Annotated in this window: 105 protein-coding genes (1 of these 105 running past the window's edge); 73 read left to right on the top strand and 32 right to left on the bottom strand. The window is 72.1% G+C overall.

Annotated elements, in window-relative coordinates:
* The first annotated feature begins 195 nt into the window (after window positions 1-195).
* From OO52_RS28355 to OO52_RS28345, 3 genes are all read left to right on the top strand, one after another.
* Window positions 196-1,521 carry a M20/M25/M40 family metallo-hydrolase gene (locus tag OO52_RS28355; RefSeq protein ID WP_030653904.1) on the top strand — a complete coding sequence of 442 codons (1,326 nt, stop codon included), beginning with the start codon at window positions 196-198 and terminating at the stop codon, window positions 1,519-1,521.
* 163 nt (window positions 1,522-1,684) lie between these two features.
* Window positions 1,685-1,918, top strand: a complete 234-nt coding sequence (chpH, locus tag OO52_RS28350) for a chaplin ChpH (RefSeq protein WP_030653905.1) — start codon at window positions 1,685-1,687, stop codon at window positions 1,916-1,918.
* 116 nt (window positions 1,919-2,034) lie between these two features.
* Window positions 2,035-2,865: a chaplin gene (locus tag OO52_RS28345; RefSeq protein WP_030653906.1), complete on the top strand. Its 831-nt coding sequence runs from the start codon at window positions 2,035-2,037 to the stop codon at window positions 2,863-2,865.
* Between the two features lie 77 nt (window positions 2,866-2,942).
* On the opposite strand, the gene OO52_RS28340 is transcribed toward OO52_RS28345, so the two are convergent.
* Window positions 2,943-3,131, bottom strand: coding sequence for a DUF5703 family protein (locus OO52_RS28340; RefSeq protein WP_028801646.1), 189 nt, complete (start codon window positions 3,129-3,131; stop codon window positions 2,943-2,945).
* A 47-nt stretch (window positions 3,132-3,178) separates the two neighbouring features.
* Between OO52_RS28340 and OO52_RS28335 the strand changes: the two genes are divergently transcribed.
* Window positions 3,179-3,868 carry a hypothetical protein gene (locus tag OO52_RS28335; protein ID WP_030653908.1) on the top strand — a complete coding sequence of 230 codons (690 nt, stop codon included), beginning with the start codon at window positions 3,179-3,181 and terminating at the stop codon, window positions 3,866-3,868.
* Between the two features lie 174 nt (window positions 3,869-4,042).
* Here OO52_RS28335 and OO52_RS28330 read toward each other — a convergent pair whose 3' ends face one another.
* Together OO52_RS28330 and OO52_RS28325 are read right to left on the bottom strand one after the other, a co-directional pair.
* The gene (locus tag OO52_RS28330) at window positions 4,043-6,337 is read right to left on the bottom strand and encodes a helix-hairpin-helix domain-containing protein (protein WP_030653910.1); all 2,295 of its coding nucleotides are present in this window, start codon (window positions 6,335-6,337) and stop codon (window positions 4,043-4,045) included.
* Complete coding sequence (locus OO52_RS28325; protein ID WP_030653913.1) at window positions 6,334-7,317, bottom strand: aldo/keto reductase; 984 nt, start codon at window positions 7,315-7,317, stop codon at window positions 6,334-6,336. Before OO52_RS28325 ends, OO52_RS28330 begins: the two co-directional genes overlap by 4 nt.
* Window positions 7,318-7,559: 242 nt before the next feature.
* Between OO52_RS28325 and OO52_RS28320 the strand changes: the two genes are divergently transcribed.
* Window positions 7,560-8,615 carry an LLM class F420-dependent oxidoreductase gene (locus tag OO52_RS28320; protein ID WP_030653915.1) on the top strand — a complete coding sequence of 352 codons (1,056 nt, stop codon included), beginning with the start codon at window positions 7,560-7,562 and terminating at the stop codon, window positions 8,613-8,615.
* A 1,142-nt stretch (window positions 8,616-9,757) separates the two neighbouring features.
* Complete coding sequence (locus OO52_RS28315) at window positions 9,758-10,546, top strand: hypothetical protein (RefSeq protein ID WP_030653917.1); 789 nt, start codon at window positions 9,758-9,760, stop codon at window positions 10,544-10,546.
* 7 nt (window positions 10,547-10,553) lie between these two features.
* Here OO52_RS28315 and corA read toward each other — a convergent pair whose 3' ends face one another.
* Window positions 10,554-11,549, bottom strand: coding sequence for a magnesium/cobalt transporter CorA (gene corA / locus OO52_RS28310; protein ID WP_030653919.1), 996 nt, complete (start codon window positions 11,547-11,549; stop codon window positions 10,554-10,556).
* Window positions 11,550-11,611: 62 nt separating this feature from the next.
* Here corA and OO52_RS28305 point away from each other — a divergent pair, with 62 nt between their 5' ends.
* The 4 genes from OO52_RS28305 to mshC all read left to right on the top strand — a co-directional run bounded on the left by OO52_RS28305 (window position 11,612) and on the right by mshC (window position 15,099).
* Window positions 11,612-12,298: a histidine phosphatase family protein gene (locus OO52_RS28305; protein ID WP_030653922.1), complete on the top strand. Its 687-nt coding sequence runs from the start codon at window positions 11,612-11,614 to the stop codon at window positions 12,296-12,298.
* Between the two features lie 99 nt (window positions 12,299-12,397).
* Complete coding sequence (locus OO52_RS28300; RefSeq protein WP_030653924.1) at window positions 12,398-12,988, top strand: DUF3090 domain-containing protein; 591 nt, start codon at window positions 12,398-12,400, stop codon at window positions 12,986-12,988.
* On the top strand, window positions 12,952-13,776 hold the full coding sequence (locus tag OO52_RS28295) for an SCO1664 family protein (protein ID WP_048910244.1): 825 nt from the start codon (window positions 12,952-12,954) through the stop codon (window positions 13,774-13,776). The genes OO52_RS28300 and OO52_RS28295 overlap by 37 nt, the downstream gene beginning before the upstream one ends.
* 93 nt (window positions 13,777-13,869) lie before the next feature.
* A complete protein-coding gene (mshC, locus tag OO52_RS28290) occupies window positions 13,870-15,099 on the top strand; it encodes a cysteine--1-D-myo-inosityl 2-amino-2-deoxy-alpha-D-glucopyranoside ligase (RefSeq protein ID WP_030653930.1) in 1,230 nt (409 codons plus the stop codon).
* Between the two features lie 159 nt (window positions 15,100-15,258).
* Here mshC and OO52_RS28285 read toward each other — a convergent pair whose 3' ends face one another.
* From OO52_RS28285 to OO52_RS28260, 6 genes are all read right to left on the bottom strand, one after another.
* Window positions 15,259-16,179 carry a PAC2 family protein gene (locus tag OO52_RS28285; protein WP_030653933.1) on the bottom strand — a complete coding sequence of 307 codons (921 nt, stop codon included), beginning with the start codon at window positions 16,177-16,179 and terminating at the stop codon, window positions 15,259-15,261.
* A 169-nt stretch (window positions 16,180-16,348) separates the two neighbouring features.
* Window positions 16,349-17,020: a FadR/GntR family transcriptional regulator gene (locus tag OO52_RS28280; RefSeq protein WP_030653935.1), complete on the bottom strand. Its 672-nt coding sequence runs from the start codon at window positions 17,018-17,020 to the stop codon at window positions 16,349-16,351.
* A gap of 215 nt (window positions 17,021-17,235) precedes the next feature.
* Entirely contained in the window at window positions 17,236-18,852 is a 1,617-nt protein-coding gene (locus OO52_RS28275; protein ID WP_030653937.1) for a glycerol-3-phosphate dehydrogenase/oxidase, read from the bottom strand.
* 48 nt (window positions 18,853-18,900) lie between these two features.
* Entirely contained in the window at window positions 18,901-20,439 is a 1,539-nt protein-coding gene (gene glpK, locus OO52_RS28270; RefSeq protein WP_030653940.1) for a glycerol kinase GlpK, read from the bottom strand.
* 91 nt (window positions 20,440-20,530) lie between these two features.
* Window positions 20,531-21,325 carry an MIP/aquaporin family protein gene (locus tag OO52_RS28265; protein WP_030653943.1) on the bottom strand — a complete coding sequence of 265 codons (795 nt, stop codon included), beginning with the start codon at window positions 21,323-21,325 and terminating at the stop codon, window positions 20,531-20,533.
* A 359-nt stretch (window positions 21,326-21,684) separates the two neighbouring features.
* Window positions 21,685-22,449, bottom strand: a complete 765-nt coding sequence (locus tag OO52_RS28260; protein WP_030653946.1) for an IclR family transcriptional regulator — start codon at window positions 22,447-22,449, stop codon at window positions 21,685-21,687.
* Window positions 22,450-22,728: 279 nt separating this feature from the next.
* On the opposite strand from OO52_RS28260, the gene metH reads away from it, so the two are divergent.
* From metH to OO52_RS28240, 4 genes are all read left to right on the top strand, one after another.
* Window positions 22,729-26,241, top strand: a complete 3,513-nt coding sequence (metH, locus tag OO52_RS28255) for a methionine synthase (RefSeq protein ID WP_030653949.1) — start codon at window positions 22,729-22,731, stop codon at window positions 26,239-26,241.
* A 189-nt stretch (window positions 26,242-26,430) separates the two neighbouring features.
* A complete protein-coding gene (locus OO52_RS28250; RefSeq protein WP_030653952.1) occupies window positions 26,431-27,132 on the top strand; it encodes an HAD family hydrolase in 702 nt (233 codons plus the stop codon).
* A gap of 432 nt (window positions 27,133-27,564) precedes the next feature.
* Window positions 27,565-29,169 (top strand): ABC transporter substrate-binding protein, encoded by a 1,605-nt coding sequence (locus OO52_RS28245; RefSeq protein WP_030653956.1) that lies wholly within the window; start codon window positions 27,565-27,567, stop codon window positions 29,167-29,169.
* Window positions 29,170-29,267: 98 nt separating this feature from the next.
* Complete coding sequence (locus OO52_RS28240; RefSeq protein ID WP_030653959.1) at window positions 29,268-30,848, top strand: ABC transporter substrate-binding protein; 1,581 nt, start codon at window positions 29,268-29,270, stop codon at window positions 30,846-30,848.
* Window positions 30,849-30,936: 88 nt separating this feature from the next.
* Here OO52_RS28240 and OO52_RS28235 read toward each other — a convergent pair whose 3' ends face one another.
* Together OO52_RS28235 and OO52_RS28230 are read right to left on the bottom strand one after the other, a co-directional pair.
* Window positions 30,937-31,608, bottom strand: coding sequence for a response regulator (locus OO52_RS28235; protein WP_014671700.1), 672 nt, complete (start codon window positions 31,606-31,608; stop codon window positions 30,937-30,939).
* A 53-nt stretch (window positions 31,609-31,661) separates the two neighbouring features.
* Window positions 31,662-32,666: a RecB family exonuclease gene (locus OO52_RS28230; protein ID WP_031025069.1), complete on the bottom strand. Its 1,005-nt coding sequence runs from the start codon at window positions 32,664-32,666 to the stop codon at window positions 31,662-31,664.
* 178 nt (window positions 32,667-32,844) lie between these two features.
* On the opposite strand from OO52_RS28230, the gene OO52_RS28225 reads away from it, so the two are divergent.
* The 3 genes from OO52_RS28225 to OO52_RS28215 all read left to right on the top strand — a co-directional run bounded on the left by OO52_RS28225 (window position 32,845) and on the right by OO52_RS28215 (window position 36,296).
* On the top strand, window positions 32,845-34,521 hold the full coding sequence (locus OO52_RS28225) for a site-2 protease family protein (protein WP_030653965.1): 1,677 nt from the start codon (window positions 32,845-32,847) through the stop codon (window positions 34,519-34,521).
* 56 nt (window positions 34,522-34,577) lie between these two features.
* The gene (locus OO52_RS28220; protein WP_014671696.1) at window positions 34,578-35,480 is read left to right on the top strand and encodes a tRNA (adenine-N1)-methyltransferase; all 903 of its coding nucleotides are present in this window, start codon (window positions 34,578-34,580) and stop codon (window positions 35,478-35,480) included.
* 234 nt (window positions 35,481-35,714) lie between these two features.
* Entirely contained in the window at window positions 35,715-36,296 is a 582-nt protein-coding gene (locus OO52_RS28215) for a hypothetical protein (protein WP_030653970.1), read from the top strand.
* Window positions 36,297-36,303: 7 nt separating this feature from the next.
* Here OO52_RS28215 and OO52_RS28210 read toward each other — a convergent pair whose 3' ends face one another.
* The gene (locus tag OO52_RS28210) at window positions 36,304-36,606 is read right to left on the bottom strand and encodes a ferredoxin (protein WP_030653973.1); all 303 of its coding nucleotides are present in this window, start codon (window positions 36,604-36,606) and stop codon (window positions 36,304-36,306) included.
* 520 nt (window positions 36,607-37,126) lie between these two features.
* Here OO52_RS28210 and arc point away from each other — a divergent pair.
* The 6 genes from arc (at window position 37,127) to prcA (ending at window position 43,297) form a co-directional block, all read left to right on the top strand.
* The gene (arc, locus tag OO52_RS28205; protein ID WP_014671692.1) at window positions 37,127-38,893 is read left to right on the top strand and encodes a proteasome ATPase; all 1,767 of its coding nucleotides are present in this window, start codon (window positions 37,127-37,129) and stop codon (window positions 38,891-38,893) included.
* 232 nt (window positions 38,894-39,125) lie between these two features.
* Window positions 39,126-40,637, top strand: a complete 1,512-nt coding sequence (dop, locus tag OO52_RS28200; protein WP_347877571.1) for a depupylase/deamidase Dop — start codon at window positions 39,126-39,128, stop codon at window positions 40,635-40,637.
* A gap of 172 nt (window positions 40,638-40,809) precedes the next feature.
* Window positions 40,810-41,028, top strand: a complete 219-nt coding sequence (locus tag OO52_RS28195; protein WP_020939002.1) for a ubiquitin-like protein Pup — start codon at window positions 40,810-40,812, stop codon at window positions 41,026-41,028.
* 49 nt (window positions 41,029-41,077) lie between these two features.
* Window positions 41,078-41,683 (top strand): endonuclease VII domain-containing protein, encoded by a 606-nt coding sequence (locus tag OO52_RS47970; RefSeq protein ID WP_030653980.1) that lies wholly within the window; start codon window positions 41,078-41,080, stop codon window positions 41,681-41,683.
* Window positions 41,635-42,480 carry a proteasome subunit beta gene (gene prcB, locus OO52_RS28185; protein ID WP_030653985.1) on the top strand — a complete coding sequence of 282 codons (846 nt, stop codon included), beginning with the start codon at window positions 41,635-41,637 and terminating at the stop codon, window positions 42,478-42,480. The genes OO52_RS47970 and prcB overlap by 49 nt, the downstream gene beginning before the upstream one ends.
* A gap of 61 nt (window positions 42,481-42,541) precedes the next feature.
* On the top strand, window positions 42,542-43,297 hold the full coding sequence (gene prcA, locus OO52_RS28180) for a proteasome subunit alpha (RefSeq protein ID WP_030653988.1): 756 nt from the start codon (window positions 42,542-42,544) through the stop codon (window positions 43,295-43,297).
* Between the two features lie 60 nt (window positions 43,298-43,357).
* Here prcA and OO52_RS28175 read toward each other — a convergent pair whose 3' ends face one another.
* Entirely contained in the window at window positions 43,358-44,377 is a 1,020-nt protein-coding gene (locus tag OO52_RS28175) for a LacI family DNA-binding transcriptional regulator (RefSeq protein WP_030653991.1), read from the bottom strand.
* A gap of 117 nt (window positions 44,378-44,494) precedes the next feature.
* Here OO52_RS28175 and OO52_RS28170 point away from each other — a divergent pair, with 117 nt between their 5' ends.
* The 17 genes from OO52_RS28170 (at window position 44,495) to OO52_RS28090 (ending at window position 61,676) form a co-directional block, all read left to right on the top strand.
* Window positions 44,495-45,754 (top strand): MFS transporter, encoded by a 1,260-nt coding sequence (locus OO52_RS28170; RefSeq protein ID WP_030653994.1) that lies wholly within the window; start codon window positions 44,495-44,497, stop codon window positions 45,752-45,754.
* A gap of 9 nt (window positions 45,755-45,763) precedes the next feature.
* Window positions 45,764-47,125: a Pup--protein ligase gene (gene pafA, locus OO52_RS28165; RefSeq protein ID WP_030653997.1), complete on the top strand. Its 1,362-nt coding sequence runs from the start codon at window positions 45,764-45,766 to the stop codon at window positions 47,123-47,125.
* A 143-nt stretch (window positions 47,126-47,268) separates the two neighbouring features.
* Complete coding sequence (locus OO52_RS28160) at window positions 47,269-48,273, top strand: FKBP-type peptidyl-prolyl cis-trans isomerase (RefSeq protein WP_030654000.1); 1,005 nt, start codon at window positions 47,269-47,271, stop codon at window positions 48,271-48,273.
* Between the two features lie 87 nt (window positions 48,274-48,360).
* A complete protein-coding gene (locus OO52_RS28155) occupies window positions 48,361-48,732 on the top strand; it encodes an FKBP-type peptidyl-prolyl cis-trans isomerase (RefSeq protein ID WP_030654003.1) in 372 nt (123 codons plus the stop codon).
* Window positions 48,733-48,879: 147 nt separating this feature from the next.
* Window positions 48,880-49,833 carry a helix-turn-helix transcriptional regulator gene (locus tag OO52_RS28150; protein ID WP_030654006.1) on the top strand — a complete coding sequence of 318 codons (954 nt, stop codon included), beginning with the start codon at window positions 48,880-48,882 and terminating at the stop codon, window positions 49,831-49,833.
* Window positions 49,834-49,847: 14 nt separating this feature from the next.
* Window positions 49,848-50,852, top strand: coding sequence for a helix-turn-helix transcriptional regulator (locus tag OO52_RS28145; RefSeq protein WP_030654008.1), 1,005 nt, complete (start codon window positions 49,848-49,850; stop codon window positions 50,850-50,852).
* Window positions 50,853-50,973: 121 nt separating this feature from the next.
* Window positions 50,974-51,267, top strand: a complete 294-nt coding sequence (locus tag OO52_RS28140; RefSeq protein ID WP_030654011.1) for a hypothetical protein — start codon at window positions 50,974-50,976, stop codon at window positions 51,265-51,267.
* Between the two features lie 42 nt (window positions 51,268-51,309).
* On the top strand, window positions 51,310-51,504 hold the full coding sequence (locus OO52_RS28135) for a membrane protein (RefSeq protein ID WP_030654014.1): 195 nt from the start codon (window positions 51,310-51,312) through the stop codon (window positions 51,502-51,504).
* Between the two features lie 259 nt (window positions 51,505-51,763).
* Window positions 51,764-52,045 carry a Sec-independent protein translocase subunit TatA gene (gene tatA, locus OO52_RS28130; protein WP_030654017.1) on the top strand — a complete coding sequence of 94 codons (282 nt, stop codon included), beginning with the start codon at window positions 51,764-51,766 and terminating at the stop codon, window positions 52,043-52,045.
* Between the two features lie 47 nt (window positions 52,046-52,092).
* The gene (gene tatC, locus OO52_RS28125) at window positions 52,093-53,043 is read left to right on the top strand and encodes a twin-arginine translocase subunit TatC (protein WP_030654020.1); all 951 of its coding nucleotides are present in this window, start codon (window positions 52,093-52,095) and stop codon (window positions 53,041-53,043) included.
* A 131-nt stretch (window positions 53,044-53,174) separates the two neighbouring features.
* Window positions 53,175-56,027 (top strand): DEAD/DEAH box helicase, encoded by a 2,853-nt coding sequence (locus OO52_RS28120; RefSeq protein WP_030654023.1) that lies wholly within the window; start codon window positions 53,175-53,177, stop codon window positions 56,025-56,027.
* A gap of 196 nt (window positions 56,028-56,223) precedes the next feature.
* Window positions 56,224-56,514, top strand: a complete 291-nt coding sequence (locus OO52_RS49985; RefSeq protein ID WP_158712575.1) for a hypothetical protein — start codon at window positions 56,224-56,226, stop codon at window positions 56,512-56,514.
* 518 nt (window positions 56,515-57,032) lie between these two features.
* Entirely contained in the window at window positions 57,033-58,703 is a 1,671-nt protein-coding gene (locus OO52_RS28110; protein WP_196945605.1) for a sensor histidine kinase, read from the top strand.
* Window positions 58,700-59,104 (top strand): roadblock/LC7 domain-containing protein, encoded by a 405-nt coding sequence (locus tag OO52_RS28105; protein ID WP_030654027.1) that lies wholly within the window; start codon window positions 58,700-58,702, stop codon window positions 59,102-59,104. The genes OO52_RS28110 and OO52_RS28105 overlap by 4 nt, the downstream gene beginning before the upstream one ends.
* Complete coding sequence (locus OO52_RS28100; protein ID WP_030654028.1) at window positions 59,101-59,535, top strand: DUF742 domain-containing protein; 435 nt, start codon at window positions 59,101-59,103, stop codon at window positions 59,533-59,535. The genes OO52_RS28105 and OO52_RS28100 overlap by 4 nt, the downstream gene beginning before the upstream one ends.
* A complete protein-coding gene (locus OO52_RS28095; protein WP_030654030.1) occupies window positions 59,516-60,136 on the top strand; it encodes a GTP-binding protein in 621 nt (206 codons plus the stop codon). The genes OO52_RS28100 and OO52_RS28095 overlap by 20 nt, the downstream gene beginning before the upstream one ends.
* A 46-nt stretch (window positions 60,137-60,182) precedes the next feature.
* Window positions 60,183-61,676 (top strand): cytochrome P450, encoded by a 1,494-nt coding sequence (locus tag OO52_RS28090; RefSeq protein WP_030939320.1) that lies wholly within the window; start codon window positions 60,183-60,185, stop codon window positions 61,674-61,676.
* Window positions 61,677-62,085: 409 nt separating this feature from the next.
* On the opposite strand, the gene OO52_RS28085 is transcribed toward OO52_RS28090, so the two are convergent.
* A complete protein-coding gene (locus OO52_RS28085) occupies window positions 62,086-63,036 on the bottom strand; it encodes an RluA family pseudouridine synthase (protein ID WP_030654689.1) in 951 nt (316 codons plus the stop codon).
* An 87-nt stretch (window positions 63,037-63,123) separates the two neighbouring features.
* On the opposite strand from OO52_RS28085, the gene OO52_RS28080 reads away from it, so the two are divergent.
* Complete coding sequence (locus OO52_RS28080; RefSeq protein ID WP_030654691.1) at window positions 63,124-63,705, top strand: GNAT family N-acetyltransferase; 582 nt, start codon at window positions 63,124-63,126, stop codon at window positions 63,703-63,705.
* 87 nt (window positions 63,706-63,792) lie between these two features.
* Here the strand turns inward: OO52_RS28080 and OO52_RS28075 are convergent, their stop codons facing one another.
* Window positions 63,793-64,641: a siderophore-interacting protein gene (locus OO52_RS28075; protein WP_030654693.1), complete on the bottom strand. Its 849-nt coding sequence runs from the start codon at window positions 64,639-64,641 to the stop codon at window positions 63,793-63,795.
* Window positions 64,642-64,751: 110 nt separating this feature from the next.
* Entirely contained in the window at window positions 64,752-65,672 is a 921-nt protein-coding gene (locus tag OO52_RS28070) for a 5'-3' exonuclease (RefSeq protein ID WP_030654695.1), read from the bottom strand.
* Between the two features lie 155 nt (window positions 65,673-65,827).
* On the opposite strand from OO52_RS28070, the gene OO52_RS28065 reads away from it, so the two are divergent.
* The 4 genes from OO52_RS28065 to OO52_RS28050 all read left to right on the top strand — a co-directional run bounded on the left by OO52_RS28065 (window position 65,828) and on the right by OO52_RS28050 (window position 70,524).
* A complete protein-coding gene (locus OO52_RS28065) occupies window positions 65,828-66,904 on the top strand; it encodes a quaternary amine ABC transporter ATP-binding protein (RefSeq protein WP_030654697.1) in 1,077 nt (358 codons plus the stop codon).
* Window positions 66,897-68,711, top strand: a complete 1,815-nt coding sequence (locus OO52_RS28060; protein WP_030654698.1) for an ABC transporter permease/substrate binding protein — start codon at window positions 66,897-66,899, stop codon at window positions 68,709-68,711. Before OO52_RS28065 ends, OO52_RS28060 begins: the two co-directional genes overlap by 8 nt.
* A gap of 406 nt (window positions 68,712-69,117) precedes the next feature.
* Window positions 69,118-69,690 (top strand): helix-turn-helix domain-containing protein, encoded by a 573-nt coding sequence (locus tag OO52_RS28055; protein WP_030654701.1) that lies wholly within the window; start codon window positions 69,118-69,120, stop codon window positions 69,688-69,690.
* Window positions 69,691-69,804: 114 nt separating this feature from the next.
* Window positions 69,805-70,524 (top strand): helical backbone metal receptor, encoded by a 720-nt coding sequence (locus tag OO52_RS28050; protein ID WP_030654704.1) that lies wholly within the window; start codon window positions 69,805-69,807, stop codon window positions 70,522-70,524.
* Here OO52_RS28050 and OO52_RS28045 read toward each other — a convergent pair.
* On the bottom strand, window positions 70,436-71,593 hold the full coding sequence (locus OO52_RS28045) for a TDT family transporter (RefSeq protein ID WP_030654706.1): 1,158 nt from the start codon (window positions 71,591-71,593) through the stop codon (window positions 70,436-70,438). The two genes, OO52_RS28050 and OO52_RS28045, sit on opposite strands and share 89 nt — an antisense overlap.
* A 70-nt stretch (window positions 71,594-71,663) precedes the next feature.
* Here OO52_RS28045 and OO52_RS28040 point away from each other — a divergent pair, with 70 nt between their 5' ends.
* Window positions 71,664-72,581, top strand: a complete 918-nt coding sequence (locus OO52_RS28040) for a LysR family transcriptional regulator (RefSeq protein WP_030654708.1) — start codon at window positions 71,664-71,666, stop codon at window positions 72,579-72,581.
* Window positions 72,582-72,910: 329 nt separating this feature from the next.
* Here the strand turns inward: OO52_RS28040 and OO52_RS28035 are convergent, their stop codons facing one another.
* Together OO52_RS28035 and OO52_RS28030 are read right to left on the bottom strand one after the other, a co-directional pair.
* The gene (locus OO52_RS28035) at window positions 72,911-73,597 is read right to left on the bottom strand and encodes a gamma-glutamyl-gamma-aminobutyrate hydrolase family protein (protein WP_030654710.1); all 687 of its coding nucleotides are present in this window, start codon (window positions 73,595-73,597) and stop codon (window positions 72,911-72,913) included.
* 69 nt (window positions 73,598-73,666) lie between these two features.
* On the bottom strand, window positions 73,667-74,404 hold the full coding sequence (locus tag OO52_RS28030; RefSeq protein WP_030654712.1) for a FadR/GntR family transcriptional regulator: 738 nt from the start codon (window positions 74,402-74,404) through the stop codon (window positions 73,667-73,669).
* A 96-nt stretch (window positions 74,405-74,500) separates the two neighbouring features.
* On the opposite strand from OO52_RS28030, the gene OO52_RS28025 reads away from it, so the two are divergent.
* From OO52_RS28025 to OO52_RS28015, 3 genes are read left to right on the top strand one after another with little or no spacing between them, the layout of a single operon-like run.
* Window positions 74,501-75,859, top strand: coding sequence for a glutamine synthetase family protein (locus OO52_RS28025; RefSeq protein WP_030654714.1), 1,359 nt, complete (start codon window positions 74,501-74,503; stop codon window positions 75,857-75,859).
* A gap of 11 nt (window positions 75,860-75,870) precedes the next feature.
* Window positions 75,871-77,244 carry an aldehyde dehydrogenase family protein gene (locus OO52_RS28020; RefSeq protein ID WP_030654716.1) on the top strand — a complete coding sequence of 458 codons (1,374 nt, stop codon included), beginning with the start codon at window positions 75,871-75,873 and terminating at the stop codon, window positions 77,242-77,244.
* Complete coding sequence (locus tag OO52_RS28015; protein ID WP_030654718.1) at window positions 77,241-78,023, top strand: 3-oxoacyl-ACP reductase; 783 nt, start codon at window positions 77,241-77,243, stop codon at window positions 78,021-78,023. Before OO52_RS28020 ends, OO52_RS28015 begins: the two co-directional genes overlap by 4 nt.
* 15 nt (window positions 78,024-78,038) lie before the next feature.
* Here the strand turns inward: OO52_RS28015 and OO52_RS28010 are convergent, their stop codons facing one another.
* Window positions 78,039-79,241 (bottom strand): amino acid deaminase/aldolase, encoded by a 1,203-nt coding sequence (locus OO52_RS28010; RefSeq protein WP_030654720.1) that lies wholly within the window; start codon window positions 79,239-79,241, stop codon window positions 78,039-78,041.
* Between the two features lie 1,655 nt (window positions 79,242-80,896).
* Between OO52_RS28010 and OO52_RS28005 the strand changes: the two genes are divergently transcribed.
* A complete protein-coding gene (locus OO52_RS28005) occupies window positions 80,897-81,610 on the top strand; it encodes a hypothetical protein (RefSeq protein WP_037630532.1) in 714 nt (237 codons plus the stop codon).
* Window positions 81,607-82,779, top strand: coding sequence for a type VII secretion-associated serine protease mycosin (gene mycP, locus OO52_RS28000; RefSeq protein ID WP_030654722.1), 1,173 nt, complete (start codon window positions 81,607-81,609; stop codon window positions 82,777-82,779). The genes OO52_RS28005 and mycP overlap by 4 nt, the downstream gene beginning before the upstream one ends.
* Window positions 82,780-82,783: 4 nt before the next feature.
* Here the strand turns inward: mycP and OO52_RS27995 are convergent, their stop codons facing one another.
* Window positions 82,784-83,812, bottom strand: coding sequence for an alpha/beta hydrolase family protein (locus OO52_RS27995; RefSeq protein WP_030654724.1), 1,029 nt, complete (start codon window positions 83,810-83,812; stop codon window positions 82,784-82,786).
* Between the two features lie 292 nt (window positions 83,813-84,104).
* A complete protein-coding gene (locus OO52_RS27990; RefSeq protein WP_030654726.1) occupies window positions 84,105-85,055 on the bottom strand; it encodes a serine hydrolase in 951 nt (316 codons plus the stop codon).
* 150 nt (window positions 85,056-85,205) lie between these two features.
* Here OO52_RS27990 and OO52_RS27985 point away from each other — a divergent pair, with 150 nt between their 5' ends.
* Window positions 85,206-85,937, top strand: coding sequence for an SseB family protein (locus tag OO52_RS27985; RefSeq protein ID WP_030654729.1), 732 nt, complete (start codon window positions 85,206-85,208; stop codon window positions 85,935-85,937).
* Between the two features lies 1 nt (window position 85,938).
* Here the strand turns inward: OO52_RS27985 and OO52_RS27980 are convergent, their stop codons facing one another.
* The gene (locus OO52_RS27980; protein WP_030654732.1) at window positions 85,939-86,304 is read right to left on the bottom strand and encodes a DUF1844 domain-containing protein; all 366 of its coding nucleotides are present in this window, start codon (window positions 86,302-86,304) and stop codon (window positions 85,939-85,941) included.
* 340 nt (window positions 86,305-86,644) lie between these two features.
* Here OO52_RS27980 and infC point away from each other — a divergent pair, with 340 nt between their 5' ends.
* The 10 genes from infC to OO52_RS27930 all read left to right on the top strand — a co-directional run bounded on the left by infC (window position 86,645) and on the right by OO52_RS27930 (window position 97,506).
* Complete coding sequence (gene infC / locus OO52_RS27975; protein ID WP_030654735.1) at window positions 86,645-87,307, top strand: translation initiation factor IF-3; 663 nt, start codon at window positions 86,645-86,647, stop codon at window positions 87,305-87,307.
* A 124-nt stretch (window positions 87,308-87,431) separates the two neighbouring features.
* Window positions 87,432-87,626 carry a 50S ribosomal protein L35 gene (gene rpmI, locus OO52_RS27970; protein WP_004933563.1) on the top strand — a complete coding sequence of 65 codons (195 nt, stop codon included), beginning with the start codon at window positions 87,432-87,434 and terminating at the stop codon, window positions 87,624-87,626.
* 96 nt (window positions 87,627-87,722) lie between these two features.
* A complete protein-coding gene (gene rplT, locus OO52_RS27965; protein WP_006141703.1) occupies window positions 87,723-88,106 on the top strand; it encodes a 50S ribosomal protein L20 in 384 nt (127 codons plus the stop codon).
* Window positions 88,107-88,300: 194 nt separating this feature from the next.
* Window positions 88,301-89,161, top strand: coding sequence for a TrmH family RNA methyltransferase (locus OO52_RS27960; RefSeq protein ID WP_030654738.1), 861 nt, complete (start codon window positions 88,301-88,303; stop codon window positions 89,159-89,161).
* 50 nt (window positions 89,162-89,211) lie between these two features.
* On the top strand, window positions 89,212-90,342 hold the full coding sequence (locus OO52_RS27955; RefSeq protein ID WP_030654741.1) for a sensor histidine kinase: 1,131 nt from the start codon (window positions 89,212-89,214) through the stop codon (window positions 90,340-90,342).
* A gap of 152 nt (window positions 90,343-90,494) precedes the next feature.
* Window positions 90,495-91,616, top strand: coding sequence for a phenylalanine--tRNA ligase subunit alpha (gene pheS, locus OO52_RS27950; RefSeq protein WP_031186297.1), 1,122 nt, complete (start codon window positions 90,495-90,497; stop codon window positions 91,614-91,616).
* Window positions 91,616-94,129, top strand: coding sequence for a phenylalanine--tRNA ligase subunit beta (pheT, locus tag OO52_RS27945; RefSeq protein ID WP_030654747.1), 2,514 nt, complete (start codon window positions 91,616-91,618; stop codon window positions 94,127-94,129). Before pheS ends, pheT begins: the two co-directional genes overlap by 1 nt.
* Window positions 94,130-94,295: 166 nt before the next feature.
* Window positions 94,296-95,360, top strand: a complete 1,065-nt coding sequence (locus tag OO52_RS27940; RefSeq protein ID WP_037630526.1) for a PP2C family protein-serine/threonine phosphatase — start codon at window positions 94,296-94,298, stop codon at window positions 95,358-95,360.
* Between the two features lie 200 nt (window positions 95,361-95,560).
* Window positions 95,561-96,901 (top strand): hypothetical protein, encoded by a 1,341-nt coding sequence (locus OO52_RS27935; RefSeq protein ID WP_030654752.1) that lies wholly within the window; start codon window positions 95,561-95,563, stop codon window positions 96,899-96,901.
* Window positions 96,902-96,966: 65 nt separating this feature from the next.
* Window positions 96,967-97,506, top strand: a complete 540-nt coding sequence (locus OO52_RS27930) for an NUDIX hydrolase (protein WP_078629572.1) — start codon at window positions 96,967-96,969, stop codon at window positions 97,504-97,506.
* An 8-nt stretch (window positions 97,507-97,514) separates the two neighbouring features.
* On the opposite strand, the gene OO52_RS27925 is transcribed toward OO52_RS27930, so the two are convergent.
* A complete protein-coding gene (locus OO52_RS27925; protein ID WP_030654756.1) occupies window positions 97,515-97,775 on the bottom strand; it encodes a hypothetical protein in 261 nt (86 codons plus the stop codon).
* A gap of 194 nt (window positions 97,776-97,969) precedes the next feature.
* A complete protein-coding gene (locus OO52_RS27920) occupies window positions 97,970-98,830 on the bottom strand; it encodes a 3-hydroxybutyryl-CoA dehydrogenase (RefSeq protein WP_030654758.1) in 861 nt (286 codons plus the stop codon).
* A gap of 171 nt (window positions 98,831-99,001) precedes the next feature.
* Between OO52_RS27920 and OO52_RS27915 the strand changes: the two genes are divergently transcribed.
* Window positions 99,002-100,282, top strand: a complete 1,281-nt coding sequence (locus OO52_RS27915) for a glycoside hydrolase family 10 protein (RefSeq protein ID WP_234339858.1) — start codon at window positions 99,002-99,004, stop codon at window positions 100,280-100,282.
* On the opposite strand, the gene OO52_RS27910 is transcribed toward OO52_RS27915, so the two are convergent.
* Complete coding sequence (locus tag OO52_RS27910) at window positions 100,283-100,480, bottom strand: DUF1918 domain-containing protein (RefSeq protein WP_030654762.1); 198 nt, start codon at window positions 100,478-100,480, stop codon at window positions 100,283-100,285. It lies immediately after the preceding gene.
* 19 nt (window positions 100,481-100,499) lie between these two features.
* The gene (locus OO52_RS27905) at window positions 100,500-101,411 is read right to left on the bottom strand and encodes a DMT family transporter (RefSeq protein ID WP_030654765.1); all 912 of its coding nucleotides are present in this window, start codon (window positions 101,409-101,411) and stop codon (window positions 100,500-100,502) included.
* On the opposite strand from OO52_RS27905, the gene OO52_RS27900 reads away from it, so the two are divergent.
* From OO52_RS27900 to OO52_RS27890, 3 genes are read left to right on the top strand one after another with little or no spacing between them, the layout of a single operon-like run.
* Entirely contained in the window at window positions 101,410-102,876 is a 1,467-nt protein-coding gene (locus OO52_RS27900; RefSeq protein WP_196945619.1) for a PLP-dependent aminotransferase family protein, read from the top strand. The two genes, OO52_RS27905 and OO52_RS27900, sit on opposite strands and share 2 nt — an antisense overlap.
* A gap of 10 nt (window positions 102,877-102,886) precedes the next feature.
* A complete protein-coding gene (locus OO52_RS27895) occupies window positions 102,887-103,339 on the top strand; it encodes a GNAT family N-acetyltransferase (protein WP_030654771.1) in 453 nt (150 codons plus the stop codon).
* 49 nt (window positions 103,340-103,388) lie between these two features.
* On the top strand, window positions 103,389-103,982 hold the full coding sequence (locus OO52_RS27890) for a histidine phosphatase family protein (protein ID WP_030654774.1): 594 nt from the start codon (window positions 103,389-103,391) through the stop codon (window positions 103,980-103,982).
* Here OO52_RS27890 and OO52_RS27885 read toward each other — a convergent pair.
* Together OO52_RS27885 and OO52_RS27880 are read right to left on the bottom strand one after the other, a co-directional pair.
* Entirely contained in the window at window positions 103,979-104,485 is a 507-nt protein-coding gene (locus OO52_RS27885) for a DUF6314 family protein (RefSeq protein WP_051818917.1), read from the bottom strand. The two genes, OO52_RS27890 and OO52_RS27885, sit on opposite strands and share 4 nt — an antisense overlap.
* Entirely contained in the window at window positions 104,482-104,736 is a 255-nt protein-coding gene (locus tag OO52_RS27880) for a hypothetical protein (protein ID WP_030654780.1), read from the bottom strand. Before OO52_RS27880 ends, OO52_RS27885 begins: the two co-directional genes overlap by 4 nt.
* Before the next feature lie 119 nt (window positions 104,737-104,855).
* Between OO52_RS27880 and OO52_RS27875 the strand changes: the two genes are divergently transcribed.
* On the top strand, window positions 104,856-107,336 hold the full coding sequence (locus OO52_RS27875) for an alpha-L-arabinofuranosidase C-terminal domain-containing protein (protein WP_030654783.1): 2,481 nt from the start codon (window positions 104,856-104,858) through the stop codon (window positions 107,334-107,336).
* Here the strand turns inward: OO52_RS27875 and OO52_RS27870 are convergent.
* The gene (locus OO52_RS27870; protein WP_030654785.1) at window positions 107,323-107,763 is read right to left on the bottom strand and encodes a carboxymuconolactone decarboxylase family protein; all 441 of its coding nucleotides are present in this window, start codon (window positions 107,761-107,763) and stop codon (window positions 107,323-107,325) included. The two genes, OO52_RS27875 and OO52_RS27870, sit on opposite strands and share 14 nt — an antisense overlap.
* 86 nt (window positions 107,764-107,849) lie before the next feature.
* Complete coding sequence (locus tag OO52_RS27865) at window positions 107,850-109,082, bottom strand: cysteine desulfurase (RefSeq protein ID WP_030654788.1); 1,233 nt, start codon at window positions 109,080-109,082, stop codon at window positions 107,850-107,852.
* Between the two features lie 82 nt (window positions 109,083-109,164).
* On the opposite strand from OO52_RS27865, the gene OO52_RS27860 reads away from it, so the two are divergent.
* The 6 genes from OO52_RS27860 to argJ all read left to right on the top strand — a co-directional run.
* Window positions 109,165-109,767, top strand: coding sequence for an ABATE domain-containing protein (locus OO52_RS27860; RefSeq protein ID WP_030654790.1), 603 nt, complete (start codon window positions 109,165-109,167; stop codon window positions 109,765-109,767).
* Window positions 109,768-110,023: 256 nt separating this feature from the next.
* A complete protein-coding gene (locus OO52_RS27855; RefSeq protein ID WP_234339859.1) occupies window positions 110,024-112,567 on the top strand; it encodes a YfhO family protein in 2,544 nt (847 codons plus the stop codon).
* A 21-nt stretch (window positions 112,568-112,588) separates the two neighbouring features.
* Window positions 112,589-113,539, top strand: a complete 951-nt coding sequence (locus OO52_RS27850) for a glycosyltransferase family 2 protein (protein WP_030654794.1) — start codon at window positions 112,589-112,591, stop codon at window positions 113,537-113,539.
* Entirely contained in the window at window positions 113,539-113,907 is a 369-nt protein-coding gene (locus OO52_RS27845) for a GtrA family protein (protein WP_030654797.1), read from the top strand. Before OO52_RS27850 ends, OO52_RS27845 begins: the two co-directional genes overlap by 1 nt.
* 47 nt (window positions 113,908-113,954) lie before the next feature.
* Window positions 113,955-114,983 (top strand): N-acetyl-gamma-glutamyl-phosphate reductase, encoded by a 1,029-nt coding sequence (argC, locus tag OO52_RS27840; RefSeq protein ID WP_030654799.1) that lies wholly within the window; start codon window positions 113,955-113,957, stop codon window positions 114,981-114,983.
* Window positions 114,984-115,098: 115 nt separating this feature from the next.
* Window positions 115,099-115,343: the 5' end (the start) of a bifunctional glutamate N-acetyltransferase/amino-acid acetyltransferase ArgJ gene (gene argJ / locus OO52_RS27835; protein WP_030654802.1), read on the top strand. The gene runs 907 nt beyond the window's last position; the window shows 245 of its 1,152 coding nt (coding positions 1-245); its start codon is at window positions 115,099-115,101; its stop codon lies off the right edge, out of view.

Raw genomic sequence — 115,343 nt, 5'->3', positions numbered from 1 at the left:
CCGCCTCTCGGCGGGGTTTCCCTCGCGGCGACGAAGGAAACATTACCAGGCTTTCCGGGGTGGCTGATCACCCCCCGGTGCCGGGGCCGCTCGCGCGTGAACGGCGTGTGACGGGCCGGGACCGGTCTTGGGCCGGGGGCGCCGCCGGAGAGAGGATGACAGGGACCACCAGCAGTGACAGTGGGAGGAAGCAGCGTGAGCGAGACGGACACGGCCAGGAGCGTCACCGGCGAGGACGAGGTCGTGGACCTCTGCCGCGAGCTGATCCGGTTCGACACCAGCAACTACGGCGACCACTCCGGCCCCGGCGAGCGCAAGGCCGCCGAGTGGGTCGCCGAGAAGCTCGCCGAGGTCGGGCTGGAGCCGAAGATCTACGAGTCGCACCCCGGCCGCGCCTCCACGGTGGCCCGCATCGAGGGCGAGGACCCGTCCCGGCCCGCGCTGCTCATCCACGGCCACCTGGACGTCGTACCGGCCAACGCGGTCGACTGGACCCACCACCCGTTCTCCGGCGAGATCGCCGACGGCTGCGTGTGGGGACGCGGCGCCGTCGACATGAAGGACATGGACGCCATGACGCTGGCGGTCGTCCGGGACCGGCTGCGCAGCGGGCGCCGGCCGCCGCGGGACATCGTCGTCGCCTTCCTCGCCGACGAGGAGGCCGGCGGCACGTACGGCGCCCGGTACCTGGTCGACCACCACCCCGAGCTGTTCGAGGGCGTCACGGAGGCGATCAGCGAGGTCGGCGGCTTCTCCTTCACCGTGAACGAGCAGCGGCGGCTCTACCTGATCCAGACGGCCGAGAAGGGCATGCACTGGATGAAGCTGACCGTGGCCGGGACCGCCGGGCACGGCTCGATGATCCACCGCGACAACGCCATCACCGAACTGTCCGAGGCCGTCGCCCGAGTCGGCCGGCACAAGTTCCCGGTGCGGGTCACCAAGACCACCCGGGCCTTCCTCGACGAACTGGGCGACGCGCTCGGCACCGAGCTGGACCCGGAGGACATGGAGTCCACCCTCGCCAAGCTCGGCGGCATCGCCAAGCTGATCGGCGCGACCCTGAGCAACACCGCGAACCCCACCCAGCTGAACGCGGGCTACAAGGTCAACGTCATCCCGGGCGAGGCCACCGCGCACATCGACGGACGGTTCCTGCCCGGCCACGAGGAGGAGTTCCTGGCCGACCTGGACCGGCTGCTCGGCCCGAAGGTCCGCCGCGAGGACGTGCACGCCGACAAGGCCGTCGAGACCACCTTCGACGGCGCCCTGGTGGAGGCCATGCAGTCCTCCCTGCTCGCCGAGGACCCCACCGCCAAGGCGATCCCGTACATGCTCTCCGGCGGCACCGACGCCAAGTCCTTCGACGACCTCGGCATCCGCGGCTTCGGCTTCGCGCCGCTGAAGCTGCCGCCGGAGCTGGACTTCGCCGGCATGTTCCACGGCGTGGACGAGCGGGTGCCGGTGGACGGCCTGCAGTTCGGCGTGCGGGTGCTCGACCGGTTCATCGACGCGTCGTGAGTCGGTGCCCCCGCCCCGGGCGCGCACCGCGGTAATCGGGCAGCCGTACGAGATCGACTGAGAAGGGTGAATGCGACGATAGGCTCGTAGCTTCATCGGCCCCTCCTCGTTGCATCTGATGTGACCCCGCGCCTTGGGGTCGCATTGCCAACAAGGAGGAAGAATGATCAAGAAGGTCGTCGCTGCTGCGGCTGCCACCGGTGGGCTGGTTCTCGCGGGCGCGGGCCTGGCCGTCGCCGACTCCGGGGCCCAGGGTGCCGCCGTGCACTCCCCGGGCGTCGCGTCCGGCAACGTCATCCAGGTGCCCGTGCACGTCCCGGTGAACGTGTGCGGCAACACGATCAACGTGATCGGGCTCCTGAACCCCGCCTTCGGCAACGCCTGCGTCAACAAGTGACGCCGGCTCCCTGAGGGGCGTCTTTTACGAGCCGTCGGCCTCGGAGCGCGCGCCATGCGCTCCGAGGCCGACCGGTCTTTCCGAACGAAGACATGGAAGGCAGGGGGGATCTCAGCATGCGACAGGGCACGCGCAAGGGCCTGATCACCATGGCCGCCGCGACCGGTGTCATCGCCGCCGCGGGCGGCTACGCACACGCCGACTCGGGCGCGGCGGGCTCCGCCGGGGGCTCACCCGGCGTACTGTCCGGCAACACGGTGCAGGTGCCCGTGCACGCGCCGGTGAACATCTGCGGCAACACCGTGAACGTCGTCGGGCTACTGAACCCGTCGGTGGGCAACAAATGCGCCAATCACGGTGGTGCCTCGGGGGGGCACCACGGCGGTTCCGGCGGTTCGCACGCGGGCGGCCACACCGGCGGTTCGCCGGGCGTCGGCTCCGGCAATACCGTGCAGGTGCCGATCGACGTCCCGGTGAACGTGTGCGGCAACAGCGTCGACGTCATCGGGGCGGGGAACGCCGCGGTGGGGAACGACTGCGCCAACGAGGGCGGGCACGGAAATCCGCCCGGGAAGCCGGGGCACCCTGGCCACCCAGGTCATCCGGGCCACCCGGGGGAGCCCGGGCATCCGGGGCACCCAGGTCATCCGGGCCAGCCGGGGGAACCTGGACATCCTGGCCAGCCCGGTGAGCCCGGCACCCCGGGGCACCCCGGCAATCCGGGCCACCCCGGTACCGGCACCGGCTCCCAGACCGGCAAGACCGGCTCCGGGACGCACGGTACGTCCCAGGTCAAGGCCGAGGTGGGCCGCTCCGGCCAGTCCCTGAGCACCGCCCAGCTCGCTCACACGGGCAGTGACGTGCCGCTCGGCATCGCCCTGCCGGCCGGCGCGGGCGCGCTGCTGGCCGGCGCGGTGCTCTACCGCAAGGCGCGCGCCGGGGCGTGACCCGAAACGGAGCGGGCCCCTGCCATGCCGGCGGGGCCCGCTCCGTTCATCTGTCCACACTCACCTTGTGATCACGGTCACCATGTCGCGCGCACCTGGCGGATGATCCGTCGGCGCAACCGCACCTTGCGGCTGCCGTCGCGCAACAGGCTCAGTCGGTCCAACTCCCAGTGTCCGTACTCGGCATGGTCCGTCAGCAGACGTGTCGTCTCCTTGCGGGAAACCCCGCGAGGCACGTACACGTCGACAAATTCGTATTCCGGCATCGCATCTATTGTGCGGGCTGGTGCCCGGTACGGATAGCGTCTGCACTATGTCTGATGCTGCGCAGCCCACCGCTGCCGAGGTACGCGCCGCCGCCGAGGCCGTCAAGACCGCGCTCGACCGTCATCTCGCCGCGGTCGAACGCAGGTCGGGGGAGGACGACCCGGCCGTGTCCGAGGCGTTCAACCAGCTGGCCGCTGCCGCCGAGGCGTACGACGAACTGCTCTACGACCACTACGACGAGGTCACCCCCTTCGAGATCCCCGGCGCGGAGGACGCGCTGCCGCCGTACGCGGGCCCCGAGGAGCCGAACGCGATCAGTGTGCTGATCCGCCGCGACTACACCGTGGCGGAACCCCAGCGACTGCTGGCGCAGGCCCAGCGGGTCGAGGCGGCGGAGTACGACGACGTCGTGGACGAGGACGATGCCGCCAGGACGGTCCCGGGGGCGCTGGGCATCCTCTTCGGCGAGTTCGAACCGGACGAGATCGCCTCCCGGCACAAGGAGTTCGGCCTGGAGGAGGGCGACTCCACTCTCTGGGTCACCGCGGCCGAGGAGCCGGCCGAGGCGGGGGAGTGGCTGGAGGCGCCGTTCGAGCACATCGATGCGCAGCAGGTGGTGTGCCGGTTCGACGTGAGCGCGGTGTTCGACGACGAGGTCTCCGACGGCGAGGACGACATCGACTTCGTCGACGAGGAGGAGGACGGGGAGCTGGAACCGGTCGACGCCGAGAAGTGACGGCCGGGAAGTGACGGCCGAGAAGTGACACAGGCGGACGTGACGGGGGTGAGGTGACGGCGGTGGCGGTGCCGTGGGCCTGGGGCCGGTACGGCACCGCCGGACTCCGCCGTCGCAACTGATCACCGGTCGCGGCGTCGGCGGACGCGCGGAGGCAGAGGCGCGGACGAAGACTCAGGTCGCCGGGATCTGCGTGCGCAGCAGCGTTTGCAGGCGGCTGGTGCGCGGCTTGGGCGGGACCTCCGCCACCGCCTTCGGCAGGGCCTGTTCCACGCCGTGCACGACGGACAGGTGCCGATCCGCCCGGCCGAACGCCGTGTACACCCAGGGGCGGCTGAGGGCCTGCGCTGCGTCGCCGGGCAGGACCACGACCGCCGCCGGCCAGCGGGTGCCCACCGCCTGGTGCGCGGTCAGCGCCCAGCCGTGCCGCACGCCGCCCTCCACCCGCTCGCGCGGTACGACGACGGTGGCGTCGGCGCACGACAGGTGCAGTCCGTCGGCGTCGGCCTTCACCACCACACCAGGCACCGTGCGCCCCGGCGCGGGGGAGTAGGCGATCCGGTCGCCGGGGTCGAAGCCGCCGAACCGGCCGGGGCCGGGGTTGAGACGCTCCTTCAGGGCGGAGTTGAGGGCGCGCGTGCCCGCCGCGCCGCCGTGGCCCGGGGTGATCACCACGGTCTGGTCGGCCGGGACGCCGATCGCCCGTGGCACCGAGTCCGCGACCAGCTGCACCGTCCGGTGCACGGCCTCGCCCGCGTCCCGCACCGGCACGATGACGACCTCCTTGCCCGGCGCGGCGACCTGGTTCAGCTCGCCGACGCCGATGCCGGAGACCAGTTCGCCGAGCGGACCGGGGTCCGGGACACGGGAGGCGATCTGCGGGCAGGCACGAGCCGCGAGCAGGTCGGCGAAGACCCGGCCCGGACCGGCCGACCACAGCACCCCGGGGTCGCCGCTGAGCAGCAGCCGGGCCCCGTCGGGCAGCGACTCCACCAGCATCGCGGCGCTCTCCACGTCGAGCTGGGGCGCGTCCAGCACGATCAGCAGATCGAGCTCCAGGGCGCCGTCCGCGTCGCGGCCCGGGCCCTCGGCGCCGGACAGCAGCCCCGCGACCGTGCCCACGCCGTGGTCCGCCGGCTCCCCGCCCAGCCGCTCGGCCAGTCGCCGGCGCCCGGCCGGGGTGTGGCAGGCGGCGAAGGCCCGCAGGCCCGCGGCACGGGCGGCACCGAGCAGGGCGGCCGGTTCGGCGCGGGCCGCCTCCCCGCCGGTGTGCAGCACCAGGCCGTGCCCCGCGAGCGCGCGGGCCAGCTCCGCGGCCCCGCCGGACACCCCGGCCGCGGTGGCCTCCCAGGCCTGCCCGGCCTCCTTGGACACGGAGTTGACCAGGCGGGCCAGGCCGTCGGCGAGGCTCTCCTCGGCCAGCGCGTACCGCTCCAGGCCGACCAGGATCCGGACCGGTCGCTCCCGCTCCTCCTCGTCGTCCTCGTCGCTCGCCTGGGGCGCGGCGGCGCCGGGCTCCTCCAGGGCGTCCTGGAACACCAGCGCCTCGCCCTCGGCGAGCGCGCCCTGCACCGCCGCGTCCGGGTCCGGTACGCCCTGCTTGCCGAGGGCCGCGGTGAGCGTGGCCAGCTCGAGGGCGGTGTGCCCGGCCACGGCCGCCTGCTCCAGCAGCCAGACGGTCAGCGCCCGGCCCCGCCGCTCGTCGTCCGGACCGCAGGCCGCGCCGAGCAGCGCCCGGGCGAAGCCGTCGGCCTGGTCCGGCCGTACGCCGCCGACCCGGAGGAGCTGCCAGGGGTCCTCCCGGAGCGCGGTGTCGGCGCCCTCGCCGAGGGCCGCGGCGACCTGGGGGGCCAGGGTGCCGGGCGCGCCGCCCTCGGTCAGCACACGGCCCACGGCGTCGACGGTCTCCGGCGCGGGGCCGCTGGGCGCGGGCGGGGCGGGGGCCGGCTGGGGCCTGCGCACCGGTTCCGGGGCGTGCGGGCGCGGTGCCGGTGCGGGCTCCGCGAACACCGCGGCCACCGGCTTCTCGCCGCTCTCGACGGCCCGGACCGCCGCGAGCAGGTCGGCCGCCTTGCCACTGAGCTTGGCGCCGCTGTCGATCGGGCCCCTCTTCTCGGCCTTGCGCCGCTCGATCCGCTCCCGCTCGAGCCGCTGCGCGGCCAACTCGGCCTCCGCCTCGGACAACTCGGCAGCGGCGGCACCGCCCTCACCGACGGCGCCCTCGGCACCGGCCGAGTCGCCGCCGGCATCCGCGCTGTCCGCGCTGCCGGTGACCTCGGCGCTGCCCGAGTCGGCACCCGCCCCGCCCGAGTCGGCACCCGCCCCGCCCGCGTCGGCTACGGCATCCGCGCCGACGGTGCCGGTCGTGCCCTCCGCCGTGGCGGCCCCGTCGGTGCCCTGCTCCGTGGTCCCCGGTGTGTCCGGCGTCCCCGGCCCGGCTTCCTCCGTGGTCTCCGGCTCCGTGCTCACAGCGTGCTCCAGTCGTGATCGGGATAGCGGTGCACGGGCGCCGACACATCGTCCAGCGCCCGGCAGATCTCGTCAGGAAGACTAAGGGCCTCCACTGACAACGCCGCCGTGAGCTGCTGTGCGTTGCGCGCGCCGACGATCGGCGCGGCCACCCCGGGCCGGTCCCGGATCCAGGCGAGGGCCACCTGGAGCGGGGTGACCGCGAGCCCGTCGGCGGCCGTCGTCACCGCGTCCACGATGCGGGTCGCCGTGTCGTCGAGATACGGCTCCACGAACGGCGCCAGGTGCTCGGAGGCACCGCGCGAGTCCGCGGGAGTGGTGTGCCGGTACTTGCCGGTCAGCACGCCCCGGCCGAGCGGCGAGGAGGGCAGCAGGCCCACCCCGAGGTCGAGCGCCGCGGGCAGCACCTCGCGCTCCACGCCCCGCTGGAGCAGCGAGTACTCCATCTGCGTGCTGGCCAGCCGGGTGCGGACGCCCGGCGCGGCGAGCTGCCAGGTGGCCGCCTTGGCCAACTGCCAGCCGCAGAAGTTGGACACCCCCGCGTACCGGGCCCGGCCGCTGCCGACCGCGAGGTCGAGGGCGTGGAGCGTCTCCTCCAACGGGGTGTCGGGGTCGTAGGCGTGGATGTGCCACAGGTCCACGTAGTCGGTGCCCAGGCGGGCCAGGGAGGCGTCGAGCGCGGCGAGCAGATGGCCGCGGGAGCCGTCGAAGCGGCGGTCGGGGTCGGGGACGCTGCCCGCCTTGGTGGAGACGACCAGGTCACGGCGGGGCACCAGGCCGTCCATGAGCTGCCCCAGCAGGTACTCCGCCTCCCCGTCGCCGTACACGTCCGCGGTGTCGACCAGGGTGCCGCCGGCCTCCCAGAACGCCTTCAGCATGTCCGCGGCGTCGTGCTCGTCGGTGTCCCGGCCCCAGGTGAGGGTGCCGAGTCCGATCCGGGACACGCGCAGGCCGGTCCGGCCGAGATGCCTCTGCTCCATGACGGCGAGATTACTGGCCAGAACCGGTGCGGTGGGTGGCCTGTGGACAACCCGTTCGGAGTGCCCCGAGGGGCCCGGGACCTGCCGCGACCGGCTCCAACGGCCCGCGATCGGAGAACCGCCGAAGATCCACCCACGAATCGCCGGCGAACCGCCGGAGCCGGGCACCCTGCCCCCGGCGCCCGACCCCGCGCTAAGGTCTGCCGCACAGGGACGTTACTCATGGGTAAGGGGATTCGGCCATGCAGCTCGGGATCAACCTCGGCTACTGGGGTGCCGGAATGGACGGCGACAACCTGGCCGTGGCGCAGGAGGCCGACCGGCTGGGCTACGCGGTGTGCTGGGCCGCCGAGGCCTACGGCTCCGACGCCGCCACCGTGCTCAGCTGGGTCGCCGCGCAGACCGAGCGCATCGACGTCGGCTCGGCCATCTTCCAGATCCCGGCCCGGCAGCCCGCGATGACAGCGATGACCGCGGCCACGCTCGACTCGCTCTCCGGCGGCCGGTTCCGGCTCGGCCTCGGCGTCTCGGGCCCGCAGGTCTCCGAGGGCTGGTACGGCGTCAAGTTCGACAAGCCGCTCGCCCGCACCCGCGAGTACGTGGAGATCGTCCGCAGGGCGATGACCCGGGAGCGGCTGACGTACGAGGGTGAGCACTGGACGCTGCCGCTGCCGGGCGGCCCGGGCAAGCCGATCAAGCTGACCGTGCACCCGCAGCGCGAGCACATCCCGCTCTACATCGCCGCGATCGGCCCGAAGAACCTGGAGCAGACCGGTGAGATCGCCGACGGCGCGCTGCTGATCTTCCCCTCCGCCGAGCACCTGGAGGAGACCACGGTCAAGTACCTGCGGGCGGGCCGGGAGAAGGCGGGGCTGACGCTCGACGGTTTCGACGTGTGCCCGACCCTGCCGATCGCGCTCGGCGACGACAAGGACGTGGCCCGGCTCGCCGACACCTTCCGCCCGTACACCGCGCTGTACGTCGGCGGGATGGGCAGCGCCAAGCAGAACTTCTACAACCAGCTCGCCCAGCGCATGGGGTACGAGAAGGAGGCCGCCGAGATCCAGCGGAAGTACCTGTCCGGGGACAAGCAGGGAGCCGCCGCCGCGATCCCGCAGGACCTCATCGACCGGACCACCCTGCTGGGCTCCGTCGACCGGATCGCCGACCGGATGAAGGCCTACGCGGCCGCCGGGGTCACCACCCTCAACCTGGTTCCGGCCGGCTTCACGCTGGAGGAGCGGATCGCCTCCCTGCGGGCCGGCAGCGAGGCCCTGGAGCGCGCGGGGCTCGCGTAAGGGATGTCAGCGGCCGTGGTGGGGGCTCGGGGGTCTTCCCCGCCACGGCCGTCACCGAGAACAACGCGCTGGACACCGTGCGGTTACGACCACGCCCCCTTCTTTCACGACCCCAACGGCACGCACCCTGCCAAGACTCCGGCGGCCCCCGCCGCCCGGCCCTTCACACCACCGGCGCCCCTCGGCGCCCCGGCGGCTTGCCGTACAGGCCCGGACGCCCCGCGCCGCCCACCTTGCGGGCCTTGCCCTCACGCCTCCGGCGCCGCTCGGCCACGCGCCTCGGCGTCCCGGCGGCTCGCCGCACACGCCCTTGCGCCTGCCCGTCGTGTCGTTCCCCCCGCCGGCCCCGCCCGTCACGCCGTCCGTCTTGCGGGCCTTGCCCTCACGCCTTCGGCGCCGCTCGGCTACGCACCTCGGCGTCCCGGCGGCTCGCCGCACACGCCCTTGCGCCTGCCCGTCGTGCCGTTGCCCCCCGGGCCCCGCCCGTCCCGCCGTCCACCCTCCGGGCCTCGCTCTCACGCCGCCAGCGCTGCTCGGCTACGCGCCCTCCGCGTCTCGGCGGCTCGCCGTACAAGCCAAGGCGCCCCGCCCGTTTCGTCGTCCACCCCCGCCGGCCCTGCCCGTTTCGCCGACCCCCGGCCGGGCCCCGCCCGTCGCGCCGTCCACTGCGGGCCCCGCCCTCCGCGCCCCGGCGGCTCGCCGTACACGCCCGGCGCCCTTCCCGTCGTGCCGTTGCCCCCCGGCCGGGCCCCCCGCGTCGCGCCGTCCACCCTCCGGGCCCCGCCCGTCTCGCGTTCACACCCCACCGCCCCGCCCGTCGCGCCGTCCACAGCGGGCCCCGCCCTCCGCGTCCCGGCGGCTCGCCGCACACGCCCCGGCGCCCTTCCTGTCGCGCCGTTACCCCCCGGCCGGGCCCTGCCCATCGAGCCGTCCACCCCCGGGCCCCGCCCGTCTCGCCGTCCCCCCAGCCGAACCCCCGCCCGTCTCGCGTTCGCACCCCCACCGCCCCGCCCGTCGCCTCCCGTCCTTCGTTCGGGTCAGTCCGTCCGCATCCCTGTTGCGGCCCCCTGCCCTGCGCACTTGACTCGTTCTTTGCGGGATCCGTTCTCGCGGAGCCGCGGAGCTGCGGAGAGGTGCCTGTCATGCTGTCGGCCAAGAGTCTGTTCCAGGAGATCCTCGACAACGACGAGTCCTTCCAGCTCTTCTGCTCCATCGCCGCCAGCGGAGAGGCCCAGGGCGGCTGGGAGAACGGCCGGATCGCCGCGCTGGTGCCGGAGAGCGAACGCGCGCTGGCCCCGAAGATCGCCCGGCACGGCGCCGACGAGGACAAGCACGGGCGCATTTTCACCGCCCTGCTGAAGAAACGCGGCCTCACCCCCGCCCCTGTCCCGCCCGAGACCGACTACACGATGCTCCTGGAGCGGCGCGGCATCGGCCTCGCCCACGACAAGCTCCGCCGGGACGAGCCGCTCACCGTGCGGGACGTCATCGTCTACCTCGCGCACAGCCGGGTCACCGAACAGCGCGCCGCCGAGCAGCTGGGGCTGCTCCGGACGTACTTCGCCGACCACCCGGAGATCGGCAGGGCCGTCCGCATGATCTCCGACGACGAGGACAACCACCTCGCCTACACCCACGAGGAACTGCTGCGCCTCGCCGCCGCCGGACACGGCCGGCTGATCCAGCGCACCCTGCGCGCGTGCGCGCTCACCGAGATCCGCGTCCACCGGGACGTCAGCCTCGCCGTCATGTCCCACATGGGCCGCATCCTCGGCTGGCCGAAGGCCAGGTCCGCGCTGCTCGCGGCCGGCATCCACGCCGTGTACGCCTACGAACGCCTCGCCGGCTGGCACCGCATGGTCACCCTCACCATGCCCGAGCGCCGCGACGCCCTCGGCGGACCGGCGGCACCCGCCCCCGAGTTCGCCTGAGCGGTGCTCACAGCCAGCCCCGCCGCTTGAACTGCCGGTACAGCAGCACCTCCAGTACGGCCATCACCACGATCACCGCCGGATACGCCCACAGCCAGTGCAGCTCGGGCATGTGCTCGAAGTTCATGCCGTAGATGCCCGCGATCATCGTGGGGACCGCGGCCATCGCCGCCCACGCGGAGATCTTCCGCATGTCGTCGTTCTGCCGCACGCTCATCTGCGCCAGATGGGCGGAGAGGATGTCCGACACCAGCCGGTCCAGTGCCTCCACGGACTCGTTCACCCGCATGAGGTGGTCGCCCACGTCCCGGAAGAAGGGCCGCGACGTGTCGTGCACGAACGGCACCGTGCCGCCCATCGGGCCGTTTCCGGCCAGCCGGTTCAGCGGCAGCGCCAGCGGCCCGGTGGCCCGGCGGAACTCCAGGACCTGCCGCTTGAAGGTGTAGATCCGGGACGCGGTGTTGCGGGAACCGCCGGTCTCCGGCTGGAACACCTCCGCCTCCAGCTCGTCCAGGTCGGTCTGCAGCTCCGTCGCCACCTCCAGATAGTGGTCGACGGTGGCGTCCGCGATGGCGTAGAGCACGGCGGTGGGCCCCTTCTCGAGCATCTCCGGCTCCTCCTCCAGCCGGTGCCGCACCGCCGCCAGCGGCGAGCACTCGCCGTGCCGGACGGTCACCACGAAACAGTCGCCGACGAAGACCATCACCTCGCCCGCGGACACCGCGTCGCTCTCCGGTTCGTACACGACCGGCTTCAGCACCATGAACAGCGAGTCGTCGTACACCTCCAGCTTGGGCCGCTGATGCGCCTTGAGGGCGTCCTCCACGGCCAGCGGATGCAGTCCGAACTCCTCGGTGACCAGGTCGAACTCCCGCTCGGACGGTTCGTGCAGCCCGATCCACACGAAGCCGCCGGCCGCCCGCGCCTCGGCGAGCGCGTCGGACAGGTCCTCCGGCCCCTCGGTGCGGTGCCCGTGCCGATAGATGGCGCAGTCCACGATCACGCCGCGCATTCTCCCTTCGCCCAGCCGCCGGTGCACACCTGCGTGCGCCTACCCTGGTCCGCATGCCCACGCTGATCCTCGTCAGGCACGGACGTTCCACCGCCAACACCTCGGGTGTGCTCGCCGGGCGGACGCCCGGCGTCGCCCTGGACGAGCGCGGCGCCGCGCAGGCCGCCGCGCTGCCCGCACGGCTCGCCGGCCTGCCGCTCACCGAGGTCGTCACCAGCCCGCTCCAGCGCTGCCAGGAGACCGTACAGCCCCTGCTGGAGGCCCGCCCCGGCCTGCCCGTCCACACCGAGGAGCGGATCGGGGAGTGCGACTACGGCGACTGGTCCGGCCGCAAGCTCGCCGAGCTGAAGGACGAGCCGCTGATGGAGGTCGTCCAGGCCCACCCGTCCGCCGCCGCCTTCCCCGGCGGGGAGTCCATGCGGGCCATGCAGACCCGCGCCGCCGAGGCCGTACGCGAGTGGAACGCGCGCGTGGAGCGCGAGCACGGCGCCGACGCCGTCTACCTGATGTGCTCCCACGGCGACATCATCAAGTCGCTCGTCGCCGACGCCCTCGGTCTTCACCTCGACCTCTTCCAGCGGATCTCCGTGGAGCCCTGTTCCGTCACCGCCATCCGCTACACCCGTCTGCGGCCCTTCCTGGTCCGCCTCGGCGACACCGGGGACTTCGCCTCGCTCGCCCCGCGCGAGGAACCCGGTGAGGGCGACGCACCGGTCGGGGGTGGTGCGGGCGCACCGTGATCGTCGGCCGCAGTAGGGTGAAGCGACTCACCCCATCGCGTATCCGCATGGCCCGCACCGCTGAAACGCTCGAAACCACGACATCAATGGAGACAGGACGTGTCCCGTCAGGTGTTCCTCTACGACCAGCCGGACCGCTTCGTGGCCGGCACGGTCGGACTGCCCGGGCGCCGTACGTTCTTCCTCCAGGCCACCGCAGGCCCCCGGGTGACCAGCGTGGTCCTGGAGAAGACCCAGGTCGCCGCGCTCGCCGAGCGCATGGACGAACTGCTCGACGAGGTCGTACGCCGTAGTGGCGGCAGCGCCGCGGTCCCCGCCGTGGCCCCCTCCGAGATCGCCGACACCGCGCCGCTGGAGACCCCCATCGAGGAGGAGTTCCGCGTCGGCACCATGGCCCTGGCCTGGGACGGCGAGGAACAGTGCATGATCGTCGAGGCGCAGGCCCTCGTGGAGCTGGAAGCCGACACCGAGGAGGACCTGGCCGAGGCCGAGGAGCGGTTGCTCCAGGACGAGGAGAACGGACCCCCGATGCTGCGGGTCCGGCTGACCGGCGCGCAGGCCCGGGCCTTCGCCAAGCGCGCCCTCGACATCGTCAACGCCGGGCGGCCACCGTGCCCGCTGTGCAGCCTCCCGCTCGATCCGGAAGGACATGTATGTCCGCGCCAGAACGGATACCGCCGCGGAGCGTGACGGCCGATCCCGACCCCGCCGAGCTGCTCGCGCGGGGTGAGCTGACCGTGCGCGGCCGGATCCGCGAGGCGTCCAACGCGGCGCTGTTCTGCACGGTCGCCCTGGACGGCCGGGAAGCCTCCTGCGTGTACAAGCCGGTGGCCGGGGAGCGCCCCCTGTGGGACTTCCCCGACGGCACCCTCGCGGGCCGGGAAGTGGCCGCCTACGAGGTCTCCCGGGCCACCGGCTGGGAGCTCGTGCCGCCCACCGTGCTGCGCGACGGGCCGTACGGCGAGGGCATGTGCCAGCTCTGGGTCGACGTCCACCCCGAGGCGGAGCTGCTCGCCCTGGTCGACGGCGAGGAGCCGGAGCCCGGCTGGAAGGCGATCGGGTTCGCCGAGGTCGGCGAGGGGCGCACCGCGCTGCTCGTGCACGCCGACGACGAGCGGCTGCGCCGGCTCGCCGTCCTGGACGCGGTGATCAACAACGCCGACCGCAAGGGCGGCCATCTGCTGCCCACCGCCGAGGGCCGCCTCTACGGCATCGACCACGGCGTCACCTTCAACGTCGAGAACAAGCTGCGCACCCTGCTGTGGGGCTGGGCCGGGGAACCCCTCACCCCGGAGGCCGTCGACGTCCTCAAGGGGCTGCGGGACGGTCTGGGGGGCGAGCTGGGCCGGCGGCTGGCCGCACTGATCACGGCGGCGGAGATCGACGCCACGCGCGCGCGTGTCGAGGCGCTGCTCACCTCGGGCCTGCATCCGGAGCCCAGCGGGGAGTGGCCCGCCATCCCCTGGCCGCCCGTGTGAGCACATCCGGCGTCGAGGTGCAAGACCGCGGAACCGGCCATCCGGCCCGGTCCCGTTCGTATCCGCAGCTCGGCGCCGGTTAGGCTCATGTACATGCATGCCTGGCCCGCTTCCGAGGTCCCCGCCCTGCCTGGTCAGGGCCGCGACCTGAGGATCCACGACACCGCGACCGGCGGCCTGGTCACCCTCGACCCCGGTCCCGTCGCCCGTATCTATGTCTGCGGCATCACGCCGTACGACGCGACCCACATGGGTCACGCGGCGACCTACAACGCGTTCGACCTGGTTCAGCGCGTGTGGCTCGACACCAAGCGGCAGGTCCACTACGTCCAGAACGTCACCGACGTCGACGATCCGCTGCTGGAGCGGGCGGACCGGGACGGCGTCGACTGGGTCGCCCTCGCCGAGAAGGAGACGGCTCTCTTCCGCGAGGACATGACCGCCCTGCGGATGCTCCCGCCGCGGCACTACATAGGCGCCGTCGAGGCGATACCCGGCATCGTCCCGCTCGTGGAGCGGCTGCGCGACCTCGGCGCGGCCTACGAGCTGGAGGGTGACATCTACTTCTCCGTCGGGTCCGACCCGAACTTCGGCAAGGTCTCGAACCTGGACGCCGCCGCCATGCGGCTGCTGTCCGCCGAGCGCGGCGGCGACCCGGACCGCCCGGGCAAGAAGAACCCGGTCGACCCGATGCTGTGGATGGCGGCCCGGCCCGGCGAGCCGAGCTGGGACGGCGGCTCCCTCGGCCGGGGCCGGCCCGGCTGGCACATCGAGTGCGTGGCCATCGCCCTCGACCACCTCGGCATGGGCTTCGACGTCCAGGGCGGCGGCTCCGACCTCGCCTTCCCGCACCACGAGATGGGCGCCTCGCACGCCCAGGTGCTCACCGGCGAGTTCCCCATGGCCAAGGCGTACGTGCACGCCGGCATGGTGGCGCTGGACGGCGAGAAGATGTCGAAGTCCAAGGGCAACCTGGTCTTCGTCTCCGAGCTCCGCCGTGACGGCGTCGACCCCGCCGCCATCCGCCTCGCCCTGCTCTCCCACCACTACCGCGCCGACTGGGAGTGGACCGACCAGGTCCTCCAGGACGCCGTCGCCCGCCTCGGCCGGTGGCGCGCGGCCGTCTCCCGCCCCGACGGCCCCTCCGCCGACGCGCTGGTGGAGGAGATCCGCGAGGCCCTGGCGAACGACCTGGACGCCCCCACCGCCCTGACCGCGGTGGACCGCTGGGCGGCCCGGCAGGAGCAGGAGGGCGGCACGGACACGGGCGCGCCCGGCCTGGTCTCGCGGGCGGTGGACGCGCTGCTGGGCGTGGCCCTCTGAGCACCGCGGAGGGCGGTGTCCCGTCAGCGGCGCGGGGAACCGCGCGACCGGCGACAACGGATCCGAAGCCGCCCGACGGCCCCGGCGGCACCGCCTGAGGCGTCGGCAACACGACGAAGGGGCGCTCCCCTGGCAGGGAAGCGCCCCTTCGTCGTCCTCTCAGTCCTCCGGGCCGTCCTCGTCGTCATCCTTGGACCCGCTCCCGGCCGCCGGGGGCCTCGGCTTACCGCCCGGAGGGCCCACGTCCCGGCGCCGCAGATACCGCTCGAACTCCCGCGCGATCGCCTCACCGGACGCCTCCGGCAGCTCCGCGGTGTCCCGGGCCTCCTCCAGCGTCTGCACGTACTCGGCGACCTCGCTGTCCTCGGCGGCCAGCTGGTCCACGCCCACCTGCCAGGCCCGCGCGTCCTCGGGCAGCTCGCCCTGCGGGATGCGCAGGTCGAGCAGGTCCTCCAGGCGGTTGAGCAGCGCCAGCGTGGCCTTCGGGTTGGGCGGCTGGGAGACGTAGTGCGGTACGGCCGCCCACAGCGAGACCGCCGGGACGCCCGCGTGCGTGCACGCCTCCTGCAGGACGCCGACGATACCCGTCGGCCCCTCGTACTTGGTCTCCTCCAGGTCCATCCGGCGGGCCAGGTCCGGGTCGGACGTGACCCCGCTGACCGGCACCGGACGCGTGTGCGGGGTGTCCCCGAGCAGGGCGCCCAGGATGACCACCAGCTCCACGCCCAGCTCGTGCGCGAAGCCCAGCAGCTCGTTGCAGAACGAACGCCAGCGCATGGACGGTTCGATGCCCCGGACCAGCACCAGGTCGCGCGGCTTCTCACCGCCGACGCGGACCACCGACAACCTCGTCGTCGGCCACGTGATCTTGCGCACACCGTTGTCCATGAACACCGTGGGGCGGTTCACCTGGAAGTCGTAGTAGTCCTCGGCGTCCAGCGCCGCGAACACCTCGCCCTTCCATTCGCGTTCCAGATGCGCGACCGCCGTGGAGGCGGCGTCGCCGGCATCGTTCCAGCCCTCGAACGCGGCCACCATGACTGGGTCGATCAGCTCGGGAACCCCCTCCAGCTCGATCACCCAGTGCCTCCTTCCGACGTGCCCTCGCTTGACTCACCAACCTTACGGCGTCCGGCGGGGGCGCCCGCAGCCCCCTTGCGTGGGGGCGTGAACGGATCACTGCCCCGTTCACCACCGCGGAACACGCGCGAACAGCCGAACTCGCGGAGCCGACCCCAGCAGGCCGAACTCACAGCGTGGAGCGCAGCCACTGCTCCACGCTCGCGATGTGCACGGTCGCCCAGGAGCGCGCCGCCTCCGCGTCCCGGTCGCGCAGCGCGCCCAGAATCGCCCGGTGCTCGCGCAGGGTGCGGCCGACCGCGTCCTCCTGGGTGAGTCCCCGCCAGATACGGGCCCGTGTGGTGGGCCCGGACAGCCCGTCCAGCAGCGAGCACAGCACCGAGTTCCCGGCGCTCTGCACGATGCCCCGGTGGAACTCCAGGTCGGCCGCGACCAGCTGCTCCACCGAGGGGTCCGCGCCCAGCGCGTCCAACTGGGCCTCCAGCGCGTCCAGTTGCCCGGCGTCTATCCGGGGGGCCGCCAGCGCGGTCGCGGCCGGCTCCAGGATGCGGCGCACGGCCAGGAACTCGAGCACCGTGTCGTCGCGGTGGAAGTCCACGACGAAGCTCATCGCCTCCAGCAGCAGCTGCGGATCGAGGCTGGTGACATAGGTGCCGTCGCCCTGCCGTACGTCGAGGATCCGGATCAGGGACAGCGCGCGTACGGCCTCCCGCAGGGAGTTGCGGGACAGGCCCAGCTCGGCGGCCAGCTCGCTCTCCTTCGGCAGCCGGTCGCCCGGGCGCAGCGCACCGGAGACGATCATGCCCTTGATCTTCTCGATCGCCTCGTCGGTGACTGCCACGGCCGGCCTCCTGTCGCCCAGACATCGGATGTCTCAGCACATTATGCGGCGGCGGCTCCGGGCCGAAGAGCGCTTCCGGGGCGCGGAGAAGCGGAAGGGGCGGCCCCGTCGGCGTGGGGCCGCCCCTCGAATGTCCCTCCGGATCCTGTCCCGCCGGATCCGGCTCGCTCGCCACGCCGTGCGCACCCGCCTGCTACGCCGTGCGCACCCGCTCGCTACTTCTTGTCCAGCAGGTCCTGGACCTTGGCGCGGACCTCGTCCGTGGCCAGGCCCCGGATGGTCAGCGTGGTGCGGCGGCGCAGCACGTCGTCCGCCGTCTCGGCCCACTCGTGGTCACGGGCCCAGACGACCTGCGCCCAGATCTCCGGGGCGTCGGGGTGGACGCGCTCGGCCAGCTCCGGGTCCTCGTTCGCCAGGCGGGCGATGTCGAAGGCCAGGGAGCCGTAGTGAGTGGCCAGGTGCTTGGCGGTGTCGGCGGCCATGCGCGGGCCCGGAGCCGGGCCGTCGACCAGCAGCCGGTGGGCGACCGCGCGCGGGTTGGCGACACCCGGCAGGGGCAGCTTCTTCGGCAGCGAGGAGATCGGCTCGAAGTCGTCGCCGAGCGGGTGGCCCGGCAGCGCCTCCAGCTTCTGCATGACCGTGCGGCCGATGTGCCGGAAGGTGGTCCACTTGCCGCCCGCGACGGACAGCATGCCGCCCTTGCCCTCGGTCACCACCGTCTCGCGCTTGGCCTTGGCGGTGTCGCCGGGGCCGCCCGGCAGCACCCGCAGACCGGCGAACGCGTAGGTGATCAGGTCGCGCTGGAGCTGCTGGTCCCGGACGGAGAACGCGGCCTCGTCCAGGATCTGGGCTATGTCCTCCTCGTTGACCGCGACATCCGCCGGGTCGCCCTCGTACTCCTCGTCGGTGGTGCCGAGCAGCAGCATGTCCTCCCAGGGGAGGGCGAAGGTGATGCGGTACTTGTCGATGGGGGTCGCGAGCGCGGCCTTCCACGGGGACGTCCGCTTCAGGACCAGGTGCGCGCCCTTGGACAGGCGGATGGACGGCGCCGCGTTCGGGTCCTCCATCCGGCGCAGGTGGTCGACCCAGGGTCCGGTCGCGTTCAGCACCAGGCGGGCGTTGACGCCGAACTCCTCGCCGGACAGCCGGTCCCTGAGGTCGGCGCCGGTGACCCGGCCCCTGGTGAAGCGCAGCCCGGTGACCTCGGCGTGGTTGAGGACGACCGCGCCCGCCTCGACGGCCGCGCGGACCGTCATCAGCGCCATGCGCGCGTCGTTCATCTGGTCGTCGCCGTAGACGGCCACGGCCTTGAGGTTCTCGGTGCGCAGCTCGGGCACGTCCTGCGCCGCCTTGGCGGGGGAGAGCAGGTGGCCGACGCCGTCGCCGAACGCGGAGAGCGCGGAGTAGGCGAAGACGCCCGCGCCGAGCTTCGCCGCGCCGTGCGGCCCGCCCTTGTACACGGGGAGGTAGAAGGTGAGCGGGTTCGCCAGGTGGGGGGCCACCTGGCGGGAGACCGCACGGCGCTCGAAGTGGTTCTCCGCCACCAGCTTCACCGCGCCGGTCTGCAGGTAGCGCAAGCCCCCGTGGAGCAGCTTGGAGGAGGCGGAGGAGGTGGCGCCGGCGAAATCGCCGGCGTCGACCAGCGCCACCCTGAGGCCGGACTGCGCGGCGTGCCAGGCGGTGGAGATGCCCAGGATGCCGCCGCCGATCACAAGAAGGTCGTACGACGCCTTGGCGAGCTGCTCCCTGGTCTCGGCCCGGCTCGGGTTGGAGCCGGAAGCCGGGTGCGTTCCCAGGGCAGGCACGGTCTGCAGGGTGGACTGACTGGTCATGTCGGGTACTTACTCCTCGTCAGAGATGGCTGAGCCGGGAAGGGCCGCTCAGCTCTCGTCTTCGAGCCAGCCCATGGTCCGGTCGACGGCCTTGAGCCAGTTCTTGTACTCACGGTCGCGGGTGTCCGCGTCCATGCGGGGGGTCCACTCGGCGGCCCGGCGCCAGTTGGCGCGCAGGTCGTCGGTGCTGTTCCAGAAGCCGACGGCGAGACCGGCGGCGTAGGCGGCGCCGAGGCAGGTGGTCTCGGCGACCATCGGGCGCACCACCGGTGCGTCGAGGACGTCGGCGAGGGTCTGCATCAGCAGGTTGTTGGCGGTCATGCCACCGTCCACCTTCAGGGTCACCAGCTCGTCGCCGGAGTCCTTGACCATGGCGTCGGCGATCTCCCGGGTCTGCCAGGCGGTGGCCTCCAGGACGGCGCGCGCGAGGTGCGCCTTGGTGACGTACCGGGTCAGGCCGGCGATCACACCGCGGGCGTCGGAGCGCCAGTGCGGGGCGAACAGGCCCGAGAAGGCCGGCACGAAGTAGGCGCCGCCGTTGTCCTCGACCGAGAGCGCGAGCGTCTCGATCTCGGCGGCGGTGGAGATCAGGCCCATCTGGTCGCGCATCCACTGCACCAGCGAGCCGGTGACGGCGATCGAGCCCTCCAGGGCGTAGACCGTCGGCTGGTCGCCGATCTTGTAGCCGACGGTGGTCAGCAGACCGGCGTAGGAGTTGATGATCTTGCTACCGGTGTTCATCACCATGAAGGTGCCGGTGCCGTAGGTCGACTTGGTCTCGCCCTCGGAGAAGCAGGTCTGGCCGAACAGGGCCGCCTGCTGGTCGCCGAGCGCGGAGGCGACCGGGATGCCGCCGAGCAGGTCGCCGAGCTTGCCGCCCGTGATCTCGCCGTAGACCTCGGCGGAGGAGCGGATCTCGGGGAGGATCTGCTGCGGCACGCCGATGGACTCGCAGATCTTCTCGTCCCACTGCATCGTGTGCAGGTTCATGAGGAGGGTGCGGGAGGCGTTGGTGACGTCGGTGACGTGCTTGCCGCCGTTGACACCGCCGGTCAGGTTCCAGATGACCCAGGTGTCCATGGTGCCGAAGAGGATGTCGCCGGCCTCGGCGCGCTCCTTCAGGCCCTCGACGTTGTCGAGCAGCCAGCGGGCCTTGGGCCCGGCGAAGTAGGAGGCCAGCGGCAGGCCCGTCTCGCGGCGGAAGCGGTCCTGTCCGACGTTGCGGCCCAGCTCCCGGCAGAGCGCGTCGGTGCGGGTGTCCTGCCAGACGATGGCGTTGTGGACGGGCTCACCGGTGTTCTTGTCCCACAGCACGGTGGTCTCGCGCTGGTTGGTGATGCCGATGGCCTTGATGTCGTCCCGGGTGATGCCGGCCTTGGCGACGGCTCCGGCGACGACTTCCTGGACGTTGGTCCAGATCTCGTTGGCGTTGTGCTCGACCCAGCCCGGCTTCGGGAAGATCTGCTCGTGCTCCTTCTGGTCGACGGAGACGATGCGGCCGTCCCGGTCGAAGATGATGCAGCGCGAGGAGGTCGTGCCCTGGTCGATCGCCGCGATGAAGGGGCCTGCGGTGTGGGCGTCGGTCACTGTGTGCTCCTGAAAGATCCGTGGTGATGGGGCTGTACGTACGGCGCGTGCTCGAAGACTCGGTGCTTCTTCAGGCTTCTCAAGAGGCTTCTCAGGCAAAGGCGACGTTGTAGATGCCTGCAGCGATGGCGCCGCCGATCAGCGGACCGACCACCGGGATCCAGGCGTAGCTCCAGTCGGAGCCGCCCTTGTTGGGCAGCGGCAGCAGGGCGTGCACGATGCGCGGGCCCAGGTCGCGGGCCGGGTTGATCGCGTAGCCCGTCGGGCCGCCGAGCGACAGACCGATCGACACCACCACGAGCGCGGTGATCAGACCGCCGAGGATGCCGAGGCCGTTGCCCTTGTCGTTCAGGCCCTGGGTGAGGACCGCGAGGATCAGCACGACGGTGCCGATGATCTCCGTGGCGAGGTTCTGCACCACGTTCCGGATCTCCGGACCGGTGGAGAAGATGCCGAGGACCGGGCCGGCGCCCTGCTCCTCGGCCTCGACCGCCTTGGCCGCCGTGGCCTGCGCGCCCGGACCGCCGACGATCTCCTTGTCGGTCAGGTGCGCCTGGAACTGGCCGTAGTAGGCGACCCACACCAGGGCCGCGCCGATCATCGCGCCGAGCAGCTGGCCGGCGAAGTAGACCGGGACGTTGCTCCAGTCGCCGTCCTTGATGGCGAGGGCGACGGTGACGGCCGGGTTGAGGTGGGCCCCGGACAGCGGTCCGGAGATGTACACGGCCGTCATGACGGCGAAGCCCCACCCGAAGGCGATGGCGAGCCAACCGGCGTTGCGGGCCTTGGAGGCCTTCAGCGTGACGGCGGCGCAGACGCCGCCGCCGAGCAGGATGAGTATGGCGGTACCGATGGTCTCGCCGATGAAGATGTCGGAGCTGGACACCCGCGACTCCTTTGTCCTTCGTCCAGGGGTAGCCGAACCCCGTCCCAGCGGGGGTTCTGGCGCCCTCAGGGGGTGAGAGCGATGCCGGCCCTTGGCGTTGTCACACTCTAGCGCGTATTGCCGCAAGGTGTTCGACAATGCCGACCGATGGACGGGAGTCTTGCTTCGGCGTTACGCGTGAGTCAAGGGTTCTGTTATCGAAAACAGGATCGTTATTGATCGCTGCGCGTTATCAACGTTCGTGCACGGACGTACGATCTAGCCGTTTTTGCCGATTTCAGGGTAGATCGACGACCGGAACGCCGCCTGGCGTCCCGGTCGTCGCAGTCCTTCCGGTCGTTCCCCGCTGCGCCCGGCGGTCAGAACCGCCCGGCGCCCAGATCGCGGGAGACCGCGCGGGCGCAGTCGCGCACCGCCGCGATCAGTTCGGAGCGCAGCTCGCCGTCCCGGCACAGCCGCTCCACGGCGCCGGTGATGCCCACGGCGCCCACGGGCATCCGGCGCCGGTCGTGGATGGGCGCGGCGATCGACGCCACGCCCTCCCAGGTCTCCTCCACGTCGGCCGCGTACCCACGCGCGCGCGTGATGTCGAGGAGGTGCTCGAAGTCGCCGGGGTCGCACACCGTGCGGTCCGTGAAGGCCTTCCGCTCGGTGTCCAGCGCCTCGCTGTGGGCCACCGGGTCGTACGCGGAGAGGACCTTGCCGAGGGCCGTCGAGTGCAGCGGCTGCATGGCCCCGATCTCCAGCACCTGCCGGCTGTCGTCGGGCCGGAAGACGTGGTGCACGATCAGGACGCCCTGCTGGTGCAGCACGCCCAGGTACACGCTCTCCCCGCTGGACCGGGCCAGGTCGTCGGTCCACACCAGCGCCCGCGCGCGCAGTTCGTGCACGTCGAGGTAGGTGGTGCCGAGGCGCAGCAGCTCCGCGCCCAGCTGGTAGCGCCCGGAGGCGTCGTCCTGCTCCACGAACCCCTCCTGCTGGAGGGTGCGCAGGATGCCGTGGGCGGTGCCTTTGGCGAGGCCCAGTGACGAGGCGATGTCCGACAGGCCGAGCCGCCGCTCGCCGCCCGCGAGGAGCCGCAGCATCGCCGCCGCCCGTTCGAGCGACTGGATGTTCCGTGCCATCGCCGTCCTGCCTCCGTCCCCTCGACTGCCCCGGTGCCGTTGCAAATCACCGTTCGGCAATGTCGAACACTACCGGTCCATGCCGACCTCCCGCTAATGGTCGGACGGCACCTGTTACATCACACGTGACCTGTGCGTGGCACCCGGGTCACCCGCGTCCGCCTCGTGGACGCCGCTGCCCATCCAAGCCGACTCCCGGTTACTCTGGCGCCGTGCGGCAACCCGGCCGGGCCGGGCAGCCGCATAGCCGACAGCCGTCGCACTCCAGGGAGCCCTTACATGGCCTCGTCGCCAACGTCCCCTTCCGCCGACAGCCGGACCCGTGCGTCCGCGCTCCGCGAGGCGCTCGCCACCCGAGTGGTGGTCGCCGACGGAGCCATGGGCACGATGCTCCAGGCGCAGGAGCCCACCCTCGAGGACTTCCAGAACCTCGAAGGCTGCAACGAGATCCTCAACCTCACCCGCCCCGACATCGTCCGCTCGGTCCACGAGGCGTACTTCGCCGTGGGCGTCGACTGCGTCGAGACCAACACCTTCGGGGCCAACCACGCGGCCATGGCGGAGTACGACATCGCCGACCGCGTCCACGAGCTGTCCGTGGCCGGCGCCCGCATCGCCCGGGAGACCGCGGACGAGTTCTCCGCCCGCGACGGCCGGCCCCGCTGGGTCCTCGGCTCCATCGGCCCCGGCACCAAGCTGCCCACCCTCGGCCACATCGGCTTCACGACCATCCGGGACGGCTTCCAGGCGAACGCCGAGGGCCTGCTCGCCGGCGGCGCCGACGCCCTGATCGTCGAGACCACCCAGGACCTGCTCCAGACCAAGGCGTCCGTCCTGGGCGCCCGGCGCGCCATGGAGCGCCTCGGCACCGAGGTCCCCCTGCTCTGCTCGATGGCCTTCGAGACCACCGGCACCATGCTGCTGGGCTCCGAGATCGGCGCCGCGCTCACCGCGCTGGAGCCGCTCGGCATCGACATGATCGGCCTGAACTGCTCGACCGGCCCGGCCGAGATGAGCGAGCACCTGCGCTACCTCACTCGGCACTCCCGCATCCCGCTGCTGTGCATGCCGAACGCCGGTCTGCCGATCCTCACCAAGGACGGTGCCCACTTCCCGCTCGGCCCCGAGGGCCTGGCGGACGCCCAGGAGAACTTCGTACGCGATTACGGCCTCTCCCTCATCGGCGGCTGCTGCGGCACCACCCCGGAGCACCTGCGCCAGGTCGTGGAGCGCGTCCAGGGTCTCACCCCGCCCGAGCGCGACCCGCGCCCCGAGCCGGGCGCCGCCTCCCTCTACCAGTCGGTGCCGTTCCGCCAGGACACCGCGTACCTGGCCATCGGCGAGCGCACCAACGCCAACGGTTCCAAGAAGTTCCGCGAGGCCATGCTGGCGGGCCGCTGGGACGACTGCGTGGAGATGGCCCGGGAGCAGATCCGCGAGGGCGCGCACATGCTCGACCTGTGCGTGGACTACGTCGGCCGGGACGGCGTGGCCGACATGGAGGAACTGGCCGGCCGCTTCGCCACCGCCTCGACGCTGCCGGTCGTCCTGGACTCCACCGAGGTCGACGTCATCAAGGCCGGCCTGGAGAAGCTGGGCGGCCGCGCGGTGATCAACTCCGTGAACTACGAGGACGGCGACGGCCCGGACTCCCGGTTCGCGAAGGTCACCCAGTTGGCGCGGGAGCACGGCGCCGCGCTGATCGCGCTCACCATCGACGAGGAGGGCCAGGCCCGCACCCCGGAGAAGAAGGTCGAGATCGCCGAACGGCTGATCGCCGACCTGACCGGGAACTGGGGCATCCGCGAGGAGGACATCCTCATCGACACCCTGACCTTCACGATCTGCACCGGTCAGGAGGAGTCCCGCAAGGACGGCATCGCCACCATCGAGGCGATCCGCGAGCTGAAGCGGCGCCACCCGGCGGTGCAGACCACGCTGGGCCTGTCGAACATCTCCTTCGGCCTCAACCCGGCCGCCCGCATCCTGCTGAACTCCGTCTTCCTGGACGAGTGCGTCAAGGCGGGCCTGGACTCGGCGATCGTGCACGCCTCCAAGATCCTGCCGATCGCCCGATTCAGCGAGGAAGAGGTCCGCACCGCCCTCGACCTCGTCTACGACCGCCGCAGCGAGGGCTACGACCCCCTCCAGAAGCTCATGCAGCTCTTCGAGGGCGCCACGGCGAAGTCCCTGAAGGCCGGCAAGGCCGAGGAACTGGCCGCGCTGCCCCTGGAGGAGCGGCTCAAGCGCCGCATCATCGACGGCGAGCGCAACGGCCTGGAAGCCGACCTCGACGAGGCGCTCCGGGACCGCCCGGCGCTCGACATCGTCAACGAGACCCTGCTCGACGGCATGAAGGTCGTCGGCGAGCTGTTCGGCTCCGGCCAGATGCAGCTCCCCTTCGTCCTGCAGTCCGCCGAGGTCATGAAGGCCGCGGTCGCCTACCTCGAACCGCACATGGAGAAGTCGGACGCCGAGGGCAAGGGCACGATCGTGCTCGCGACCGTGCGCGGCGACGTGCACGACATCGGCAAGAACCTCGTCGACATCATCCTGTCCAACAACGGCTACAACGTCGTCAACCTGGGCATCAAGCAGCCGGTCTCCGCGATCCTGGAGGCGGCCGAGGAGCACCGGGCCGACGTCATCGGCATGTCCGGGCTCCTGGTGAAGTCCACGGTGATCATGAAGGAGAACCTGGAGGAGCTGAACCAGCGCGGTCTCGCCGCCCGCTTCCCGGTCATCCTCGGCGGCGCCGCCCTCACCCGGGCCTACGTCGAACAGGACCTGCACGAGATCTACGAGGGCGAGGTCCGCTACGCCCGCGACGCCTTCGAGGGCCTGCGCCTGATGGACGCCCTCATCGGCGTCAAGCGGGGCGTGCCCGGGGCGAAGCTGCCCGAGCTCAGGCAGCGCCGGGTGCGGGCCGCCGCCGTGGAGATCGAGGAGCGCCCGGAGGAGGGCCACGTCCGCTCCGACGTCGCCACCGACAACCCGATCCCCGAACCGCCGTTCTGGGGCACCCGGGTCGTCAAGGGCATCCAGCTCAAGGAGTACGCGAGCTGGCTGGACGAGGGCGCGCTGTTCAAGGGCCAGTGGGGCCTGAAGCAGGCCCGCACCGGCGAGGGTCCGACGTACGAGGAACTGGTCGAGACCGAGGGCCGGCCCCGGCTGCGCGGCCTGCTCGACCGGCTCCAGACCGAGAACCTCCTGGAAGCGGCCGTCGTCCACGGCTACTTCCCCTGCGTGTCCAAGGACGACGACCTGATCATCCTGGACGAACAGGGCAACGAGCGCACCCGCTTCACCTTCCCGCGCCAGCGCCGCGGCCGGCGCCTGTGCCTGGCCGACTTCTTCCGCCCGGAGGAGTCGGGCGAGACGGACGTCGTCGGCCTCCAGGTCGTCACCGTCGGCTCGCGCATCGGCGCCGAGACGGCCAAGCTCTTCGAGGCCAACGCCTACCGCGACTACCTCGAACTGCACGGTCTGTCCGTCCAGTTGGCCGAGGCCCTCGCCGAGTACTGGCACGCCCGCGTGCGCGCCGAACTCGGTTTCGGCGGCGAGGACCCGGCCGGCATCGAGGACATGTTCGCCCTGAAGTACCGGGGCGCCCGATTCTCCCTCGGCTACGGCGCCTGCCCCGACCTGGAGGACCGCGCCAAGATCGCGGAACTGCTCAGGCCGGAGCGGATCGGTGTCCACCTGTCCGAGGAGTTCCAGCTCCACCCCGAGCAGTCCACGGACGCGATCGTGATCCACCACCCGGAGGCGAAGTACTTCAACGCACGGTGACGGGTGTCCCGCCCCGCACGCCGGGACGGGTGTCCCACCCCGCATGCCCGGACGGGTGTCCCACCCGCACACGGTGATGCGTGTCTCACCCAGCAGACTGATCGGACAAGTCGTACACTGGTCGGTCCACTGCAGGCCGGTTCCCCGCCCGGGAACCGGCCTGGTCGTCCCTCAAGGAGGTGCGCCCGGATGACCAGTACGGTCCCCGCGCTCGGAACCCGTACAGCCGAAGGCTCCGCCCTGCAGGCGGTGCTGCTCGACATGGACGGCACCCTGGTGGACACAGAGGGCTTCTGGTGGGACGTCGAGGTGGAGGTCTTCGCCACCCTCGGCCACGCCCTGGACGAGTCCTGGCGGCATGTCGTGGTCGGCGGTCCCATGACCCGCAGCGCCGGCTTCCTCATCGAGGCGACCGGTGCCGACATCACCCTCGCGGAACTCAGCGTGCTGCTCAACGAGGGCTTCGAGGACCGGATCGGCCGCACGCTGCCGCTGATGCCGGGCGCCTCACGGCTGCTCGCCGAACTGCACCTGCACGGCGTCCCCACGGCCCTGGTGTCCGCCTCCCACCGGCGCATCATCGACCGTGTGCTGTCCGTGCTCGGGCCGCACCACTTCGCCCTCTCCATCGCCGGGGACGAGGTCTCCCGCACCAAGCCCTTCCCGGACCCGTATCTGCTCGCCGCCGCCGGACTCGGTGCGGATCCGGCCAGATGCGCGGTGGTCGAGGACACCGCCACCGGCGTCGCCGCCGCCGAGGCCGCGGGCTGCCGGGTGGTCGCCGTCCCCTCCGTGGCCCCCATCGGCCCGGCCGAGGGGCGCACCGTCGTCTCCTCTCTGGAAGAGGTCGACCTGGCATTTCTGCGCGGTCTGATGACGGAAATGCGCTAGCCGTTCACCCAGCGTGTTAAGTCCATTGGCGACGCTGGACACATTTCCGGGGAAGTACACCCGAGGAGAATTCGCCGGGGGCGGTGCGGCCGAATTCCGCTGACCGACCGCACAGTTGACCGTGTGACGTTCCCCACGCCGACGGGGCTCGACAACGTTGGCCGAGTGTGCTGACCGGGGTCGTCCGGGGTGTTTCCGTGCGACCTTGTGTCCCGATTGATGGAAAGCTGCACTAATCCTGCCGCTGTCGGGTTCTCGGTGTGTCCGCGGCCGGTTCCACTGCGTGATGGGGGGTCAACTCACGCGGCTGCGAACCCCGCTGCGGGCGCGGACTAATCTCATCGCGAGAACATCGCCGAGAACCCCGTGATCCGCCGCGTCACCCCTGCATGCCGGATACACGGACCCGAACAGCTCTGGAGAAACTCCCGCATGAACCGCAAGACTTTGGTGCTGCCGGCGCTGGCCGGCCTGCTCACCCCGGTTCTCGCCGCGTGCGGCGGATCCGACAGCGGGAGCAAGAGCGGTGACGCCATCGTCGTCGGTACCACGGACCAGTTCACGGCCACCAAGGAAGCCCCGGCGCCCCTCGACCCGGCCTACGCCTACGACGTCGGCCTCTGGAACATCATGCGCCAGACGGTGCAGACCCTGATGGCCCAGCCCAAGGGCGAGGGCGACCCCGTCCCGGACGCCGCCGAGAGCTGCTCCTTCACCGACAGCGGCAGCGAGCGCTACGCCTGCAAGCTGCGGGAGGGCCTGAAGTTCGCGAGCGGTGACCCCGTGACCGCCGCGGACGTGAAGTACTCCATCGAGCGTGCGCTGCGCATCGACGTCCCCGGCGGTCCGGCCGCCCTGCTGAACACCATCGACACCGTCGAGACGCAGGGCGAGCGCGAGGTCATCTTCCACCTCAAGACGGCCGACGCCACCTTCCCGTACAAGCTGTCCACCCCGGTCGCGGGCATCGTGAACCCGAAGGACTACGAGAAGGACAAGCTGCGCGACGGCTTCCAGATGGACGGTTCCGGCCCCTACACCTTCAAGGCCGACGTCAAGGGCGACGTGATGGCCAGCGCCACCTTCACCAAGAACCCCTCGTACAAGGGCAGCGTGACGGTGAACAACGACAAGGTCGAACTGCGCACCTACCCCGACGCGGACGCCATGGGCGCCGCGATCGACAAGGGTGACATCGACGTCATGACCCGCGCCATGTCGCCCGCGCAGATCCAGAAGCTGGACGCCGGCACCGACGAGAACGTCGACCTGGTCGACATGCCGGGCCTGGAGATCCGCTACCTGGCCTTCAACACCGACGCCACCAGCGTCAAGTCCAAGGCCGTGCGCCAGGCCATGGCCCAGCTCATCAACCGCGGCGAGCTGGTCTCCAAGGTCTACGGCACCCAGGCCGAACCGCTGTACTCGCTGGTCCCGGCCACCGTCACCGGCCACTCCAACGCGTTCTTCAACAAGTACGGCAACCCCAGCGTCGACAAGGCCAAGTCGCTGCTCACCAAGGCCGGCATCACCACCCCGGTGAAGCTGACGCTGCACTACACGACCGACCACTACGGCTCGGCCACCAAGCAGGAGTTCGAGATCCTGCAGAAGCAGCTCAACGACAGCGGCCTGTTCGACGCCTCCATCGAGGGTCACCCCTGGAAGACCTTCCGGCCCGCCGAGCAGAAGGGCCAGTACGACGTCTACGGCATGGGCTGGTTCCCGGACTTCCCGGACGCCGACAACTTCCTCGCGCCCTTCCTCGACAAGGACAACACGCTCGGCTCGCCGTACAGCAACGGCACCATCCAGCGCACGCTGATCCCGCAGTCCCGCCGCGAGGCCGACCGGCTCGGCGCTTCCAAGAGCCTGAACCAGATCCAGGACATCGTCGCCGAGGACGTCCCGATCCTGCCGCTGTGGCAGGGCAAGCAGTACGTCGCCGCACGGGACAACGTCACGGGCGTGGCATACGCCCTCAACTCCTCCTCGACGCTTCAGCTGTGGGAGCTGGGCCGCGGTGTGAGCGGCTGACGGCTCTCAGACCCGGGGCCGAGCGCGAAACGGCCCCGGGGCCCGGGGCCAGGGACGGCGGTCCCGGGCTGACGAACCGACGACAAGGCACATAGCACGTGAATATGCGTAACCAGTGGCCAGTCCTGCCCATCGTGGCGGGGCTGGCCTCCGGCCTGTTGACCGGCTGCGGCTCCGAGACCGGTGATTCCGGGGGCACCGGCTCCTCCGTCGTGATGGGGATGTCGGACGACGTCCTCGCCACGGACCCGGCATCCGGCTACGACCCCGGCTCCTGGCTGTTGTTCAACAACGTCTTCCAGTCGCTGCTCGGCTTCCCGAAGGGCGCGACCGAACCCCAGCCCGAACTGGCGAAGCAGTGCGCCTTCACCGACTCCCGGGCCATGGTCTACAAGTGCGAGCTGAAGGACGGCCTGAAGTTCAGCAACGGTGACGCCCTCACCTCCGAGGACGTGAAGTTCTCCTTCGACCGCATGCTGAAGATCGACGACCCCGCCGGCCCCGCCATCATGTTCCCCATGCTCGACAAGGTCGAGACACCGGACGCGAGAACGGCCGTCTTCCGCCTGAAGGTCCCCGACGCCACCTTCCCCAGCAAGATCGCTTCCGGCGCCGGCTCCATCGTGGACCACCGCCAGTACGACGCGGACGGCCTGCGCACCGACCACCAGGCCATCGGCTCCGGCCCCTACAAGCTGGACTCCTTCGACAAGGACCAGGCGGTCTTCTCGGTCAACGACAACTACAAGGGCGCCGCCGAGGTCAAGAACTCCGGCGTCACCCTGAAGTTCTTCCACGGCGACCGGACCGCCCTGCGCAAGGCCCTCCTCGACGGCGACGTCGACATCGCCTACCGAGGCCTCGCCGCGTCCGACATCGCCGACCTCGACCAGGGGGCCGACAGCAAGGGCGTCGACGTCATCGAGGGCACCAGCGCCGAGGTCCAGCACCTGGTCTTCAACATGAAGGACCCGGTGGCCGGCAAGCTCGGCGTCCGCAAGGCCATCGCCTACCTCCTCGACCGCGACGCCCTCATCAAGGACGTGTACGACGGCACCGCCACCCCGCTGTACTCGATCGTCCCGGCGGGCATCGTGGGCCACAACACCGCGTTCTTCGACACCTACGGCGCCCGCCCCTCCCGGGACAAGGCCGCCGCCGCGCTGAGCGCCGACGGCATCACCGGCAAGGTCAAGCTCACCCTGTGGTCCACGCCGTCCCGTTACGGCCCCGCCACCGACGACGAGCTGAAGGCCGTCGCCGGCCAGCTCAACGCCAGCGGCCTGTTCGACGCCGACGTGCAGTCCGTCGCCTACGAGCAGTACGAGAAGGACATCGCCGCCGGCAAGTACGGCGTGTACGTGAAGGGCTGGGTGCCGGACTACCCGGACGCCGACAACTTCACCGCCCCGTTCTTCGGCAAGGGCAACGTGCTGGGCAACAACTACGGCAACGGCACCATCACCAAGTCCCTCCTGCCCGCCACCGCCGCGCAGAGCGACCGCTCGGCGACCGACAAGGACTTCGGGAAGCTCCAGGACATCGTCGCCGACGAACTGCCCGTCCTGCCGGTCTGGCAGGCCAAGCAGTACGCGGTCGTCCGCGAAGGGGTGTACGGCCTGGAGTACTGCCTGGACGCCTCGACGGTGTTCCGGTTCTGGGAACTCAGCAAGGGCTGACCCCGGCACCAGGGCTGACGCCCGGTACGACAGGGGCGCCCTTCCCCGCGCGGGAGGGCGCCCTTCACCGTCGTACCGTCCTCCTGGCCTACTGCGCGCCGGGGCGCACCAGACCGCTCTCGTACGCGTACACCGCGGCCTGCACCCGGTCCCTGAGGCCCAGCTTGGTGAGCACGTGGCCCACATGCGTCTTCACGGTGGTCTCGCTGACGAACAGATCGGCCGCGATCTCGGCGTTGGACAGCCCGCGCGCCACCAGCTTCAGCACCTCCACCTCGCGGTCGGTGAGGGTGTGCAGGGTGTCCGGCACCGGCTCCTCGCCGGACGGCAGATGCGTGGCGTACTTGTCGAGCAGCCGCCGGGTGATGCTCGGCGCGAGCATGGCCTCACCGGCCGCGACCACCCGGATCGCCTGCACCAACTCGTTGGCGGGCGCGTCCTTGAGCAGGAAGCCGCTGGCCCCGGCGCGCAGCGCCTCCACCACGTACTCGTCCAGGTCGAACGTGGTCAGCACCAGCACCTTGGCCGGACCGTCCCGGCCGGGCCCGGTGATCTGCCGGGTGGCCTCCACCCCGTCCATCCGCGGCATCCGGATGTCCATGAGCACCACGTCCGGCTGGAGCGCGCGCACCTGGTCGAGGGCCTGAAGGCCGTCACCGGCCTCGCCGACGACCGCGATGTCCTGCTCGGCCTCCAGGATCATCCGGAAACCGGTACGCAGCAGGGGCTGGTCGTCGACCAGTAGGACGCGGATGGCCACGTGACACTCCTTCGCTAGTCCGGCCCCATTCTGCCCTGCCCGGGTTTCCGGGTTCACACGGTCCCGGACCCGGGCGCCGTGACCGGCAGCGGGTAGGGCGGGGGAGTGCCGCCGAACTCCGGGCAGTGCGCCTGGTGGTCGCACCAGCCGCACAGCTTGGTGGGCCGGGGCCGCCAGTTCCCGGTCTCCGTGGCCTGCTTGATGGCCTCCCACAGCGCGTGCAGCTTGCGCTCCACCCGCTCCAGGTCGGCGGGGACCGGGTCGTACGTCAGCACGTCACCGCTGCCGAGGTAGACGAGCTGGAGCCGGCGCGGGACGACCCGCTTCAGCCGCCACACCACCAGCGCGTAGAACTTCATCTGGAACAGCGCCCCCTCGGCGTACTCGGGGCGGGGGGCCTTGCCCGTCTTGTAGTCGACGATCCGCACCTCGCCGGTCGGCGCCACGTCCACCCGGTCGATGATGCCGCGCAGCCGCAGCCCCGACTCCAGCTCGGCCTCCACGAACAGCTCGCGCTCGGCCGGTTCCAGCCGCGTCGGGTCCTCCAGCGTGAACCAGCGCTCCACGAGCCGCTCCGCCTCGGCGAGCCACCCGGCCAGCCGCTCCCCCTCCGGGTCGTCGGCGAACAGCTCGGTCACCTCCGGACGGCTCTCGCGCAGCCGGTCCCACTGCCCGGGGATCAGCGCCTTGGCGCGCGGTGCGGTCCGCTCGCCGGCGGGCGCGTCGAAGAGCCGTTCCAGCACGGCGTGCACCAGAGTGCCCCGCGTCGCCGCCTCGCTCGGCTTCTCCGGCAGCCGGTCGATCACCCGGAACCGGTACAGCAACGGGCACTGCATGAAGTCACCGGCCCGGGAGGGCGACAAGGAGGTCGGCGCCATGGCGCTCCGCTCCCCGCCCGTGCCGGCCGGGGCCGGGACGGGGACCGTCTCCGGCGCCGCTTCCCCCACCGGTTCCGCGGCCGCAGGCATCGCGGGGTCCGGCGTCCGGGGTGGGGTGGCCGGGGGCGTCTCAACGGCGCCGCCCGGCTGGGCCGCCGCCTCGTCGGTGCTGCTGTCCATGTCCACAGACCTTACGGCCCACCACTGACAGTGACCCAGCCGCCGCCCGCGTCGACCGCGCGACCTCGGGGCAAACACAGGGGGTGCCGGGGCGAAACGTGCCACCACGGCCGCATACCATCGACAGGAGACCCTTCCGCCCGGCAGGTGCGGAAGACGCATCGAACGAGGGGACACCGTGGACGTGAGCGGCGGGAGCGGGCAGCCGCGGTCCGGCAACGACGAGCCGGCCCAGCACTCCGCTGACCCTACGGCCCCGGCGACCGACCACCCGGGCCCGGAGCCCGAACCCCCGCGCCCCGCCGACCGGGCCGAGGCCGGCACCGAGGAGCCGGCCCCGACGCCCACCGGACGTGACGGCGCCACCGACCGGCCGGCGGAAGAGGCCACGGCGGGCAGGACCGACACGGACGGTACGGGCGACGGAAACAGCACGGACGACCGTACGGGCGGCAGTACCACCGCCGAGGTTGACGCAGCCCCCACGCCCGACGCGGCTGCCGGGTCCGACGCGGCTGCCACGCCCGGCCCCGCCGACACGCCCGGCACCCCCGCCCCGGCCGAGCCGGACCACCGAGCCCCGGACGACACCCCCCGGCGCGACCCGGCCCCGCCCCCCGCACATCACGCCGCCGCCCCCGAGCACCGTTCCCTCGCCCACTCCGGTATCGCCAAGGGGGAGCCGCCCGAGCCGCGGCCCAAGGAGCCCGGCGGCGGCATCCTCATGGGGCGCCCGTTCGGCGTGCCCGTCTACGTCGCGCCGAGCTGGTTCCTCGTCGCCGCGCTGATCACCTGGGTCTTCGGCGGACAGCTCGACCGAGTGCTGCCGGAGCTGGGCGCCGCCCGCTACCTGGTCTCCCTCTTCTTCGCGGTCGCCTTCTACGCCTCCGTCCTGGTCCACGAGCTGGCCCACACGGTCGCCGCGATCCGCTTCAAGCTCCCGGTCCGCCGCATCCAGCTCCAGTTCTTCGGCGGCGTCTCGGAGATCGAGAAGGAGGCCGAGACGCCGGGCCGGGAGTTCGTGCTGGCCTTCGTCGGCCCGCTGCTCTCGCTCGCGCTGGCCGGCCTGTTCTACCTCGCCATGAAGCCCGTGGAACCCGGCACCGTGCCCGGCGTGCTGCTGGCCGGGCTGATGGTCTCCAACCTCATCGTGGCGATCTTCAACCTCCTCCCCGGCCTCCCGCTCGACGGCGGCCGCATGCTCCGCGCCGTCGTCTGGAAGATCAGCGGCAAGCCGATGACCGGCACGGTCGCCGCCGCCTGGGTCGGCCGCGCCCTCGCCGTCTCCGTCCTGATCGGCCTGCCCCTGCTCAACCAGTCCGGCGCCCTCGGCGGTGGCGGCGAGGACGTGGGAGGCATGGACACCGTCACGGACGCCCTGCTCGCCGCCATCCTCGCCGCGATCATCTGGACCGGCGCCGGCAACAGCCTGCGCATGGCCCGGCTGCGCGAACACCTCCCCGAGCTGCGCGCCCGCACCCTCACCCGGCGAGCCGTGCCGGTGGAGAACGACACCCCGCTCTCCGAGGCGCTGCGCCGCGCCAACGCCGCCGGCGCCCGCGCGCTGGTCGTGGTCGACCCCGACGGCCAACCGCTCTCGCTGGTCCGCGAGGCCGCCATCGTCGGCGTACCCGAGCACCGCCGCCCGTGGGTCGCCGTCAGCGGCCTCGCCCAGGAGCTGACCGACGGCATGCGGGTCTCCGCCGAGCTGGCCGGCGAAGAACTGCTGGACGTGCTGCGCGCCACCCCGGCCACCGAGTACCTGGTGGTGGAGGAGACCGGCGAGATCTACGGCGTCCTGTCCGCGGCGGACGTCGAGCGGGCCTTCGTCAGGGCGATGGCTCGGCCGGCCTGAGCGCCCCCGCCCCCGCGTCGGTCAAGCGCCCGGCAGGGAACCGGTACGCTGGTCACATGTCCGAACCGACCGGTGCCGCCCGCAGGCGCGGGCCCTTCAAGGTCGGGGACCAGGTACAGCTGACCGACCCCAAGGGTCGCCACTACACGTTCACGCTCGAAGCCGGGAAGAACTTCCACACCCACAAGGGCTCCTTCCCGCACGACGAACTGATCGGCGCTCCCGAGGGCAGCGTTGTCCGGACCACCGGCAACGTCGCCTACCTCGCGCTGCGCCCCCTGCTCCCCGACTACGTCCTGTCCATGCCCCGCGGGGCAGCCGTCGTCTACCCGAAGGACGCGGGGCAGATCCTCGCCTTCGCCGACATCTTCCCCGGCGCCCGCGTCGTGGAGGCCGGCGTCGGCTCCGGCTCGCTCAGCAGCTTCCTGCTGCGGGCCATCGGCGACCAGGGCATGCTGCATTCCTACGAGCGCCGCGAGGACTTCGCGGACATCGCCCGGCAGAACGTGGAGCGCTACTTCGGCGGCCCGCACCCCGCCTGGCAGCTCACCGTCGGCGACCTCCAGGACAACCTGTCCGACACCGACGTCGACCGCGTCATCCTCGACATGCTCGCCCCCTGGGAGTGCCTGGAGGCCGTCTCCAAGGCGCTCGTCCCGGGCGGCATCCTGTGCTGCTACGTGGCCACCACCACCCAGCTCGCCCGGACCGTGGAGTCCATCCGGGAGATCGGCTGCTTCAACGAGCCGACCGCCTGGGAGACCATGATCCGCAACTGGCACATCGAGGGCCTGGCCGTCCGCCCGGACCACCGGATGATCGGCCACACCGGCTTCCTGCTCACCGCCCGCCGCCTCGCGGACGGCGTCGAGCCGCCCATGCGCCGCCGCCGCCCCGCCAAGGGCGCCTACGGCGAGGACTACGCCGGACCGAACGCCGACGGCGGCGCCGGCCGCTGACCGGCCGCACGCCGATACAACGCGAGGGCGCCGTGCCCGAGTTCCCGGCCGCATCCGGGAACTCGGCCACGGCGCCCTTTCGTTGACACGGCACCAGCACCGCAGCCTCCCCGCGCGCGTGCGGCTCGCGCATGATCCGGCCGCGAATCCCGGACCCCGCCGTTCCCGCGCACTGTGACGTGTGGCACCATGCAGCCCATCCCACCGGCACAGCCCTCACAGGAGACGCTCCTCGTGCAGCAATCCGCCGTTCCGGAGCTCGCGCACACCCAGACCCGGCCCATCCACTGGGTCGCCACCGCGACGGCCGTCGCGGGTGTCGTGGCCCTCTCCTCGGTCGTCCAGCCCGGATCGGCCACGGCCGCGCAGTCCGCCCCCGCCGCCCAGGGCAGGTCCGCCGCCGCGGCCGTCGCGCCGCCGGACACGGCCGGTGTGCGGTTCCCGCTGGACTGCGGCCCCGTGAAGGCGGTGGTCGCCAAGAAGGCCACCGGCGACCTGGACGGCGACGGCAGGCCGGAGACCGTCGCGGTGGTGCACTGCGACGCCCCCATGGGCACCCCGCCCGACGGGGTCTACGTCCTCACCCGCTCCGCGGACGGCGGCAAGCCCCGCGTGGTCGCCACCCTCGTCGAGCCGAAGGAACGGCTCACGGTCACCGACTTCACGCTCCGCGCGCGTGCGGTCTCCGCGACGCTGCTCGGCTACTCCTCGGACGCCGTGCCCAGTTGCTGCCCCGACGTGAAGACCCCCGCCTCGTGGCGGTGGAACGGCAGCGCCTTCCTCCGCTCCACCCCGGCCGGGTCCGAGAGCGTCTGAGCCGGGCTCACTCCGCGTCCGGCCCGTACACCTCGACCTTGTCCGAAACCCGGCGTACGTGGATGCACTCGCCGGGGCACTCCTTCGCCGAGTCCACCACGTCGGTCAGCAGCGGCAGCGGCACCGGCGTGGTCGCCCCGGGGGCCTGGAGCAGCTCGTCGTCCGCGCCCTTCACGTAGGCCAGCCCGTCGATGTCCAGCTCGAACACCTCCGGGGCGTACTGGGCGCAGATCCCGTCGCCGGTACACAGGTCCTGGTCGATCCAGACCTCCAGCGTCTCGCCGCCCGGGGCCTCCTGCTGCACGGTCATCTCTCCTGCCGTCGGTTCGCCGGGCGGTTCCGGCACCCCGAGGGCCAGCCGGGTCCGCTCCAGCGGCTGTTGGACACCCTCGACCCTACCTCCGCCCGGTTTGTTGCCGTGTGGGACCGGTCCGGGGTTTCCGGCCGGGCCCGCTCGGGTACCAGCGCCGGACCGGGAAAGGGGTTCCCCGGCGGCCGGGTCGATCACTTCAGGCCGCCACGGCGGTGACACCATCCGCCGCTGCCGTCGCTCTGCGTGATGATCGTGCGAGCGCGCTGCGTGCTGCCCGAATACGGGCCGATCGGTCGGGTGCGGACAACTCCGGTCAGTAATGAAGGGATTCGACCACGCCATGCATGGAACAAGCTGCTTTCCCTTCACGTTGAGTGGGTATCCCCTCCGTGCGAGGGAGTGTGCACCGGGTGACCGACGACACACCTTGACAGTCTTTGTGATCTAGGGGTTTCAATCGACACCAGCCCAGGTAGGGTCTGGAAGCGTCCAGCTCCCCTTGGAGGAGGTGAGGACCGTGGCAGCCCACGACGACGACATGAACCGCGGCATCCGCCCGGGACGCGGGTCCGACGACCCGGCCGGGCAGATCGCCTACCTTGAGCAGGAGATCGCCGTCCTGCGCCGCAAGCTCGCCGACTCTCCGCGCCACACGAGGATTCTCGAAGAGCGGATCGTCGAGCTGCAGACCAACCTGGCCGGCGTGTCCGCCCAGAACGAACGACTGGCCAACACCCTCCGTGAGGCCCGCGACCAGATCGTGGCCCTCAAGGAGGAGGTCGACCGGCTCGCCCAGCCGCCGGCCGGCTTCGGTGTCTTCCTCCAGGCCAACGAGGACGGCACCGCCGACATCTTCACCGGCGGCCGCAAGCTCCGGGTGAACGTCAGCCCCAGCGTCGAGGTCGACGAGCTCCGGCGCGGCCAGGAGGTCATGCTCAACGAGGCGCTCAACGTGGTCGAGGCCATGGAGTTCGAGCGCGTCGGCGACATCGTCACCCTCAAGGAGATCCTGGAGGACGGCGAGCGCGCCCTGGTACTCGGGCACACCGACGAGGAGCGGGTGGTACGGCTCGCCGAGCCGCTGCTGGACGTCACCATCCGCGCCGGCGACGCGCTGCTGCTCGAACCCCGCTCCGGCTACGTCTACGAGGTCGTGCCGAAGAGCGAGGTCGAGGAACTGGTCCTCGAAGAGGTCCCCGACATCGGCTACGAGCAGATCGGCGGTCTCGGCAACCAGATCGAGGCCATCCGCGACGCGGTCGAGCTGCCGTACCTCTACCCGGACCTGTTCAAGGAGCACGAGCTGCGCCCGCCCAAGGGCGTCCTGCTCTACGGCCCGCCCGGATGCGGCAAGACGCTGATCGCCAAGGCCGTGGCGAACTCGCTGGCCAAGAAGGTCGCCGAGGTCACCGGCCAGGCCGCGGGCAAGAGCTTCTTCCTGAACATCAAGGGCCCCGAGCTGCTCAACAAGTACGTCGGCGAGACCGAGCGGCAGATCCGCCTCGTCTTCCAGCGTGCGCGTGAGAAGGCCAGCGAGGGCACCCCCGTGATCGTCTTCTTCGACGAGATGGAGTCCCTCTTCCGCACCCGTGGCTCCGGCGTCAGCTCGGACGTGGAGAACACCATCGTCCCGCAGCTGCTCGCCGAGATCGACGGCGTGGAGGGCCTGCAGAACGTGGTCGTGATCGGCGCCTCCAACCGCGAGGACATGATCGACCCCGCCATCCTGCGCCCCGGCCGGCTCGACGTGAAGATCAAGATCGAGCGTCCGGACGCCGAGGCGGCGAAGGACATCTTCGGCAAGTACCTCACCGAGCGTCTGCCGCTGCACGCGGACGACCTCGCGGAACACGGCGGCGACAAGGGCTCCACGGTCCAGGGCATGATCCAGACCGCGGTCGAGCACATGTACGCCGAATCCGAGGAGAACCGCTTCCTGGAGGTCACCTACGCCAACGGCGACAAGGAAGTCCTCTACTTCAAGGACTTCAACTCCGGCGCCATGATCGAGAACATCGTGGGCCGCGCCAAGAAGATGGCGATCAAGGACTTCCTGGAGAAGAGCCAGAAGGGCCTCCGCGTCTCCCACCTGCTCCAGGCCTGCGTGGACGAGTTCAAGGAGAACGAGGACCTGCCCAACACCACGAACCCGGACGACTGGGCCCGGATCTCCGGAAAGAAGGGCGAGCGGATCGTGTACATCCGTACGCTCATCACCGGAAAGCAGGGCGCGGACACCGGACGCTCCATCGACACGGTGGCGAACACCGGTCAGTACCTGTAACGGCAGGGCGGCTGCGGGTGCCCTCAGCGGGTACCCGCAGCCGACTGTTTTTCGGGCCACGACCGGAGCAGCCAATGACGCAAATGATCTCCCCACCAGCGCAAAGGCGTTCTAGGCTCGTTCCTGCCGCCGTGTCGCGCCGTGCGGGGACGGGCACCGCACACGCACCGGAGCGCCAGCGGTACGTGAGCGGCGCCCACGACCGAGGGTGCCGCCGGGCAAGGAGGGCCGCATGACCGTACGGCGAGTAATGGGCATCGAGACGGAGTACGGGATCTCCGTCCCCGGCCACCCGAACGCCAATGCCATGCTCACCTCGTCCCAGATCGTCAACGCCTACGCGGCGGCGATGCACCGGGCCCGCCGGGCCCGCTGGGACTTCGAGGAGGAGAACCCGCTGCGCGACGCGCGAGGCTTCGACCTCGCCCGGGAGGCCGCCGACGCCAGCCAGCTCACCGACGAGGACATCGGGCTGGCCAACGTGATCCTCACCAACGGCGCGCGCCTCTACGTCGACCACGCCCACCCCGAGTACAGCGCGCCCGAGGTCACCAACCCCCGCGACGCCGTCCTCTGGGACAAGGCCGGCGAGCGGATCATGGCCGAGGCCGCCGAGCGGGCCGCGCAGCTCCCCGGCGCCCAGCCGATCCACCTCTACAAGAACAACACCGACAACAAGGGCGCCTCCTACGGCACGCACGAGAACTACCTGATGAAGCGGGAGACCCCCTTCTCGGACATCGTGCGCCACCTCACGCCCTTCTTCGTCTCCCGCCAGGTCTTCGCCGGAGCCGGCCGCGTCGGCATCGGCCAGGACGGGCACGAGCACGGCTTCCAGCTCAGCCAGCGCGCGGACTACTTCGAGGTCGAGGTCGGCCTGGAGACCACGCTCAAGCGGCCGATCATCAACACCCGCGACGAGCCGCACGCGGACGCCGAGAAGTACCGGCGGCTGCACGTGATCATCGGCGACGCGAATCTCTCCGAGATCTCGACGTACCTCAAGCTGGGCACGACCGCCCTGGTCCTGTCCATGATCGAGGACAGCTTCATCGCCGTGGACCTCGCCGTCGACCAGCCCGTGCGCACCCTCCACCAGGTCTCGCACGACCCGTCGCTCAAGCGCCTGGTCACGCTGCGCAGCGGGCGCACCCTGACCGCGGTCCAGCTGCAGATGGAGTACTTCGAGCTGGCCCGCAAGTACGTCGAGGAGCGCTTCGGCGCCGACGCCGACGACCAGACCAAGGACGTCCTCAGCCGGTGGGAGGACACCCTCACCCGGCTGGAGAACGACCCGATGAGCCTGGCCGGCGAGCTGGACTGGGTCGCCAAGCGGGAGCTGATGGAGGGCTACCGCCGCCGCGACGACCTGGACTGGGACGCGGCCCGGCTGCACCTGGTCGACCTCCAGTACGCCGACGTACGGGCCGAGAAGGGCCTGTACAACCGCCTGGTGGCCCGCGGACGCATCAAGCGGCTCCTGGACGAGTCCGAGGTCGACAGGGCTCGTACGAAGCCGCCGGAGGACACGCGCGCGTACTTCCGCGGACGCTGCCTGGAGCAGTACGCGGACGACGTCGCGGCCGCCTCCTGGGACTCGGTCATCTTCGACCTCCCCGGCCGCGACTCGCTCCAGCGCGTTCCAACCCTGGAACCGCTACGCGGAACGCGAAATCACGTCAAGGAGCTCCTGGACCGCTGCCGTACCGCGGAAGACCTGGTCAGGGTCCTGTCCGGCGGGTGAGCGGAGCCAGGGGGGTACCCGGTGCGCCCGGGCGGCCGGGGTGGAAACCCCGCAGCCCGGGAATCATCGGGATGGCCCCCGTACGTTGGAGAAACTGCGGGGCCGATGTCGGACCCGGCTTGTAGGGTCTGATCATCACCGATCGGCAGGCGAACTGAGCGGGGTGAGGGTTATGGCAACCAAGGACACGGGCGGCGGCCAGCAGAAGGCGACGCGCTCCACCGAGGAGGTCGAGGAGCAGGCGCAGGACGCGCAGGCCTCGGAGGACCTCAAGGAACGGCACGAGAAGCTGAGCGACGACGTGGACTCGGTTCTGGACGAGATCGACGACGTACTCGAGGAAAATGCCGAGGATTTCGTGCGGAGCTTCGTGCAAAAGGGTGGAGAGTAAAGGGCGCTACAGCCCAAGACCTTCAAATTGAAGGTGACAGGGGGCGAGGGTGGCTGGCGAAGTGGATGCGAAGCGATGCAGGAAATGCAAGCGAGGCCTGCCTCTGACCGCATTCGCACGGGACCGGAACCGGCGCGACGGTCTCCAGGTGGACTGCCGGGAGTGCGTGGCGGAATACAGCGCCGCGCACTACCGGCGGCGCCGGGAGGCTCTGGGGAAGCCGGTGCGGGAGAAGGTGGACGTTCCACCGGGGCACAAGCTGTGCCGGACGTGTGGGGAGATCAAGCCGCACAGCGAGTGGCACCGCAACGCCACCGCGTCCGACGGGTTGTCCACGCGCTGCAAGGCGTGCCGGGCGGCGCAGGGGCGGGAGCTGCATCTCAAGCGCCAGTACGGCCTCACCGCAGCCGAGCGGGACGAGTTGGTCAAGGCTCAGGGCGGAGTCTGCTGCATATGTCTTTCGGCTCCGCCCGCTCATGTGGATCACTGTCACGAGACGGGTAGGGTCCGTGGCGTACTGTGCTTCAGCTGCAACGCTGCACTGGGGCAGTTCAAGGATCAGCCCGAGGTCGTAAGACGGGCTGCTGCATATGTGGAAGGAAACGCGTGGAAGCCAACACTCGTAGCACCGGGCGTCTACCAGCTGCCTTCCTGACGCCAGGATCCTCTTCTTTCATGGACTTCCTCGCCGAGCACCAGCCCGAGCTGCTGCCCGGCAACCGGCAGCTTCCGCCCACCAAGGGCGTGATCGAGGCGCCGCACGGCACGACCATCGTGGCCGTGACGTTCCCCGGCGGCGTGGTGCTCGCCGGCGACCGCCGGGCCACGATGGGCAACGTGATCGCGCAGCGGGACATCGAGAAGGTGTTCCCGGCCGACGAGTACTCGGCCGTCGGCATCGCCGGCACCGCCGGCCTGGCCGTCGAGATGGTCAAGCTCTTCCAGCTCGAGCTGGAGCACTTCGAGAAGGTCGAGGGTGCGCAGCTCTCCCTGGAGGGCAAGGCGAACCGGCTGTCGACCATGATCCGTTCCAACCTCGGCATGGCCATGCAGGGCCTGGCCGTGGTGCCCCTCTTCGCGGGGTACGACCTGGACCGCGAGAAGGGGCGCATCTTCTCCTACGACGTCACGGGCGGCCGTTCCGAGGAGCACAACTTCGCGGCGACGGGCTCCGGCTCGATCTTCGCGCGCGGTGCGATGAAGAAGCTGTTCCGTGACGACCTTACCGAGGAGCAGGCCACCACCCTCGTGGTGCAGGCCCTCTACGACGCGGCTGACGACGACTCGGCGACCGGCGGTCCCGATGTCGCCCGCCGGATCTACCCGATCATCACCGTGATCACCGAGGACGGCTTCCGCCGGCTCACCGGGGACGAGGCGTCCGAGATCGCCCGCGCGGTGCTCCAGAAGCGCCTGGAGGAGCCCGACGGCCCCAAGGCCGCCCTGCTCTGAGCTTGGGCCCGGTTCTTATGAAGGTGATCCAGTGACCATGACAGAAAGGGACGGATAACCGGTGTCGACGCCGTTCTATGTCTCACCCCAGCAGGCCATGGCCGACCGGGCGGAGTACGCCCGCAAGGGCATCGCCCGCGGCCGCAGCCTGGTCGTGCTGCAGTACGCCGACGGCATCGTCTTCGTCGGCGAGAACCCGTCCCGCGCGCTGCACAAGTTCAGCGAGATCTACGACCGGATCGGCTTCGCCGCGGCCGGCAAGTACAACGAGTACGAGAACCTGCGCATCGGCGGTGTCCGCTACGCCGACCTGCGCGGCTACACCTACGACCGTGACGACGTCACCGCCCGCGGCCTGGCCAACGTCTACGCGCAGACGCTGGGCACGATCTTCTCCTCCGCCGCCGAGAAGCCGTACGAGGTGGAGCTGGTGGTGGCCGAGGTGGGGGAGACCCCCGAGGGCGACCAGATCTACCGGCTGCCGCACGACGGATCCATCGTGGACGAGCACGGCTCGGTCGCGGTGGGCGGCAACGCCGAGCAGATCAGCAGCTTCCTGGACCAGCGCCACCGCGACGGCATGAGCCTCGCGGAGGCCCTCAAGCTGGCCGTGCAGGCCCTGTCCCGGGACACCAACGGCAGCGAGCGGGAGATCCCCGCGGAGCGCCTCGAGGTCGCCGTGCTGGACCGCACGCGCCCGCAGAAGCGCAAGTTCAAGCGCATCGTCGGCCGCCAGCTCGCCCGCCTGCTGGCGGCGGACGGCGCGAGCACGGAGGCGGAGAGCGCGGACGGCTCCGAGGACACCGAGGAGGAGTAGCCGCCTCCCGCACGTGTCGCCGGGTGCCCCGGCCGGATCTCCGGCCGGGGCACCCGGCTTTCACGCGGTCGTGCGTGGCGGCGCCGTGGAGCCCCGGACGACGAGTTCGACGGGGATGTCCCCGCCCTGGGGCTCCCGGCCCTCCAGGACGGCCAGCAGGGCCCGCATGCCCCGTTCCCCGAACAGCTCGGCGTCCAGGCGTACCGTCGTGAGCTCGGGATCGATCGCTGTGGCCAGGGCCAGGTCGTCCAGGCCGGTGACGGACATGTCGTCCGGGACGCGCAGGCCCAGGCGGCGCAGCGCCTTGTAGGCGCCGGCGGCGAGCTTGTCGTCGTCGCAGACCACCGCGGTCGGCCGGGGGCCCGGCGCGGTGAGCGCGGCCTCCGTGGCGGCGAGCGCGGCCTCGATGGAGATCGGGGCCCGGACCGTGCGGACCTCGGTGCCCGGCACGGCGGCCATGCGCGCGGCCAGCTCCCGCGCGCGGACCTCGAAGGTCCAGGAGGGCACGTCGGCGGCGAGGTGCAGCACCCGGCGGTGGCCGAGGCCCAGCAGGTGCGCGGCGACCTGCCGGACACCGTCGGCGATGTCCAGGTTCACGGTCGCGGCGCCCAGGCTGCCCGCCGGGTCGCTGTCGAGCATGACCAGGGGGAGCTGGTCGCCCCGGATCGCGGTGAGGGCGTCGGCGGCCATCGAGGAGGCGAGCACGCCGTCCAGGGCGGACTGCGCGGAGGCGAAGGGGTCGCGGGCCGGGCCGATGCCCTCGGGGGAGGGGTAGAGCACCACACCGAAGCCGTGTTCGGCCGCGACGCGCGCGGCGCCGGTGTAGACGCCGGCGAAGAACTCCGTCGTCAGGGCGGGCACCACGAGCAGGACGGTACGGGTGCGGCCCAGGCGGAGGTTGCGGGCGGCGAGGTTGGGGCGGTAGCCCAGCTCGCGCGCGGCCTCGCGGACGCGCTCGGCGGTGGTCTCGGACACCCGGCCGCGCCATTTGTCGCCCAGGACGAGGGAGACGGCCGCCTGGGAGACCCCGGCCGCCTGGGCGACGTCCCGGCTGGTCGGGCGCGTGCTGCTGCGGGCCACCACTTGACTCCCGGTCGTCTGGACGTGCGAACAGCGCACATGGTACGTATGGCGAGGGACGTTATACGTAACACTTCGGGCCGTCACGGCGTCCCGGCGAGCCACGGAGGGCAGGACATGGCCACGGGATACCTGGACATCCTGAGGGCGAGGCACGCCCTGAGGCTGCTCACCGGCACCCTGGTGGGCCGGCTGCCCAACGCCAGCGCCGCCATCGCCCTGGTGCTCTTCGTCCGCGCCGAGGGCGGCACCTACAGCCTGGCCGGCACCCTCGCCGCCGTGTACGGCGTCGCGAACGCCGTCGGACAGCCCCTGCTGGGCCGTCTCGTGGACGTGTACGGCCAGCCGCGCGTCCAACTGCCCGCGGCTGTCCTCGCCGCCCTCGCCATGACCCTCTTCGCCTTCTCCGGCACCACACCGCTGCCGCTCGCCTACGCGGCCGTCGCGGCGGCCGGCCTGTTCGCCCCACCCCTGGAGGGCGGCCTGCGCGCGCTGTGGCCGTCCGTGCTGGGCCGCGAGGAGCAGGTGCACACCGCGTACGCCATGGACGCCATCGCGCAGGAGGTCATGTTCACCGTCGGCCCGCTGCTCGTGACCCTGTGCGTGGCCCTGTGGGACGAGCGCGCCGCACTGCTCGTGCTCAACCTGCTGGGCGTGCTCGGCGCGCTCTGCGTGGTGCTCTCGCCGCCCTCGCGCGCGTGGCGCTCGGCCCCGCGCGAGGCCCACTGGCTGGGCGCCCTGCGCTCGCCCGGCCTGCTCGCGCTGCTCGCCGCCTTCCTGTTCGTCGGCATCGCGCTGGGCTCCATCACGGTCGCCTCGGTGTCGTACGCGGACGGTCACGGCGGTGACGCGGTGTACGGCTGGCTGATGGCCGGAGTGGGCCTCGGGGCGCTGGCCGGCGGCACCGTCTACGGCGCACGCGCGTGGGGCGGCGTACCCGAACGGCGACTCAGAGTGCTGGTGGCCCTTCTGGCGGTGTGTTACCTGCCACTGATGCTGGTGCCGGGCGCGGTGGCCATGGTGTTGCTCAGCGTGCTCGCCGGTGTGTTCCTGGCGCCCTGCATCGCCTGCGCGTTCATCATCGTCGACCGGCACGCGCCGAGCGGGACCGTCACCGAGGCGTTCTCCTGGCTCGTGACGACGTTCACCGTGGGCGCCTCGGTCGGAACGGGCCTGGCAGGGCCGGTGGTCCAGGCCGGTGGCACCCTGTGGGGCTTCGCGCTGCCGGGTGCCGCCGGAGCCGTGTCGCTGCTGGTCCTGCTCGCCACCGGACGGGTCCTCGCAGCTCCCGCGCGAGGCGGGTTCGTTGCGGCTTCATCGGAAAATGATCCAAATCGTGCTGCCGAACCCCGTTTCAGCTCGGGGGATCGGGCGTAATGTTCCCTCATGGACCGCCGCATTTTCGGGCTGGAGAACGAGTACGGCGTCACGTGCACGTTCAGGGGACAGCGCCGCCTGTCTCCTGACGAGGTGGCGCGGTACCTCTTCCGCCGTGTCGTGTCATGGGGCCGCAGCAGCAATGTCTTTCTGCGAAACGGCGCCCGGCTCTATCTCGACGTGGGCTCACATCCGGAATACGCGACCCCCGAATGTGACAACGTGATCGAACTGGTCACCCACGACAAGGCCGGCGAGCGCATTCTCGAAGGACTCCTGGTGGACGCGGAACGACGCCTGCACGAGGAGGGAATCGCAGGCGACGTCTACCTCTTCAAGAACAACACCGACTCGGCGGGCAACTCCTACGGCTGCCACGAGAACTACCTGGTGGCCCGGCACGGGGAGTTCTCCCGGCTCGCGGACATCCTCATCCCCTTCCTCGTCACCCGGCAGCTGCTGTGCGGCGCCGGCAAGGTGCTCCAGACCCCGCGCGGCGCCGTCTACTGCGTCAGCCAGCGCGCGGAGCACATCTGGGAGGGCGTCTCCTCGGCGACGACCCGCTCCCGGCCCATCATCAACACCCGCGACGAACCCCACGCGGACGCCGAGCGCTACCGCCGGCTGCACGTCATCGTCGGCGACTCGAACATGTCCGAGACGACGATGCTGCTCAAGGTCGGCGCCACCGACCTGGTGCTGCGCATGATCGAGGCCGGCACCGTGATGCGCGACCTCACCCTGGAGAACCCGATCCGGGCGATCCGCGAGGTCAGCCACGACATCACCGGCCGGCGCAAGGTGCGCCTGGCCAGCGGCCGGGAGGCCTCGGCGCTGGAGGTGCAGCGCGAGTACTTCGACAAGGCCGTGGACTTCTGCGACCGCCGGGGCATCCGCACCGGCACGGTCGCGCAGGTCCTGGACCTGTGGGGCCGCACGCTCGAAGCGATCGAGAACGAGGAACTCGACCGCATCGAGACCGAGATCGACTGGGTCATGAAGTACAAGCTCATCGAGCGGTACCGGGCCAAGCACAACATGACGATGTCGCACCCGCGGGTCGCCCAGATAGACCTCGCCTACCACGACATCCACCGCCGTCGTGGGCTGTACTACCTGCTGGAGAAGAAGGGCCAAGCCGCTCGCGTCTGCAACGACTTGAAGATCTTCGAGGGCAAGTCGGTTCCTCCGCAGACCACTCGCGCCCGGCTGCGCGGCGACTTCATCCGGCGGGCACAGGAACAGCGCCGGGACTTCACGGTCGACTGGGTGCACCTCAAGCTCAACGACCAGGCACAACGCACCGTGTTGTGCAAGGACCCGTTCCGTTCGGTGGACGACCGGGTGGAGAAGCTCATCGCCGGAATGTAGTCACCGTGAGGTGAGTCAAGCGTTCCGGCACCGAAATGCCGGAGCGCCACACGGGCGCCGTACGTTTCCCGTACGGCGCCCTTGTCAGGTCGTAGAGTTGCGCGCACGCCATCCGCAAGATCGACCGATTACGAGGCTCTTCCGTGCGCCGACGCTCACTTCTCCTCGCCGCCGTTCCCGCAGGACTGGTCACGCTCGCCGGATGCGGTGACGACAAGTCCGACTCCAGCAAGACCGGCGCCTCACCGTCGGCCTCGGCGTCGTCCGCGCCCCCGCCCAAGATCGTGGACGGACCGCTGCCGGCGGTCACGGCGGGCACGAAGTTCGGTGAGAAGCCGACCGTCGCCAAGGGACCGGGCGAGCCGTCGAAGAACCTCGCGGTGAAGACGCTGATCGCGGGCAGTGGCCGCACGATCGCGGAGAACGACTTCATCCAGGCGAACTACCTCGGCCAGATCTGGAGCACGGCCAAGGTCTTCGACAACTCCTACGACCGCAAGCGCCCCCTCGTCATCCAGCTCGCCCAGGGCGGCATCATCGACGGCTGGCGGTACGGCCTCGCGGGCAAGAAGACCGGCAGCCGCGTCCAGCTGGCCGTCCCGCCCACCTGGGGCTACGGCAAGGAGGGCAACGCGCAGGCGGGCATCAAGGGCACCGACACCCTGGTCTTCGTCATCGACCTGATCGACTCCTTCAACTCCAAGAGCTCCGCCAAGGGCGCGCCGGTCCCGCAGGACGACGCCGCCCTGCCGAAGGTCGCCACCAACACCGACGGCCAGGTGCCCAAGGTCACCGTCCCCAAGGCCGACCCGCCGAAGAAGCTCGTGTCGGAGTACGTCCTGGAGGGCGACGGTCCCGAGCTGAAGGCCGACCAGGCGGTCCTGTGCCAGTTCCAGGGCCTGGTCTGGGAGGGCGGCAAGACCTTCCAGCGGACGTACGGCTCCGGCCGGCTCAGCCAGTTCTCGCTGGAGCAGATGCAGCAGGCGGTCAAGGGCCTCGCCCAGGGCCTGACCGGCAAGAAGGTCGGCAGCCGGGTCCTGATCGTCGTCCCGCCGGAGCTGGGCTACGGCGACAACCCGCCGAGCGGCGGAGTGATCAAGAAGGGCGCCACCCTCGTGTTCACCGTGGACATCCTCGCGGCGATGTAGCGTCCGGGACGCCCGGGGCGGGCGAGAGGCCCGCGATGATGAAAGACTGTCCACGTTTCGTGTCGTACACAAGCAGGAGCTTTTGACGTGAGCATCGAGAAGCCCGAGATCGACTTCCCGGGCGGCGAGCCCCCGGCGGACCTGGAGATCAAGGACATCTGGGAGGGTGACGGACCGGTCGCGCAGGCGGGCCAGAACGTCACCGTCCACTACGTGGGCGTCGCCTTCAGCACCGGCGAGGAGTTCGACGCCAGCTGGAACCGCGGCACCCCGTTCCGCTTCCCGCTGGGCGCCGGCCGGGTCATCAAGGGCTGGGACCAGGGCGTGCAGGGCATGAAGGTCGGTGGCCGCCGCCAGCTGACCATCCCCGCCCACCTCGCCTACGGCAACCAGAGCCCGACCCCGGCGATCAAGCCCGGCGAGACCCTCATCTTCGTGGTCGACCTGCTCGGCGTCTGATCCACCCCGATCGACCGGCCGGTTCCGACCGGAACCGATCACCTGGGGCCCATGCCTGCTCGGGCATGGGCCCTCGGCTTTTGTCACCGCCGCGCGGAGCGGTACGGTCATCGGTCAGAAGCACCATAGGGAAGGCGAAGGGCGTCGATGGCCATTGCCAAGGCCGAGCGGCTGATGAACCTCGCGCTGTGTCTGCTCGGGACGCGGCGGCCGCTCAGCAAGCGGGAGCTGCGCGAGTCCATCGAGGCCTACCTGGAAGCGGGCAGTGACGACTCCTTCAACCGCATGTTCGAGCGGGACAAGGACGACCTGCGGGAACTGGGCCTGGTCATCGAGACCGTCGAGAACCTCGACGGCGAGGTGGGCTACCTCGCCCGCCGCGACAGCAACCGCCTGCCCCCCATCACCCTGGACGCCGAGGAGGCCGCCGCTCTCGGCCTCGCCGCCAAGGTCTGGCAGCAGGCCCGGCTGGCCGGGGCCGCCAGCGGCGCCCTGCAGAAGCTGCGCGCCGCCGGGCTCCCCGAGGACGTCGACCCGTACGAGGCGCACGGCGCGCTGGAGCCGCGCATCCCGGTGCACGAGGCCGCCTTCGAGCCGCTGATGCTCGCCTGCCGCGACCGCCGCCCGGTGGTCTTCGAGTACCGCAAGGCCTCCGCCGCCCGCCCCGAGCCCCGGCACGTCGAGCCGTGGGCCCTGGAGTGCTGGCGCGGCCACTGGTACCTGGCCGGCTTCGACCGCGACCGGGGCGCCGAGCGCGTCTTCCGGCTCTCCCGGATCACCGGCAAGGTCCGCTCCCGGGGCACGGGCTTCACCGCGCCCGTGCCGGACGTCGTCACCGTGCGTGAGACCGTCGCGAGCTGGGCCGGAGAGATCGCCGACCGCTCCGCGCTGATCCGGCTGCGCTCCGGCTCCGGTTACCCCCTTCGGGCGAAGGCCACCAAGGTCCGGGAACTCGGTGACGGCTGGGACGAGTTGGAGATCCCGTACGGGCACGGCCTGGACGCCTGGCTGGTGGAGTTCGGGCCGGACGTGGTGGTCGTGGAGCCGGCCGAGCTGCGGGCCGACGTGGTGGACCGGCTGCGCGCCGTGGCCAAGGGCTGAGGGGGAGCAGGACTGTGGCAGGCAAACCGGCCAGGACGGTCAACGCCATCGACCAGACCCGGCGGATGCTCTCCCTGGTGACGTACCTGAGAGAGCGCCCCGGCGCCCGGATCGCCGATGTCGCGCGCGCCTTCGGCATCACCGAGGACGAGCTGGTCGCCGACCTCGATCTGCTGCCCATGTGCGGCACCAGCTTCCGCGGCGGCGACCTGCTGGACATCGACACCGACGGCGAGCGCATCTGGTGGCACAACCCGGCCGCGCTCGGCGAGGAGGCGGCCGAACCGCTCCGGCTCGCCGCCGACGAGGCCACCGCGCTGCTGGTCGCCGCCCGCGCGGTGTCGACCCTGCCGGGACTGCGGGAGAGCGACCGCCAGGCCCTGCTGCGGGCCACCGCCAAGGTGGAGGCCGCGGCCGGCGAGGCCGCCGGTGCCAGCTCCCGCCTGTCGGTGACCTTCGAGTCCGAGGGCGGGGTCTTCGCCGACGTCGACCGGGCGATCTCCGAGCGCCGCAGGCTGTGGATCCGCTACTACTCCCCGGCCCGGGACGAGGTCACCGAGCGCGAGATCGACCCCATCCGCCTGGTCAGCGTCGGCCACACCTATGTGGAGGCCTGGTGCCGCCGCTCCGAGGCCCGGCGCACCTTCCGCCTCGACCGGGTCGCCGAGATCAGGATCCTCGACGAGCCCTCGGCACCGCCCGAGATAGAACTGCGCGACCTCTCCGAGGGGCTGGTGCAGCCCGCCGCCGAGGACCCCGAGGTGGTGGTCGAGGTCGGGCCCGGTGGCCGCTGGGTCGCCGAGTACTACCCGCACGACAGCGCCGATGAGCTTCCCGACGGCGGGCTGCGTATCACCCTGCGCACCCCCGACCCGGCCTCGCTGCGCCGACTCGCCCTGCGCCTCGGCCGCGACGGCCGCATCGTCTCCCCGCCGGAGCTGGCCGAGAGCGCCCGGAGAGCGGCGACGGAGGCGTTGGCGGCGTACGACACGGAGCCGCCGGCGGGCTCCGGGCAGTGAGGCGCGCCCACAGGGGCGCGGGGAGCCGCCCGGCAGGCCCCCGTGGCGCCGCGGACGCGAAACGGCACGACGCGGCACCGCCGGCGGCGCTTGGCGAACGACCAGAAGAAGGAGCGAGGCTGTGAGCGAGTCTCCGGAGTCCGGTGGGCGTGAGATGACGGTGGCGACCGCCTTCGCCGGCATGAGAAGAGCGGTCCCGGTGATGTTCAGGGCCGGCTGCCCGGACTGCCGCGGCCGCTTCGAGCTCGCCGCCGGCGCGCTGCGCCTCGCCATCGGCGCCAGCAGCCGGACGACGTTCTACTCCTTCACCTGCCCCGACTGCGGTGCCGCCGTCCGCAAGCCCGCCGGGGAGCGGATCGTCGAGCTGCTCACCGGGGGCGGGGTCAGGACCCTGCGGCTGCACTCCACGGTGTAGCCGCCTGCGTTTCGCGTCGGCGGACGGTCTAGGCTCGGCGTCATGTTCTGGCCGATGTTCGCGGTAGCGATGGGTTTCCTGGGTGTCGCCGTCCTGGGGGTGCTCGCCGTACGGGTGTTCCTGGAGGCGCGGCGCCTCGGGGAGCAGGTCGCGGACTCCGCGCGCCGTATCAACAGGGCCGCCGAGGATCTGGAGCGGGCGACCGTGCGCGCGGCCGACGCCGTGGACGCGCTGTGAGCGGCGCCGAGCGGTGCCTGTGAGACCGGCGACGCAAGCGCTTTGCGTCACTTCGCCCTGTCATGCTGCCCTGTGGGGCAGGTACGCTGCTGGTCGTGGTGTGGAGAACGAGGCCCGCACCGTGGACCGGGAGTACGCACGGGGATTGCCTCACGTTTACCCCAGAGCGTTACGATCGCTGCCAGCACGGCCTTCGGACACATGTCCGACCGGTCGGACAGCACCCCACCCAGCCGCCTCGGTGAGAAGGTAAAGACTTATGTTCGGAAGGCTCGGAGCTCCCGAGATCATTCTCATCCTCGTCGTCATCATCCTGCTGTTCGGCGCGAAGAAGCTTCCGGACATGGCCCGCTCGCTCGGCAAGTCCGCGCGCATCCTCAAGAGCGAGGCCAAGGCGATGAAGGAAGAAGGAGGCAACGCCTCCGCCCAGGCGCCCAGCTCGGGCGAGCAGCCTCCGGCGCAGCGCACCATCCAGGCGGCCCCCGGTGACGTGACCAGCTCGCGGCCGGTCAACGAGCCGACGGACACCACCCAGCGCTGACGCACGGCCGGAAACCCCCGGCCTGCCGCACGAGATGAGGACGTGGGTTGCTCAAGCCTGCCCGCAACAAGGAGAAGGATCCCGAGGGGCGGATGCCCCTCGCGGATCACCTTCGTGAGCTCCGCAACCGGCTCGCGAAGGCCATGCTGGCCGTCGTCGTCGTGACGGTCGTCGCCGCCTTCTTCTACAACGACATCATCAACTTCCTGACGAGGCCCATCCTCGACTCGATCGGTTGCCCGGCGACCTTCGCGGAGCTGGCGAAGGCCAGCGGCAAGCACCAGTGCGCCGAGATCACGATCAACGGTCTCCTCGCCCCGTTCACGCTGGCCCTCCAGGTCTCCCTGACGGCGGGTGTCGTGCTGGCCTCGCCGATCTGGCTGTACCAGCTCTGGGCCTTCGTCGCGCCGGGTCTGCACCGGCACGAGAAGAAGTACGCCTACGCCTTCGTCTTCACCGGCGCCCCGCTGTTCTTCGGTGGTGCCTTCTTCGCGTACAAGGTGCTGCCCACCACCGCGAAGGTGCTGATCGACTTCACGCCGAACGGGTCCATCAGGAACTTCCTGCCGCTGGACGACCTGCTGCAGCTGGTCACCCGCATGGTGGTCGTCTTCGGCCTCTCCTTCGAGCTGCCGCTGCTGCTGATCATGCTCAACCTCACCGGTGTGCTGACCGGCCGGCGCATGCTCGGCTGGTGGCGCGCCATGATCCTCGGCATCACGGTCTTCGCGGCCGTGGCCACCCCGAGCACCGACCCGCTGTCCATGCTGGCCCTCGCCGGGCCGATCTGGGTGCTGTACTTCGGCGCGGTCGCCTTCTCGCTGCTCAACGACAAGCGCCGACGCCGTCGCGAGGCCGCGGGCCCCGCCGACGACGAGGCCTCCGATCTGGACCTCACGCCCGAGGACATCGGCGACGTCGAGCCCGTCTCGGCCACCCGGGCCCTGCCCGAGCAGGCGAGTACCGACCGGGTCAACGGATACGACGACGTGACCTGAGCCCTCACCGAGCCGCCACGCGATGCCCCCGCCCCCCTGAGGACGGGGGCATCCGTGTCTCACCGGCCGCCTGGCGTACTTTCTTCCGGTCTTCTTACCCTCCGTCTTTCGTCCGGAGGGTGATCCGGATAATGATCGTCCTGTTGTCGGTGGGGCCCGGTACGCTCGAAAGCACGATGACAGAGGACCTCTCACCGGCCGAGCGGTACGCGGCAGCCCGCAGGCGGGCAGCCGAGCAGGCCACCGCGCTCGCCTCCTTCCGCGAGATGTACGACTTCGGCCTCGACCCCTTCCAGATCGAGGCCTGCCAGGCACTCGAAGCGGGGAAGGGCGTTCTGGTGGCCGCCCCCACCGGCTCGGGCAAGACGATCGTGGGCGAGTTCGCCGTCCACCTCGCCCTGGGGCAGGGCAAGAAGTGCTTCTACACGACACCCATCAAGGCGCTGTCGAACCAGAAGTACGCCGACCTGTGCCGCCGCTACGGCACCGGGAAGGTGGGCCTGCTCACCGGCGACAACAGCGTGAACTCCGACGCCCCGGTGGTCGTGATGACCACCGAGGTGCTGCGGAACATGCTCTACGCCGGCTCGCAGACGCTCCTCGGCCTCGGCTACGTGGTCATGGACGAGGTGCACTACCTCTCCGACCGCTTCCGCGGCGCCGTCTGGGAGGAGGTGATCATCCACCTGCCCGAGTCGGTGACCCTGGTCTCGCTCTCCGCCACCGTGTCCAACGCGGAGGAGTTCGGCGACTGGCTGGACACCGTCCGCGGCGACACCGAGGTGATCGTCTCCGAGCACCGGCCCGTGCCGCTGTTCCAGCACGTGCTCGCCGGGCGCCGGATGTACGACCTGTTCGAGGAGGGTGAGGGCCACAAGAAGGCCGTCAACCCCGATCTGGTCCGGCTGGCCCGCATGGAGGCCACCCGGCCGTCGTACCAGGACCGCAGGCGCGGCCGGGCGATGCGCGAGGCCGACCGGGAGCGGGAGCGCAGACAGCGCTCGCGCGTGTGGACCCCGGGCCGTCCCGAGGTCATCGAGCGGCTCGACTCCGAGGGCCTGCTCCCGGCCATCACCTTCATCTTCAGCCGCGCCGCCTGCGAGGCCGCCGTCCAGCAGTGCCTGTACGCGGGCCTGAGACTCAACGACGAGGAGGCGCGGGAGCAGGTCCGCGCCCTGGTCGAGGAGCGCACCGCGTCCATCCCGCCGGAGGACCTGCACGTCCTCGGCTACTACGAGTGGCTGGAGGGCCTGGAGCGCGGCATCGCCGCCCACCACGCCGGCATGCTGCCGACCTTCAAGGAGGTCGTGGAGGAGCTGTTCGTACGCGGCCTGGTCAAGGCCGTGTTCGCCACCGAGACCCTCGCGCTCGGCATCAACATGCCCGCCCGCTCCGTGGTGCTGGAGAAGCTCGTCAAGTGGAACGGCGAGCAGCACGCCGACATCACGCCCGGTGAGTACACCCAGCTCACCGGCCGGGCCGGCCGCCGGGGCATCGACGTCGAGGGCCATGCCGTGGTGCTGTGGCAGCGCGGCATGAGCCCCGAGCACCTCGCCGGTCTCGCGGGCACGCGCACGTACCCGCTGCGCTCCAGCTTCAAGCCGTCGTACAACATGGCGGTCAACCTGGTCGAGCAGTTCGGCCGGCACCGCTCGCGCGAGCTGCTGGAGACCTCCTTCGCCCAGTTCCAGGCCGACAAGTCGGTCGTGGGCATCTCGCGTCAGGTGCAGCGCAACGAGGAGGGGCTGGCCGGCTACAAGGCCTCGATGACCTGTCACCTCGGCGACTTCGAGGAGTACGCGCGGCTGCGCCGCGAGCTGAAGGACCGGGAGACCGAGCTGGCCCGGCAGGGCGCGAACGAGCGGCGTGCCGAGGCCGCCGTCGCCCTGGAGAAGCTGAAGCCGGGCGATGTCATCCATGTGCCCACGGGCAAGTACGCGGGCCTCGCCCTGGTCCTGGACCCGGGCCTGCCGACGGGCCGGTCCAACGGCCACCGCGGCTTCGACCACCACGACGGGCCGCGTCCGCTGGTGCTGACCGCCGAACGGCAGGTCAAGCGGCTGGCGTCGATGGACTTCCCGGTGCCGGTCGAGCCGCTGGACCGGATGCGGATCCCGAAGTCCTTCAACCCGCGCTCGCCGCAGTCCCGTCGGGACCTCGCCTCCGCGCTGCGCACCAAGGCCGGGCACATCCCGCCGGAGCGGGCGCGCAAGAAGCGGTCCCAGGCCGCCGACGACCGCGAGATCGCACGGCTGCGGACGGCGATCCGGGCACACCCCTGCCACGGGTGCAACGACCGTGAGGACCACGCCCGTTGGGCCGAGCGCTACCACCGGCTGATGCGCGACACCTCGCAGCTGGAGCGGCGCATCGAGGGCCGCACCAACACCATCGCGCGGACCTTCGACCGCATCGTGGCCCTGCTGACCGAGCTGGACTACCTGCGCGGTGACGAGGTCACCGAGCACGGCAAGCGGCTCGCGCGGCTCTACGGCGAACTGGACCTGCTGGCCAGCGAGTGCCTGCGCGAGCGGGTCTGGGAGGGGCTGGCCCCCGCCGAACTCGCCGCCTGCGTGTCGGCGCTCGTGTACGAGGCCCGGGTCGGCGACGACGCGATGGCGCCGAAGCTGCCCTCCGGCAAGGCCAAGGCCGCGCTCGGCGATATGGTCCGGATCTGGGGCCGGCTCGACGGGCTGGAGGAGGAGTTCCGGATCCACCAGAGCGAGGGCGTCGGGCAGCGGGAGCCGGATCTCGGGTTCGCCTGGGCCGCGTACATGTGGGCGTCCGGCAAGGGGCTCGACGAGGTGCTGCGGGAGGCGGAGATGCCGGCCGGGGACTTCGTGCGGTGGTGCAAGCAGGTCATCGACGTGCTCGGGCAGATTTCCGCGGCGGCTCCCGCGGAGGGCTCGACCGTGGCCAAGGCCGCGCGCAAGGCTGTCGATCAGTTGCTGCGGGGTGTGGTCGCCTACTCGTCCGTGGGGTGACCTGTCCGGCAGGACCCGGACCGTCCTCGCCGGGCGGCCCGGGCCCAGCGGGCGTACCAGGCCCGCGGCGAAGGCGTTCCACCACGCGTGCGCGCATGCCTTTGCGTCTCGCGTGCCGGGCGCGTCCAGCAGGGTGGGGACATGCGAGTGCCGGCGCGGCGCAGGCGTGTTCGTGGGCCGCGCGGAGGGTGACGTCGTGGCTGCCGTCAGACCGGCCGGGGCGCGCAGGAAGGCCGGCGGCGGGAAGCGTCCGCGCGGGATCCAGGGGTGGCGGGCCGCCGGTTCCGATGGCCTCGCCGGGCGGCTCCGCCCGCTCCCGGAGGAGCGTGGCGGACAGGCCCGGGCGGTCGCCGGCGGATCGTCGGTCCGCCTCGCCGTCGTTCCGGACGGCGTCGCTCTCGCGGACACCGCCGCCCTGCCCATGGCCGGGATCACCGCGCCGCGCAGCCTGTTCGGGTGCCGGGTGCCGGGTGCCGGGTGCCGATGAGCGGAGCGTGTTCGCCGCGGGAAGCGCTCCGGAATCCGCGGCGGCCTGTTGGCGCCCGGCGAGGCGTGGGCTGAGCATCGGCCGGGCATCCGGTGGACCCGTCGGCCCTGGCCGTCTTCGCCCCGCTCGGGTGCCGGGGAAGGCGGTGCTCGGCGTGACCGGGTGATGGCGGTCACGGCGAAGGGAACGGGGACCGCGGCCGCCGAGGTGCGGCCGCGGTCCCCTTTTCACTCCGCACGGTGAGCGACTCTCGTACGCCCGTGCGCCGTTACGCCTCGTGTGCGAGCAAAAGCCCAGCGTGCAAAAGGAGTTGAGAGTACTCCCCCTCGCGGGGCGATTTCAGGTGCTTGCCGAATATGACACGGCGATGATCCGGTCGGACTAAGCTCGCCCGCGGCGCACCGAGTTGAGGTAAATCGTGCGTCTGTTCCCAAATGCGGAAACCATCCCGACAGTTCCCTGTACCTTCCCCCCGCAAGCACCCCCGACACCCAGCCGATTCGTCTCAGAAGGCATCCATGGTGAGTGTTCAGAAGCCTCCCGGTCGCCGTGAACGTCCCTATGCGCGCGTGCTGTTGCCACCGGCCATAGTGATGGCCGCGGCGGCCGGGGCCGCCGTCGCCCTGGTACCGCCCACGGCCCGGCTCGCCGTCGGCGTGTGCGGAGCACTGGCCGTCCTGCTGGTCCTCGGCACGGCCGGGGAGGCCGTCCGGCGCGGCCGTCTGCTCCGCGAGGCGCGGGCCGAACACGCCCGGCACGCCGCGTACCTGGAGCAGCGGATCGCCGCGCACAACGATCTGATGGAGCGCTTCGCCACCGATGTCCTGCCCGCCGGCTTCTACCGGCTGCGCCGCGGCCAGGTGCTCCGGGACGTCGTACGCGACGTGTTCGACGCGGATCCCGAACTGCGCGGCCTGCCCGAGGGCTACCGCGAGCTGGTGCGCATCGCGCTGCGCGGCGCGGACCAGGAGATCTCGATGCGCGACGCCACCGAGCGCTCCTTCGTGAGCGTCGCCCGCCGCGTCCAGGCCATCGTCCACCAGCAGGCCTACGAACTCCGCGAGATGGAGGAGGACCACGGCCGCAACCCCGAGGTCTTCGACGACCTGCTCCGCATCGACCACGGCACCTCGCTGATCGGCCGGCTCGCCGACACCATCTCCGTCCTCGGCGGCGGCCGGCCCGGCCGCCAGTGGCCCAAGCCGGTCTCCCTCTACAGCGTGCTGCGCGGCGCGATGTCCCGCATCCTGGAGTACCGCCGCATCAACCTCGCCTCGATCGTCAACATCAACATCAAGGGCACCGCGGTCGAGCCGGTCATCCACGCCGCCGCCGAACTCCTCGACAACGCCACGCGCTACTCGCCGCCGTCGACGAAGGTGCACGTCACCGCCGTCGAGGTGCAGGCGGGCGTCGTCATCGAGATCGAGGACTGCGGTGTCAGCCTCAGCGAGGAGTCCCGCGCCCGCATCGAGCGGATGATCGAGGACGCCAAGAACGGCGAGGACGCGCACAACCTCGGCGAGAACCCGCGCCTCGGCCTCGCCGTCGTCGGCCGCCTCTGCAAGCGGTTCGACATGGACGTCTCGCTGCGCTCCTCCGCGTACGGCGGTGTCCGCGCGATCCTCGTGGTGCCGCGCGTCATGACGACCACCGAACCCGGCGTCGGCGCCGCGCACGGCATCGGGGCCGCCGCCGCCCAGATCCCCACGGCGGACGCCGTCGAGGGCCCCAAGCGCCCGCCCAAGAAGCGCCGTCCCACCAGCCCCAAGATCCCCGCCGGGATCTCACTGGAGGACGACATCCCCGAGGTCACGGAGTGGACCGCGGGCGGCCTGCCGCAGCGCCGCAGCCGGGTGAAGACCCCGCTCAGCCAGCGGTACGCCGAACAGGCCGCCATCGAACGCGCCGAGCGCGAGGGCCGGCCGACCATCTGGTCCCAGAAGCAGGCGGAGCCGGAACCCGAGCCCGAGATCGACCCCGAGCGCAAGAAGCTCATGGAACGGCCGCCGGGCATGTGGATGGAGGCCTTCTGGGACGGCCTGCGCGAGGGCATGCCCCCGGACACCCCCACCTCCGAACTGACCGACTTCACGCTCCACCCCACCAAGTACCTGCATCTGCTCAAAGATTCGGCCGACCCCGCCCCGGGCGCCATGGAGGCCGACGACGAGGGGGACCTCAAGTGATCCAGCAGCGAGGCAACCTTGACTGGATGCTCAAGCAGCTGAACGACGGCGTGCCGGGCATCGAGATGATCGTGGTCCTCTCCGCCGACGGTCTGCGCATCGCCCGCTACGGCGGCGACCCCGACGCCGCCGACCGGGTCGCCGCCGCCTGCGCGGGCGTACAGAGCCTGGCCGGCGCCATCATCCAGGAGCTGCCCGGCGCCGGCGACATGAAGACCGTCGTCTTCGAGATCGACGGCGGCTACTTCTACCTGATGAACGCCGGCCCCAACGCCTACCTCGCCGTGCTCTCCGACGTGACCTGCGAACCGGGGCGCATGAGCGGCATGATGCGTGACCTCGTCGTCCGGATCGGCGCCCATCTCACCAGTCCGCCCCGGCGGAACGGGCAGACCGTATGACCCCTCCACGACGCACGCGGCGCCGGCCGCAGCCCCCGCCCGCCGCACAGCCCCCGCGGCTGCCGCAGCCTCCGTCGCCCGAGGCGGTGGAGGCCAAGGGGCCGGGCGACAACCCGGAGCGGCTGTACTCCGTCGCCGGTTCCGGCGACGGCGCCCGCGCCGAACTCGATCTGGTGACCCTGATCGTCGCGCGTTCCGCGCCCCCGGTCTCCGCCACCCCGGAGCAGGCGGCAGTGCTCCGGCTCTGCAAGGCCCCCCTGTCCGTGGCGGAGCTGTCGGCCTACCTCCGACTGCCGTTCAGCACGATGACCGTCCTGCTCACCGAGCTGATCACGGCCGAACTGGTGCAGGCGCGCGCCCCCATCGTCCGCCAGGCGCTTCCCGACCGTTCACTCCTCGAAGCGGTGATGCATGGACTTCAAAGGCTCTGACACCCTCCCCGGCCCGCGCACCGAGGACCACCTGCCGCACACCGCGCAGGCCGCGGTGAAGATCGTGATCGTGGGCGGGTTCGGCGTCGGCAAGACCACCATGGTCGGTTCGGTCAGCGAGATCAGACCGCTGACCACCGAGGAGACCATGACCCAGGCCGGCATCGGCGTCGACGACGACTACGGCTCCGAGTCCAAGACGGCCACCACCGTGGCCATGGACTTCGGCCGGATCAGCATCACCGAGAAACTGGTGCTCTACCTCTTCGGCACCCCCGGCCAGGAGCGCTTCTGGTTCCTGTGGAACGGCCTGTTCGAAGGCGCGCTCGGCGCGGTCGTCCTGGTCGACACCCGGCGCCTGGAGGTCAGCTTCGACGTCATGGGCCGGCTGGAGGAGGGCGGCGTGCCCTTCGTCGTCGCCGTCAACTCCTTCCCGGACGCGCCCCGTTATCCGATCGAGGAACTGCGCACCGCCCTGGACCTGAGCCCGGACATCCCGATCATCGACTGCGACGTGCGCCGCCGTGCCTCCAGCAAGGACGTGCTGATGACCCTGATGGGCTTCCTGCACTCGCTCGCCATGTCCGGCGCCCTCACCTGACCGGCAGCCCACCGACCCCGACCCCTTCCGTTCCGGAGCGACCACTGTGACGCCTGAATCCCCCTCACCGACCGGGACACCCGACACCCTCTCCGGTCCGCCCCCGGGCTGCCCCGCGCACGGCCTCGGCCCCGGCTTGCCGCGCCGGCTGTACGGCCCTGACGCGGAGGACCTCGGCGACCTCTACGAGCGCCTGCGGGAGGAGCACGGCCCCGTGGCGCCCGTGCTGCTCCACGACGACGTACCGATGTGGGTGGTCCTCGGCCACGCCGAGAACCTGCAACTGGTGCGCAACCCTTCGCAGTTCACCCGCGACAGCCGGGTCTGGACCCCGCTGCGCGAGGGCATGGTCAAGCCCGACCACCCGCTCATGCCGCACATCGCCTGGCAGCCCATCTGCTCCCACGCCGAGGGCGAGGAGCACAAGCGGCTGCGCGGCGCGGTCACCGCGGCCATGGAGACCATCGACCACCGCGGGGTGCGCCGGCACATCGGCCGCTACACCCAGATCCTGGTCAACAGCTTCTGCGAGCGGGGCCGGGCCGAACTGGTCGGCCAGTTCGCCGAGCACCTGCCGATGGCCGTGATGTGCGAGATCCTCGGCATGCCCGAGGAGTACAACGACCGGATGGTGCAGGCCGCCCGTGACGCACTCAAGGGCACCGAGACCGCCATCCAGAGCCACACCTACGTCATGGACGCGCTCAGCCGGCTCACCACCCGGCGGCGCGCCCGGCCCGAGGACGACTTCACCAGCCACCTCCTCACCCACCCGGCCGGGCTCAGCGACGACGAGGTCCGCGAACACCTGCGGGTCGTCCTATTCGCCGCCTACGAGGCCACCGTGAACCTCCTCGCCAACGCGCTGCGCATGGTCCTCACCGAGCCGGGGTTCCGGGCCCAGCTCAACGGCGGCCAGATGACCGTGCCGGAGGCGATCGAGCAGTCCCTGTGGGACGAGCCGCCCTTCAGCACGGTCTTCGGCTACTACGCCAAGCAGGACACCGAGCTGGGCGGCCGGCAGATCCGCAAGGGTGACGGGCTGCTCTTCGCGCCCGCACCGGGCAACGTCGACCCGCGGGTGCGGCCCGACCTGTCCGCGAGCATGCAGGGCAACCGCGCCCATCTCGCCTTCGGTGGCGGCCCGCACGAGTGCCCCGGCCAGGACATCGGCCGTGCCATCGCCGACGTCGGCGTCGACGCGCTGCTCACGCGGCTGTCCGACATCCAGCTCGACTGCGCCGAGGAGGACCTGCGCTGGCGGTCGTCCATCGCCTCCCGGCACCTGGTGGCCCTGCCGGTGCGCTTCGAACCGAAGCCGCAGCAGGACGTCGACATGCCGCCGCGGGCCATGCCGGTCCCGCCGCAGCGCTCCCACTGGCAGGTCGGCACCCTGAGCAGCGACCCGGCCCCGACCGCCGACCCGGCCCCGGCACCCGCCCGCGCGCCCTTCGCCCCGCCCCCCACCCCTCCGACCCCGGAACCGCCCCGCCCCCGGGGCCTGTGGGGCCGGCTGCTGCGCTGGTGGCGCGGAGAGTGACAACGGGGTGACTCCCGGGCGGCACCCGCTCCGGTGGGGGCGGGTGCCGCGGCCCGAGGAGGCGCTCCGTCGAGCCGGAGCGCCTCCGCTGCGGGCTCGGCTGTCTCTGGCAGGGGGCCGGGGCCGTCGTCCGGCGAGGTCTCGGCTGGCTGTTGCGTCGGCGCTGTCTGTGAGGGCGGGGTCGGCCTGCGCAGTGGGTTCGGCGTCGTGCGGTGGGTTCGGCCTGCCCAGTGAGGTCGGCTTGCCCGATGAGGTCGGCGTCCGGTGAGGTCGGCTCGTCCGGTGAGGCCGTCGCCCTCCGGTGGGGTCGGTTCTCCCCGGCGGAGCACACCTGGCGGGCTCGGCTGCCTCTGGCAGGTGACGCCGGGCGGCGAGGTCCCGGACGGCTGTGGCGCCGGCGCCCGCCGGGCTAGGTCCCGTCCGCCCAAGCCTCGTGGGACGTCCACGCGCGGAGGGTGCGGGTGCTGGTGAACGTGTGTTCCGTGCCGGTGACCGGGTCGGTGAACTCCAGCTCCCGCGCGAGCAGTTGCAGGGGGCGGCGGAAGTCGCCGGCCGGGACCGGAGCGGTCACCTCGGGGTACAGCGGGTCGCCGAGGATGGGCACGCCCAGGGCGGTCAGGTGCACCCGGAGCTGGTGGGTCTGCCCGGTGGCGGGCACGAGCCGGTAGCGGCCCAGCCCGGCCCGGTGCCCGATCAGTTCCACCCGGGTCTCGGCGTTCGGCTCGCCCGGCACCTCCCGCGCGGCCGGCACCCCGCGCTCCTTCACGATCCTGCTGCGCACGGTCCGGGGAAGGACGAGCGCGGGATCGTACGGCGCCACGGCCTCGTACTCCTTGCGCACCCGCCGGTCCCGGAACAGCGACTGGTACGCGCCCCGCTCCTCGGGCCGCACCGTGAACAGCACCAGCCCCGCGGTGAGCCGGTCCAGCCGGTGCGCCGCCGTCAGCGTCGGGATGCCCAGCTCGCGCCGGAGCCGGGCCAGCGCGGTCTCGGCGACATGCGAGCCGCGCGGGGTCGTGGCCAGGAAGTGCGGCTTGTCGGCCACCACGATGTGCTCGTCCCGGTACACCACCTCCACCGGGAACGGCACCGGCACCTCGGCGGGCAGCTCGCGGTGGAACCAGACGAACATCCCCGGCCGGTACGGCGCGTCCGGCGCCACGGCCCGCCCGTCGGCCCCGACCACCAGCCCGGCGGCGAACATCGACTCGACCACCCCGGGCGGGGCCCCCGTCAGCCGCTCCACCAGATGCTCCCGCACGGTGGCCCACGCCCCGGCCACGGGCAGCCGGACGCGGACGGGATCCACCCCCTCGCGCTGGGGGAGCGGGGCGGGCGGGGGCGGCGTACGGCGTCTCATCGGGGTCAAGGGTACGGGCGGACGGTCACCCCGGTGGCCGACGGAATGAGGCGGTCCGCCGGCCCCGCACTCGGCAGGATAGGGATCATGCCGTTTCTCACCAGCCCCGTCCTGACCCCCGGCACCCTCGTCCGCGCCCCGCAGCCCACCCTCCCCGCCGCCGACGGCATGCTCCTGCGCCCGTGGCGGGCCGAGGACGCGCCCGCCGTGCACGCGGCCTTCGCGGACCCGGTGCTGCGCCAGTGGCACGGCCGCTCCTGCGACTCCGCGGAAGAGGCCGCCGACTGGATCGCGCAGTGGCGGACGGGGTGGGCGGACGAGCGCGAGGCGCAGTTCGCCGTCGTGGACGAGGGCACGGACGCACTGCTGGGCCGGGTCGCGCTGCGCCAGATCCTGCTCGGCGACGGCGTCGCCGAGATCGCGTACTGGACGGTGGCGGGGGCGCGGGGCCGGGGCGTGGCCCTGCGTGCCGTGACGGTCCTGACCCACTGGGCCTTCGAGGAGATCGGCTTCCACCGCCTGGAACTCATGCACGCCATCGCCAACCCCGCTTCCTGCCGGGTCGCCGGCAAGGCCGGCTTCGCCCTGGAGGGCACCAAGCGCAGCGCCTACCTCCACCAGGACGGCTGGCACGACATGCATCTGCACGCGCGCGTACGGGGCGACTGATCCGCAGCCGGTCCTCGCCGGGGAACAGGGGCACCGGGCGCACGAAAGCGGCGGCACCCTCACCGGATGCCGCCGCCTCCGCGTCGCTCAGGCAGCCGCCACCGTGCCGCCCTCCTGCTCCGCCTCGATCCGGGCGTTCCACTCCCGCTTGGAGGCCTGCCAGCCGTCCTCGTTGTGGCCGAGCCGCCAGTAACCGGAGATCGACAGGTCCTCGCGGGGGATCTGGCGCTCGACCCGCAGCAGCCGGCGCAGCTCCTTCACGAAGCTCGCCTCGCCGTGCACGAAGGCGTGCGGCCGGCCCTCCGGGAACTCCAGCCCCCGCACGGCCTCCAGCAGGGCCTCGCCGACCGGCCGGTCGCCGCGGTGCAGCCAGACGACCGGCACCCCCGTGTCGATCTTCTGCTCCTCCTCGGGGCCGGAGACCTCGATGAACGCGTGCGCGCGGGCGCCGGCGGGCAGCGTCTCCAGGGCGCGTGCGATGGCGGGCAGCGCGCTCTCGTCCCCGGCGAGCAGGTGCCAGTCGGCCCCGGGGTCGGGCGCGTAGGCGCCGCCGGGTCCCATGAAGCGCACGGTGTCGCCGGGCCGCGCGCGCAGGGCCCAGGGGCCGGCCAGGCCCTCGTCGCCGTGGATCACGAAGTCCAGGGTCAGCTCGCGCTGTCCGGGGTCCCAGGCGCGCACGGTGTAGGTCCGGGTCACCGGCCACTGCTCGCGCGGGAACTCGGCGCGGATCCGCTCCAGGTCGAAGGGCTCCGGGTAGGTGACACCGGCCGCGCCGAACAGCAGCTTCACATAGTGGTCGGTGCAGGTGTCCGCGGCGAATCCGGCCAGGCCCTCGCCACCGAGCACCACGCGCTGCATGTGCGGGGTCAGCCGCTCGGTGCGCACCACCTGGGCGGTATGGGGCTTGCGCGGCTTTCGTCCCGGACGCTCTGCCATCACGGCCTCCTGCGGATTGGTTAGGGTTACCTAAGTTAGCACCTCGCCCGGATGCGACGCCTCTTCGATGAGCGTTCGATGAGATCCCTTTGCCGGAATATGGGCCGACCTCATTCCGCCAGCGTGTTCAGCAGCCGCTGCAACGAGCCGCCGAGGCCCCACCGGTGCGTCAGTGCCTCCAGTGCCGCCGGGTCGTGCGGGGTGCGCGGCAGGGCCGTGTCGACGTCCGGCAGCGGCACGTCGTCGGCGACCCGCACCACCTTCGGCGCGACCGCCAGATACGGCCGGGCCTCGGTGAGCCGCTTGCGCTGCGACGGCGTGAGCTTCGCCCGCGGGTCGTCGACCGCCGCCATGATCCCGGCCAGGTCGCCGAACTCGGCGAGCAGCTTCGCTGCCGTCTTCTCGCCGATGCCGGCCACGCCCGGCAGACCGTCGCTCGGATCGCCGCGCAGCAGCGCCAGATCCGCGTACCCGCGCCCGTCGACGCCATACTTCTCGCGCAGCGCCGCCTCGTCGGTCAGCTGGAGCGTGCCGACGCCCTTCACCGGGTACAGCACCCGGACCTCGCGCTTGTCGTCCACGAGCTGATACAGGTCGCGGTCGCCGGTGACGATGTCCACCGGGCCCCCGGCCCGCGCGGTGAACGTGCCGATCACGTCGTCCGCCTCGTACCCCGCGACGCCGACGCGGGCGATCCCGATCGCGTCCAGCACGTCCTCGATCACCGGCACCTGCGGGGCGAGGGCGTCCGGCACCTCCTCCTCGTCCGGCGCGCCCTCGTGCTCCTCGGCGACCCGGTGCGCCTTGTAGGTGGGGATGAGGTCCACCCGCCACTGCGGGCGCCAGTCGGCGTCCATGCAGGCCACCAGGTGCTCCGGGCGGTGGTCCTTGACCAGTCGGTCGATGAAGTCCAGCAGCCCGCGGACCGCGTTGACGGGCGTGCCGTCCGGCGCCTTCACGGAGTCCGGGACGCCGAAGTAGGCGCGGAAGTACAGCGAGGCGGTGTCGAGAAGCATGAGTCGTCCGGTCACGCTCGCATCATGCCGCACGGCACCGACAGCGGCCCCCGCCACCGGAACGCGTTGCGTCACGCGCATCGCCGTGAACCCGGCCACGTACGCGTTTGACCCGGCCCGGCCTGGGGAGGCGCGGCCTCTGTCCTGTCCCCGCCAGACGAGAGGTCCGCGTGTCAGCCAGGCTTGAGGTGGAGCACCTGTACAAGGTGTTCGGCAGACGACCCGACGAAGCAGTGGAACGCCTGCGCGAGGGCGCGGACCGGACCGAGCTGCGCGCGGACGGCACGACCGCCGCCGTGATCGACGCGTCCTTCCGCGTCGAGGCCGGCGAGATCTTCGTCGTCATGGGGCTGTCGGGCTCCGGCAAGTCCACCCTGCTGCGCACGCTCAACGGGCTGCTGGAGCCGACCGCGGGCACCGTGCGCTTCGACGGCCAGGACCTGACCGCGCTCACCGACCGGGCGCTGCGCGACCTGCGGTCCCGGAAGATCAGCATGGTCTTCCAGCACTTCGCGCTCTTCCCCCACCGCAGCGTCCGCGACAACGCCGCCTACGGCCTGGAAGTGCAGGGCGTGCCCCGCGCCGAGCGCGAGCGCCGCGCCGACGAGGCGCTCGCCCTGTGCGGCCTGGCCGGCTGGGAGACCTCCTGGCCCGACGAGCTGTCCGGCGGCATGCAGCAGCGCGTCGGCCTCGCCCGCGCCCTCGCCACCGACGCCGACGTGCTGCTGATGGACGAGTCCTTCAGCGCCCTGGACCCGCTGATCCGCCGCGACATGCAGGACCAGTTGCTGGAACTCCAGAAGACCCTGAAGAAGACCATCGTCTTCATCACCCACGACCTCAACGAGGCCATGCGGCTCGGCGACCGCATCGCCGTCATGCGCGACGGCCGTATCGTCCAGACCGGCACCGCCGAGGACATCCTGCTGCGCCCCGCGAACGACTACGTGGCCTCCTTCATCCAGGACGTCGACCGGTCCCGGGTGCTGACGGCGGGTGCCCTCATGGACACCTCGGTCACGGCCGACGCCCCGCTGTGCGGCTGCGAGACCGCGACCCCGGAGACCCCGTTCACCCGGCTGTGCGCGATCAGCGCCCGGTTGTCCCACCGCGTCTCCGTCGTGGACGAGGCGAACCACGTCATCGGTGTCGTCCCCAGACAGCGGCTGGTCGGCTTCCTCGGCGAGGAGACGGCCGGTCCCGCGCCCTGTGACAACCCGCGGGGGAAGGTGACCGGCCGTGCCTAGGATCCACCTCGGGGACTGGGTCGACTCCGGCGTGAACTGGCTGGTCGACCACCTCTCCTGGCTCTTCGACGCCATCAGGGCGGTCATGGAGGGCATGTACGACGGCATCGACGCCGTGCTCGCCGCCCCCGAGCCGCTGCTGATGGCCGGCATCCTCGCCGTGCTCGCCTGGTGGCTGCGCGGCCTGCTCGCCGGTGTCCTCGCCTTCGCCGGGTTCGCGCTGGTCGACTCGCTCGACCTGTGGGACCGGGCCATGTCCACCCTCGCCCTGGTCCTCGTGGCGACCCTGATCGCCCTGGTGATCTCCATCCCGCTGGGCATCTGGGCCGCCCGGTCCAGGGCGGTCGGCGCCGCCGTACGGCCGGTCCTGGACCTGCTCCAGACCATGCCGTCGATGGTGCTGCTGATCCCGGCCATGCTCTTCTTCGGCCTGGGCACCGCCGCCGGTGTGGTCGCCACCCTGATCTTCGCGCTCGCCCCCGGCGTCCGCATGACCGAACTGGGCATCCGCCAGGTCGACGCCGAACTGGTGGAGGCCGCCGAGGCGTTCGGCACCACCCCGCGCGACATCCTGTGGCGCGTCCAGCTCCCGCTCGCGCTGCCCACCATCATGGCCGGCGTCAACCAGGTGATCATGCTGGGCCTGTCCATGGTCGTGATCGCCGGCATGGTCGGCACCGGCGGGCTCGGCGGCGCCGTCAACGAGGCGATCGGCCAGCTCGACATCGGCTACGGCTTCGAGGCGGGCGTCGGCATCGTCGTCCTCGCCATCTACCTGGACCGCGTCACCGGCGCGCTCGGCACCCAGCTCTCCCCGCTGGGCCGCAGGGCCGCAGCGAAGGCCCGCACGCGCGCGTGGTCGTACCGCCCGCGCCCGGCCGTCGCCGTCGCCGGCGTGGTCGTCCTCGCCCTGGTCGCGGGCGGGCTCGGGATCTTCGGCTCCTCCGCCGGCACCTCCGAGGCCTCGGGCGCGGACGTCGGCAAGGGCAAGGAGATCCGGATCGGCTACATCCCCTGGGACGAGGGCATCGCCTCCACCTTCCTGTGGAAGGAGCTGCTGGAGGAGCGCGGCTTCAAGGTGACCACCACCCAGTACGCGGCCGGCCCGCTGTACACCGGCCTCGCCACCGGCCAGCTCGACTTCCAGACCGACTCCTGGCTGCCCACGACCCACGCCGAGTACTGGGCGAAGTACGGCAAGCGGCTGGACGACCTCGGCAAGTGGTACGGCCCCACGTCCCTGGAGCTGACCGTCCCGTCGTACGTGAAGGACGTGAACTCCCTGGCGGACCTCGAGGACCACGCGTCCGAGTTCCACGGGAAGATCATCGGCATCGAACCCAGCGCCGGCATGATGGGCCTGCTGAAGAACAAGGTGCTCGAGGAGTACGGCCTTCAGGGCACCTACGACGTGGTCGACGGCTCCACGCCCGCCATGCTCGCCGAACTGAAGCGCGCCTACGCCAGGAAGCAGCCCGTCGTCGTCACCCTGTGGTCGCCGCACTGGGCGTACAGCGACTACGACCTGAAGAAGCTCAAGGACCCCCGGGGCGCCTGGGGCCGGGGCGACGGCGTGCACACCCTCGCCCGCAAGGGCTTCGCCGCCGACAACCCGCGCGTCGGCCAGTGGCTGAAGGACTTCTCGATGACCGAGGAGCAGCTGACCGGCCTGGAGGCGCGGATCCAGAAGGCCGGCAAGGGCAAGGAGCAGGACGCCGTCCGTGCCTGGCTGCGGCAGCACCCCGGCCTCGTCGACAAGTGGGCCCCGGTCGGCAAGGAGGACGCCACGAGCCAGGCGGCCGGGTGACCTGACCGGCCCGGACCGCCTCCCGAGGGGCGGGCGCCGCCGGACGCCGACGCGCGTCCGGTGCCGCCCGCCCCTCGCGGTCTTCCGCCCGTCTCCCGCGGACGCGCTCCCACGGGACGGTTCCGGCCAATCACCCACCGTGAGGAGCCATGGCCCGCGCCCGGGGCCCCGGCCCAGCTGGACGGCATGTTCATCCTCCAGGGTGACCGGGTCCCGGAGCGCTCCGCGGCGCCCGAGCGCTGGCGCGAACCGTGAGGGTCGGGGATCACGGGAGTGTCAGGGATGTGACAGGCACGTGAAACGGTTTGCCGAACATGCGTAGGGTGCAGAGAAGTCATCGGAAGAGGTGTGCCCCGGAGCGGGCACCCGGAGAGCGGCACGACGAGCGAGGGAGGGAGCCGGAGCGATGGGCGACCACAAAGAGCAGCAGCCCGTGCGGGTGGGCGCGGCCGTCCGGCGGCGCCGTCGTGCGCTGGAACTGACCCTCGCCGTCGTGGCCCAGCGCAGCGGCCTCTCGGTGCCCTTCCTCAGCCAGGTCGAGAACGACCGGGCCCGCCCGAGCCGCACGTCCCTGGAGAAGCTGGCCGACGCCCTGCGCACCACGGCCGTCGAACTCCTCGCCGCCGCCGACCCGGCCGCCAGCGTGGACGTCGTCCGCGCCGAGGCCGTCACCGAGGGCGACTTCGACCCGCGGACCCGTTCCCTGGTGCGCGGCCACCACCAGCTGCACGCCTCCGAGTTCACCGGTGACCACGACGCCGGCCGCGAGTTCCAGCACCGCAACGACGAGCTGATGTACGTCGCCGACGGTGCGGTGGAGATCGAGGCCGAGGGGCGCGCCTACCGCCTCGGGCGCGGCGACACGCTGTATCTGACGGGCGGGGTACGGCACCGGTGGCGGGCGACCGTGCCGGACACGCGGGTGATCGTGGTGGCGGTGGCGGAGCACATCGAGGCGACGCACGACAGGTCTCGCTGAGAGCTCGACGGAAGGGGGTCACGGGATGGTGCGTCCGCCGTCCGCGGCGCCGTCGGGGCCGGTCACGCGGTTCCCCGCGCCCCTTCCGGGCGCCGCCCCAGCCGGAGCCGCCTAGTGCGCGTCGTCTCCCTCGTCCCGTCGCTCACCGAAGCCGTGGCCGTCACCCTGCCCGGAGCCCTCGTCGGTGCCACCGGCTGGTGCAGTCGTCCGCAGGAGCTGGACGTCGTCCGGATCGGCGGTACGAAGAACCCGGACGTGGAGCGGATCGTCGCGCTCGACCCCGACCTCGTCCTCGCCAACGAGGAGGAGAACCGCGCGCCCGACCTCGACGCCCTCCGTGCGGCCGGACTGGACGTGCTGGTCACCGAGGTGCGGAGCGTGCCGCAGGCCGTCGGCGAGCTGGACCGGGTGCTCACCGCGTGCGGCGCGCCGGGCAGGCCCGGCTGGCTGGCCGAGGCGGCGGACGCCTGGGCGGCCCTGCCCGAGCCGGCGGAGCGCAGGACGGCGGTCGTACCGGTCTGGCGGCGCCCCTGGATGGTCCTCGGCCGGGACACCTTCGCGGGTGACGTCCTCGCCCGCCTCGGCGTCGACCACGTGTACGCCCACCACCCCGAGCGCTACCCCCGCGTCCCCCTGGACGAGCTGCGCGCGCGGGCGCCGGACGTGGTGGTCCTGCCCGACGAGCCGTACCGCTTCACCGCCGACGACGGCCCGGAGGCGTTCCCGGGCCTGCCCTGCGCCCTGGTCAGCGGACGGCATCTGACCTGGTACGGGCCGTCCCTGGCGGAGGCGCCACGGGTGCTGGCCGGGGCGCTGCGAGCAGCACGCCGCTGAACAGGCCGCGCACGGTGCCGCGGGCCGCCGCGAGCCAGGCCGCCACCAGGACGCCGTACAGACCGGTCGCCAGGACGTCGTACACCGCGAGACCGGTGTGCCGGGCGAGGACCGCGGCGCCGGTGACGCAGGTGCCCACGGGGAAGGTGAACGCCCACCAGGTCAGCGTGAAGCCCATGCCCCGCCGCCCGGCCCGCACCACGTGCGCGGTCGCGAGCGCCAGCCACAGCAGGGCGAAGCCCATGAGGGGCACCCCGTACAGCACGGCGAAGACGGCGAGGCCGCGGTCGTAGGGGGCGGCTACGACGCCCGGAGCGGCGTCCGCGATCAGCCCGACGGCGGTGGTGGACTGCCCGAGCGGGCCGAGGACCAGGAACAGGGTCGGGGTCAGCGCGAGCGGCAGCGGCCCGGCGGTGATCAGCCGGGCGAAGACCAGCGGCAGCATCAGCAGTACGGCCAGCAGGCTCAGCCCGAAGAGCGCGAAGCAGCCCAGCAGCAGGGTCTCCCGGGGCTGCCCCGGCGGCAGATGCGGCACCAGCGGCGGGCCGGCCGAGGCCGACACCATGGGCGCGACCAGCGGCAGCAGCCACACCGGGGAGGCCTGGGCGGCGTCCACGCGATGCCGTACGGCCATCAAGTACGGCACGGCGACGGCGGCCCCGAGACCGATCGCCGTACCCGTGGTGAACAGCACGGCGTCCAGGGCGACGGCCGTACGCGTCCCGATCAGCTCCCGGCCCACCGTCAGGGCGCCGCCGCCCACCGCGAGCAGCGCCATGGCCAGACAGCCGTAGAAGGGAGCCATGCCCGGGTCGAGGAGATGGGCGCGGGCCTGGTCGCGGTGACGGCTCCAGTGCAGGGCCCGGGCGATCAGCAGGATCAGCAGCAGGAGCAGGGACAGGGCCCAGACGGCCGCGAAGACACCACGCGCCCCGTGCGCCGGACCGGGCAGCGCGGCACCGGCCGAACCGACGATCGCGGTGCCCATCACGGAGGCGTACCAGTTGGGGCCGAGGTGCCGGAGCCGGGCGGCGCGGGGGAGGGGCAGGGGCTGGACTGCGGTGACCATGCGTCCAAGATCCCGCCGGCGGGCGTCCCGGACCAGGGACCATGGACCTATGAGGGCATAAGCTGGTCTTATGAGGGAGGCGGAGGGGCAACGCACGGAATCGCTGGCGCACCGGGTGCCGGACCTCGCCGCGCTGGAGCTGCTGCTCGCGGTGGCGCGGCTCGGCAGTCTGGGCGCGGCGGCACGCGAGGTAGGCATCACCCAGCCGGCCGCCAGCAGCCGGATCCGCTCCATGGAACGGCAGCTGGGCGTGGCCCTGGTCGACCGCTCACCGCGCGGCTCCCGGCTCACCGACGCCGGCGCCCTGGTCACGGACTGGGCCCGGCGGGTGGTGGAGGCGGCGGCCGCCTTCGACGCGGGCGCGCGGGCCCTGCGGGACCGGCGGGACTCACGGCTCAGGGTCGCGGCGAGCATGACCATCGCCGAGTACCTGCTGCCCGGCTGGCTCCTCGCGCTGCACGCCGAGCGGCCCGACACGGCGGTCTCGCTGCTCGCCGGGAACTCGGCGAAGGTCGCGGAACTGCTGCTGACCGGCGAGGCGGACCTGGGCTTCGTGGAAGGCCTGACCGTGCCCACGGGCCTGGACTCCACGGTCATCGCCCGCGACCGGCTGATCGTCGTCACCGCGCCCGCCCACCCGTGGGCCCGCCGCCGACGGCCCCTGACGGCGGCGGAACTGGCCGCGACCCCGCTCATCCTCCGCGAACGGGGTTCCGGCACCCGTCAGGTCCTGGACGCGGCCCTCGGCGGCCTGGCCCGCCCGCTGATCGAGCTGTCCTCCACGACGGCGGTGAAGGCATCCGCCGTCAGCGGCGCGGGCCCCTCCGTCCTCAGCGAACTCGCGGTGGGGGAGGAGCTGGCGATGCGGCGCCTGGTCAGCATCCCGGTCGAGGGCGTCTCCCTCCGCCGGGACCTGAGAGCGGTGTGGCCGACGGGCCACCGCCCCACGGGCCCGGCCCGGGAACTCCTCTCTCTGACACGAGGCTGAACCGTCCCCTGGGCCGCGGGGAACCGCGCGACTGGCCACGAGGTGGCCGCACCGGAGAGGCGGCCGTAACGTCACCGGGGCTGAGCGACCGGCGGTGACGGCGTACCGGTCAGACGGCGGTGAGCTCATCGGCGTTGAGTCGGCAGGGTTACCGGCCACGAAGTAGCCGCGCTGGAGTGGCGGCCGTAACGTCACCGGGGCTCAGTGAACGGCGCGACGGGTCGTGACGGTGCACCGGGGAGACGGCCGCGAGCTCGGCGCTCAGCCGGCGGCGGATGAAAGGCCACGACGTAGCCGCGCCGGAGAGGCAACCGCAACGGCACCGGTGCTCAGCCCGCCGCGGCGATCAGGGCCGCCATCACCCGTGGGTCCTCGCCCATCTCGGGATGCCACTGCACGCCCAGCGCCCACCCCAGGTCCGCCGGCAGTTCGACGGCCTCCACCGTGCCGTCCGCCGCGTAGGCCGACGGGACGAGCCCCTCGCCGAGCCGTTCCACCGCCTGGTGGTGATACGTCGGGACCGTCACCTCCTCCGGCACGATCCCGGCGTACAACGTCCCCGGCACCGGCTTCACCGGGTGCTCGCCGAACGCGCCGACCACCTCCGCGTGCCCGTCCAGGTGCTGGACGAGCGTGCCGCCGCGGGCCACGTTCAGCAGCTGCATGCCCCGGCACACCCCGAGCAGCGGCACGCCCGCCGCCAGCGCCGCGTCGATCAGCGCCAGCTCCCAGGCGTCCCGCTCCGGCGCGGGCGGCCCCGTGCGCGGCGAGCGTTCCGCGCCGTACCGGGCCGGGTCGACGTCCGGGCCGCCCGCGATGACCAGCCCGTCGAGCCGGGCCACCGCCGCCTCGGCGTGCTCCGGCGCGTCCGGCGGCAGCAGCGCGGCCAGCCCGCCGGCCCGCTGCACCAGCCGCGGATAGCCGGCCGCCAGCAGCACCGCGTCCAGGTCCCACACCCCCCAGCGCACGCCGGACTCCAGGTACGTGCTCACACCGATCAGCGGCCGTGCGGTCATACTGCCCTCCTCGACGTCACAGGTTCATCCGATGTCAAAGGTCCACACGCTTACCTTTTCAGAGCCGGCTCACGCCAGAAAGCCCCGCAGCAGCGCCGCCGTGCCCGCGCAGTGCTCCCGCGTCATCTCCCGCGCCCCGTCCGCGTCCCCGTCCAGCACCGCCTCCACCAGCGCGGTGTGCTGCCGCTGCGAGTGCTCCAGGTTGCGCACCAGCAGGGGGATGCGGTCCAGCAGGTCGTTCACGGTGGCCCGGACCGCCGCGTACTGCGCGGTCAGCGACGGCGAACCGCACAGCTCCGCCAGCGTCAGGTGCAGCAGCGTGTCCGCCCGCCGGTAGTCCGTCAGCGGGGCCTCGTGCGTGCGGTGCAGCGCCTGACGCAGCCGCTCCGCCTGCTCCGGTGTCAGCCCGTGCGCCGCGCACAGCCCGGCCGCGCCCACCTCCAGCACCTCGCGGAAGCGCAGCACGTCCTCGATGTCGACCTCGGCGATCCGGCGCCGCAGCTCGTCCTCGCCGCCCGCGTCCGGGCGCGGCAGCACAAACGTTCCGCCGTACCGCCCGCGCCGCGCCTCCACCAGGCCCTGGTCCTGGAGCACCTTCAGCACCTCACGCAGCGTCACCCGGCTGATCCCCAGCCGCTCCGCCAGCTCCCGCTCGGCCGGCAGCCGCTCGCCGGCCGGCACCAGGCCCAGCCGTACGACCTGAAGGATCTGTTCCAGCGCCTCCTCGAAGCCGTTGCCCGCCCGCACCGGCCGCAGCACCGGAGCGAGCCGGTCGTCCACCGTCCGTGCATCCGTCCGCTGCGACATCCGGGCGCACCCCCTTCCCAAGCAATGGTTCGCGGCAATACCTTATGGCTCCCGGCCCGGCCGAAGAAGCGCGATGGCGCCGAAGGAGGCTCTCCCGTGGCAGACCGCACACCCCCGCTCGGCGTCGAGGAACTGCACGCCCTGGTCGCGAGCGGTGAGATCGACACTGTCGTCCTGGCCTTCCCCGACATGCAAGGGCGCCTCCAGGGCAAGCGGTTCGCCGCCCGCTTCTTCCTCGACGAGGTCCTGCACCACGGCACCGAGGGCTGCAACTACCTGCTCGCCGTGGACACCGACATGAACACCGTCGACGGCTACGCGATGTCCTCCTGGGACCGCGGTTACGGCGACTTCGCCATGCACCCCGACCTGTCCACCCTGCGCCGCGTCCCCTGGCACCCCGGCACCGCGCTCCTCATCGCCGACCTCGCCTGGAACGACGGCTCCCCGGTCGTCGCCGCCCCCCGGCAGATCCTGCGCCGCCAGCTCGACCGGCTCGCCGAGCACGGCTACACCGCCCAGGTCGGCACCGAGCTGGAGTTCATCGTCTTCAAGGACAGCTACGAGCAGGCCTGGGACGCGGGCTACCGGGGCCTCACCCCGGCCAACCAGTACAACGTCGACTACTCCATCCTCGGCACCGGCCGCATCGAGCCTCTGCTGCGCCGCCTGCGCAACGACATGGCCGGCGCCGGCCTCACCGTCGAGTCCGCCAAGGGCGAGTGCAACCCCGGCCAGCACGAGATCGCCTTCCGCTACGACGAGGCGCTGCGCACCTGCGACCAGCACGCCCTCTACAAGACCGGCGCCAAGGAGATCGCCGCCCAGGAGGGCGTCTCGATCACCTTCATGGCCAAGTACAACGAGCGGGAGGGCAACTCCTGCCACATCCACCTCTCGCTCGCCGACGCCGACGGCACCAACGCGATGGCCGGACCCGACGGCATGTCCGAGGTGATGCGGCACTTCCTCGCCGGACAGCTGGCCGCGCTCCGCGACTTCTCCCTGCTGTACGCCCCCAACATCAACTCCTACAAGCGGTTCCAGCCGGGCTCCTTCGCGCCCACCGCCGTCGCCTGGGGCCACGACAACCGCACCTGCGCCCTGCGCGTCGTCGGCCACGGCCGCTCCCTGCGCTTCGAGAACCGCCTCCCCGGCGGGGACGTCAATCCCCATCTCGCCGTGGCGGGGCTCGTCGCGGCCGGCCTGTACGGCATCGAGAACAAGCTGGAGCTGCCCGACCCCTGCCCCGGCAACGCCTACACCGCCGACTACGCGCACGTGCCGACCACCCTGCGCGAGGCCGCGGAACTGTGGGAGAACAGCCCGATCGCCGAGGCGGCGTTCGGTGACGAGGTCGTCGCCCACTACCGCAACATGGCGCGCGTCGAGCTGGAGGCCTTCGACGCCGCGGTCACCGACTGGGAGCTGCGCCGCTCCTTCGAACGCCTGTGAAAGGTCACCACGTGTCCGACCCGAACGAGCTGACCGTCGTCAACCCCGCCACCGAAGAGGTCGTCGCCACCGTCCCCGCCGCCACCGCCGAGGACGTGGACGCCGCCGTCGTACGCGCCGCCCGCGCCCAGACCCGGTGGGCCGCCCTCGCCCCCGCCGACCGGGCCCGGCTGCTGCGCCGCTTCGCCGACGTGGTCGACGCCCGCACCGAGGAACTCGCCCAGCTCGAGGTCCGCGAGGCCGGCCACACCGTCGCGGGCGCCCGCTGGGAGGCCGGCAACGCCCGCGACCTGCTCCTCTACGCGGCCGGCGGGGCCGAGCGCCTGGTCGGCAAGCAGATCCCGGTCCCCGGCGGCTGGGACGTCACCTTTCAGGAACCGCTGGGCGTCATCGGTGTCATCGCCCCCTGGAACTTCCCCATGCCGATCGCCGCCTGGGGCTCCTTCCCGGCGCTCGCGGCCGGCAACGCCGTCCTCCTCAAGCCCGCCGAGACCACCCCGCTCACCGCGCTCCGCCTCGCCGAACTGGCCCTGGAGGCGGGCCTGCCCGAGCACCTCTTCCAGGTGCTGCCCGGCTACGGCGACACCGCCGGACGCGCACTGGTGGACCACCCGGACGTCGCCAAGATCGTGTTCACCGGCTCCACCCGCACCGGCCGCGAGGTCATGGAGCGCTGCGCCCGGCTGGTCAAACCGGTCACCCTCGAACTCGGCGGCAAGAGCCCCAACGTCGTCTTCGCCGACGCCGACCTCAAGGCCGCCCTCGACCCCTTCTCCTTCCTGGACAACTCCGGCCAGGACTGCTGCGCCCGCACCCGCGTCCTGGTCCAGGAGACGGTGCTGGACGAGGCCCGCGCCTTCCTCGCCGAAGCGCTGGCCGCCGTGGTCGTGGGCGACCCGGCCGACGAGAAGACCCAGATGGGCCCCCTCATCTCCGGCCGGCAACTGGAGCGCGTACGGTCCTACGTCCCCGACGACGCCCCGGCCCTGCGCGGCACGGCCCCCGACGGCCCCGGCTTCTGGTTCCCGCCGACCGTGCTCACCGGCGAGCGGCCCGACAGCCCGGCGGCCCGCGAGGAGATCTTCGGCCCGGTCGCGGTCCTGCTGCCCTTCACCGACGAGCAGGACGCGATCCGCCTCGCCAACGACACCCCCTACGGCCTCTCCGGCTCCATCTGGACCCGGGACGTCGGCCGCGCCCTGCGCGTGTCGCAGGCCGTACGCGCGGGCAACCTGTCCGTCAACTCCCACTCCAGCGTCCGCTACTGGACCCCGTTCGGCGGCTACAAGCAGTCCGGCCTCGGCCGGGAACTCGGCCCCGACGCCCTGACCGCCTTCACCGAGACCAAGAACGTCTTCCTCAGCACGGAGGTCCCCGCACAGTGACCGACAACAGTGTCTGCCGCCGCCTGCTCGGCCGTACCGCCGTCGTGACCGGAGCCGGCAGCGGCATCGGACTCGCCAGCGCCCGCCGGCTCGCCTCCGAGGGAGCCCACGTCGTCTGCGCGGACGTCGACGAGGTCCGCGGCAAGGCCGCCGCCGAGGAGGTCGGCGGGCTCTTCGTGAAGACCGACGTCACCGACCCCGAGCTGGTCGAGGCGCTGTTCCAGGCCGCGTACGACACCTACGGCAGCGTCGACATCGCCTTCAACAACGCCGGCATCTCCCCGCCCGACGACGACTCCATCCTGGAGACCGGCCTGGAGGCCTGGAAACGCGTCCAGGAGGTCAACCTCACCTCCGTCTACCTGTGCTGCAAGGCCGCCCTCCCCTACATGCGCCGCCAGGGCAAGGGCTCCATCATCAACACCGCGTCCTTCGTGGCACGGATGGGCGCGGCCACGTCCCAGATCTCCTACACCGCCTCCAAGGGCGGCGTCCTCGCCATGTCCCGCGAACTGGGGGTGCAGTTCGCCAGGGAGGGCATCAGGGTCAACGCGCTGTGCCCCGGCCCGGTCAACACCCCGCTGTTGCAGGAGCTGTTCGCCAAGGACCCGGAACGGGCCGCGCGCCGCCTGGTCCACATCCCGCTCGGCCGGTTCGCCGAGGCCGAGGAGATCGCCGCCGCCGTCGCCTTCCTGGCCAGCGACGACTCCTCCTTCGTCAACGCCACCGACTTCCTGGTGGACGGCGGGATCGCGGGCGCGTACGTCACGCCGCTGTAGGGCTGCCCACGGGACTCAGAGGAACGTACGCCCCTCACCCCGGTAGGTGGGCACGGTGGCCGTCACCGTGTCGCCCTCGATCAGGTGCAGTGTGTCGAACCGCTCGCACAGCTCGCCCGCCTTGGCGTGCCGGAACCACACCTTGTCGCCGATGAGCAGGTCGTCGGCGGGCGAGCCGAGCAGCGGGGTCTGCACCTCACCGGGGCCCTCCTGCGGGTCGTACCTCAACCCCTCCGGCAGATACGGCACCGGCAGCCGGTCGGGGCCGGCGGCACCGGAGGCCGGGTAACCGCCGCCGAGCACGGTGACGACGCCGACGCCGGGCCGCCGGACCACCGGCTGGGCGAAGAGGGCCGCCGGACGGCCGGTGAAGGACGTGTAGTTGTCGAACAGGCGCGGCACGTACAGCCCCGAGCCGGCCGCGATCTCGGTCACCGCGTCCTCGGCGGCGGTGTGCTGCACACTGCCGGTACCGCCGCCGTTGACGAACTCCAGGTCCGGGGCCACCGCCCCCACCGCCCGGACGACCGCGGCCCGCCGCTCGGCCAGCTCCCGCCGGGCGGCGGCCTGCATCAGCCGGATCGCCCGCGAGCGCAGGGGCCGCCCGGCGACCGCGTCCCCGACTCCGGCGACGTGTCCCTCGTACGCCATGATCCCCACCAGCCGGAAGCCCGGCCGCCGGGCCACGGACCGTGCCAGCTCGGCGAGTTGGGCGGGGGAGTGCAGCGGCGAACGCCGGGCCCCGACCCGGACCCGGCCGCCGAGCAGCTTCAGCGAGGTGTCCAACTCCAGGCAGACCCGGACCACTTCACGCCCGCCGTCCCGCGACGCGTCGATCAGATCGAGGTGCGCCGGGTCGTCGATCATCACGGTGACGGCACCGGCCAGCTTGGGATCGGCGGCCAGCTCGGCGAAGCCCGCCCGGTCCGCCGACGGATAGGCCAGCAGGACGTCCTCGAACCCCGAACGCGCGAGCCACAGCGACTCGTCCAGGGTGAACGACATGATGCCCTGGAAGCCGTCCTTGGCCAGGACGCGTTCCAGCAGGGCCCGGCAGCGAACCGACTTGCTGGCGACCCGCACGGGCTTCCCTCCGGCACGGCGGACCAGGTCGTCCGCGTTGGCGTCGAAGGCGTCCAGGTCCACGATCGCGAGAGGGGCGTCGAGATGGGCGGTGGCCCGGTCGTAACGGGCCCGGTCGGCGGCGCGCGCAGTCATGACGGAAGCCTGCCAGACAGGATTACCGCAGGGTAGGGGGACGTTCCGGGCAGATGCCCCTGGCTCGTGGACTGGTTCTCCTTCACTCCCGGACAACCCGTAGAGTGACGCGCACGTACGGCGGAACGCGCCCGGCCACCGCGTGAACCGGGATGCCGGTCCGGCCGTACGGGTATGCGTGCCCGGAAGGAGCTTCCACACCCGGGTGCGGCCGAGCAGCAGACCGGCCCGCGTACGAGGAGACGGCCCGGGCACGAGGAAACGGGGGGTGCATGAGCACGGAAGCCCGCCACGCCCCGATCCCGCGGCGTCCGTCGACTCCTCCAGGACCCCCGGCCCAGCGCCCGCCGACGCCCTCCGCACCGCCACGCCTCGACGACGACCCGGACGAGGAGCCGTCGGTCTTCACCCCGCGCGGTGCACGGCCCGCGTCCGACGCGGTCCCGCGCGCCCACCGTCCGCGCCCGTCGGCCGTACCCGAGGTCTCCGACCCGGTGAGCCCGCCCCCACCGCCCGCCTCGGCCCGGTTCCCCGACGCACCCCCGAGCACCGGGTCCTCCGGCGCACCGGCCCGGACGCCGTCGGCGCCCCCCACGTCCCGGCTCCGTCCGGGCAGGGAGCCCGGGGGACAGGGCGCCCCCGCAGAAACCCCGTCGGAGACGACGGCACGGCTGCGCCCGATCCGCCCGTCGGCCTCGCCCGCGCCGACGTCCCCGACTCCGCCGGTGTCGTCGCGCACGCCGGATGCCCCGCGCCCTCCGGCACCCGCTCCCCGACACCCCGACTCGGCGCCCACCGACCCCGCTTCAGCCGCTTCCCCGGGAGCACCGACGGACCACCGCACCGGTGACGCACCGGCGCTTAGGCAGGCAACGAATCCCCGTGCGGGTGGCGTGTCCGCGTCTGGGCAGGCAGCGAATCCCCGTGCGGGTGGTGTGTCCGCGTCTGGGCAGGCAGCGAATCCCCGTGCGGGTGGTGTGTCCGCGTCTGGGCAGGCAGCGAATCCCGGTACGGGTGGCGTGCCGCTGCCTGGGCAGGCGGGGAACCCTCGCATGGGTGGGGTGTCCGCGCCTGGCCAGGCGGGCAGTCCCCGTGCCGATGGTGTGTCCACGCCCGGGCAGGCAGAGGCCCCTCGCATGGGTGGTGTGTCCGCGTCTGGGCAGGTACGGGAGCCTCGCGCGGGTGGCGTGTCCGCGTCTGGGCAGGTACGGGAGCCTCGCGCGGGTGGCGTGTCCGCGTCCGGGCAGGCAGCGAATCCTCGTGCGGGTGGTGTGTCCGCGTCCGGGCAGGCAGCGAATCCCGGTACGGGTGGCGTGCCGCTGCCTGGGCAGGCGGGGAACCCCCGCATGGGTGGGGTGTCCGCGCCTGGACGGACAAGCACCGCCCGTGCTGATGGCATGTCAACGCCCGGGCAGGCGGCGGAACCCCGTGGGGGTGTCGTCCCCCCGCCCGGGCCGGTGAGCGATCAGGCCGTGGCCGGGGCCTGGTCCCCCATGGCTCCCGCTCATCCCGTGCGTCCCGCGCCCGACCCCGCTCACTCCTGGGCGGCCGGAACTGGTGGGCGGCCGCTCGTGTCGTTCGGGGAACCCGAGGGGTTCGGGGGGCGGACGCGTCCCCGGGTCGGGGCGCGCACCGTCGCCGCCGCTGCCTGCCTCGTGCTCGGGCTCGGGCTCATCGGCGGTGCCGCGACCGGCACCTGGCTCACCGGCGACGGCGGGGCGGACGGCGCCGGGAACGCCTTCGGCACGGCCCGGACCCTCTGGCACAGCGTGCCGGTGGACGAACTGTTCCCGCCCACCGTCCAGGGCACGGGCGCCGGCCCCGGCGGCGCCGACCGCACCTGGACCCGCATCGCCGTGGCCCGGGACGGCGACTGCGCCCACGCCCTCGACCCGCTGCTGCACAAGGCCCTCGCCCCGGTCGGCTGCCAGCGGCTGCTGCGCGCCACCTACACCGACGCCACCCAGACCTACGTCACCACCGTCGGCCTGCTCTTCACCAAGGCCGACCCCGCAGCGATGTCCGCGCTCGCCGCCCGCTTCCGCGACGAACACCTGGACAGCCGAGCCGATCTGATGCCCCGGCCGTACGCGGCCGCCGGCACGGCCGCCGCCGGGTTCGGCGACCGGCAGCGGGCCTCGTGGACCGTCTCCGTCCTCACCGACGCCCCCGTCGTCGCCTACGCCGTCTCCGGCTGGGCCGACGGCCGTACCGTCGACACGCCCCAGCCCGCCGCCGACGCCGTCCGCTCCGGCGCCACCACGGCACCGGCCCAGGCCGGTCTCGGCAACGAGGCCCAGGGCCTGGCCGACCGCATCGAACGGCGCCTGCGCAAGACCGTCGGCACGGCCACGGAGAAGCCTTCATGAAGCACCCGGCCAGGCACGCCGCCAAGGCGGCGGTGAGCCTGCTGCTCGCCGTCCCCCTCGCCCTGCTGCCGTCCGCCGCCGCCCACGCCGACGGCATCCGCGCCCAGCAGTGGGGCCTCAGCGCCCTCCACCTGGACGAGGCCTGGCGGACCACCAAGGGCCGGGGCGTCACCGTCGCCGTCCTGGACACCGGCGTGGAGGCCGACCACCCGGACCTCGCCGGCAACGTCCTGCCCGACAAGGACATGATCGGCTTCGGCGCGGGACCAGGCGACCGCACCTGGGCCCGGCACGGCACCGCCATGGCCGGCATCATCGCCGGTCACGGCCACGGACCCGGCGGCACGGACGGCGTCATGGGCGTCGCCCCCGAGGCGAAGATCCTGCCCGTCCGGGTGATCCTGGAGGACGGCGACCCCGCCCGCGCCAAGGCCCGCACCACCCGCGGCAGCGCCCTCGCCGACGGCATCCGCTGGGCCGCCGACCACGGCGCCGACGTCATCAACCTCTCCCTCGGCGACGACTCGAACTCGGCCCATCCCGAACCCGGCGAGGACGAGGCGGTGCAGTACGCCCTGAAGAAGGGCGTGGTCGTGGTCGCCTCCGCGGGCAACGGCGGCGACAAGGGGGACCACGTCTCCTACCCGGCCGCCTACCCGGGCGTCATCGCCGCCACCGCCGTGGACAAGTACGGCACCCGCGCCGCCTTCTCCACCCGCCGCTGGTACGCGGCCGTCAGCGCGCCCGGCGTCGACGTCGTCATCGCCGACCCCGACCACAAGTACTACGCGGGCTGGGGCACGAGCGCCGCCTCGGCCTTCGTCTCCGGCGCGGCGGCCCTGATCAAGGCCGCCCACCCAGGTCTTTCCCCCGCCCAGATCAAGCAGCTCCTGGAGGACACCGCGCGGGACGCCCCGGTCGGCGGCCGGGACGACTCGCGGGGCTTCGGCATGATCGACCCGGCGGCGGCCCTCAGGTCGGCCGCCCGCCTGGGACCCCGGGGCCTGAAGGCCGCGTCCTACGGCGCGAAGTACTTCGGCGCCGGCCCCGACACCCCCAAGGCCACGAGCAGCCCCTCCGACTGGGCGGCCCCGCTCGCGGGCGGCGCGGGCGGGGTCCTGCTGGTGGCCGGGGTGATCCTGTGGCGGGGCCGCAGGCACCCGGCCTGAGCCGCTATCCGGCGATGTACCCGATCTCCGGGTAGCGCGGCGAAGCGCCGTGCAGCAGGTGCGCCGTGTCGGGGCGGCCTCGGAGTTGCAGGTCGAAGAAGGCCCGCACCGTGGCCCGTACGGCCGCCACCGCCCGGTCGGCGGGGATCGTACCGGCCTGCAACTGCTGCCGCACCACCACCGGGACCTGGGGCGCGATGGCCACGAGGTCCGTGTAGGAGTTGTGGTCGGCGTCCGCGAGCCGCAGGCAGCGGCGCCAGCCGCGCAGTCGCTCCCAGAACGGGTGCCAGGTCGGGTCCTGGTCCATGCCGTCGTGCACGGCTGTGTCCATCAGCAGGAACGGCCGGTCGAGACCGTGCTCGACCACCGGCCCGTACAGCGCGCCGTCCAGGTCGATGCCGGCCCGCACCCGCTCGTCCCGGTACATGACGGCCGCCGACGCGGCACCGCCCCGGGAGTGCCCGAAGGCGCCGGTCCGCGTGAGGTCCAGGCTCCCGCGCAGACCGCGGGGCAGCGGGCGCCGCTGTGCGTCGGGATTGCCGCCCCGGTTCACCACGGCCAACTGGTCGAGCACGAACCGCAGGTCGTCGGCGCGCACCGCGACCCCCTCCGCCCGGCCGGCCGGATCCGGCTCGGGGCGGGTTACGACGCGGCCGTCGGGGAACTCCACCTCGCCCGAGTCGTACGGGTGGTCCACCGTGACCACCACGTACCCCCAGGACACCAGGTCCTCGACGACGAGGGTGTTGAACGTGCGGTCCGAGGTGTAGCCCGGCGAGTACAGCAGCACCGGCCGGCGGCCCGGTCTGGCCGGCGCCCGGTCCGCGCTGTGCGTCCACGGCAGCGCGTAGCCGTCCACCGCGCCGCCGAAGCGGGCCTTCACCGCCCGCTCGGCACCGGACGGCAGCCACGGCAGCGGCGCGTGACCACGTACGTCGGCGGCCGGGTAGTGCACGGTCACCATCAGCTCACGCGGCGCTCCCGTGTCCGACCGGGGTTCGGTCCGCGACCGGTCGACCAGGTGCAGCTCCACGGCGCCCACCGGCGCGGGCCCGGTCGGTCCGGCCAGCCGGATGGGGATGAGGCCGGCCGCTGAGGCGTGTCCGGGAGCCGACAGGGGAACGGCGACGGCTGCGACGGCTTCTAGGCCACCGGCTATGAGGGATCGGCGAGTGGGGCGTACGGGAGGCACCGGGCTCCTTCCGCGGCCGGACGCCGGCTCGGCAAAGAATTGGTCGGCGTCCGGCCTGCTCATCGTCAAGTCCCTTGCACGCTAGATCAATTGCTCGACAGCCGCTGGATCCTTTACGGCCGAACGCGATGGATCATTTGTCGCCAAACGCCCCTACCGCCGCCCGCGCCGCCGCCTCCACCAGGGCGATCCCCCGCGTCCGGCTCGCCGTGCCGTCCGACAGCACCGCCACCAGGTAGTCGGTCCCGTCCACCGTCACCCGGCCGATGCTGTTGACGTCCCACAGCCCGGTCGCGCTGCGCGGCAGCCACCCGTTCTTCAGCGCCCAGGAGTTTCCTTCGGCGGCGGCCGACACCCCCCACCGCTGATCGGACTCGACGGACTTCATCAGCCCCTGGAGATACGCCCGCGAGGCCGCGCTCAGCTTCGACTCCGCCCCGAACACCTGCTGGAGCAGGACCAGTTGGTCCGCCGCGGTGGTCTGGGTCAGCCCCCACAGCTCACCGTCCCCGCCGGAGGTCCGCGTCAGCCCGAAGCGTTCGTTCGCCGCGTCCAGCCCGGCCGCCCGCCCGATCGTGTGCCACAGCGCCGTCGCGGAGGCGTTGTCGCTGTTCTCGATCATCGTCGTGGCGTACGCCCGCTCCCGCGCCGTCAGTCGCCGGCCCGCGTCCTGCGCCTGGAGCAGCAGCGCGGCCAGGATGTCGACCTTGACGATGCTCGCCGTGTCGAAGGCGGCGTCGCCGTACACGGCGCTCTCCCCTGACTCCGGGGCCAGCACCGCCACCGGCACCCGAGCGCCCGACGGCACCTCGGCCTTCGCCACCGCGGCGCTCACCACCGCTTGCCGGTCCACCGTGGCGGGCTCCGTCACGGACGCGTCCTTCCCCGCCCTGGCCGAGGCGGTGACCGAGGGCGCCGCCGCCGACGATACGGCCACGGTCCCGGAGCGCGCCCGGCCCTTCACGTAGACCGTGCCGCCGGCGGTGACCCCGCCCACGGCGACGACGGTGAGCGCGGTGCACAGGAAGGTGCGGCGCGTGGACGGGCGCGCGCGGCGGCGACGGCGGGCTCCGGAGGGCTCCATGCCCGCGATGCTCGGGGCGCCGGCTGTGCGGCCCGTTGGACGGACGTGAGAGCCGGGTCAGGGCAGACTGAGATTCCCGTGAACGCGGTGACGCCGTCGTTCCCGGCCCCCCACAGGGCAGGCGGCTTCCCCCCTATAGGGTCGGGGACCGTGGCGAACAAGAACATTCCCGACCCCGGCTTCTCCGACGACGACGGCTCCGCCGATCCCCGGCTGAGCGCCGCGCTCGCCGCCTGGGCCGAGGACCGCAGTGCCCTCGGGCCCGTCCTGGAGGCGCTCAGGGGCGCCCGTCTGCTGGTCCCCGTCGTCGCCGTGCTCGGCGAGGTCGAGGAGGACGAGAACGGCCTGCGCCGCGAGAAGACCAGCGACATGGCCGTACCCACGCTGAAGGCCGGCGACCGCACCGCGCTGCCCGCCTTCACCTCCACCGACTCCCTCGCCCGCTGGGACCCCGCGGCCCGCCCGGTCGCCGTACCCCTGCACCAGGCCCTCCAGGCCGCCGCGCACGAGAAGGCCGACACGGTCGTGCTCGACCTCGCCGGACCGGTGCCGTTCGAGCTGACCGGCCCGGCGCTCCTCGCGCTCGCCGAGGGCCGCACCAGCATCGACCCGCTCACCGACCCCGCCGTGGTGGGGGCCGTCCGTACGGCGGTGGCGGCGGAGCCCGCCGTGCTGCGCGCCCACCTCGGGCCCGGGCAGGCCGACGGCACCCTCGCCCTCGTCCTCGACCCGGCCGCGCCGCCCGCCGAGGCCGCCCGCGCGGTCGCCGAGCGGCTCGCGGCCGACGAAACGCTGCGGGCCCGCCTGGTGCGCGGCCTCGACCTGGCGCTGCTGCCGGCCGGGACCACGCCTCCGGGCGAGCCCTTGTACGTGAAGGAGTAGGTCAGCTGTAGAGGGGGCCGGTGTACTTCTCGCCCGGCCCGTGCCCCGGCTCGTCCGGGACGATCGACGCCTCACGGAACGCGAGCTGGAGCGACTTCAGGCCGTCGCGCAGCGGGGCGGCGTGGAAGGAGCTGATCTCGGTGGCGCTCGCGTCCAGCAGACCGGCGAGCGCGGTGATCAGCTTGCGGGCCTCGTCCAGGTCCTTGTACTTCTCGCCCTCCTCGCTCAGCCCGAGCTTCACGGCGGCGGCGCTCATCAGGTTGACGGCGACCGTCACGATCACCTCGACGGCGGGGACCTCGGCGATGTCCCGGGTCATCGCGTCGAAGTCGGGAGCCTCGGAAGACTCAGCAGGGGTGTCACTCATGCCCCACACCTTAGGTGGTCGCGCCGGGCACCCCTCAATTCGCCCTTGTCAAGCGATCCTGCTAATCTGGAGGACGACCGGCTGGACATAACTGTGTCCGGCCCACAAGTGGAGGCTCCGATCTCCCACCTGACCGTCCTCCGGGACGGCGGGTCATCCGGTCAGGCGGCCCCCATCGTTCCGTACGGACGATGGAGTCGCCCGAAAGTGCGCCCCGCGGCATCGCGGCGGTGCTCCGGTTGTTTGGAGCCCCGCCTGTGATCGTCCGGGGCATTTTTTGTGCTTCGGCGCGGTTAGGTCTAACGAAAAGAGACGTTACGCGGCTGTCCGCCAGACCGCCGTGTGGTGCTACCGAGGAGGATCCATCAGCGCCGAGCCCCGCATCAACGACCGGATTCGCGTTCCCGAGGTGCGACTTGTCGGTCCCAGTGGCGAGCAGGTCGGCATCGTGCCGCTCGCGAAGGCACTGGAGCTTGCGCAGGAGTACGACCTGGACCTGGTCGAGGTCGCGGCGAACGCCCGTCCGCCCGTGTGCAAGCTCATGGACTACGGGAAGTTCAAGTACGAGTCGGCCATGAAGGCCCGTGAGGCGCGCAAGAACCAGGCGCACACGGTCATCAAGGAGATGAAGCTCCGGCCGAAGATCGACCCGCACGACTATGACACCAAGAAGGGTCACGTCGTCCGGTTCCTCAAGCAGGGCGACAAGGTCAAGATCACGATCATGTTCCGTGGTCGCGAGCAGTCCCGCCCCGAGCTGGGCTACCGACTGCTGCAGCGGCTCGCGGAGGACGTCCAGGACCTCGGTTTCGTGGAGTCGAACCCGAAGCAGGACGGCCGAAACATGATCATGGTCCTCGGTCCGCACAAGAAGAAGACCGAGGCGATGGCCGAGGCCCGCCAGGCGCAGGAGGCCCGCAAGGCCGAAGCGAAGGCGAACCCCGGTAAGTCGCAGAACCCTGCCGAGGCTGAGGCGCCGTCCGAGGAGCCTGCCGAGGCGTGATCCCGGGGGATGTACGTCCCCGTACGTCCCCGAGGATGTAACCGAAAGAAGAGAGCGACGCTCCAACCGTGCCCGGTTTCACGACCGGGCACCGGAGCGCCACCGACGAGGAGATAACGGCGCTATGCCGAAGAACAAGTCGCACAGCGGTGCCAGCAAGCGCTTCAAGGTCACCGGCTCCGGCAAGGTGCTCCGTGAGCGCGCCGGCAAGCGCCACCTGCTCGAGCACAAGTCGTCCCGCGTCACGCGTCGCCTCACCGGCAACGCCGAGATGGCCCCGGGCGACGCCGCGAAGATCAAGAAGCTTCTCGGCAAGTGACGCGGCGGCGCTCTGAGCGCCGTGCGTCGGGACCGGGACCGAATCGATTCCGGGTCGTGTGAGTACCACCACGACCCCGCTACAAGGAGTTAACAAGTGGCACGCGTCAAGCGGGCAGTCAACGCCCACAAGAAGCGCCGGGCGATCCTCGAGCAGGCTTCCGGCTACCGCGGTCAGCGTTCGCGCCTGTACCGCAAGGCCAAGGAGCAGGTCACCCACTCGCTGGTCTACAACTACAACGACCGCAAGAAGCGCAAGGGCGACTTCCGTCAGCTGTGGATCCAGCGCATCAACGCCGCTGCCCGCGCCAACGGCATCACCTACAACCGCTTCATCCAGGGTCTGAAGGCCGCGAACGTCGAGGTCGACCGCAAGATCCTGGCCGAGCTGGCCGTGAACGACGCGAACGCCTTCGCGGCGCTCGTCGAGGTCGCGCAGAAGGCGCTGCCGTCGGACGTGAACGCTCCCAAGGCCGCGTGACGCCGCGCTGGCTCTGAGCCGACGCTCACTGTAGGACCCGCAGGCTGTTATGGCTTGCGGGTCCTGTCGTTGGGGCCCACCGCACGTGGTTCGGCCGCCGGTCCGTCGTGGTCGCTCGCGCCCACGCGGCGGAGCCGCATACCGACAGAGCCCCGCGCCCCCGAGGGGGGCGACAAGTCGCCGAAGGTAAAAGGATGCCCTCCGTCTCTCCCGAGCTGATTTCCCCCAGGTCCGCCCGTGTCTCCGCCGCCCGGCGTCTGGCCAAGCGGAACTTCCGGGGCAAGGATCGGCTGTTCCTGGCCGAAGGGCCGCAGGCCGTGCGAGAGGCTGCCGGGCACCGGGCCGGGGGACAGGCGACGCTGGTCGAGCTGTTCGCGACGGTCGAGGCCGCGGAGCGGTACGCCGACATCATCGGCGCGGCCCGCAGCGCCGACGCCCGGGTGCACCTCGCCTCCGAAGAGGTCATCGCCGACATCTCCACCACCGTCACCCCGCAGGGCCTGGTCGGCGTCTGCCGGTTCCTGGACACCCCGTTCGAGGACATCCTCGCCGCCCGGCCCAAGCTGGTCGCCGTACTCGCCCATGTGCGGGACCCCGGCAACGCCGGCACCGTGCTGCGCTGCGCCGACGCCGCCGGCGCCGAGGCCGTGGTGCTCACCGACGCCTCCGTGGACCTGTACAACCCCAAGGCCGTCCGGGCCTCCGTCGGCTCGCACTTCCACCTGCCCGTCGCCGTCGGCGTCCCCGTCGAGCGGGCCGTGGCCGGACTGAAGGAGGCCGGGGTGCGCGTCCTCGCCGCCGACGGGGCCGGCGACCGCGACCTGGACGAGGAACTGGACAAGGACACCATGGGCGGGCCCACCGCCTGGGTGTTCGGGAACGAGGCCTGGGGCCTGCCGGAGGAGACCCGCGCCCTCGCCGACGCCGTCGTACGCGTCCCCATCCACGGGAAGGCCGAGAGCCTGAACCTCGCCACCGCCGCCGCCGTATGTCTCTACGCGTCGGCCCGTGCACAGCGCGCCTCCGGAGGGTGCCGCTCCGTCACCGAGAGCTAGTAGGGTGACCAGCGCGGGGCCCTGCGCCGTCTGAGAGGTGGGGTACGGGGATGAGTGTGGCCGGCACGAGCACCGCGCCGGAAGGAGGGGACGCGCGCCGCGCGTCCGCGCCCCGGTGCGCCGGCTCCGGCGTCGATCCCGACCAGTTGCCCGACGGCCTCGTCGTCGCCGACGAACACGGCCGCGTGACCTGCTTCAGCGCCGCCGCCGCGCGGATCACCGCGGTGCGGCCCGCCGACGCCCTCGGACAGCCCCTGGAGAAGGCGCTGCCCCTGGAGGACCTGGAGGGGCGCCGCTGGTGGCAGCTCACCGATCCCTACGGCGGGCTCGCCATCCGGGTGCGGCAGCCGGAGCGCAATCTGCTGCTGCCCGGCGGCCGGGAGGTCCTCGTCTCCGCCCGCTACGTGCGCGACGAGCCGCTGGGGCCGGTGCGCAGCGTGGTCGTCTCCCTGCGGGACACCGAGGCCCGCCGCCGCACCGAGCGCAGCCACGCCGAGCTGATCGCCACCGTCGCCCACGAGCTGCGCTCCCCGCTGACCTCCGTGAAGGGCTTCACCGCCACCCTGCTCGCGAAGTGGGAACGCTTCACCGACGACCAGAAGCGGCTCATGCTGGAGACCGTCGACGCGGACGCCGACCGGGTCACCCGCCTGATCGCCGAACTGCTGGACATCTCCCGGATCGACTCCGGGCGGCTGGAGGTGCGCCGCCAGCCCGTCGACATCGGCGCCGCCGTCTCCCGGCACATCCAGGCCTACGTCGCCGCCGGCCAGCCCGCCGACCGCTTCCTGCTCCGCATCGAACAGCCGCTGCCCGCCCTGTGGGCCGACCCCGACAAGATCGACCAGGTGCTCAGCAACCTCATCGAAAATGCCGTGCGGCACGGCGAGGGAACCGTCACCATTGACGTCACGCCCACGCCGTCCCCGCGCGAGGGCGAGGAGAACGGCACGTCGGTCACCGTGAGCGACGAGGGGCCCGGCATCCCGGAGGAGTCCATGAACCGCGTCTTCACCCGTTTCTGGCGGGGCAGCAAGCGCGGCGGCACGGGCCTCGGGCTGTACATCGTCAAGGGCATCGTGGAGGCCCACGGCGGCACGATCACGGTCGGCCGGGCCGCCGGCGGCGGCGCCGAGTTCCGGTTTACGTTGCCCGTGAGCGCGCCGGCGTATCTCGCCTAGCGGCCCACGGGCCATTCGTCTACGTCCACCCCGTTAGACTCGGCCTTTGGCACCTTTGTGTCCTGCACGGCCCTCTACGCCGGTCACGGGGACCATCCGCCAGGGGGCACCTCCCAGCGTCAGCTGGGGGACAATCGGAAGCACGGGAAGAGATGTCGGCACCCAATAAGTCGTACGACCCTGTCGAGGTCGAGGCGTTGAAACCGGAAGAGATCGAGCGCATGCGGGACGAGGCGCTCGCCGCCTTCGCCGCCGCGGACTCCCTCGACGCGCTCCACGAGGCCAAGGTCGCCCACACCGGCCCGGCCTCCCCGCTGGCCCTCGCCAACCGCGAGATCGGCGCCCTGCCCCCGCACGCCAAGGCCGAGGCCGGCAAGCGCGTCGGCATGGCCCGCGGCGCCGTGAACAAGGCCCTCGCCACCCGCCAGACCGAGCTGGAGGCCGAGCGGGACGCCCGCGTGCTGGTCGAGGAGGACGTCGACGTCACGCTGCCGTACGACCGCGTCCCGGCCGGTGCCCGCCACCCGCTGACCACGCTCTCGGAGCGCATCGAGGACATCTTCGTGGCCATGGGCTACGAGGTCGCCGAGGGCCCCCAGGTCGAGGCGGAGTGGTTCAACTTCGACGCCCTGAACATCGGCCCGGACCACCCGGCGCGCGGTGAGGCGGACACCTTCTTCGTGCAGGGGCCCGACGGCGGCGCCGAGTCCGGCGTCGTGCTGCGCACCCACACCTCGCCCGTGCAGATCCGCTCCCTGCTCGACCGTGAGCTGCCGGTCTACGTGATCTGCCCGGGCCGCGTCTACCGCACCGACGAGCTGGACGCCACCCACACGCCCGTCTTCCACCAGGTCGAGCTGCTCGCCGTGGACGAGGGCCTGACCATGGCCGACCTCAAGGGCACCCTCGACCACATGGTCCAGTCGCTGTTCGGCGAGGGCATGAAGACCCGGCTGCGGCCGAACTTCTTCCCCTTCACCGAGCCGAGCGCCGAGATGGACATGCTCTGCTACGTCTGCAAGGGCGAGTCCGTCGGCAACCCCGACCGGCCCTGTCGCACCTGCTCCAGCGAGGGCTGGATCGAGCTGGGCGGCTGCGGCATGGTCAACCCGCGGGTGCTCACCGCCTGCGGCGTCGACCCGGAGAAGTACAGCGGCTTCGCCTTCGGGTTCGGCATCGAGCGGATGTTGATGTTCCGCCACAACGTCGAAGACATGCGAGACATGGTCGAGGGTGACGTCCGGTTCACCCGGCCGTTCGGGATGGAGATCTGATGCGGGTCCCGCTTTCTTGGCTGCGGGAGTACGTCGACCTGCCGGCCACGGAGACCGGCCGCGACGTCCAGGCCAAGCTCATTTCGGCCGGCCTGGAGGTCGAGACGGTCGAGCAGCTCGGCGCCGACCTCAAGGGCCCCCTGGTGGTCGGCCAGGTGCTGACCATCGAGGAACTGGACGGTTTCAAGAAGCCGATCCGCTTCTGCACCGTCGACGTCGGCCAGGCCAACGGCACGGGCGAGCCCCAGGAGATCGTCTGCGGCGCCCGCAACTTCCAGGTCGGCGACAAGGTCGTGGTGGTCCTCCCCGGCGCCACGCTGCCCGGCGGCTTCTCCATCTCCGCCCGCAAGACCTACGGCAAGACGTCCCACGGCATGATCTGCTCCAGCGACGAGCTGGGCATGGGCGACGACGGCACCCACGGCATCATCGTGCTGCCGCCGGAGACCGAGGTCGGCAAGGACGCCATCGAGCTGCTGGAGCTGGTCGACGAGGTCCTGGACATCGCCGTCACCGCCAACCGCGGCGACTGCCTGTCCATCCGCGGTGTCGCGCGCGAGACCGCCATCGCCTACGGCCTGCCGCTGCGCGACCCCGCGCTGATCGACGTCCCCGCGCCGAACGCCTACGGCTACCCGGTCCAGGTCTCCGACCCGTTCGGCTGCGACCGCTTCACCGCGCGCACCGTCACCGGCCTGCGCCCCGAGGCACGCTCCCCGATCTGGCTCCAGCGCCGGCTGCAGAAGGTCGGCATGCGCCCGATCTCGCTCGCCGTCGACGTCACGAACTACGTGATGATGGAGCTGGGCCAGCCGCTGCACGCCTACGACCGGTCCCTGGTCCAGGGCACGATCGGCGTGCGCCGCGCGCAGGAGGGCGAGAAGCTCGTCACGCTCGACGGCGTCGAGCGCAAGCTGCACGCCGAGGACCTGGTCATCACCGACGAGCGCGGCCCCATCGGCCTCGCCGGTGTGATGGGCGGCGCCAACACGGAGATCGCCGACCACGAGGACGGCGTCAACGGCACGACCGACGTCGTCATCGAGGCCGCCCACTTCGACGCCGTCTCCATCGCCCGGACGGCCCGCCGCCACAAGCTGCTCTCCGAGGCGTCCCGCCGCTTCGAGCGGGGCGTCGACCCGCAGGCCGCCGCTGCCGCCGCGCAGCGCACCGTGGACCTGCTGGTCCTCCTCGCGGGCGGTACCGCGGAGGCCGGCGTCACCGAGATCATCGCGCCCTCGGCCCCGCACACCATCGCCCTCCCGGCCGGCCACCCGGACAAGGTCGCGGGCGTCGACTACGGCCGGGAGACGGTCGTGCGCCGTCTCCAGCAGGTCGGCTGCGACGTGTACGGGCAGGACGAACTGGTGGTCACCGTCCCGTCCTGGCGCCCCGACCTGGTCGACCCGAACGACCTGGCCGAAGAGGTCATCCGCCTGGAGGGCTACGAGAACCTGCCCTCCACGCTGCCCAAGCCGCCCTCGGGCCGTGGCCTGACCCACCGCCAGCGGCTGCACCGCCGGGTCGGCCGCGCGCTGGCCGGCGCGGGCTACGTCGAGGCGCCGAACTACCCGTTCGTCAGCGAGCAGGTCTTCGACCAGCTCGGGCTGGAGGCCGCCGACCCGGCCCGCCGCGTCGTGAAGCTGGTCAACCCGCTCAACGACGAGGAGCCGGCGCTGCGCACGACGCTGCTGCCGGGCCTGCTCGGCGCGCTGCGGCGCAACGACGGCCGGGGCTCGCACGACCTCGCCCTGTTCGAGACCGGGCTGGTCTTCCTGCCGCGCGAGGAGTCGCGCGGCGCCACGCACCTGCCCGTCGACCGGCGTCCCACCGACGAGGAGATCGCCGCGCTGAACGCCGCGCTGCCCGAGCAGCCCCGGCACGTGGCCGTCGTCCTCGCCGGCGCCCGCGAGCAGGCCGGCTGGTGGGGCAAGGGCCGTCCGGCCGACTGGGCCGACGCGGTCGAGGCGGGGCGTGCCGTCGCCCGGGAAGCCGGTGCCGAACTGATCGTCCGCAAGGGCCAGTACGGTCCGTGGCACCCCGGCCGGTGCGCCGAGCTGGTGGTCGTCGCCGACGGCGCCGAGCAGGTCGTGGGCCACGCGGGAGAACTGCACCCGCGGGTCCTCAAGGCCCTGGGGCTGCCCGAGCGCACGTGCGCGATGGAGCTGAACCTGGACGCCCTGGAGACGGTGGGCGACGGTACCCCGCAGGCCCCGGGCATCTCCACGTTCCCGGTCGCCACGCAGGACGTCGCCCTCGTCGTCGACAAGCCGGTGCCGGCCGTGGAGGTCGAGGCGGCGCTGCGTGAGGGTGCGGGTGAGCTGCTGGAGTCCATCCGGCTGTTCGACGTGTACGAGAACGCCGAGCAGTTGGGGGAGGGCCGGAAGTCGCTCGCGTACGCGCTGCGGTTCCGGGCCGCCGACCGCACGCTGACCGTGGACGAGGCTTCGGCCGCGCGGGACGCGGCGGTCGCCCTCGCGGGCGAGCGGACCGGGGCGGTGCTCCGGGGCTGACGCCTCCGCAAGCCGCATAAATGCGGGTTGACCGGCGGGGACTCACTCATTCGGGTGGGAAGTGAGGGTGATCCTCCCCGCCCGGGTCATGCCGTCGACAGAATCGGACCGGCCTTTCGGGGTCGGTCCGATTCCTCTGTCAGGACCCACATGGGGGACCAGAGGCATGATCCGCATCAAGGCACGGGCGCCCACCGGGCGGGCAGCCGTACTGCCCACGGTCTGGGGAGCCGTCGCGGTCGGCTACAAGTTCGGCTGCCCGCTCGCCCAGCAGAACGGGCTCGGGGCCCGCATCGTCACCAGTGCCGTGTTCTTCGCCGTCGGCACCGGCCTCATAGTCCATGTCCGCCGCTCCCTGCTGCGGGAGCTGCGGCTCGCCCGGCGGGCGGCGAACGCCGCGCAGAACGTCGTCCTGCGTCCGCTGCCGCCACGACTCGAGGGGATCGACGTCGCCGCCGCGCAGCTCTCCGCAGACCGGGGTGCGAGCGTCGGCGGCGACCTGTACGAGGCCATCGCCACGGAACACGGGGTCCGGGTGGTGATGGGGGACGTACGGGGGCACGGTCTGGCCGCCCTCGGCACCGTCGCCGCCCTCCTCGGCAGTTTCCGCGAGGCCGCCCACGACGAGCCCGAACTCGGCCGCGTGCTCCGCAGGCTGGACCGCGCACTCGCCCGCCACCTGCGCGAACGCGCCCGCGCCGAGCACCCCGCGAACGGCCCCGCCGACTCGGACAACCCGGTCGCCGAGGAGTTCGTGACCGTGCTCCTCCTGGAGATCGGCAGGGACGGCGAACTGCGCGTCCTCAACTGCGGGCATCCGTGGCCGTACGCGCTCAGGGGAACCGGGGTCGAGCAGTTGGCCTGCGGGGACCCCCTTCCGCCGCTGGGACCGTTTCCGCTGCCGACGGAGCTGGACGTCCTGTCCTGCGGCCCACTGCATCCGGGGGAGTCCCTCGTGCTCTTCACGGACGGGGCGGAGGACGCGCGGGACGGCCAGGGCCGGTTCTTCTCGCTGCCGGACGCCTTGCGCGAGGCCGTACGCGACCACCCGGTCCCGCCCCAGGCGGTCCTGCGTGCCCTCTTCACGGGTCTCCTGCGCCACACGGTCGGCAGGACGACGGACGACGTCGCGGTACTGGTCCTGCGGAACGGCCGAAGAGGGGCACCCCGCAACTCCCCGGGAACCACGCACTCGGCCCTGACGCACCCGCAGCCGACGACGTACCGCTAGGCCCCGTGGCCCCCGGCCAAGCCGCCGTCGTTCGAGGGGGAGCCGGCGGCTTGGCCGGCCTCTTGCGAGGCATCTCAGTCAACCGGATCGACACGCTCCGCGACAGCGCGCGTACGCCGCGGATACGGGCACTCGGTTCACACCCCGTGTGAACGCGGAGCCACTACGCTGACCGCACCAGGCCACTCGGGGGGCATTCCATGCAGCCCAACACTCTGCTCGACGCCATCCTGGACGAGGCGGGGATCTCGCACGCCGGCCTCGCCGCCCACGTCAACCAGGCGGGCCGCGCCCGCGGACTCGCGCTGCGGTACGAACACACCGCCGTGGCACGCTGGTTGAAGGGCCAGCGGCCCCGGGGACAGGTGCCGGACCTGATCTGCGAGGTGCTCGCGGGACGGCTGCAGCGGCCCGTCACGCTCGACGACATCGGGCTCGGGGTGCCCGGCGAGCCCAGCACCCCGCACGCCGGTTCGCTGGGCGGGTTCGTGGAGCGGGCCACCGCGCTGTGGCGTTCGGACGAACAGCAGCGGCCCCATGTGCTGGGCGCCCCGGCCGTCACCGGGACCCCGGCGGTGATGCCGGTGTGGGAGTGGGAGAACCCGCCCGAGGACGTCGACGTCTCCCGTGGCGGCCGGCACCGGGTCACCACGGCCGACATCGAGATGCTGCGCGCCGCCCGGACGCACTACGAGCAGATGTACCGCAAGGCCGGCGGTATCGCGACGCGGACGCGGATCGTCGGGTTCCTCAACGCCGAGGCCGCGCCGCTGCTGCGCGGCAGCTACACCGATGCCACCGGCCGCCAACTGCACCGCGCCACGGGCGGGCTGGTGGCGATCGCGGGCATCTGCGCGTACGACTCCGACGCGCACGGGCTCGCCCAGCGCTACTTCCACCAGGCGCTGCGGCTGGCAAAGGCCAGCGGGGACCGGGGCCTTGGGGCGTACGTCATCGCGCTGCTGGTCAACCAGTCGCTGTTCATGCGGGAGTACCGGCAGGCCGTCGCCTTCGCCGAGGCCGCGCTGCGCGCCGCCGGCCGGCACATCACCCCGGCGCTCGCCTCCGACCTCTACGCGATGCAGGCCAAGGCGTACGCGCACCTCGGGGACAGCGGCAGCGCGCTGTCCTGCATCCGGCGGGCGGAGACGGCGGCCGAGCGGATCCGGCGGGGCCACGAGCCCGACGAGACCGGGTACGTGCAGCCGGGGCTGGTCAACGTGCAGGTGGCCGAGGCGCTGCTGAGCCTCGGGGAACTCGCCGCCGCCCGGGAGCACGCGGCGGCGGCCGTCGACAACCCGGCCCACGACCGGGGGAGGGTGCACCGGCTGGCCATGCTCAGCACCATCGAACTGCGCCAGGGCAACGCCGACAAGGCCGTCGTCACCGCCGTGCGGATGGCGGAGCAGGCACGGGGAATGGAGTCCCAGCGGCTGCGCGACAGACTGCGCGCGGTACGCGAGCACCTGGTGCGATGCGGCTCGGCCGGCACCGCCGAAGCCGCCGAACTCATCGACGGGGCACTGCGCGTACCGCTGTAGGCCCCCTGTAGGTGCACCGTCCCTGCTGCGATATTGCCACTTACTCGGCGGAAGGTGGCAGAACCGTGCAGTGGACGAAACAAAGCGAACAAACCGTGTATGCGAACCGCTGGTTCAGCGTCAATCTCGCGGATGTCGAGCTGCCGGACGGCCGGCACCTCGACCACTTCCTCATCCGGCTGCGCCCCGTGGCCGTGGCCACGGTCGTCAACGAGGCGAACGAGGTGCTGCTGCTGTGGCGGCACCGCTTCATCACCGACAGCTGGGGCTGGGAGCTGGCCGCGGGCGTCGTCGAGGACGGCGAGGACATCGCGAGCGCGGCGGCCAGGGAACTGGAGGAGGAGACCGGCTGGCGGCCGGGGCCCCTGCACCACCTCATGAGCGTGGAGCCGTCCAACGGCCTCACCGACGCCCGGCACCACGTCTACTGGTCCGACCGGGGCGAGTACGTCGGGCACCCCGTGGACGACTTCGAGTCGGACCGGCGGGAATGGGTTCCCCTGAAACTCGTCCCCGACCTGATCGCCCGTGGGGAGGTCCCGGCCGCCAACATGGCGGCCGCGTTACTCCTGCTGCACCACCTCAGGCTTGCCGAAGGTCAGTGAGCCGGCGGCTAGTGGGCCGCCAGCGCCTGCCAGACCGTCACCACGAGCGCACCGAGCGCGGTCAGCGCGGCGAGCGAGGGCAGCGGCCAGCGTGCGTGTTCCAGCGAGGCCATCCGGGAGTTCAGCTCGTCCAGTTCCTTGGCGGTCTCCTCGGTACGGTGACGCAGCAGCGCCAGTCCTCCCTCGACACGGGCGTAGGCCACGTCGAGGCGGCGCCGTAACTCTGCGAGTTCTCCATGGACCACGGGATGCTCCTGATCGGCGGTCACGGGTCCGCTCCCCTCTGTAGTCGAAATGGATGGTTCCGCATCCCTTGCATGCGCATGCAGAGTCAACTCGCCTGGTGGGCGCGTGGGGAGCGTGTGCGAAGGGCATATGCGTGCCCGGCGCGCACACGGTGTGTGAAACAGATGGGCCCGGCACCGAAATCCGGTGCCGGGCCCGCGGGCGTCGCTCTTCGTAATCAGCCGTACGTGTAGAAGCCGGAGCCGGTCTTCCGGCCGAGCCGGCCCGCCTCCACCATGCGCTGGAGCAGCGGGGGAGCGGCGTACAGCGGCTCCTTGTACTCGGCGTACATCGAGTTGGCGATGGAGACGATGGTGTCCAGGCCGATCAGGTCGGACAGCTTCAGCGGGCCCATCGGGTGGGCACAGCCCATCTCCATGCCGTTGTCGATGTCCTCACGGCTCGCGATGCCCGACTCGAACATCCGGATCGCGGACAGCAGGTACGGCACCAGCAGCGCGTTCACCACGAACCCGGAGCGGTCCTGGGCACGGATGGCGTGCTTGCCGAGCACCTTCTCGGCGAAGACCTGGGCGCGGCTGAGGGTGCCCTCGGAGGTGGTGAGCGCCGGGATCAGCTCGACCAGCTTCTGCACCGGGGCCGGGTTGAAGAAGTGGACGCCGACCACGTGGTCCGGGCGGGAGGTGGCGACCGCCAGCTTCACCAGCGGGATCGAGGAGGTGTTGGAGGCCAGGATCGCGTCCGGCCGGGTGACCACATGGTCGAGCACCTGGAAGATCTCGGTCTTCACCTGCTCGTTCTCGACGACGGCCTCGATCACCAGGTCCCGGTCGGCGAACTCGCCCAGGTCGGTGGTGAAGCTCAGCCGCGCCTGGGTGGCGTCCCGCTCCTCCTCGCTGATCTTGCCGCGCTCGGCGGCCTTGGCCAGGGAGTTGAACAGCCGGGTACGGCCGATCTCCAGGGCCTCGCCGGTGGTCTCGGCGACCTTCACGTCCAGTCCCGAGCGGGCGCACACCTCGGCGATGCCCGCGCCCATCTGGCCGCAGCCCACGACTCCGACGCGCTCGATGTCGGTCACATCGTTCCCTTCGCTGAGTTCTCCGGCTCGCTGGCAGACCTCCGGGTTCGGCGCCTGCTCCGATCGTGCACGTTACCGCCAAGTATCGATGATCGATCGCCGGGGTGGGGGCATCCTGAACCGCGGAACGATCCGTGACGGAGCGGATCCGGAGCGTATGGGGGTGTGCCGATGGGGCGCATGTCGCGGCGAACCCTGGCCCTGGGCGCGCTGTCCACGCTGGCGACGGTACCGGGTGTGCCGACGAGGGGCGCGGCGGTCCCGGCAGCGGGCCGGGCCGGTCCGGCTCCCGGCCCGCACCCCTCCGGACGCGCCTCACGCGCGGGCGCCGGGATGCGGGGCGTCTGGATCGCGACCGTCGTCAACCGGGACTGGCCCTCGCGGACCGGTCTCACGGCGAGCGCGCAGCGCAAGGAGCTGATCGCCCACCTCGACCGGGCGGTCCGCGACCGGCTCAACACGGTGATCCTCCAGGTGCGGCCCACGGCCGACGCGCTGTGGCCGTCGCCGTACGAACCCTGGTCCGAGTACCTCACCGGCACCCAGGGCAGGGACCCGGGCTGGGATCCGCTCGGCACGGCCGTCCGGGAGGCGCACGCCCGGGGCCTGGAGCTGCACGCCTGGTTCAACCCGTACCGGATCGCGCAGCACACCGACCCCGGCCGGCTGGCCGCCTCGCACCCGGCCCGCGAGCACCCCGACTGGGTGGTGCCGTACGGCGGCCGGCTCTACTACAACCCCGGCCTGCCCCAGGTCCGCGCCTTCGTGCAGCGGGCGATGCTCGACGCGGTCGCCCGGTACCCGGTCGACGCCGTCCACTTCGACGACTACTTCTACCCCTACCCGGAGGCCGGGCAGACCTTCGACGACGACGACGCGTACGACCGCTACGGCGGGGCCTTCTCCGGCCGGGCGGCCTGGCGCCGGGACAACATCGACACCCTGGTGCGGGAGATGGCCGCCGGCATCAAGCGGGTCCGGCCCGGCACCCGGTTCGGGGTCAGCCCGTTCGGGGTGTGGCGCAACGCGACGACCGACGCCCGCGGCTCCGACACACAGGCGGGTGTGGAGACGTACGACGACCTGTACGCGGACACCCGGGCCTGGGTCCGCAACCACTGGATCGACTACATCGTGCCGCAGCTCTACTGGCACATCGGCTACTCCGCCGCCGACTACGCCCGGCTCGTGGCCTGGTGGGCGGAGGTCGCCGAGGGCACCCCGACGCGTCTGTACATCGGCGAGGCCCTGTACCGGGCGGGCGCCGCCGGGCAGCCGTCGGCCTGGCGGGACCCGGTCGAGCTGTCCCGGCACCTGACCCTCGCCGCCCGGTACCCGCAGGTGCGCGGGCACGTGTTCTTCGCCGCGGCGGACCTGGCGGCCGATCCGATCGGGGCGATGGCACGGGTGGTCGCCGACCACTACCGCGGGCCGGCGGAACCACCGCGCTGACTACTGCTGTTGCTCGTCCTTGTGCTTGACCTGGCAGTCGGGTCCGGGGGACATGATCGCCTCGTGCCCGTCCTCGAAACGGACGCGGTAGGGCGGGCTGCCCTCCTGCCCGAGCACTTCTACGACTTCCGAGACGTGGTCGTGCTGACCCACCACCCTGCCGTGCTGGACCAGCTTGTCGCCCTTGGATGCGCGCATCTACAGGCCCTCCTCACGATCACGACCGCTGAGTGACGGCGATGCACACGAGCACGGCGACGGCGGTCAGGGGAGCGGCCGCCGTGAAGTGCTCGCCCAGCAGCAGCGCCGACCACACCAGTGTGAGCAGGGGCTGAGCCAACTGCAACTGGCTGGCCCGGGGGATGCCGATGGCCGCCATCCCCCGGTACCAGACGAGCAGCCCGAGGAACTGCGAACCGAGCGCCACCCACAGCAGGCCCGCGACACCGTGCGCGCTCAGGTGCACCGGCTCGTACGACAGCGCCAGCACCGAGGCCGGCAGGGTCAGTGGCAGGCACAGCACCAGCGCCCAGCCGATGACCTGCCAGCCCGGCATGACCCGGGCCAGCCGGCCGCCCTCGGTGTAGCCGGCCGCGCACACCAGCAGCGCCCCGAAGAGATACGCGTCGGCCGCGGTGAGCGCGCCGCCGCTCTGGGCGACCGTGAAGGCGAGCACGGCCGCCGCGCCCGCCACGGCCGCCAGCCAGAACCGGCGGGACGGCCGGGCGCCGGTGCGCAGCGCCGAGAACACGGCCGTGGTCAGCGGCAGCAGGCCCACCACGACGGCCGCGTGGGCGGTGGTGGACGTCTGCAGCGCGAGCGTGGTCAGCATCGGGAAGCCGAGCACCACGCCGGCGGCCACCACGGCGAGCCCGGCGAGATGCCGCCGCGCCGGGAGCCGTACGCGCAGGGCCAGCAGACAGCCGCCCGCCACGAGTGCGGCGAGGACACCGCGCACCGCCACCAGCGACCAGGGACCGAAGCTCTCCAGACCCCAGGCGGTCGAGGGGAAGGTCAGCGAGAAGGCGACCACGCCGAGGGCGGCCTGGACGGTGCCGAGCCCCCGGGACTCCCGCGGAGCGCTGACTGCTATCGGGCTCGCGGTAGTAGCGCTACTCTGTGTTCTCATGCAACAGCGTAGCAGCGTGGGCGAACTGGCAGAACAGTTGCGGAGGGAACTGGACCGCTACTCTCCGGGTGGAAAGCTCCCGTCGAGCCGGGCGCTGGTCGAGCGGTTCCGGGTGAGCCCGGTGACCGTCTCCCGGGCGCTCGCCCAGCTCGCCGCCGAGGGCCTGGTGGTCACCCGGCCGGGCGCGGGCGCCTTCCGGGCCCGGCCGCACCGGGGCGACACCCCCGCCGGGGACACCTCCTGGCAGGAGGTCGCGCTGAGTGCCGACGGCGCCGCCGATCTCGTACCGCGCACCGTGGACGCCTCGGGCGTCACGGTCTCGCTGGCCGCCCCGCCGCCCGGGGTCCTGGAACTCAGCGGCGGCTACCTGCACCCCTCCCTCCAGCCCGAGCGCGCCATGGCGGCGGCCCTCGCCCGGGCCGGGCGGCGGCCCGGCGCCTGGGGGAGACCGCCGCTGGAGGGGCTGCCGGAGCTGCGGGAATGGTTCGCGCGCGGGATCGGCGGCGCCGTCACCGCGGCCGAGGTGCTGATCGCGGCCGGTGGCCAGGCCGCGCTGGCCACCGCCCTGCGCGCGCTCGCCCCGCCCGGCGCCCCGGTGCTCGTGGAATCGCCCACGTACCCGGGCATGCTGGCCCTCGCCCGCGCGGCCGGGCTGCGGCCCGTCCCGGTGCCCGTCGACCCCGACGGGGTGCGCCCGGACCTGCTCGCGGACGCCTTCCACGCCACCGGTGCCCGCGTCTTCGTCTGCCAGCCGCTGTTCCAGAACCCGACCGGCGCCGTGCTGGCTCCCGACCGGCGCACCGAGGTGCTGCGCATCGCCCGCGAGGCCGGCGCGTTCGTCGTCGAGGACGACTACGTCCGCCGGCTCGTGCACGCCGACGCGGGACCGCTGCCCCGCCCGCTGGCCGCCGACGACCCGGACGGCGTGGTCGTCCACGTCGGCTCGCTGACCAAGGCGACCTCGCCCAGCTTCCGGGTGAGCGCCCTGGCCGCGCACGGACCGGTGCTGCAACGGCTGCGCGCCATCCAGGTCGTGGACAGCTTCTTCGTCCCCCGGCCGCTCCAGGAGGCCGCCCTCGAACTCGTCGGCTCCCCCGCCTGGCCCCGCCATCTGCGGGCGCTGTCGGCCGAGCTGAAGAGCCGCCGCGACGCCATGACGAGCGCGCTCGCCCGGCACCTGCCCGACCTCGCCCTGCCGCACGTCCCGTCCGGCGGCTACCACCTGTGGGTGCGGCTGCCCGACGGCACCGAGGAGTCTGCGGTGACCGCGGCGGCCCTCCGCGCGGGCGTCGCCGTCACCCCGGGCCGCCCGTACTTCAGCGCCGACCCACCCGCCGCCCACCTCCGCCTGAGCTTCGCGGCGGTCGCCGGCACCGGGGAGATCGCGGAGGGGGCGCGGCGGCTGCGGGCGGCGTACGACGAGGTCACCCGTAATCCGCTCGTCGCGCGGCAGCCCGGCCTGTGAGGATCACCGCATGACCGATACACCTGACCTCCCCGAGGGGTACGAGTTCTCCGCCGACTCCGCCCGGGTCGACGTCGACCGTGTGCACGGCTGGCTGTCGTCCGACGCGTACTGGGCGATCGGCCGCCCGCGCGAGAGGCACGAGCGGGCGATGGCGGCCTCGCTGAACTTCGGGGTGTACGCCACGACCTCGGGGGAGCAGGTGGCGTACGCGCGCGTGGTCACCGACCAGGCGCTGTTCGCCTGGCTCGCGGACGTGTACGTCGACCCGTCGGTGCGCGGAAAGGGCGTCGGCACGGCGTTCGTCGCCCGGATCCGCGCGCACCTGGAGCCGCTCGGCCTGCGCCGGCTGCTGCTGGCCACGCAGGACGCGCACGGGGTCTACGAGAAGCTGGGCTTCCGGCCGCTGGACCGTCCCGAGCTGTACATGGTGCACACCTTCGGGCAGACGGTCGACGCCTGACCGCACCCCGGCTCTTGACCTGTTGCTCGCCGGGGCTCACCATCACCGCATGCCACAGAGGGTGACGTTCGTCGCCGCCGCGCGCGGTGCCGCGCTGCTCGCGGAGCGCTTCGAGGACGACCGGCCGCTGGACCAGGGCGGCTGGGACGAGGTGCAGCGTGTCGCCGGGGACCTGCTGCCGCTGGCCGCTGCCGAGCTGCGCTACTGCTCGCCGACGCCGCGCAGCCGGGCCACGGGCGACGCCCTGGGGTACGCCCCGCTGGTCCAGCTCGCGCTGCGGGACTGCGACATGGGCCGCTGGCGAGGCCTGACGCTGGGCGAGGCGATGGCCCGGGAGCCGGAGGCGGTGGACGCCTGGCTCGCCGACCCGCGGTCCACCCCGCACGGCGGCGAGTCGCTGCTGGCGTTCATCTCCCGGGTCGGCGGCTGGCTGGACACCCGGCCGGCGGACGACGGCGGCCGGATCGTCGCGGTGGCCGAGCCGTCCGTGATCCGGGCGGCCCTGGTCTACGCCCTGAAGGCGCCTCCCTCGACCTACTGGAACATCGACGTCCGCCCGCTGTCCACGACGACGGTCACGGGCCGCGCCGGCCGCTGGAACCTCCGCTTCGACGGCGTCCAGGCCCAGGCCTCGCGCCGCTAGGGCCTGTCCGACGATTCCGGTCCGCTGCGCGAGGCCGTGCCCGCGCTCTCGCCGGTCGCTCCTTGGCGCACGTAGTCGGTGGTGAGGACCAGGTCCTTCGCCGGCCCGCCGACCCGCCACACCGTGCGCCAGTGGTCGGCGTCCCGGACGGTGAACTCGCCCCGGTAGAGGTCGGCCGCGCAGGGGTGGTCGGCGACGTACCGGCCCGTGGTCAGGTCCAGCTCGTGGAAGGGCCGCCCGTCGGCGAACCGCACCTCGGCCCGGCCCGGACCGGACCCCGGCAGGAACCGCAGGGTCCGGGTGGCGGGCCGCGCGATTCCCCGCCAGGTGAAGGTGCCGGACTCCTCGTGCAGCAGCCCACCGCCGTCCAGCGCGGTGAAGACGGTCGTCCCGGTGAAGTGTCCGTCGTCCCCGCTCGCCAGGTCCCGCACCTCGCGTTCGACGCGCCACCGCCCGGCCAGATGGGCCAGTACGTCGGGTACGGGCCAGAACTCGCCCGTCACCGTGCCCTCCCGGGCCGCCGGCGAGTGCCGTCGGGCGACTCGGCGGGTGACCTCCGGTCCGCCTGAGCCCGGATCTCGTGGTGCGCGGCATGACTCGTGGCGCGGAACGCCTCCTCGTACGCGGCCAGCGCCGCCCCCACACCCGCGCCCGCTCCGCCCCGGCGCCGGATCACGCGCGCGAGCCAGGTGAGGAGCCCCAGCACCCCGGAGAAGAAGCCGAACACGACCACGTACGGCACCCACCCATCCATGCCCCGGAGCTTACGCGGCCCTCCCGTCGGCCCATTGACGCGGTCATGCCCCTTCCCTATCGTGCGTTCGAAGTGCTGACCAATGTCTGATATTTCGAACAATGAGCCGCGGAGTATCCATGTCACGCACCGCCCGCTGGAGACTCGGCCTGGGAACGTGCGCCGTTCTGCTCGCCACGGCCGCCCTCCCCGCCCCCGCCCACGCCGAGGACGTCACCGACTACGCGATCACCGTCGATCCCGCCGCCACCGGGCCGACGATCGACAAGACGATGTACGGCGTCTTCTTCGAGGACATCAACCGCGCCGCCGACGGCGGCCTGTACGCCGAACTCGTCCAGAACCGGTCCTTCGAGTACTCCACGGACGACAACAAGGCCTACACCCCGCTGACCGCCTGGGCGGTCTCCGGCACCGCGCGGGTCCTGAACGACTCCGGCCGCCTGAACGACCGCAACCGCGCCTACCTCTCCCTGGGCGCCGGTTCGTCCGTCACCAACGCCGGCTACAACACCGGCATCGCCGTGCGGGAGGGCGAGACGTACGACTTCTCGGTGTGGGCCCGCGCCGAGGCCGGCGGCACGCTGACCGTGACCCTCCAGGACTCCGGCGGCACGCTCGCCACCGCCCGGCGGATCGCCGTGGCGAAGAACGGCTGGGCCCGGTACAAGGCCGTCCTCACCGCCATCCGCACCAGCACCACCGGCCGCCTCACGGTGGCCGCCGACGCCGCCACGGCCCTGGACATGGTGTCGCTCTTCCCGCGCGACACCTACCGGCACGAGCCCAACGGCCTGCGCAAGGACCTCGCCGAGAAGATCGCCGCCCTGCACCCGGGCTTCGTCCGCTTCCCCGGCGGCTGCCTGGTCAACACCGGCTTTATGCAGGACTACAGCGAGGCCTCCGGCTGGCAGCGCAAGCGCTCCTACCAGTGGAAGGACACCGTCGGCCCGGTCGAGCGGCGCGCCACCAACTCCAACTTCTGGGGCTACAACCAGAGTTACGGCCTCGGCTACTACGAGTACTTCCGGTTCGCCGAGGACATCGGCGCCATGCCGCTGCCCGTCGTACCGGCCCTGGTCACCGGCTGCGGCCAGAACAAGGCCGTCACCGACGAAGCCCTGCTCCAGCGGCACATCCAGGACACCCTCGACCTCGTCGAGTTCGCCAACGGGCCCGCCTCCTCGAAGTGGGGCAAGGTGCGCGCCGGGATGGGCCACCCCAAGCCCTTCCACCTCACGCACATCGAGGTCGGCAACGAGGAGAACCTGCCGAACGAGTTCTTCGCCCGCTTCCAGCGGTTCCGCGCGGCCCTCCAGGCGAAGTACCCGTACCTGAAGGTGATCTCCAACTCCGGTCCCGACGACGCGGGGGCGACCTTCGACACGGCCTGGAAGCTCAACCGGGACGCCGGGGTCGACATGGTCGACGAGCACTACTACAACAGCCCGCAGTGGTTCCTGCAGAACAACGACCGCTACGACTCCTACGACCGCTCCGGCCCGAAGGTCTTCCTCGGCGAGTACGCCTCCCAGGGCAACGCCTTCAAGAACGGCCTCGCCGAGGCGGCGTACATGACCGGCCTGGAACGCAACGCGGACGTCGTCAAGCTCGCCTCCTACGCCCCGCTGTTCGCCAACGAGGACTACGTCCAGTGGAGCCCGGACATGGTGTGGTTCAACAACCACGCCTCCTGGAACTCGGCCGACTACGAGGTCCAGAAGCTGTTCATGACGAACGTGGGCGACCGGGTGGTGCCGAGCACGGCCACCGGCACCCCGAGCCTGAACGGGCCCCTCACGGGCGCGGTCGGCCTCTCCACCTGGAACACCAGCGCCGCCTACGACGACGTACGGGTCACGGGGGCCGACGGCGGCACGCTGTTCAGTGACGACTTCTCCGGTGACGCCTCCCGGTGGACCCACACCGGCACCGGCGCCTGGACCGTCCAGGACGGCCGGTACGTCCAGACGGACGACGCCGCCGAGAACACCATGGCCCAGGCCGGCGACCCGTCCTGGCACGACTACGACCTGCACGTGGAGGCCACCAAGAAGTCCGGCAAGGAGGGCTTCCTCGTCGCCTTCGGCGTCAAGGACACCGGGAACTACTACTGGTGGAACATCGGCGGCTGGAACAACACCCAGACCGCCGTCGAGCAGGCCGTGGACGGCGGCAAGTCCACGCTGATCTCCAAGGCCGGATCCGTCGAGACCGGCCGTGCCTACGACGTCGACGTCAAGGTGCGCGGCCGCCAGGTCACCCTGTACCTCGACGGCGAGGAGTGGGGCAGCTTCACCGACGACAAGCCGGCCGAGCCGTTCCGCCAGGTCGTCACCCGGGACGCGAAGACCGGCGAGCTGATCGTCAAGGTCGTCAACGCCCAGGCCGCCGCGGCCCGCACGGCCATCGACCTGGGCGGCGCCGAGGTGGCGTCGAAGGCGAAGGTGACGACCCTCGCCGCCGCGCCGGACGCGGTGAACACCGAGACGTCCACGGCGGTCGCCCCGCGGACGTCCACGTTCACCGGGGTCGCGGGGAAGTTCACCTACACCTTCCCGGCGAACTCCGTCACCTTCCTGCGGATCAGGCAGAGGTAGTCGCGGGCGCGGGCTGCTGTCCCACCGGCAGCAGCCCGCGCTCGGCGAAGACCTTCTTCGCGGCGAAGGTGGCGTTGAGCGCCTTCGGCATGCCGCAGTAGACGGCGGAGTGCAGCAGCGCCTCCGTGATCTCCTCGGGGGTGAGCCCGACGTTGAGGGCCGCGTTCACGTGCACGTCCAGCTGGGCCTCGCAGCCGCCGAGCGCGGTGAGCATGCCCAGCGTGACCAGCTGGCGGTCGCGCGGGGCGAGCCCGGGCCGGTCGTAGATCTCCCCGAAGGCCCAGGCGACGACCTGGTGCCCCAGCTCCGGGCTGATGTCGGCGAGCGAGTCCACGACCCGCTGCCCGGCCTCGCCGTCGACCTTCCGCAGGACCTCCAGGCCGTGGGCGAAACGCTCGTCACGGGTGCTGCTGTGTTCGTTGCTCATGACCGCAACCGTAGGAGTTGGAGCACACTCCAAGGCAAGCGCGCTCCAACGCGGGCGCGCTTCGGTGGAAGCACGCGCCGACGCGTTCAGACGCCGAAGTAGCGCTGCGCCGCCCGTACCCCCGCCACCAGCGCGTCGACCTCCTCCAGGGTGTTGTAGACGTAGAAGCTCGCCCGGGTGGTGGCCGGGATGCCGTAGCGGCGGACGACCGGGCGGGCGCAGTGGTGGCCGACACGGACGGCGACGCCCCGCTCGTCCAGCACCTGACCGACGTCGTGCGGGTGGACGCCGTCGACCGTGAAGGAGACGGCCGAACCGCGGTCGGTGAGGTCCGCGGGGCCGACCACCCGGACCCCGGGCACCTCGGCGAGCAGTTGGAGGGCGCGGGCGGTGAGCGTGTCCTCGTACGCGGCCACCTCCGCCATGCCCAGCCGCTCCAGGTACTCCACCGCCGCCGCGAGCCCCACCGCCTGCGCGGTCATCGGCACGCCCGCCTCGAAGCGCTGCGGCGGTGGCAGGAAGGTGGTGCGGTCCATCTCCACTATCTCGATCATCGAGCCGCCGGTCAGGAACGGCGGCAGCCCGGCGAGGAGCTCGGCGCGGCCCCACAGCACGCCGACGCCGTTCGGGCCGAGCATCTTGTGCCCGGAGAAGGCGAGGAAGTCCGCGCCCAGCTCACCCACGTCGACCGGGCGGTGCGGGACGGACTGGGCGCCGTCCACGACCACGAGGGTGCCGTGCGCGTGCGCGCGGTCGGCGAGCGCGCGCACCGGGTTCAGCGTGCCGAGGACGTTGGACTGGTGGGCGAGGGCGAGCACTTTCGTGCGCTCGTCCAGCAGCTCGTCCACCCGGGACAGGTCGAGGCGGCCGTCGTCGGTGAGGCCGAACCAGTCGAGCGTCGCGCCGGTCCGCTCGGCGAGCTGCTGCCAGGGCACCAGGTTCGCGTGGTGTTCCATCTCGGTCACCACGATCCGGTCGCCGGGGCCGATCCGGCCGGCGTTGCCCAGCGCGTAGGCGACCAGGTTGATGCCCTCGGTGGTGTTCTTGGTGAAGACCACCTCGTCGTCGGCCGCGCCGATGAACCGGGCGACCGTGTGCCGGGCCTGCTCGTACGCCTCCGTCGCCTCGCCCGCCAACTGGTGCGCCCCGCGGTGCACGGCCGCGTTGCGCGTGAGGTAGAAGTCCCGCTCGGCGTCCAGCACCTGGAGGGGCTTCTGGGTGGTGGCCCCGGAGTCCAGGTAGACGAGCGGCGCGCCGCTCGCCACCGTCCGCCGAAGGATCGGGAAGTCCTTGCGCAGCGCGTCCACGTCGAAGCCCACCACGGCTCACCTCTCACGGTTTCATGCTCGGTTCTCCGTGAGACACGCTAAGTCCTCCTCACGGAGAACCGCAAGGATTACCATGAGAGCCGTGGATCACGAGGCCCCCGTCTACCTGCACCAGCTCCCCGTCCCCGGCGAGGACCGGTACGCCGCGCTGGCACTGGTCAACACGCGGTTCACGGTCAGCCACGGCCAGGTCGACCTGCTCGACGACACCGAGGCCGCGCACCTGTGGCTGGTCCGGCACGCGTTGCTGCCCGACCGGGTGAGCCTGAACGGCAGGCAGTCCGGCCGGCTGCGGGTCCTGCGCGAGGCGCTGCGGGCCCTCTTCGCTGCCCGGGCCGCCGGGACGCAGCCGCCCGCCGACGCCCTGGACACCCTCAACGCCACCCTCGCCGCCGCGCCCGCCACGCCCCGGCTGGCCTGGACCGCCGACGGCCCCCGCCGCGCCGACGTCCCCGACTCCGGCAACCCGGCCGCCGCCGCGCTCTCCCAGCTCGCCGAGGACGCCACCGACCTGCTCACGGGCGCCGACGCGGACCTGCTCACCGAGTGCGCCGCCCAGGGGTGCGCCCGCTGGTTCCTGCGCTCCCACGGCGCCCGCCGCTGGTGCACCACCAAGTGCGGCAACCGGGTCCGGGCGGCCCGGGCCTACGCGGCCCGCAAAGCCGGTTCACCTTGAGAACACCTACCGGAAAGCGAATGTTTTCCGGTAGGACATGTAATTCACGCGGTGTTTCCCGTATTCGGAAGATGTCGCCTCACTTTTCGGTGAGCGCACAACCATCCGGAATCACGCTCCGTCTAAGTCGGCGAATCGATGGGGCACACATTCTGCGAGGACCGCCGAAAATGCACCGCAATACAACGCCCGGCGAAAGTGACACAGCGCACGGGAACCCGCCGCGACACCCGGACAGGAACCGGGTGTGAAAACGATGTCCCGACCGCGGCAGGCCGCCGCCCTGCTCGCCGCGGCCGTCACGATCACCGCCTTCTGCGCCGGTGACGTGCTGGCGCGCAGCTATCCCTTCGGCCCCCGCACCCGGAGCGTCAACGACCTCGGCAACCAGTACGTGCCCTTCCACGCCCACCTGTGGGACCTACTGCACGGCAGGGCCCACGGCGGCCTCCTCGTCAACTGGCAGTCCGGCTACGGCGCCGCCTTCCTGCCCGACCTCGGCACCTACCTCGGCAGCCCCTACGCCCTGCTCGTCGCCCTCTTCCCGCGCGACCAGATCGACCTCGCCGTCTACGCCGTCACCCTCCTGAAGACCGCCTCCGCCGCCGCGGCCATGGCCTGGCTGCTGCTCACCCTGCGCCCCGGCCGCTGGTGGGCGGCGGGCCTGCTCGGCGCCTCGTACGCGCTGTGCGGCTGGAGCACGGCCGACGCCTCCTACAACCCGATGTGGCTCGACGGCCTGATCGCCCTGCCGCTGCTGTGCCTGGTCGGTGAGTGGGCGCTCACCGGACGCCGGCGCCTGACCGGCGTCCTGATCGTCGCCCTCGCGTGGACCGCCAACTTCTACACCGCCTACATGGCCACCCTCGGCGCCGCCCTCGTCCTGCTGCTGCGCCTGCTGCTCGCCCGTCCGCCGCGCCGGCAGGCGCTCGCCACGGCCGGTCGCGCCGCCCTGACCACCGTCCTCGGCGTGGGCCTCGCCGCCCCGCTCGTCACGGTCGTCTACTTCGGCACGAAGCACGCCTACCCCGGCCGCGTACGCCAGTTCGCCCCCGTACCCACCGAGGACGTGGCCGCCCGGCTGCTGCCCGCGACCTACGGCTTCGGCTCCCCGGCCCTCTACGTCGGCATCACCGCCCTGCTCCTCGCCCTCGCCCTGCCCTTCCACCGCGCGGTCCCGGTCCCGGTGCGCGCCGGCTGGACGGCGCTGGCACTCCTGGTGGCCCTCTCCCTCCAGTGGGGCCCCACCCACCTGCTCTGGCACGCCTTCGCCACCCCGCAGGGCAGCCCCTACCGGCAGGCGTTCGTGCTGTGCGGCCTGCTGGTCGTCGCCGCCTGGCACGCCGTGGCGTACGGCCTGCCCGACCGGCGCGCCCTCGGTGCCGCGACCGCGCTGCTCGTGCTGATCATCGCCGTCGCGAGCCGCAGCGCGCTGGTGCGGCCGTACACCTGGCCGGTGCTGCTGCTCGCCCTCGCGGGCGCCGTCGGCGGCCTGGTGCTGCTGGGCCGCGCCGGGCGGCGCACCCGGCTCGCCGGGCTGGCCGTCGTCCTGCTCCTCGGCGCCCAGGTGGGCGAGACGGCCGCCACCTCCGCTGTGGACACCCGGCTGCGCCTCGGGCACCTGGACGACTACACGCCCTGGGGCGAGCGGCAGGAGACACAGGCGGCGGCGATCGCCGGGGCCGACGACTGGCCGCGGTACCGCACCGACCCCGGCCGCGAGCAGACCGTCGGCAACGACCCGCTGCTGGTGGGCGGCGAGGGTGCCCAGTACTACAGCAGCCTCACCTCGGACGTCCTCAGCCGCACCCTCACCGCCCTCGGCGACGGCTGGACCTCGCGCGGCCGGAACGTGCAGAGCCTGGACAACGCCGTCACGGACGTCGTCTTCTCGGTCGGCGCCCGGGTGCACTCCCCGCCCGACCCGCACCAGAAGTACCTGTCCCCGCACGCCGGTCCGGTGACCGTCACCCGCCGGGACGTGCCGCCCCTGGTCACCGTCCGGGCCGCGCCCGACAGGAAGCCGTTCGGGCCGTCGCCGTACCGCAACCAGGAACTGCTGCTCGGCAGCCGCGTCTACACCGTGCCCCGTGTCACCGTGCACGACGACGACGGGCGGCCGCTACCGTCCCGCCGGGTCGGCACCGGGAACGCCCTGGCCCGGCCGACGATCACCGCCCGGTGCCCGGCCGGCACCCAGGTGCACCTGTGGGCCCCGCACTTCTCCGGCACCGCGCGGCTCGCCGGCGCCGGGGAACCCGCCCGGTTCCGGTTCGAGTTCCCGCGCAACCGCGCCGCCATGGAGCCGCTCGGCACCGCCCCCGCCGCGGGGTCGCTGCGGATCGAGCTGCGGCCGGACCGGCCCGGCCGCATCCCGTCCGCCGCCGTCGGCTGCCTGGACACGGCCCGGCTGGCCACCGCCGCCGCCCGCCTGAAGGCGACCGGTGCCACGGAGGTGACCGTCTCCGGCGCCACGGTGCGGGCCCGGCTGCGCCCCGGCAGCAAGGGCACCGCGGTCGTCGCGGCCCCCCGGATCGCCGGCTGGCGCTGCGCCACCGGCGACGGGCCCGAGCGGCCCGCCGAGGACTTCCACGGGCTGATCGCCGTGCCCCTCGACGGCACCGCCACCAGCCTGACCTGCACCTTCCACCCACCCGGCCTGCGGCTGGGCACGACCGTGGGCGCCGCCTCGCTGCTGACGCTCGCCCTGCTCACCGCCCTCACCGCCGTCCGCCGCCGGCGCGCCCCGGTGCCGCCCACGACCACTTCACCGCGCGAGCGCGTGACCACCGCTCTCTGACCGCGCCCAGGGGGGACCCGCATGCTGATATCGATCGTCGCGCCCTGCTACAACGAGGAAGACGTCCTCGCCCGTTTCCACGAGGAGGTCCAGAAGGTCGCCGAGGAACTGCTGCCCCTCGGCCACGACATGGAGTTCGTCTACGTCGACGACGGCAGCCGGGACCGTACGCTCGCCGTCCTGAAGGAACTGGCGGACCTCGACTCCCGGGTGCGCTACGTCTCCTTCAGCCGCAACTTCGGCAAGGAGGCGGCTCTGCTGGCCGGCCTGCGGCACGCCTCGGGCGACTCGGTGATCGTCATGGACGCCGACCTCCAGCACCCGCCGGCGCTGATCAAGCGGATGGTCGAGCTGCGCGAACAGGGCCACGACCAGGTCATCGCCAAGCGCACCCGCACCGGCGACCGGTTCACCCGGACCCTCACCGCCCGGCTGTACTACCGGCTCGTCAACCGCCTGGTCGACGTCGAACTCGTCGACGGCGTGGGGGACTTCCGGCTGCTGTCACGCCGGGTGGTGGACGCCGTGCTGGCCCTCACCGAGTACAACCGGTTCTCCAAGGGCCTGTTCGCCTGGGTGGGCTTCCCGAGCACCACCTTCGAGTACCAGAACGCCGCCCGCGAGGCAGGCCGCACCTCCTGGAACCTGCGCGGCCTGCTCAACTACGGCCTCGACGGCCTGCTCTCCTTCAACAACCGCCCGCTGCGCGCCGCGCTCTGGCTCGGTGTCGGGCTGCTGCTGTGCGCGGGCCTCTACACCGCCTGGATCGTGGGCGCCGCGCTCGCCCACGGTGTCCAGACCCCCGGCTATGTGACCATCATCACCGCCGTAACCGCCCTGGCGGGCGTCCAGATGGTCATGCTGGGAGTCATCGGGGAGTACACCGGCCGCATCTACTACGAGGTGAAGGGGCGCCCGCACTTCCTGGTGAAGGCGACCAACGTGGAACGGACGAAAGATCTCATCCCCTGATGCGGCAGATTCTGACCTTCGCGGCGGTCGGCGTCGTGAACACGGCGACCTACTACTGCCTTTACCTGTTGTTCCTGACCGCCCTTCCTTATCTGGCCGCGCACATCCTGGCTTTTCTGCTCAGCATGATCGGCTCCTTTTTTCTGAACGCGCGCTTCACCTACCGGACCCGGCCCACCTGGCGGAAATTCCTGCTGTTCCCGCTGACGAACGTGACCAATTTCCTGATCACCACGGCGGGCGTCTACGTGATCGTCGACCTCCTGCACGCCGGCAGCCGCTTCGCTCCGCTGCTCGCCTCCGCGGCGGCGATACCGGTCACCTTCGTCGTCTCGCGCCGGGTGATGCTGCCCAAGGCGATTGCATAAACGTGCAGCGATACGTATAGTCATGCCATCCAGGATGGAGGATGGACATGGCGGTACGTGCGGCGGTGGCCGGAGCGAGCGGATACGCGGGCGGTGAGGTCCTGCGCCTGCTCCTCGCGCACCCCGAGGTCGAGATCGGTGCCCTGACCGGGAACTCCAACGCCGGACAGCGGCTCGGCGCGATCCAGCCGCACCTGCTGCCGCTGGCCGACCGCGTGCTGACCGAGACCACCCCCGAGGGCCTCGCGGGGCACGACGTGGTCTTCCTCGCGCTGCCGCACGGGCAGTCCGCCGCCGTCGCCGAGCAGCTCGGCCCCGAGGTCCTCGTGATCGACATGGGCGCCGACTTCCGGCTCAAGGACCCGGCCGACTGGGAGAGGTTCTACGGCTCCCCGCACGCCGGCACCTGGCCCTACGGCCTCCCCGAACTTCCGGGTGCCCGCGCCGCGCTGGAGGGGTCCAAGCGCATCGCGGTACCCGGTTGCTACCCGACCGCCGTCTCCCTCGCCCTGTACCCGGCCTACGCCGCCGGACTCGCCGAGCCCGAGGCGGTGATCGTCGCCGCGTCCGGCACCTCCGGCGCGGGCAAGGCACCCAAGCCGCACCTGCTCGGCAGCGAGGTCATGGGCTCCATGTCGCCGTACGGCGTCGGCGGGGGCCACCGGCACACCCCCGAGATGATCCAGAACCTCAGCGCGGTCGCCGGACAGACCGTGAAGGTCTCCTTCACGCCGACCCTCGCGCCGATGCCCCGGGGGATCCTCGCCACGTGCAGCGCGTCCGCCGTCGAGGGGGTCACGGCCGAGGCGGTGCGCGCCGCCTACGAGAAGGCCTACGCCGACGAGCCCTTCGTCCATCTGCTCCCCGAGGGCCAGTGGCCCGCGACGGCGTCCGTCCACGGTTCCAACGCCGTTCAGGTGCAGGTCGCGTACGACGCCGCCGTGGGCCGCATCATCGCGATCAGCGCCATCGACAACCTGACCAAGGGCACCGCGGGCGGTGCCGTCCAGAGCATGAACATCGCCCTCGGTCTCGACGAGACCACCGGGCTTTCCACGATCGGAGTCGCACCGTGAGCAAGGGGCACCTCCCAGCGGTAGCTGGGGGAGTACGTGCAGCCGCCGGGCCGCAGACGACGACGATGGCCGCACCGCTGCGCTGCACGGGCGGAGAAGCGAACAAGGAGATGCAGTGAGTGTCACGGCAGCCAAGGGATTCACGGCGGCCGGCATCGCCGCCGGGATCAAGGAGAACGGCAACCCCGACCTGGCCCTCGTGGTCAACGACGGGCCCCGCCGTGCCGCCGCGGGCGTCTTCACCTCCAACCGTGTGAAGGCCGCGCCGGTCCTCTGGTCCGAGCAGGTCCTCAAGGGCGGCCAGGTCTCGGCGGTCGTCCTCAACTCCGGCGGCGCCAACGCCTGTACCGGCCCCCGGGG

It is taken from the genome of Streptomyces flaveolus, assembly GCF_000716535.1.
Taxonomy (GTDB): Bacteria; Actinomycetota; Actinomycetes; order Streptomycetales; family Streptomycetaceae; genus Streptomyces; species Streptomyces flaveolus_A.
The sequence above is the reverse complement of the archived record's forward strand: the minus strand, read 5'-3'. Positions and strand labels throughout refer to the sequence as shown.

Bases quoted from the DNA above. Each gene is read 5' to 3' on its own strand.
- chpH (WP_030653905.1), top strand. From the start codon at position 1,685: ATGATCAAGAAGGTCGTCGCTGCTGCGGCTGCCACCGGTGGGCTGGTT.
- OO52_RS28345 (WP_030653906.1), top strand. From the start codon at position 2,035: ATGCGACAGGGCACGCGCAAGGGCCTGATCACCATGGCCGCCGCGACC.
- OO52_RS28340 (WP_028801646.1), bottom strand. From the start codon at position 3,131: ATGCCGGAATACGAATTTGTCGACGTGTACGTGCCTCGCGGGGTTTCC.
- OO52_RS28335 (WP_030653908.1), top strand. From the start codon at position 3,179: ATGTCTGATGCTGCGCAGCCCACCGCTGCCGAGGTACGCGCCGCCGCC.
- OO52_RS28325 (WP_030653913.1), bottom strand. From the start codon at position 7,317: ATGGAGCAGAGGCATCTCGGCCGGACCGGCCTGCGCGTGTCCCGGATC.
- OO52_RS28320 (WP_030653915.1), top strand. From the start codon at position 7,560: ATGCAGCTCGGGATCAACCTCGGCTACTGGGGTGCCGGAATGGACGGC.
- OO52_RS28315 (WP_030653917.1), top strand. From the start codon at position 9,758: ATGCTGTCGGCCAAGAGTCTGTTCCAGGAGATCCTCGACAACGACGAG.
- OO52_RS28305 (WP_030653922.1), top strand. From the start codon at position 11,612: ATGCCCACGCTGATCCTCGTCAGGCACGGACGTTCCACCGCCAACACC.
- OO52_RS28295 (WP_048910244.1), top strand. From the start codon at position 12,952: ATGTCCGCGCCAGAACGGATACCGCCGCGGAGCGTGACGGCCGATCCC.
- mshC (WP_030653930.1), top strand. From the start codon at position 13,870: ATGCATGCCTGGCCCGCTTCCGAGGTCCCCGCCCTGCCTGGTCAGGGC.
- OO52_RS28275 (WP_030653937.1), bottom strand. From the start codon at position 18,852: ATGACCAGTCAGTCCACCCTGCAGACCGTGCCTGCCCTGGGAACGCAC.
- OO52_RS28260 (WP_030653946.1), bottom strand. From the start codon at position 22,449: ATGGCACGGAACATCCAGTCGCTCGAACGGGCGGCGGCGATGCTGCGG.
- metH (WP_030653949.1), top strand. From the start codon at position 22,729: ATGGCCTCGTCGCCAACGTCCCCTTCCGCCGACAGCCGGACCCGTGCG.
- OO52_RS28250 (WP_030653952.1), top strand. From the start codon at position 26,431: ATGACCAGTACGGTCCCCGCGCTCGGAACCCGTACAGCCGAAGGCTCC.
- OO52_RS28245 (WP_030653956.1), top strand. From the start codon at position 27,565: ATGAACCGCAAGACTTTGGTGCTGCCGGCGCTGGCCGGCCTGCTCACC.
- OO52_RS28230 (WP_031025069.1), bottom strand. From the start codon at position 32,666: ATGGACAGCAGCACCGACGAGGCGGCGGCCCAGCCGGGCGGCGCCGTT.
- OO52_RS28220 (WP_014671696.1), top strand. From the start codon at position 34,578: ATGTCCGAACCGACCGGTGCCGCCCGCAGGCGCGGGCCCTTCAAGGTC.
- OO52_RS28210 (WP_030653973.1), bottom strand. From the start codon at position 36,606: ATGACCGTGCAGCAGGAGGCCCCGGGCGGCGAGACGCTGGAGGTCTGG.
- dop (WP_347877571.1), top strand. From the start codon at position 39,126: ATGACCGTACGGCGAGTAATGGGCATCGAGACGGAGTACGGGATCTCC.
- OO52_RS28195 (WP_020939002.1), top strand. From the start codon at position 40,810: ATGGCAACCAAGGACACGGGCGGCGGCCAGCAGAAGGCGACGCGCTCC.
- OO52_RS28170 (WP_030653994.1), top strand. From the start codon at position 44,495: ATGGCCACGGGATACCTGGACATCCTGAGGGCGAGGCACGCCCTGAGG.
- pafA (WP_030653997.1), top strand. From the start codon at position 45,764: ATGGACCGCCGCATTTTCGGGCTGGAGAACGAGTACGGCGTCACGTGC.
- OO52_RS28150 (WP_030654006.1), top strand. From the start codon at position 48,880: ATGGCCATTGCCAAGGCCGAGCGGCTGATGAACCTCGCGCTGTGTCTG.
- OO52_RS28135 (WP_030654014.1), top strand. From the start codon at position 51,310: ATGTTCTGGCCGATGTTCGCGGTAGCGATGGGTTTCCTGGGTGTCGCC.
- tatA (WP_030654017.1), top strand. From the start codon at position 51,764: ATGTTCGGAAGGCTCGGAGCTCCCGAGATCATTCTCATCCTCGTCGTC.
- OO52_RS28120 (WP_030654023.1), top strand. From the start codon at position 53,175: ATGATCGTCCTGTTGTCGGTGGGGCCCGGTACGCTCGAAAGCACGATG.
- OO52_RS28110 (WP_196945605.1), top strand. From the start codon at position 57,033: ATGGTGAGTGTTCAGAAGCCTCCCGGTCGCCGTGAACGTCCCTATGCG.
- OO52_RS28100 (WP_030654028.1), top strand. From the start codon at position 59,101: ATGACCCCTCCACGACGCACGCGGCGCCGGCCGCAGCCCCCGCCCGCC.
- OO52_RS28095 (WP_030654030.1), top strand. From the start codon at position 59,516: ATGGACTTCAAAGGCTCTGACACCCTCCCCGGCCCGCGCACCGAGGAC.
- OO52_RS28085 (WP_030654689.1), bottom strand. From the start codon at position 63,036: ATGAGACGCCGTACGCCGCCCCCGCCCGCCCCGCTCCCCCAGCGCGAG.
- OO52_RS28080 (WP_030654691.1), top strand. From the start codon at position 63,124: ATGCCGTTTCTCACCAGCCCCGTCCTGACCCCCGGCACCCTCGTCCGC.
- OO52_RS28075 (WP_030654693.1), bottom strand. From the start codon at position 64,641: ATGGCAGAGCGTCCGGGACGAAAGCCGCGCAAGCCCCATACCGCCCAG.
- OO52_RS28055 (WP_030654701.1), top strand. From the start codon at position 69,118: ATGGGCGACCACAAAGAGCAGCAGCCCGTGCGGGTGGGCGCGGCCGTC.
- OO52_RS28045 (WP_030654706.1), bottom strand. From the start codon at position 71,593: ATGGTCACCGCAGTCCAGCCCCTGCCCCTCCCCCGCGCCGCCCGGCTC.
- OO52_RS28040 (WP_030654708.1), top strand. From the start codon at position 71,664: ATGAGGGAGGCGGAGGGGCAACGCACGGAATCGCTGGCGCACCGGGTG.
- OO52_RS28035 (WP_030654710.1), bottom strand. From the start codon at position 73,597: ATGACCGCACGGCCGCTGATCGGTGTGAGCACGTACCTGGAGTCCGGC.
- OO52_RS28030 (WP_030654712.1), bottom strand. From the start codon at position 74,404: ATGTCGCAGCGGACGGATGCACGGACGGTGGACGACCGGCTCGCTCCG.
- OO52_RS28010 (WP_030654720.1), bottom strand. From the start codon at position 79,241: ATGACTGCGCGCGCCGCCGACCGGGCCCGTTACGACCGGGCCACCGCC.
- mycP (WP_030654722.1), top strand. From the start codon at position 81,607: ATGAAGCACCCGGCCAGGCACGCCGCCAAGGCGGCGGTGAGCCTGCTG.
- OO52_RS27990 (WP_030654726.1), bottom strand. From the start codon at position 85,055: ATGGAGCCCTCCGGAGCCCGCCGTCGCCGCCGCGCGCGCCCGTCCACG.
- OO52_RS27980 (WP_030654732.1), bottom strand. From the start codon at position 86,304: ATGAGTGACACCCCTGCTGAGTCTTCCGAGGCTCCCGACTTCGACGCG.
- rpmI (WP_004933563.1), top strand. From the start codon at position 87,432: ATGCCGAAGAACAAGTCGCACAGCGGTGCCAGCAAGCGCTTCAAGGTC.
- OO52_RS27960 (WP_030654738.1), top strand. From the start codon at position 88,301: ATGCCCTCCGTCTCTCCCGAGCTGATTTCCCCCAGGTCCGCCCGTGTC.
- OO52_RS27955 (WP_030654741.1), top strand. From the start codon at position 89,212: ATGAGTGTGGCCGGCACGAGCACCGCGCCGGAAGGAGGGGACGCGCGC.
- pheS (WP_031186297.1), top strand. From the start codon at position 90,495: ATGTCGGCACCCAATAAGTCGTACGACCCTGTCGAGGTCGAGGCGTTG.
- pheT (WP_030654747.1), top strand. From the start codon at position 91,616: ATGCGGGTCCCGCTTTCTTGGCTGCGGGAGTACGTCGACCTGCCGGCC.
- OO52_RS27940 (WP_037630526.1), top strand. From the start codon at position 94,296: ATGATCCGCATCAAGGCACGGGCGCCCACCGGGCGGGCAGCCGTACTG.
- OO52_RS27935 (WP_030654752.1), top strand. From the start codon at position 95,561: ATGCAGCCCAACACTCTGCTCGACGCCATCCTGGACGAGGCGGGGATC.
- OO52_RS27915 (WP_234339858.1), top strand. From the start codon at position 99,002: ATGGGGCGCATGTCGCGGCGAACCCTGGCCCTGGGCGCGCTGTCCACG.
- OO52_RS27910 (WP_030654762.1), bottom strand. From the start codon at position 100,480: ATGCGCGCATCCAAGGGCGACAAGCTGGTCCAGCACGGCAGGGTGGTG.
- OO52_RS27900 (WP_196945619.1), top strand. From the start codon at position 101,410: ATGCAACAGCGTAGCAGCGTGGGCGAACTGGCAGAACAGTTGCGGAGG.
- OO52_RS27905 (WP_030654765.1), bottom strand. From the start codon at position 101,411: ATGAGAACACAGAGTAGCGCTACTACCGCGAGCCCGATAGCAGTCAGC.
- OO52_RS27895 (WP_030654771.1), top strand. From the start codon at position 102,887: ATGACCGATACACCTGACCTCCCCGAGGGGTACGAGTTCTCCGCCGAC.
- OO52_RS27890 (WP_030654774.1), top strand. From the start codon at position 103,389: ATGCCACAGAGGGTGACGTTCGTCGCCGCCGCGCGCGGTGCCGCGCTG.
- OO52_RS27880 (WP_030654780.1), bottom strand. From the start codon at position 104,736: ATGGATGGGTGGGTGCCGTACGTGGTCGTGTTCGGCTTCTTCTCCGGG.
- OO52_RS27875 (WP_030654783.1), top strand. From the start codon at position 104,856: ATGTCACGCACCGCCCGCTGGAGACTCGGCCTGGGAACGTGCGCCGTT.
- OO52_RS27870 (WP_030654785.1), bottom strand. From the start codon at position 107,763: ATGAGCAACGAACACAGCAGCACCCGTGACGAGCGTTTCGCCCACGGC.
- OO52_RS27860 (WP_030654790.1), top strand. From the start codon at position 109,165: ATGAGAGCCGTGGATCACGAGGCCCCCGTCTACCTGCACCAGCTCCCC.
- OO52_RS27855 (WP_234339859.1), top strand. From the start codon at position 110,024: ATGTCCCGACCGCGGCAGGCCGCCGCCCTGCTCGCCGCGGCCGTCACG.
- OO52_RS27850 (WP_030654794.1), top strand. From the start codon at position 112,589: ATGCTGATATCGATCGTCGCGCCCTGCTACAACGAGGAAGACGTCCTC.
- OO52_RS27845 (WP_030654797.1), top strand. From the start codon at position 113,539: ATGCGGCAGATTCTGACCTTCGCGGCGGTCGGCGTCGTGAACACGGCG.
- argC (WP_030654799.1), top strand. From the start codon at position 113,955: ATGGCGGTACGTGCGGCGGTGGCCGGAGCGAGCGGATACGCGGGCGGT.